At 35.6% G+C, this 115,343-nt stretch carries 95 protein-coding genes, 1 tRNA gene, 1 other RNA gene and 1 pseudogene (2 of these 98 running past the window's edge); 51 read left to right on the forward strand and 47 right to left on the reverse strand.

Annotated elements, in window-relative coordinates:
* A protein-coding gene (locus IPJ80_13760; GenBank protein MBK7914552.1) for a response regulator transcription factor crosses the window boundary here: on the forward strand, window positions 1-268 show its 3' end. The gene continues 452 nt to the left of window position 1, outside the view; 268 of the gene's 720 nt are visible here — the last part of the coding sequence; its start codon lies beyond the left edge, outside the window; the stop codon is at window positions 266-268.
* A gap of 408 nt (window positions 269-676) precedes the next feature.
* Here IPJ80_13760 and IPJ80_13765 read toward each other — a convergent pair whose 3' ends face one another.
* Window positions 677-3,148 (reverse strand): T9SS type A sorting domain-containing protein, encoded by a 2,472-nt coding sequence (locus IPJ80_13765; protein ID MBK7914553.1) that lies wholly within the window; start codon window positions 3,146-3,148, stop codon window positions 677-679.
* 347 nt (window positions 3,149-3,495) lie between these two features.
* On the opposite strand from IPJ80_13765, the gene IPJ80_13770 reads away from it, so the two are divergent.
* On the forward strand, window positions 3,496-4,926 hold the full coding sequence (locus IPJ80_13770) for a hypothetical protein (GenBank protein MBK7914554.1): 1,431 nt from the start codon (window positions 3,496-3,498) through the stop codon (window positions 4,924-4,926).
* A gap of 51 nt (window positions 4,927-4,977) precedes the next feature.
* Here the strand turns inward: IPJ80_13770 and IPJ80_13775 are convergent, their stop codons facing one another.
* Both IPJ80_13775 and IPJ80_13780 read right to left on the reverse strand, forming a co-directional pair.
* On the reverse strand, window positions 4,978-5,274 hold the full coding sequence (locus IPJ80_13775; GenBank protein MBK7914555.1) for a hypothetical protein: 297 nt from the start codon (window positions 5,272-5,274) through the stop codon (window positions 4,978-4,980).
* A gap of 155 nt (window positions 5,275-5,429) precedes the next feature.
* The gene (locus tag IPJ80_13780; protein ID MBK7914556.1) at window positions 5,430-6,737 is read right to left on the reverse strand and encodes a deoxyribodipyrimidine photo-lyase; all 1,308 of its coding nucleotides are present in this window, start codon (window positions 6,735-6,737) and stop codon (window positions 5,430-5,432) included.
* A 106-nt stretch (window positions 6,738-6,843) separates the two neighbouring features.
* On the opposite strand from IPJ80_13780, the gene IPJ80_13785 reads away from it, so the two are divergent.
* Window positions 6,844-7,743, forward strand: coding sequence for a hypothetical protein (locus IPJ80_13785; GenBank protein ID MBK7914557.1), 900 nt, complete (start codon window positions 6,844-6,846; stop codon window positions 7,741-7,743).
* Between the two features lie 25 nt (window positions 7,744-7,768).
* On the opposite strand, the gene IPJ80_13790 is transcribed toward IPJ80_13785, so the two are convergent.
* From IPJ80_13790 to IPJ80_13800, 3 genes are read right to left on the reverse strand one after another with little or no spacing between them, the layout of a single operon-like run.
* Window positions 7,769-8,272 carry a hypothetical protein gene (locus IPJ80_13790; protein ID MBK7914558.1) on the reverse strand — a complete coding sequence of 168 codons (504 nt, stop codon included), beginning with the start codon at window positions 8,270-8,272 and terminating at the stop codon, window positions 7,769-7,771.
* A gap of 1 nt (window position 8,273) precedes the next feature.
* Complete coding sequence (locus IPJ80_13795) at window positions 8,274-9,044, reverse strand: (Fe-S)-binding protein (protein MBK7914559.1); 771 nt, start codon at window positions 9,042-9,044, stop codon at window positions 8,274-8,276.
* A gap of 1 nt (window position 9,045) precedes the next feature.
* Window positions 9,046-10,362, reverse strand: a complete 1,317-nt coding sequence (locus IPJ80_13800) for a (Fe-S)-binding protein (protein MBK7914560.1) — start codon at window positions 10,360-10,362, stop codon at window positions 9,046-9,048.
* A 59-nt stretch (window positions 10,363-10,421) separates the two neighbouring features.
* Between IPJ80_13800 and IPJ80_13805 the strand changes: the two genes are divergently transcribed.
* Window positions 10,422-10,916 (forward strand): phosphoribosyltransferase, encoded by a 495-nt coding sequence (locus tag IPJ80_13805; GenBank protein ID MBK7914561.1) that lies wholly within the window; start codon window positions 10,422-10,424, stop codon window positions 10,914-10,916.
* Here the strand turns inward: IPJ80_13805 and IPJ80_13810 are convergent.
* The 5 genes from IPJ80_13810 to IPJ80_13830 all read right to left on the reverse strand — a co-directional run bounded on the left by IPJ80_13810 (window position 10,913) and on the right by IPJ80_13830 (window position 18,594).
* The gene (locus IPJ80_13810; protein MBK7914562.1) at window positions 10,913-11,674 is read right to left on the reverse strand and encodes a patatin-like phospholipase family protein; all 762 of its coding nucleotides are present in this window, start codon (window positions 11,672-11,674) and stop codon (window positions 10,913-10,915) included. The two genes, IPJ80_13805 and IPJ80_13810, sit on opposite strands and share 4 nt — an antisense overlap.
* 3 nt (window positions 11,675-11,677) lie before the next feature.
* The gene (locus IPJ80_13815; GenBank protein ID MBK7914563.1) at window positions 11,678-13,357 is read right to left on the reverse strand and encodes a lamin tail domain-containing protein; all 1,680 of its coding nucleotides are present in this window, start codon (window positions 13,355-13,357) and stop codon (window positions 11,678-11,680) included.
* Between the two features lie 118 nt (window positions 13,358-13,475).
* Window positions 13,476-16,727: a TonB-dependent receptor gene (locus tag IPJ80_13820; protein ID MBK7914564.1), complete on the reverse strand. Its 3,252-nt coding sequence runs from the start codon at window positions 16,725-16,727 to the stop codon at window positions 13,476-13,478.
* A gap of 128 nt (window positions 16,728-16,855) precedes the next feature.
* The gene (locus tag IPJ80_13825; protein ID MBK7914565.1) at window positions 16,856-17,779 is read right to left on the reverse strand and encodes an amidinotransferase; all 924 of its coding nucleotides are present in this window, start codon (window positions 17,777-17,779) and stop codon (window positions 16,856-16,858) included.
* Window positions 17,780-17,787: 8 nt separating this feature from the next.
* Entirely contained in the window at window positions 17,788-18,594 is an 807-nt protein-coding gene (locus tag IPJ80_13830) for a queuosine precursor transporter (GenBank protein MBK7914566.1), read from the reverse strand.
* 56 nt (window positions 18,595-18,650) lie between these two features.
* On the opposite strand from IPJ80_13830, the gene hscA reads away from it, so the two are divergent.
* The 3 genes from hscA to IPJ80_13845 are packed head-to-tail and all read left to right on the forward strand — an operon-like array spanning window position 18,651 to window position 23,307.
* Window positions 18,651-20,501 carry a Fe-S protein assembly chaperone HscA gene (gene hscA / locus IPJ80_13835; protein ID MBK7914567.1) on the forward strand — a complete coding sequence of 617 codons (1,851 nt, stop codon included), beginning with the start codon at window positions 18,651-18,653 and terminating at the stop codon, window positions 20,499-20,501.
* Window positions 20,502-20,504: 3 nt separating this feature from the next.
* Complete coding sequence (locus IPJ80_13840; GenBank protein MBK7914568.1) at window positions 20,505-20,858, forward strand: translation initiation factor; 354 nt, start codon at window positions 20,505-20,507, stop codon at window positions 20,856-20,858.
* Between the two features lie 7 nt (window positions 20,859-20,865).
* On the forward strand, window positions 20,866-23,307 hold the full coding sequence (locus IPJ80_13845; protein MBK7914569.1) for a hypothetical protein: 2,442 nt from the start codon (window positions 20,866-20,868) through the stop codon (window positions 23,305-23,307).
* A gap of 58 nt (window positions 23,308-23,365) precedes the next feature.
* On the opposite strand, the gene prmC is transcribed toward IPJ80_13845, so the two are convergent.
* Window positions 23,366-24,205 carry a peptide chain release factor N(5)-glutamine methyltransferase gene (prmC, locus tag IPJ80_13850; protein MBK7914570.1) on the reverse strand — a complete coding sequence of 280 codons (840 nt, stop codon included), beginning with the start codon at window positions 24,203-24,205 and terminating at the stop codon, window positions 23,366-23,368.
* A gap of 24 nt (window positions 24,206-24,229) precedes the next feature.
* On the opposite strand from prmC, the gene IPJ80_13855 reads away from it, so the two are divergent.
* The gene (locus tag IPJ80_13855; GenBank protein ID MBK7914571.1) at window positions 24,230-26,782 is read left to right on the forward strand and encodes a hypothetical protein; all 2,553 of its coding nucleotides are present in this window, start codon (window positions 24,230-24,232) and stop codon (window positions 26,780-26,782) included.
* 3 nt (window positions 26,783-26,785) lie between these two features.
* Window positions 26,786-27,280, forward strand: a complete 495-nt coding sequence (locus IPJ80_13860; GenBank protein ID MBK7914572.1) for a cytidine deaminase — start codon at window positions 26,786-26,788, stop codon at window positions 27,278-27,280.
* On the opposite strand, the gene kdsB is transcribed toward IPJ80_13860, so the two are convergent.
* Window positions 27,277-28,026: a 3-deoxy-manno-octulosonate cytidylyltransferase gene (kdsB, locus tag IPJ80_13865; protein ID MBK7914573.1), complete on the reverse strand. Its 750-nt coding sequence runs from the start codon at window positions 28,024-28,026 to the stop codon at window positions 27,277-27,279. The two genes, IPJ80_13860 and kdsB, sit on opposite strands and share 4 nt — an antisense overlap.
* A 67-nt stretch (window positions 28,027-28,093) precedes the next feature.
* Between kdsB and IPJ80_13870 the strand changes: the two genes are divergently transcribed.
* Together IPJ80_13870 and IPJ80_13875 are read left to right on the forward strand one after the other, a co-directional pair.
* The gene (locus IPJ80_13870) at window positions 28,094-28,894 is read left to right on the forward strand and encodes a LysM peptidoglycan-binding domain-containing protein (GenBank protein ID MBK7914574.1); all 801 of its coding nucleotides are present in this window, start codon (window positions 28,094-28,096) and stop codon (window positions 28,892-28,894) included.
* A 32-nt stretch (window positions 28,895-28,926) separates the two neighbouring features.
* The gene (locus tag IPJ80_13875; GenBank protein MBK7914575.1) at window positions 28,927-30,285 is read left to right on the forward strand and encodes a pyridoxal-phosphate dependent enzyme; all 1,359 of its coding nucleotides are present in this window, start codon (window positions 28,927-28,929) and stop codon (window positions 30,283-30,285) included.
* Here the strand turns inward: IPJ80_13875 and IPJ80_13880 are convergent.
* Entirely contained in the window at window positions 30,269-31,000 is a 732-nt protein-coding gene (locus tag IPJ80_13880) for a C40 family peptidase (protein MBK7914576.1), read from the reverse strand. The genes IPJ80_13875 and IPJ80_13880 overlap by 17 nt on opposite strands.
* A 61-nt stretch (window positions 31,001-31,061) precedes the next feature.
* On the opposite strand from IPJ80_13880, the gene IPJ80_13885 reads away from it, so the two are divergent.
* On the forward strand, window positions 31,062-32,114 hold the full coding sequence (locus IPJ80_13885; GenBank protein MBK7914577.1) for a PorP/SprF family type IX secretion system membrane protein: 1,053 nt from the start codon (window positions 31,062-31,064) through the stop codon (window positions 32,112-32,114).
* Between the two features lie 93 nt (window positions 32,115-32,207).
* On the opposite strand, the gene ribB is transcribed toward IPJ80_13885, so the two are convergent.
* The 3 genes from ribB to IPJ80_13900 all read right to left on the reverse strand — a co-directional run bounded on the left by ribB (window position 32,208) and on the right by IPJ80_13900 (window position 35,751).
* Window positions 32,208-33,308, reverse strand: coding sequence for a 3,4-dihydroxy-2-butanone-4-phosphate synthase (gene ribB / locus IPJ80_13890; protein MBK7914578.1), 1,101 nt, complete (start codon window positions 33,306-33,308; stop codon window positions 32,208-32,210).
* Window positions 33,305-34,396 (reverse strand): glycosyltransferase, encoded by a 1,092-nt coding sequence (locus IPJ80_13895; protein MBK7914579.1) that lies wholly within the window; start codon window positions 34,394-34,396, stop codon window positions 33,305-33,307. The genes ribB and IPJ80_13895 overlap by 4 nt, the downstream gene beginning before the upstream one ends.
* Window positions 34,397-34,530: 134 nt before the next feature.
* Window positions 34,531-35,751, reverse strand: a complete 1,221-nt coding sequence (locus IPJ80_13900; GenBank protein MBK7914580.1) for a glycosyltransferase — start codon at window positions 35,749-35,751, stop codon at window positions 34,531-34,533.
* 180 nt (window positions 35,752-35,931) lie between these two features.
* On the opposite strand from IPJ80_13900, the gene IPJ80_13905 reads away from it, so the two are divergent.
* The 3 genes from IPJ80_13905 to IPJ80_13915 all read left to right on the forward strand — a co-directional run bounded on the left by IPJ80_13905 (window position 35,932) and on the right by IPJ80_13915 (window position 37,707).
* Window positions 35,932-36,585 carry an ABC transporter ATP-binding protein gene (locus tag IPJ80_13905; protein ID MBK7914581.1) on the forward strand — a complete coding sequence of 218 codons (654 nt, stop codon included), beginning with the start codon at window positions 35,932-35,934 and terminating at the stop codon, window positions 36,583-36,585.
* Window positions 36,586-36,668: 83 nt separating this feature from the next.
* Window positions 36,669-37,304, forward strand: coding sequence for an SCO family protein (locus tag IPJ80_13910; GenBank protein ID MBK7914582.1), 636 nt, complete (start codon window positions 36,669-36,671; stop codon window positions 37,302-37,304).
* The gene (locus IPJ80_13915; protein MBK7914583.1) at window positions 37,291-37,707 is read left to right on the forward strand and encodes a cytochrome c; all 417 of its coding nucleotides are present in this window, start codon (window positions 37,291-37,293) and stop codon (window positions 37,705-37,707) included. Before IPJ80_13910 ends, IPJ80_13915 begins: the two co-directional genes overlap by 14 nt.
* A gap of 16 nt (window positions 37,708-37,723) precedes the next feature.
* Here IPJ80_13915 and IPJ80_13920 read toward each other — a convergent pair whose 3' ends face one another.
* Window positions 37,724-39,958, reverse strand: a complete 2,235-nt coding sequence (locus IPJ80_13920) for a carboxypeptidase-like regulatory domain-containing protein (GenBank protein MBK7914584.1) — start codon at window positions 39,956-39,958, stop codon at window positions 37,724-37,726.
* Between the two features lie 135 nt (window positions 39,959-40,093).
* On the opposite strand from IPJ80_13920, the gene IPJ80_13925 reads away from it, so the two are divergent.
* The 12 genes from IPJ80_13925 (at window position 40,094) to IPJ80_13980 (ending at window position 51,892) form a co-directional block, all read left to right on the forward strand.
* A complete protein-coding gene (locus tag IPJ80_13925; GenBank protein ID MBK7914585.1) occupies window positions 40,094-41,191 on the forward strand; it encodes a hypothetical protein in 1,098 nt (365 codons plus the stop codon).
* The gene (locus IPJ80_13930) at window positions 41,175-42,644 is read left to right on the forward strand and encodes a magnesium chelatase (GenBank protein MBK7914586.1); all 1,470 of its coding nucleotides are present in this window, start codon (window positions 41,175-41,177) and stop codon (window positions 42,642-42,644) included. The genes IPJ80_13925 and IPJ80_13930 overlap by 17 nt, the downstream gene beginning before the upstream one ends.
* A 137-nt stretch (window positions 42,645-42,781) precedes the next feature.
* A complete protein-coding gene (locus IPJ80_13935; GenBank protein MBK7914587.1) occupies window positions 42,782-44,341 on the forward strand; it encodes a S26 family signal peptidase in 1,560 nt (519 codons plus the stop codon).
* Complete coding sequence (locus tag IPJ80_13940; protein ID MBK7914588.1) at window positions 44,342-45,229, forward strand: hypothetical protein; 888 nt, start codon at window positions 44,342-44,344, stop codon at window positions 45,227-45,229.
* Window positions 45,226-46,011: an ABC transporter substrate-binding protein gene (locus IPJ80_13945; protein MBK7914589.1), complete on the forward strand. Its 786-nt coding sequence runs from the start codon at window positions 45,226-45,228 to the stop codon at window positions 46,009-46,011. The genes IPJ80_13940 and IPJ80_13945 overlap by 4 nt, the downstream gene beginning before the upstream one ends.
* A complete protein-coding gene (locus IPJ80_13950) occupies window positions 46,011-47,600 on the forward strand; it encodes a S8 family peptidase (GenBank protein MBK7914590.1) in 1,590 nt (529 codons plus the stop codon). Before IPJ80_13945 ends, IPJ80_13950 begins: the two co-directional genes overlap by 1 nt.
* Window positions 47,601-47,651: 51 nt before the next feature.
* Window positions 47,652-47,725, forward strand: a tRNA-Arg gene (locus IPJ80_13955).
* A 29-nt stretch (window positions 47,726-47,754) separates the two neighbouring features.
* On the forward strand, window positions 47,755-47,991 hold the full coding sequence (rpmB, locus tag IPJ80_13960; protein MBK7914591.1) for a 50S ribosomal protein L28: 237 nt from the start codon (window positions 47,755-47,757) through the stop codon (window positions 47,989-47,991).
* A 2-nt stretch (window positions 47,992-47,993) separates the two neighbouring features.
* Window positions 47,994-48,182 (forward strand): 50S ribosomal protein L33, encoded by a 189-nt coding sequence (rpmG, locus tag IPJ80_13965; GenBank protein MBK7914592.1) that lies wholly within the window; start codon window positions 47,994-47,996, stop codon window positions 48,180-48,182.
* 2 nt (window positions 48,183-48,184) lie between these two features.
* Window positions 48,185-48,361 (forward strand): DUF4295 domain-containing protein, encoded by a 177-nt coding sequence (locus tag IPJ80_13970; GenBank protein MBK7914593.1) that lies wholly within the window; start codon window positions 48,185-48,187, stop codon window positions 48,359-48,361.
* Window positions 48,362-48,430: 69 nt separating this feature from the next.
* On the forward strand, window positions 48,431-49,384 hold the full coding sequence (gene ftsY, locus IPJ80_13975; GenBank protein MBK7914594.1) for a signal recognition particle-docking protein FtsY: 954 nt from the start codon (window positions 48,431-48,433) through the stop codon (window positions 49,382-49,384).
* An 81-nt stretch (window positions 49,385-49,465) separates the two neighbouring features.
* Window positions 49,466-51,892 carry a T9SS type A sorting domain-containing protein gene (locus IPJ80_13980; GenBank protein ID MBK7914595.1) on the forward strand — a complete coding sequence of 809 codons (2,427 nt, stop codon included), beginning with the start codon at window positions 49,466-49,468 and terminating at the stop codon, window positions 51,890-51,892.
* 119 nt (window positions 51,893-52,011) lie between these two features.
* Here the strand turns inward: IPJ80_13980 and lepA are convergent, their stop codons facing one another.
* Window positions 52,012-53,805: an elongation factor 4 gene (lepA, locus tag IPJ80_13985; protein ID MBK7914596.1), complete on the reverse strand. Its 1,794-nt coding sequence runs from the start codon at window positions 53,803-53,805 to the stop codon at window positions 52,012-52,014.
* A 213-nt stretch (window positions 53,806-54,018) separates the two neighbouring features.
* On the opposite strand from lepA, the gene IPJ80_13990 reads away from it, so the two are divergent.
* Both IPJ80_13990 and IPJ80_13995 read left to right on the forward strand, forming a co-directional pair.
* Window positions 54,019-54,801, forward strand: a complete 783-nt coding sequence (locus tag IPJ80_13990) for a hypothetical protein (GenBank protein MBK7914597.1) — start codon at window positions 54,019-54,021, stop codon at window positions 54,799-54,801.
* 33 nt (window positions 54,802-54,834) lie between these two features.
* The gene (locus tag IPJ80_13995; GenBank protein ID MBK7914598.1) at window positions 54,835-55,869 is read left to right on the forward strand and encodes a threonine aldolase; all 1,035 of its coding nucleotides are present in this window, start codon (window positions 54,835-54,837) and stop codon (window positions 55,867-55,869) included.
* A 124-nt stretch (window positions 55,870-55,993) separates the two neighbouring features.
* Here IPJ80_13995 and IPJ80_14000 read toward each other — a convergent pair whose 3' ends face one another.
* The 3 genes from IPJ80_14000 to IPJ80_14010 are packed head-to-tail and all read right to left on the reverse strand — an operon-like array spanning window position 55,994 to window position 58,292.
* Window positions 55,994-56,584, reverse strand: coding sequence for a bifunctional nuclease family protein (locus IPJ80_14000; protein MBK7914599.1), 591 nt, complete (start codon window positions 56,582-56,584; stop codon window positions 55,994-55,996).
* Between the two features lie 3 nt (window positions 56,585-56,587).
* Window positions 56,588-57,538 (reverse strand): electron transfer flavoprotein subunit alpha/FixB family protein, encoded by a 951-nt coding sequence (locus IPJ80_14005; GenBank protein ID MBK7914600.1) that lies wholly within the window; start codon window positions 57,536-57,538, stop codon window positions 56,588-56,590.
* A 13-nt stretch (window positions 57,539-57,551) separates the two neighbouring features.
* Window positions 57,552-58,292, reverse strand: coding sequence for an electron transfer flavoprotein subunit beta/FixA family protein (locus IPJ80_14010; protein ID MBK7914601.1), 741 nt, complete (start codon window positions 58,290-58,292; stop codon window positions 57,552-57,554).
* 95 nt (window positions 58,293-58,387) lie between these two features.
* On the opposite strand from IPJ80_14010, the gene IPJ80_14015 reads away from it, so the two are divergent.
* Entirely contained in the window at window positions 58,388-58,684 is a 297-nt protein-coding gene (locus IPJ80_14015) for a hypothetical protein (protein ID MBK7914602.1), read from the forward strand.
* Here the strand turns inward: IPJ80_14015 and dapF are convergent.
* Window positions 58,676-59,458 carry a diaminopimelate epimerase gene (dapF, locus tag IPJ80_14020; GenBank protein MBK7914603.1) on the reverse strand — a complete coding sequence of 261 codons (783 nt, stop codon included), beginning with the start codon at window positions 59,456-59,458 and terminating at the stop codon, window positions 58,676-58,678. The genes IPJ80_14015 and dapF overlap by 9 nt on opposite strands.
* Before the next feature lie 80 nt (window positions 59,459-59,538).
* On the opposite strand from dapF, the gene IPJ80_14025 reads away from it, so the two are divergent.
* The 3 genes from IPJ80_14025 to IPJ80_14035 are packed head-to-tail and all read left to right on the forward strand — an operon-like array spanning window position 59,539 to window position 63,104.
* Window positions 59,539-60,990 (forward strand): Do family serine endopeptidase, encoded by a 1,452-nt coding sequence (locus IPJ80_14025; GenBank protein ID MBK7914604.1) that lies wholly within the window; start codon window positions 59,539-59,541, stop codon window positions 60,988-60,990.
* Between the two features lie 60 nt (window positions 60,991-61,050).
* A complete protein-coding gene (locus tag IPJ80_14030) occupies window positions 61,051-62,676 on the forward strand; it encodes an acyl-CoA carboxylase subunit beta (GenBank protein ID MBK7914605.1) in 1,626 nt (541 codons plus the stop codon).
* Entirely contained in the window at window positions 62,676-63,104 is a 429-nt protein-coding gene (locus IPJ80_14035; protein MBK7914606.1) for a hypothetical protein, read from the forward strand. Before IPJ80_14030 ends, IPJ80_14035 begins: the two co-directional genes overlap by 1 nt.
* Here IPJ80_14035 and bshB1 read toward each other — a convergent pair.
* From bshB1 to IPJ80_14050, 3 genes are all read right to left on the reverse strand, one after another.
* Window positions 63,101-63,835 carry a bacillithiol biosynthesis deacetylase BshB1 gene (gene bshB1 / locus IPJ80_14040; GenBank protein ID MBK7914607.1) on the reverse strand — a complete coding sequence of 245 codons (735 nt, stop codon included), beginning with the start codon at window positions 63,833-63,835 and terminating at the stop codon, window positions 63,101-63,103. The two genes, IPJ80_14035 and bshB1, sit on opposite strands and share 4 nt — an antisense overlap.
* A gap of 36 nt (window positions 63,836-63,871) precedes the next feature.
* Window positions 63,872-64,918, reverse strand: a complete 1,047-nt coding sequence (locus IPJ80_14045) for a ketoacyl-ACP synthase III (protein MBK7914608.1) — start codon at window positions 64,916-64,918, stop codon at window positions 63,872-63,874.
* Between the two features lie 100 nt (window positions 64,919-65,018).
* Complete coding sequence (locus tag IPJ80_14050) at window positions 65,019-66,299, reverse strand: asparagine synthetase B (GenBank protein MBK7914609.1); 1,281 nt, start codon at window positions 66,297-66,299, stop codon at window positions 65,019-65,021.
* Between the two features lie 260 nt (window positions 66,300-66,559).
* Between IPJ80_14050 and IPJ80_14055 the strand changes: the two genes are divergently transcribed.
* From IPJ80_14055 to IPJ80_14065, 3 genes are read left to right on the forward strand one after another with little or no spacing between them, the layout of a single operon-like run.
* The gene (locus IPJ80_14055; protein MBK7914610.1) at window positions 66,560-68,530 is read left to right on the forward strand and encodes a hypothetical protein; all 1,971 of its coding nucleotides are present in this window, start codon (window positions 66,560-66,562) and stop codon (window positions 68,528-68,530) included.
* Window positions 68,531-68,576: 46 nt separating this feature from the next.
* Entirely contained in the window at window positions 68,577-70,523 is a 1,947-nt protein-coding gene (locus IPJ80_14060) for a ComEC/Rec2 family competence protein (protein ID MBK7914611.1), read from the forward strand.
* A 2-nt stretch (window positions 70,524-70,525) separates the two neighbouring features.
* Window positions 70,526-71,425, forward strand: a complete 900-nt coding sequence (locus IPJ80_14065; GenBank protein ID MBK7914612.1) for a helix-hairpin-helix domain-containing protein — start codon at window positions 70,526-70,528, stop codon at window positions 71,423-71,425.
* Window positions 71,426-71,594: 169 nt separating this feature from the next.
* Here IPJ80_14065 and fbp read toward each other — a convergent pair whose 3' ends face one another.
* Window positions 71,595-72,575 (reverse strand): class 1 fructose-bisphosphatase, encoded by a 981-nt coding sequence (fbp, locus tag IPJ80_14070; GenBank protein ID MBK7914613.1) that lies wholly within the window; start codon window positions 72,573-72,575, stop codon window positions 71,595-71,597.
* An 84-nt stretch (window positions 72,576-72,659) separates the two neighbouring features.
* Between fbp and IPJ80_14075 the strand changes: the two genes are divergently transcribed.
* Together IPJ80_14075 and IPJ80_14080 are read left to right on the forward strand one after the other, a co-directional pair.
* Complete coding sequence (locus IPJ80_14075) at window positions 72,660-74,435, forward strand: ABC transporter ATP-binding protein (GenBank protein MBK7914614.1); 1,776 nt, start codon at window positions 72,660-72,662, stop codon at window positions 74,433-74,435.
* 33 nt (window positions 74,436-74,468) lie between these two features.
* Window positions 74,469-74,816, forward strand: a complete 348-nt coding sequence (locus IPJ80_14080; GenBank protein ID MBK7914615.1) for a DUF3276 family protein — start codon at window positions 74,469-74,471, stop codon at window positions 74,814-74,816.
* Here IPJ80_14080 and IPJ80_14085 read toward each other — a convergent pair whose 3' ends face one another.
* From IPJ80_14085 to IPJ80_14100, 4 genes are all read right to left on the reverse strand, one after another.
* Entirely contained in the window at window positions 74,817-75,038 is a 222-nt protein-coding gene (locus tag IPJ80_14085) for a DUF2905 family protein (GenBank protein ID MBK7914616.1), read from the reverse strand.
* Between the two features lie 6 nt (window positions 75,039-75,044).
* Complete coding sequence (locus IPJ80_14090; GenBank protein MBK7914617.1) at window positions 75,045-75,938, reverse strand: nucleotidyltransferase; 894 nt, start codon at window positions 75,936-75,938, stop codon at window positions 75,045-75,047.
* Between the two features lie 120 nt (window positions 75,939-76,058).
* Window positions 76,059-77,612 carry a DUF1501 domain-containing protein gene (locus IPJ80_14095; protein MBK7914618.1) on the reverse strand — a complete coding sequence of 518 codons (1,554 nt, stop codon included), beginning with the start codon at window positions 77,610-77,612 and terminating at the stop codon, window positions 76,059-76,061.
* Between the two features lie 15 nt (window positions 77,613-77,627).
* Complete coding sequence (locus IPJ80_14100) at window positions 77,628-79,316, reverse strand: DUF1800 domain-containing protein (GenBank protein MBK7914619.1); 1,689 nt, start codon at window positions 79,314-79,316, stop codon at window positions 77,628-77,630.
* Between the two features lie 173 nt (window positions 79,317-79,489).
* Between IPJ80_14100 and IPJ80_14105 the strand changes: the two genes are divergently transcribed.
* From IPJ80_14105 to IPJ80_14115, 3 genes are read left to right on the forward strand one after another with little or no spacing between them, the layout of a single operon-like run.
* Complete coding sequence (locus tag IPJ80_14105; protein MBK7914620.1) at window positions 79,490-80,494, forward strand: NAD(P)/FAD-dependent oxidoreductase; 1,005 nt, start codon at window positions 79,490-79,492, stop codon at window positions 80,492-80,494.
* Window positions 80,495-80,527: 33 nt separating this feature from the next.
* Window positions 80,528-80,845, forward strand: coding sequence for a 2Fe-2S iron-sulfur cluster binding domain-containing protein (locus tag IPJ80_14110; GenBank protein MBK7914621.1), 318 nt, complete (start codon window positions 80,528-80,530; stop codon window positions 80,843-80,845).
* Window positions 80,846-81,733, forward strand: coding sequence for an EamA family transporter (locus tag IPJ80_14115; protein ID MBK7914622.1), 888 nt, complete (start codon window positions 80,846-80,848; stop codon window positions 81,731-81,733). It begins immediately after the preceding gene.
* 2 nt (window positions 81,734-81,735) lie between these two features.
* Here IPJ80_14115 and IPJ80_14120 read toward each other — a convergent pair whose 3' ends face one another.
* Window positions 81,736-82,599 (reverse strand): mechanosensitive ion channel family protein, encoded by an 864-nt coding sequence (locus IPJ80_14120; protein MBK7914623.1) that lies wholly within the window; start codon window positions 82,597-82,599, stop codon window positions 81,736-81,738.
* A gap of 132 nt (window positions 82,600-82,731) precedes the next feature.
* Here IPJ80_14120 and IPJ80_14125 point away from each other — a divergent pair, with 132 nt between their 5' ends.
* Complete coding sequence (locus IPJ80_14125) at window positions 82,732-84,111, forward strand: inorganic phosphate transporter (GenBank protein MBK7914624.1); 1,380 nt, start codon at window positions 82,732-82,734, stop codon at window positions 84,109-84,111.
* Here IPJ80_14125 and IPJ80_14130 read toward each other — a convergent pair.
* The 3 genes from IPJ80_14130 to IPJ80_14140 all read right to left on the reverse strand — a co-directional run bounded on the left by IPJ80_14130 (window position 84,104) and on the right by IPJ80_14140 (window position 91,936).
* Entirely contained in the window at window positions 84,104-86,044 is a 1,941-nt protein-coding gene (locus tag IPJ80_14130; GenBank protein ID MBK7914625.1) for an OmpA family protein, read from the reverse strand. The genes IPJ80_14125 and IPJ80_14130 overlap by 8 nt on opposite strands.
* 364 nt (window positions 86,045-86,408) lie before the next feature.
* Complete coding sequence (gene secDF / locus IPJ80_14135; GenBank protein ID MBK7914626.1) at window positions 86,409-89,495, reverse strand: protein translocase subunit SecDF; 3,087 nt, start codon at window positions 89,493-89,495, stop codon at window positions 86,409-86,411.
* Window positions 89,496-89,638: 143 nt separating this feature from the next.
* The gene (locus IPJ80_14140; GenBank protein MBK7914627.1) at window positions 89,639-91,936 is read right to left on the reverse strand and encodes a TonB-dependent receptor; all 2,298 of its coding nucleotides are present in this window, start codon (window positions 91,934-91,936) and stop codon (window positions 89,639-89,641) included.
* Between the two features lie 40 nt (window positions 91,937-91,976).
* On the opposite strand from IPJ80_14140, the gene IPJ80_14145 reads away from it, so the two are divergent.
* Complete coding sequence (locus IPJ80_14145; GenBank protein ID MBK7914628.1) at window positions 91,977-92,750, forward strand: T9SS type A sorting domain-containing protein; 774 nt, start codon at window positions 91,977-91,979, stop codon at window positions 92,748-92,750.
* A 144-nt stretch (window positions 92,751-92,894) separates the two neighbouring features.
* On the opposite strand, the gene IPJ80_14150 is transcribed toward IPJ80_14145, so the two are convergent.
* The gene (locus IPJ80_14150) at window positions 92,895-93,380 is read right to left on the reverse strand and encodes a hypothetical protein (protein ID MBK7914629.1); all 486 of its coding nucleotides are present in this window, start codon (window positions 93,378-93,380) and stop codon (window positions 92,895-92,897) included.
* Window positions 93,381-93,552: 172 nt separating this feature from the next.
* Here IPJ80_14150 and mutS point away from each other — a divergent pair, with 172 nt between their 5' ends.
* Window positions 93,553-96,129: a DNA mismatch repair protein MutS gene (mutS, locus tag IPJ80_14155; protein MBK7914630.1), complete on the forward strand. Its 2,577-nt coding sequence runs from the start codon at window positions 93,553-93,555 to the stop codon at window positions 96,127-96,129.
* A gap of 33 nt (window positions 96,130-96,162) precedes the next feature.
* Here the strand turns inward: mutS and IPJ80_14160 are convergent, their stop codons facing one another.
* The 3 genes from IPJ80_14160 to IPJ80_14170 all read right to left on the reverse strand — a co-directional run bounded on the left by IPJ80_14160 (window position 96,163) and on the right by IPJ80_14170 (window position 101,920).
* Entirely contained in the window at window positions 96,163-99,063 is a 2,901-nt protein-coding gene (locus IPJ80_14160; GenBank protein MBK7914631.1) for a T9SS type A sorting domain-containing protein, read from the reverse strand.
* A gap of 106 nt (window positions 99,064-99,169) precedes the next feature.
* Window positions 99,170-100,507 carry a signal recognition particle protein gene (ffh, locus tag IPJ80_14165; protein ID MBK7914632.1) on the reverse strand — a complete coding sequence of 446 codons (1,338 nt, stop codon included), beginning with the start codon at window positions 100,505-100,507 and terminating at the stop codon, window positions 99,170-99,172.
* A gap of 660 nt (window positions 100,508-101,167) precedes the next feature.
* Entirely contained in the window at window positions 101,168-101,920 is a 753-nt protein-coding gene (locus IPJ80_14170; protein ID MBK7914633.1) for an ATP-binding cassette domain-containing protein, read from the reverse strand.
* A gap of 55 nt (window positions 101,921-101,975) precedes the next feature.
* Here IPJ80_14170 and IPJ80_14175 point away from each other — a divergent pair, with 55 nt between their 5' ends.
* From IPJ80_14175 to IPJ80_14195, 5 genes are read left to right on the forward strand one after another with little or no spacing between them, the layout of a single operon-like run.
* On the forward strand, window positions 101,976-102,374 hold the full coding sequence (locus IPJ80_14175; GenBank protein ID MBK7914634.1) for a cytochrome c maturation protein CcmE: 399 nt from the start codon (window positions 101,976-101,978) through the stop codon (window positions 102,372-102,374).
* Window positions 102,371-105,196, forward strand: a complete 2,826-nt coding sequence (ccsA, locus tag IPJ80_14180) for a cytochrome c biogenesis protein CcsA (protein ID MBK7914635.1) — start codon at window positions 102,371-102,373, stop codon at window positions 105,194-105,196. The genes IPJ80_14175 and ccsA overlap by 4 nt, the downstream gene beginning before the upstream one ends.
* The gene (locus IPJ80_14185; protein MBK7914636.1) at window positions 105,186-105,995 is read left to right on the forward strand and encodes a DUF2520 domain-containing protein; all 810 of its coding nucleotides are present in this window, start codon (window positions 105,186-105,188) and stop codon (window positions 105,993-105,995) included. The genes ccsA and IPJ80_14185 overlap by 11 nt, the downstream gene beginning before the upstream one ends.
* Window positions 105,964-106,209 (forward strand): hypothetical protein, encoded by a 246-nt coding sequence (locus IPJ80_14190; GenBank protein ID MBK7914637.1) that lies wholly within the window; start codon window positions 105,964-105,966, stop codon window positions 106,207-106,209. Before IPJ80_14185 ends, IPJ80_14190 begins: the two co-directional genes overlap by 32 nt.
* Entirely contained in the window at window positions 106,196-106,777 is a 582-nt protein-coding gene (locus IPJ80_14195) for a hypothetical protein (protein MBK7914638.1), read from the forward strand. Before IPJ80_14190 ends, IPJ80_14195 begins: the two co-directional genes overlap by 14 nt.
* A gap of 75 nt (window positions 106,778-106,852) precedes the next feature.
* Here the strand turns inward: IPJ80_14195 and IPJ80_14200 are convergent.
* Window positions 106,853-107,571: pseudogene (locus IPJ80_14200) on the reverse strand (DUF3307 domain-containing protein).
* Window positions 107,568-108,167, reverse strand: coding sequence for a transcriptional regulator (locus IPJ80_14205; GenBank protein MBK7914639.1), 600 nt, complete (start codon window positions 108,165-108,167; stop codon window positions 107,568-107,570). The pseudogene IPJ80_14200 and the gene IPJ80_14205 overlap by 4 nt, the downstream one beginning before the upstream one ends.
* A gap of 261 nt (window positions 108,168-108,428) precedes the next feature.
* On the opposite strand from IPJ80_14205, the gene IPJ80_14210 reads away from it, so the two are divergent.
* Window positions 108,429-108,809 carry a hypothetical protein gene (locus IPJ80_14210; protein MBK7914640.1) on the forward strand — a complete coding sequence of 127 codons (381 nt, stop codon included), beginning with the start codon at window positions 108,429-108,431 and terminating at the stop codon, window positions 108,807-108,809.
* 355 nt (window positions 108,810-109,164) lie between these two features.
* On the forward strand, window positions 109,165-109,386 hold the full coding sequence (locus IPJ80_14215) for a hypothetical protein (GenBank protein MBK7914641.1): 222 nt from the start codon (window positions 109,165-109,167) through the stop codon (window positions 109,384-109,386).
* 511 nt (window positions 109,387-109,897) lie between these two features.
* Here IPJ80_14215 and ssrA read toward each other — a convergent pair.
* The 6 genes from ssrA to rpsO all read right to left on the reverse strand — a co-directional run.
* Window positions 109,898-110,266: a transfer-messenger RNA gene (gene ssrA / locus IPJ80_14220) on the reverse strand.
* 94 nt (window positions 110,267-110,360) lie between these two features.
* Entirely contained in the window at window positions 110,361-111,308 is a 948-nt protein-coding gene (locus IPJ80_14225) for a phosphoribosylaminoimidazolesuccinocarboxamide synthase (protein ID MBK7914642.1), read from the reverse strand.
* Between the two features lie 30 nt (window positions 111,309-111,338).
* Window positions 111,339-111,761, reverse strand: a complete 423-nt coding sequence (locus tag IPJ80_14230) for a hypothetical protein (protein MBK7914643.1) — start codon at window positions 111,759-111,761, stop codon at window positions 111,339-111,341.
* A 71-nt stretch (window positions 111,762-111,832) separates the two neighbouring features.
* Window positions 111,833-112,699 (reverse strand): RNA polymerase sigma factor RpoD/SigA, encoded by an 867-nt coding sequence (locus IPJ80_14235; GenBank protein ID MBK7914644.1) that lies wholly within the window; start codon window positions 112,697-112,699, stop codon window positions 111,833-111,835.
* Between the two features lie 171 nt (window positions 112,700-112,870).
* A complete protein-coding gene (gene pnp / locus IPJ80_14240) occupies window positions 112,871-115,012 on the reverse strand; it encodes a polyribonucleotide nucleotidyltransferase (GenBank protein MBK7914645.1) in 2,142 nt (713 codons plus the stop codon).
* A 103-nt stretch (window positions 115,013-115,115) separates the two neighbouring features.
* Window positions 115,116-115,343 carry the 3' portion of a 30S ribosomal protein S15 gene (rpsO, locus tag IPJ80_14245; protein ID MBK7914646.1) on the reverse strand. Its footprint extends 48 nt past the window's final position, so the window shows 228 of its 276 coding nt (coding positions 49-276); the start codon falls outside the window, past its right edge — the gene reads right to left on this strand; its stop codon occupies window positions 115,116-115,118.

A 115,343-nucleotide genomic window follows, 5' to 3' on the forward strand; every position in this document is an offset into this window, starting at 1 on the left:
CTATTTTGAAGGTCTAAAGGATTATGTTATCATTTATACCGATCAAACAAGAATTATCACATTACAAACCATGAAATCACTGGAAGAAAAATTACCCGATCACAGCTTCATCCGGGTGCACCGGTCCTATATTGTCAATATCCATAAAATAGATGCTATTCATTCCAATGACGTTGACATTTTTGTAAAAGGACAAGTAAAAGAAATTCCAATTGGCAGCAATTATTCTGACAATGTAAATCGCATGATAAATCTTAAGAAAATTTAAAAGTCTTTATTTAAACACCAAATTTAATCAAAGGGAACCTCTAATAAATCTTAGACGAGGCTTGCGATTTTTTTAAACCCATATTATGCATTAGGGTTTCGTAATGAAAGTCAAAAGACCAAAAAAGACAGGCGCTCCCGCAAGATTTTTTGACAAGCCATAGTAGATCCTATGGTGAAGGAGAAAAATCGAGGAAGTGCTTGTATTTGAAGGTATTTTGGCTTGGAATAGAAAACCTAATGCATAATATGGGTTAAATGCTGATTTTACTGTTGCAAATGAAGTGTTTAAAAAATTGTTTAACGAAGTATAAGGGGTTATTAGATATTACCTAAAATAAACAAGCCCCTTACGGGGCTTATTTATTCTAACAATTTTAGATTAAAACTGGTTATATAAAAACAGGGATTATCTGATAATTTCTATCTTTTTGGTGATAGGTCCCAAGGCTGTTTCAACCTTCAGCAAATATAAGCCATTTTGCAATTCTTGTAAATCCAAAAGCTGATGTTTTTTATCAACAAGTAGAATATTTTTTAACATGCTTCCATCCAACGCAAAAACTGCAACAGATTTCAACTCATTGTTGCCATTTAAATGCATATTTAAGTAATCTGTTGCCGGATTTGGATAGACTACCAGATCATTTGGATTTAAACCTTGTTGGTTTGTATTTTTAGAGATATCCAGATAAGCAATGTGATCATCTAGTTTCACATAATTACCATCTTCATTGAGCACCAAGATATTGGAAATGTAAAATGGGATATGGTAATAATTTTCGTCTTTTCTAAATCCCCCTATATCATCTTCAACTATAAATGACAAGACTTCAACGCCGCCCCGTCCACTGACTTTTTTACCATTCGAACGCACAAATCCACTTTCCAAACGCCCGTTCCAGGGTTTTTTATACATGTGCATCAAAGCACTGTTTAAGCTGGCCCAGCCCTGCTCGTAAAAATCAACGCGCAAACTGGCCTCATCTACGACATCCACATTGTAATCCAAATCGTAGGAGTAGCCTCCCAAATTGATTACCGGATAGGATGCATCTCCCAACTGCACTTCAAAAAATGCCCGTTGTCCAATTTGAACGCCCGGATTGAGTAATTTTAATTTAAAAGGAAAATCACCCCGGTCATAGATTGGTTTTGCTACCAATGAATGTTGCTTTTTATAAAAACTTGAAATACTCACGGTATCTGAACAGTTTACCTGTCCATTGCCATCCGTATCGGCATGTTTATAATTGACTTCTGTCGAAGGCATGGACCCATTCCAGTCGGAAGATTGAAATGCCCTGAATTCCGTTGGAGCGCCGGTTGGCCTTGTATTTCCGCTCATTCCCAAATGGTAACCCACTTGAAGAAAGTCTTTCATACTGACTTCCCCATCCAAATTGACATCTCCGGGCCAAACACAATCTCCGGCACATTGGTACTCGCATTTATTTCGCTCGGATTGATAAATGTCTTTTATATCAATGGCACACTGAACCTCCACACACTGATTTGTACTTGGAATGCAATAACTGAGCTGGATGTTGTCATTGCCAGCGTAATTGCGTGGAGGAAAATAGATCAATAAATTATAACCTGAAACGGTATCTCTACACGTAGTTGTTGGGCTAATGGTATATTCCAATGCGACGGTATCATAGCCTGGATAATATTTTACAAAAGTAGAATCCTGGGGACTGATCTTAAAGTTATACGCATCAATAGGAATCGAATAACTAAAAACCAAAGGCACATTTTTAAATGTATTAAAATGGTAGTCGGTACGCGTATCCGGCTGCCAGTTGCCTATAAATAACTTGACTTCCCCGTATTCACACAAGCCTTGCGGACATACTTTGTAGACAAAGGTTTGCACACCTTCATAGCCAGGTTCAGGAGTATATTTAAAATCCCCTTTTGTATTTAATGAATCCAGGGTACCCCTTGTTGGGCGCTGAGATATTAGAAACGGATAGTCATCTGTTATGTCATTCCCTGCAACATTAAAAGTAACCGCTGTATCTTTTGGAGTAAATACAACATCATCAACGGTAATCTTACTCGGAGTTTTGAGGTTATAGACTTCCATAACCACAGTCCGCTGCAAATTAGCTTTGGTTAAAACAAAGGTATCGTTGCCAACAAAACTGGAATACGGTTTATAAGAAACTACTTGAGGATTGACTATGTCAAGTGTGCCCTTTTTTGCTTGCGTAGTAATAGTAAAACCGGGAAGTGGAAAGGAAACTAACTTTAAGGTAGCTTTTGGAGTACCCAACAACAAAGTGTCACTTGCCAAATTATTGGTATCAACAACGGTAACTACAATGCTGCTTTCACTACAGGTATTAAATGTATCACAAACCGTATAGCTTATATAACCGATTCCAACAGAATCTAAAATGGGTTTAAATCGAATGGTAAAAGGGTCTGGTCTGGAAGCAATCAACCGACTGGACGCTGTGATCGCGGTGATTCTTAAATAATCCGTAGCAGGTGAACCAATAGAACTGAAGTCATTTGTCAATGGATTTACATCCTGATTGCCATCATTTTTATAAGCCACATAAGCATCCGATACCAGGTCGATGGTTGAATTGCTTACTACAAAGACAAAACTCAAATACTTAATCCGGCCGTAGTAATCCTTGTATTTGGTTACTGCTGTATCCCGACCAATAAAACCTGTATTTGCTTCATACTTAACTTCCGGATCACTTTTAGTGCCCAGTAAAGAAATTAAACCATGTTTAGTGGAATCTACAACGACCCGATCTTTTTGATAGGTATTGGGAAGGTAACTGACTGAACTCTCTTTAAGCAACTTAAAGACTAAGTAAGGCCCTTCAACCTCTTGTGCTTTTATTGCAAAAGACAATAAAAACAAAATCAGAATTGTGTAAGTCCTGTTTTTTGTCATAATAACCAGTAACACAAAAGTAACCCATTTTGTGATATTTCAAAGCATTGTATACAAAATATTTTTATTCATATACATTTAATTTTCAATATGATCGCTAATTTATTATTTATCTTAATCTTATATATAGTTATTAAATATAATATAATAATAAAGAGTTCATAACTTTTGTTGGCTTAAATTAGCAATGGCAACTTAAATAAAAATGTAAGGATTTAATAATGTGGTCGAATTTATCAACATCAAATGTGTAATTTATAGTCAATTAAATTTCTTAATTTAGCACGTCCAAATCACCCAACACCATGAACGACTCTAAGTTTTACAGATTTCTTAAAACCTTAAATACCAAGGAATTAAGAAAATTTCGAAAATATCTGGAATCCCCCTATTTCAACACAAACCAAATCCTGCTGCAACTTTTTGGAATTTTTGAAAGCCATTTACTAGATCCAAACGAGAAGGAACTAGACAAAAAACAGGTCTGGGAATTAATTTATCCAAATGATCCCTTTGACTACGACCGGTTGCGGAAATTAATCCATTTATTAATGGTACTTGGTGAAGATTTTTTAGCACAATTAGCCTACGATGATAATTCGGCGCACCGGGTACACTACCTTTTACAAATGTTGCATCGAAAAGAAATGGAAGAGTTTATACAAAGCACCATCCAGGCCGGAATAAATGTTTTAAAAAAAGAGAATAACCGCAATGGAAATTACTATTACGACCTGTATTCCATTGAAAAATACAAATACATCCTCGAAAACTTTGAATCCGCCCGGGTAAAAAAATTAAATATCCAAAAGTTAAATATTTCAGAGATTGACGGCCACCTCAATCATTTTTATTTCTCAGAAAAGCTGAAATATTATTGTTTATTACTGAGTTGGAGTAAAATGATTAATGTGGAATTAAACGTACCATTAATTCCACAAATAACGACTATTGTTAAAACTGGGAGTTATTTACAAATTCCTTCAATTGGAATTTATTATCAAATCTACCTAACCTATATTGAACCCAATGAGCTTGAACATTTCTATGAATTAAAGAAACTAATAAATAATTATATCCATTTGTTTCCCTCTGAGGATGCAAAAGACATCATGAATTCCGCTATTAATTACACTATCCAAAAACACAATAGTGGCAATACTTCATTTTATTTAGAAAATTTTTTAATATATAAAGATGCTATAGAGAAAGAAATAATTTTAACAAACAACGAGCTTTCGCCATGGGCCTTTAAAAATATAATTACATTGGGTTTAAGGCTCAATGAATTTGAATGGGTTGAAAATTTTATAAATAATTACGGGATTAAAATCAATAAAGAATACCGTGAAAATGCAATAAATTACAATTTAGCATCCATGTATTTTTATAAAAAAGAATACAATAAAGCAATTCCATTATTGCAAAAAGTTCAATTTGATGAATTAAATTATGGATTAGGAGCTAAGTCGATTTTGTTAGCTATCTTTTATGAAATAGATGAATTCGAAACACTTGGATCCTTATATGATAGTTTTAAAATATTTGTAAAACGAAGCAAAAGCATCACTGATGATCGTAAAAAAAGTTATTTAGAACTAATAAGTTTTACAAAAAAATTAACTGAAATAAATAATGATAAAACTAGCATTGTTAAATTAAAATTACAAATCGAAAAATCTCAAGCCATGAGCAAACAATGGCTTCTAGAAAAAGTAGATGAACTTTTAAATTAATATTAATTTAAAAAAGAGGCTCCGAAAAAATCAGAGCCTCTTATCGGTTGCTTAAAATCCATGTATATCGTCCTCTACAATAAATTGTAGCGTACGATCTGGAAAGGATATGGTGAGCTCCGTGCAAAGATCACCGCAACCGTTAAAAACTGCAGTCCCAGAAATGTTGTTCATGCCTTGTTGCACCTGAACAACATTTGGAGCTTGCAAGCTCACCGCAGATAAGCTTACTCCATAGGAACTTGCTACATAAGCAATCACCTGGTTTGTACCAGACAACCATGCAGCAGCTGTCAACACCAAACTAACCAGTAAGATGCTGACGAAAGTCAAACTAAACTTTCTCATAAAACAAAAATTAAAAAAATAAAAAATAGGGTTTACCTAAATTAAGGAGCTTTTCTTGCACGAAAAAGACTCAATGCAGCTTGACTTGAAAAGAATATATAAAAATAACGACAAATAATATTTAAAAGTTTCCGAAATTAAAAAAATTTACAATTTTATTGTTTTGAAACTACACTAAATTTAGAAAGACACTTTCTTCTTGCTTCCTGATGATTAACAATTGGAGGTATGTACTTTTGAAACGTAAATTCCGGGATCCATTTTTTAATATATTTAAATTCAGGATCAAATCGCTGTTGCTGTAATTCGGGATTAAAAATGCGAAAATAGGGAGCTGCATCCGTACCACAACCTGCGGCCCATTGCCAGCCTCCATTGTTACTCGCCAAATCAAAGTCCAGTAGCTTTTCAGCAAAGTAGGCTTCTCCCCAGCGCCAATCAATCAATAAATGTTTAACCAAAAAACTAGCGGTGATCATTCTCAAACGATTGTGCATAAATCCGGTTTCATTGAGTTGCCGCATGCCGGCATCCACCATAGGATATCCGGTTTTGCCTTCACACCAGGCTTTAAAATAATTTTCGTTGTTTTCCCAGGCTATCAGATTGTATGCTGGTTTAAAACACGAAAACTCCACATAGGGAAATGCCTGTAAGATCATCGAATAAAAATCTCTCCAAAGCAATTCGCTGAAATATACCGGACTTAGTGCAAATGCTGCCTTAGCTTTTTGTCTGATGCTGATTGTACCAAATCTAAAATGAATGCCAAGCTGCGACGTGGCATTTTCAAATGGAAAATCCCGTTTCTCCGCATAGTTTTTAATTATGGATTGCTTCGTCTGCTGCTCTGGAAATTTGATTGTTGTTGGTGTAAAACCGATTTCTCCTAATGAAAGCATTGGATTTGGTGCACTGGTCCAAAAACCAGAAAGATCATTGTAATCGTATGGCGCAAATAGCTTGTTATGACCCACTAACTCAATCTGCTTAAGTATTTTATTCTTATATGCAGTAAAAACGGTATAGGGGCTCCCATCCTCTTTTAGGCATTCATCTTTTTCAAATAGCACCTGGTCTTTAAAACTAAAACATTGCACATTCTTGCTCTGTGCTAATTCATTTATGCGTGTATCACGTTGCAATGCATAGGACTCATAGTCTCTGTTATAGAATAATTGCCTGATGGGATAAGCTTTAAACAGCGAATTCCATATGTGATCAGGCGTTCCATAAAACACCAACAAATCGGAACCCAATGCCTGTAATTCCTGCTTTAAACACTTGATTTGCTCGTATATAAATGATACCCGGGCATCCGATTTATTACTCAATTTTGACAAAATAGTCTCATCAAAGATAAAAACCGGAATTACTGGCAAGCCACTCTTTAAAGCTTTAGAAAGTCCATGATTGTCTTGTAACCGCAAATCCCTGCGAAACCAAAATGCCGCATAATTCATTTATGTTCAACACGTTCCGGCTAAATTCGTTCAAAATAAATGTTAATCATTCTAACGACCTACAAGCAATGATACCAACTGATTACCTTTGTATTAAAGCGCAGATATGAAGTTTCTTTATTATATGATTCCAGTGGTCCTTTTAGGGTTTATATCCTGTAAGTCAAATCAGAAATTTGATGCAGAGAAAATTGGCAAATTAGAAGCTGATTTTAATACAAACCCATCGGATACAACCTATGATAAATTAATTACTGCCTATCTTGAAATTATGCAGGAGCATAAAGACGAACCTGCATTAATTGAAGATTTACTTTCTAAATGTTCGGCAGCCAGCATCAAAATGAACAATTGCCGTCAGACTGTAATCTTTCTAAACAACCTGATCAAAAATCATTATGCCCGCAAAGACACTCCTGACAATATTGTAAAAATGATTGAGTGTCTAAGAAACATAGGAAAGAACGAAGCAGCCGATATTCTGACACTCTGTTTTGGACAAGCTTTCCAGGGAGATAACCGAAAAGTAGAACTTGAAGCCAAACTTCAAAGACAGCAGACTCCTGAAGAATATTTAGTCGATTTGGCTAAATCTATTTTTCCTGATACACTAAATACCTACGATAAAGAAAAAGCATTTAATTATGTAGATGCTTGCGAAGCCTATGCCCTGGTTTTACCAAACAGTGACAAGTCCCCTGAGTTTTTATTTAGCGCTGCTCAAACTTCTAAATTATTGACTACATATGACAAGTGCTTAAGTTTGTTTGACTGGATTGTTGAGAAATACCCAAATCATGCAAAAGCTGAAAACGCCTGTTTTATGAAGGGATTTTTATTTGACAATGATTTAAAAGACACCGCCACTGCACGTAAATTTTACCTTGAATTCATCACAAAATATCCAAAAAGCGAATTTGTGGATGATGCTCAAATGTTGATTCAAAATCTGGGCAAATCTGAAGAACAGATTTTAGATGAACTTCAGAAAAAGAATTCGAAATAATTCAAATCGCCCGATTTGGTTTGTCTTATTCTGTAAGAATTAATTTCGGTTGAATAAATTTTGAATGCCAGGAATCTTTTAAAGGTTTCAACCAGCTTTTTTGAAAACTGATTTTATCACTTACCAAATTATCAAAAAATAAGGTTTCCTGATTTATTTCTAATGGAATTTCCTGGTTTTGCAATTCCATCCGACTGATGGTTTTGACTTCACTGTCTTTTAAATAATAAAACAGGTTTCGATTAAAAAAATCAAGTTGATATTCAGCGCCCAGGTTTTGTATAAATCGGACGGAAGAATCGATGCTGCAACCTCCGGGTTGATTTACTTGTTGATCAACAACCAATACGAGAAAATAAGCGTGCAATAAACCCCCGGTGGCGCGTAAAGCTTTTTGATGACTAATCCAATCTTGGGAAAACTGATATATTTTATTATTTAATTCCCATACCAATGATTCCGGGATTTTTTTATCTGACGCATAGATCCAAACACGCGAATAATCCGGAAATGAAATTAAATCCATCATTTTATTTTTGATTTTGAAGAATGAGTTCAGCAAGATCATAAACCATCATTTGATCTTGTGCATTTTTTTCTTTTAAGCCATCCTGAAGCATGGTGATGCAAAAGGGACAGTTTGCTACCACAGCATTTGCATTCGTTTTTATAACTTCTTCTGCACGCTCCGTATTGATGCGTTTGGAGCCTGGTTCCTCTTCTTTAAACATTTGTGCCCCTCCTGCCCCGCAGCAAAGACCGTTTTGTTTTGCCCGCTTCATTTCTATCAAATCATGTTTTAATGAATTGATAATAGATCTTGGAGCTTGATAAACCCCATTAATTCTTCCTAAATAACAAGAATCGTGATAGGTAATTTTTTGGCGTGGCTGCTCCTGTATCACAATTCTATTTTCTTTAATTAACAAATCTAAAAACTCAGAATAATGGATCACATCAAATATGCCTCCTAAGGCTGGGTATTCATTTTTTAAAGTATTAAAACAATGTGGACAAGTACAAACAATCTTTTGAATGCCATAATTTGTAAGTGTCTCAATATTTTGTTGCGCAAGCATTTGAAACAGCAATTCGTTGCCAGCTCTTCGGGCAGGATCCCCTGTACATTTTTCTTCTTCTCCTAAAATAGCATAAGACAGCCCGATATTATTCAGGATTTCACAAAATGCCCGAGTAATTTTTTGAGCCCTGGCGTCATAATTTCCTGCACAACCTACCCAAAATAAAATTTCCGGCTTTTTACCTTCTGCATGCAATTCGCTAAGTATTGGTATTTTCATCTCACTCAATTTTTATCCAGTTTGTACGGTTTTCTGACATAGCCCAAACTGCTTGATTGTTTTCTAAACTATTAAACATGGGCAGCCACTCAGAAGGTCCCCCACTATTCATCAATATATCATATCGGCGCAGTTCCAATATGGGTTTCAACGGATTTATAAGAACAGGGCAAGCCTCCACACAGGCGTTACAAGTCGTGCACGCGTACAATTCTTCCTTTGATATTTTATCAAAAAGAGATAAGCCATCTGTAATCTCAATCGTTGTCCCATCCTCTGATTTTTTAAATGCTTTGGTTTGAACAACTTCTTCAGCCCGATCCCGAATATCCATCACAATTTTACGAGGACTCAGCTTTTTACCGGTAATATTTGCCGGGCATACAGCTGTACAACGCCCACATTCTGTACATGAAAAAGCTTGCAATAAAATTTGTTGGGATAATTCATTTACATCTTGGGCCCCAAAATTATTTGGCGCTTCCATTGATGGATCATTTTCCAAACCAAGCATCCCTTTAACTTCATTTTGAATATATGGGATGTTTTGAATTTCACCTCGGGGATTTAAATCAGCATAATAGCTTGATGGGAATGCAAGAAAAATGTGTAAATGCTTTGAATAGGGCAAATAGGCAATAAACCCAAGAACAACCAAATAATGTGTCCACCAAAAGAAGCGCTCCGTAAAGATGATCCAGTCCGCTGATAAACCACTAATAAGAGGCATGGTAGTGGAAGCAGAAAGGAAAAAAGAACCAGTGGGATGATAGGATTCAGGTTTTAGTTGTTGTAAATATTGATCAGCGCCATTCATCATAAAAATACTTATAACAAGTATAATTTCACCCAGTAAAATAATGTTTGCATCCGCAAAAGGCCAGCCTTTCAGCTCAGGTTTATGAAAACGGCTAATTTTCAGGATATTTCTTCGTATTAAAAATACCGCTGTTGCAATTAAAGCCAAGAGCGATAAGATTTCGATGGTATTTATGGCTAAGGGGTATAAAAATCCAATTTTATTGGCAAACAGGCGATGTTTACCAAACAAACCATCCGTAAAAATTTCAAGAAATTCAACCTGAGTTAATAGAAACGCTGTATAAATAAAAAAATGGAAGATACCTGAAACAGGTTTTGTAAACATTTTACGCTGTCCCAAAGCAAATAAGAGCATATTTTTAAATCTAACCAGCGCAGATCCTTCGGGCCAATTGGGTTTCCCTAGCTTAATGGCCTGATATACCTGGGCATATCGTTTCCACGAAAACCGCAGAATTGCAGTTGTAATTAGAATAAAGACAATGCTGTGAATCATTTCAAAATAATAGATCTTTGAACAAAAATTAGGGATTTTTACCTTTTAATCAAATCAGTATGATAATTCTAAATCAGGAACAAATTAAACAAAAAATCAAACGAATGGCCATAGAAATTTATGAACGGCATTCTGATGAAAAGAAATTATTCCTCGCTGGTATCAATACCAAAGGGTATGAAATAGCCAAACTCTTAAGCCTACAAATCAGTGAGTTATCCCCAATTCAATGCGAATTACTTCATATACATATTAACCCGGCCCAGCCTACAGAACACCCGATCAGCCTAAACGTTGATTCCTCGATGCTCCGAAATAAATCTGTAATTATTACAGATGATGTTGCAAACACAGGCAGGACCCTGTTTTATTCTTTTAAAACGATCATGGATATCGTACCAAAGAAATTGGAAGTAGCGGTTTTAATCGAACGCACGCATAAAGGGTTTCCAATACACGTTGATTTTGTAGGAATGAAATTGGCTACTACTTTAAAGGACAATATTGAAGTAGCACTGGATTCTGCCAATGATTGGAAGGTTAGCCTAAATTAAAGGGAATTAAATTTTGCCTCCAGTGCTTCCCGGGTTGCCTGATATCCTAAATTATACAAATCTTCAGCTGTATTTAAATCAAATTTAGAATATTGACTTATTTTGGGAGATTCAATCAAAATATCGCAATACCCCATTTGTAATTTTGAATTATTTTGAACTGATAATTCAAGTACTCTGGTCAATAGTTTAAAGCTGTTATTAATTTCATCTGATTTGACCATTTGGACAGGCATTAAACTCACTCCAATTAAAATATCACAATGCTCCCGGATTATTGATGCTGGAAAATTCATCAATATTCCACCATCCAGATACAGTTCATTTTCTATTTCAACAGGTTTAAATAAAAGAGGCACGCTGCAAGATGCCAAAACTGGTTTAATCACAGATCCTTCATCGAAAATTTTAAGCTTCCCGGCAATTAAATTTGTCGCAATAACTTTTACAGGAATTTTCAGACTTTCAAATGTATCCTTGCTTAAGTTTTGAGTTAAAATTTGCTCTAAATAATTTAAATCCATCAAGCCTTTATTTGGCAATGCCGGACGTAAGAAATTAAACCATTTGGTTTTAATTGATAAATCAAGTAAGGTTTCCGGGGAGACGCCTCCTGAAAACAGGACACCAACCAATGCTCCTGCGCTGCATCCCGATATAATATCTAATTCAATGCCTGCTTCTTTTATAAACTGCAGGGCACCAATATGGTAAATTCCTCTAGCTCCACCGCCGGAGAGGCAAAGGCCAATCCGCATGTATTATAATTTTATAAAACGAAAGCGAGATGTTTTTTCGCCAGCTACACTTAAAAAATAAACTCCTGGAGCAAGATCTAATCTTGAAGGATTCTGAATTATTAAATTTTGAATTAATTTACCTTGTGCATTGTATATAGAAGCTGCACTTCCAACAAGGGCATTTGTGTTAAAGTAAATTAGATTATCGACCGGGTTAGGATAAATCTTTATTGATTCCTGGTTTAGATTAGTAGCATCAACAATTAATTTAATATCAGCCAAATATCTGGGTTGAATTTGATATCCTTCAAGAAAAGGATTGATTGCGTCAAATTGGGAACCCAATCCTGTTAAGTCAAATTTGCCGACCGGAGCTGAAGTGCCGTGTATATTCACATCATTGTCAATGCGCATATCAAAGGTATTTGTCCCATCGGTAACTTTTACCGTAAAGCCTAGCGGATTATTTGACCAGGTACCTGGATCAACTAATTCCATTTTTTTCATTTGGATTAACTGGGACTCAGTCGACTCATTTAAATATTTTACAACCGTGGGTTGAAAAAGCGAATTTCCTACAGATAGTTTTGTGATGCTATCTGGTATTATTTGAATAAGACCATTAAATTGAGTTATTAGGCCCTTAACTCGAATCAAATCTCCTTCTGTAACTGTGTACGCTAAATTTCCTGAACTTAAAAACACTGCAATCCCATCATTAAATTGGTCTATCAAAGTAAATTGCAAACCAATTGGACGCAAGTTGACTCCATAAACAACCCCTTCCAAACTGTATCTCCTGTTTAGACTGTCTGCCAAGCCATTAAAATCAGTAGAACTTATTATTCCAATTGGCAATGAGGGATAAAGGTCATCCTTAATTTTAACTATAACGGTACCTTTCATACCATTTGATGCATGTACATCACATTGATAATTATAAATGCCCGGTTGATTAAACTTATAAATGTAAGACCATAAAGCGGTAGAAGGCAATCCATTTCCAAAAGATTCAGGGTTTGCTGTAAATATCGATTTACTTCCATTTACATTATGGTGTCCCCCTTTATTGAGCCATTCCACTTTTTCACCAACAAAAATTTCAATAGTATCCGGATCAAATTTAAAATCAGACACATTAATCGTATAATCTGCACAAGAAATACTATTTACAGCATTAGGACTTGCAAACAGAAATTTCCCATTAATCTCTACTCCAACAGCATTTTTTGAAGCACCCCAATAGTTTTCAAGATTATTATCTATGTTGTCACGGCACAATTCCAAGCTTGCTCCATTGCCATTTGCATTTGAATCCCATGTGCCAAAATAATGAACACTATCGACAGGGTTTTGATTTGAATCCAGCAAAGTAATTACTTCATCTGTATTCCTTAAGCCCCCGCTAGTCCATTCAAGAGCTGGGAATCCAAAAACAGAATCAAATTTTAAGGAATTTACACAAATAATAAAATATGCATTTGGAGCCATTGTGGTGTCAGGAAATGTAATGACAACGGCATCTTTAATGGAATAATCCTTTAAATTTACTGCCTGATTTCCTGCATTATAAAATTCAATATATTCTAAAACATCAGTCCCACTTTCAGGGGGGTTAAACATGATTTCGTTAATTACGATCTGACTATTTGCCAGCGTCAACATACTTGTTAAGGAAAGTACCAGCATGATCCGTTTCATACTTCTATTTTTTACAAATATAAACAGATTTAAACTTAAATAAAAGACAAAAGGCAGGTTTTAATCAAAACCTGCCTTTTGTCTTTTACAATGAACTCTGTAAAGAGTCCTGATTGTGTTAATTGAATATATACCGAACTCCTAGTTGGATCTGATATACATCGGCTAAACTTGCTCTTTTAACAATTAATTTTTCAGGATACTTTCCATTTACTTTAGTGAATGTGTAATATGGAATATTGGCAGCATCCCTGCTTTCAAACTTCAAAGGGGAAGACGAAATCAATTGATCTCCAACTCCTAATGAAGGATCAATCAAATTCAAGAAATTTTGGATGTCAGCCCGAATCTGAATTCTGTTCTTATTTTGTCCAACAGTCAATCCAAATTCTTGAATGAATGATAAATCCACAGTGGTTAGAAAAGGTAAAATACCGCCATTGCGCTCATAATATTTTCCTTTGTACTTAGATAATTCTTCATTATTGTTAACAAATTTCATAAATGCATCCCGTTGCTCTTGCTCTGTTGCAGCGTCTTTAAAGTGAATTTCACTTCCATCATTTGGGACATACATCAAGTCATTAGCTGATTGTCCATCGTTATTTAAATCACCAGCAGTTACTAAATTAAAGCGGGATTGGTTGCTCGATTGCATAAATATTGAAATCTGAGATGAAATATTCTTTAAGTATGATTTTTTATAAGACAAAGCTGCAATAAAACGGTGTCTTTGATCAAAATCGGAATAGGCTAAATTAGGCAAATTATTGCCATTTACAGTTACCTGATCACGCCAGGAACTAAATGCTATAGAGCCAGCAGCCATAATGTCCTTTGCCTCTGAAAAATTATAGGCTGCCATTGCATAAAGGCCATTTTTAAATTGTCTTTCCAACTTTGGACTGATACTGTAAGCAAAACCCTCTGATGTATTTTTAAGCAATATGGCATCAGATACATTTGCATACAATCTGTTTGCTGTACCGCCATTAAATAAAGGTCTATTATCTACCCCACTTAAATTTTTTGTTGGGGTGATTTGATTTGCATTTACATAAGCTACATTGTTTATCGTTTTACTGTAAATTCCTTCTATGCTGGCTACAAAATCCCATGGCAATGAATAATCAACAGCCAGGTTGACCCGAGCCAATTGTGGCAATTTGAAGTTCTTATCTGTAACCGCTAAATTAAAATTAGGTGCAGCTGATGGGTTATCTGGAACGTATTTATCAACTTCTTCTGAAAATGGATATTTAGTTGTGTTGTTAGAATTAATAGAGTTTTTGGTTACCCCATTATTGCCAACTTGATTAGAAATCCAAACAAAAGGAACACGTCCTGTAAACACACCTATACCTCCCCTAAATTGCAATTTCCTGTTGCCCATAACATCGTAATTAAATCCCATTCTTGGAGAAAACAAGGTTCTTGATTTTGGCAAAACGTTTGTTTCAAATTGAATAATTTCTCCATCGGAGTCTTTAAAATTATAAGTAGCTGCCAATTGATTTCGGTATGCTGATCCAGAATAATAATGAGGTCTGTCTAAACGAAATCCAAAGGTTACATTCAAACGATCATTTAAAGATGAAACATTATCCTGGAAATAAATACCTGGCTGCTTTATGGTAATTTTATCTATTGGCAACTGACCTCCCGGCAATATTGAAAAGCCCAATTCATAATTAGGCAAAGTGACTGTTTCGCCATTTGCAGATTTGTAAAAATCATTCAAACTTGCAAACGTATATTTTCCATACCAGGTTGGAGTAAATGTATTTTCAAAATCAAATGACTCAAAGTTAAATCCGGCAGTAACCGTGTGACCATTCAAATACCAGGTTATGTTGTCTTGAATTTGTATGGTATTTGCATCTAAGCGGTTATTGGGTGTAAATGGTTCATAACCAAACGATGTATAAGTGATATTTCCTTCACGAATGTCCACCAATGGAAACACTGAACCTGGACTTTCTCTGTAATCCCGATTTGCGGTAAAACCAATTTGAACCTGATTAGAAGCTTTAGAGCCAAATAAAGTATTTAATTCTAAAATGCCTGAATGGATATCATTGTTAATTATATAATTTGTATTTTTAAAATTCAAATTGTTTAAATTTCCATTCCTGAATCCCGCTGCACCAGAACCACTTGCCAATACATCACGATACGATCTTAAATAATTGTATCTAAAACTTAATTTATTGGATTTATTAATATTATAATCTATTTTACCCAACAACTTGTTGCTGTATGTTTGCAAAGCATATCCATCATATACGCCTGGATCATAATCATATTTATCGATCAGGAATTGACGCAGACTATCCATCGTTGTTGATTTCACTCTGGTAATATTTCCTCCTACAGATTCACCAGGTCTCTGTGCACGATATTGCAGAGGATCATCGCGTCGCTCTCCTTCAGCATTTACAAAAAAGAATAATTTGTTTTTTACTATCGCGCCGCCCAGACTTGCTCCAAATTGTTTTACATCAAAATCCAATACGGTAACATTAAATGTATCGGCTTTTTTGCCTACAAAATTTTGATTTCTTAAATTGTAATAAGCTGTTCCGGAAAATTTATTGGAACCAGATTTAGTGACGGCATTTACACCAGCTCCTGTAAATCCAGACAAACGCACATCATAAGCACCGAGATTTACTTGAACTTCTTCAATGGCATCAAGACCTACCGGCGTTGCATTAGACTGCCCTCCAGGAGTAGAAGCCAGGCCAAAACTGTTATTGAAAATTGAACCATCAAGGCTCAGATTATTGTATCTGCTATCATTCCCAAGAAAAGAAGTCCCGGGTGCAGTAGTAGTTGAAACGGAAGACAATCTGCTTTGAGGTGTAAGTCTAACAAAATCATTCAAATTTCTACCAAGTGACGGGAGTGCTTCCAATGCTTCTCTCTTTATGTTTGTTGCTGCACCTGTGCGTTCAGAATTCAAAATTTCATTTGTTTTAGCTGTAACTAAAACCTCATTTAACACCACAGCTTCCTCTGTCAACTGGCCATTATATCTCAAATTTTGGCCAAGAGAAAGGTAAATCCCTTCTTCTTCAAGGTTTTTATAGCCTACATAAGTGATCGTTATTTTATAAGGACCTCCAACTCTTAAACTTGGAATGTTATAACGACCATCTTCTCGCGTATAAACGCCATAAATTGAACCTGAAGGAAGATGTGTGACTTGCACACTAGCAGCAATTAACGGCTCTCCTTTAGCATCTGTGACCGTTCCTAGAATCTGAGCATTTGTTGTGCCCTGTGCAAACATTGAATTTGTACAGAGAAGTTTCATTGCTAAAATGCACAAAACAATGAATACAGACTTTGTTGTACTTCGTTTCATAATTAGTTTTTTAGAAAAAAGGATTAAAATCAAGCAAAGTTAAAATTCTAATCCTACACCTATATTATTTTATTATAAAATAATAATTTATATATTACAATGCTGTTAATCAGGCGATTATAAGTTTATTAACGCGCTGGCAGGAAATTTTCAGCGATCATGCAACGGGCGCTCCCTCCTCCAACCGTTTCAATAATATCCAATGGAATTATGGCAAATTCCGTTGATTTTTCCAAACGAACTCGCTGGCTTTGGGTTAATGAATTAAAAGCACTTTCAGAACAAACTAATAGTGGAGAACCCTTTAGATTTTTTAACAGCAACATATTCCCGGCAAATTGATTCATCTGACTAAAACTAATTTCAATCAATTCCTTTTCAGATTGAGAAAATGAGTCCATTAACTTTTGTTGCTGTGATTCGGGTATGGATTCCATGCAACAGATCACAAAGTCTGAACCCATAGCCATCATTACATTGGTATGGTAAATTTCATTCTGTTGGGCATCTGCTGCATTAAATAATACAGTTTGATAGCCACTTAATAAAGCAAATTTATGAAGGACCCTCGGATCGGTTCTGGGACTCAGACACGCATATGCTATTTCATGAATTCTATCCAATATCAAACTTCCGGTCCCTTCTAAATACTGTTCATGTTCTTCAAATAATTCAAGACTGTAGCGCTTTGTTACCAAATACTTTTCAGTTAAATTATCAATAATATCTTCCCTACGCTCCTTTCTACGGATTAAAGCTTGCATCGGATACGTATAAATAGTCCCATTTTCATCAGTTGATATCCAATTATTAGGAAAAACCGAATCAGGCAAAATGGTATCCGGAAGATCTTCATATACATCGACATGCACCCCTTTTGTTGTTAAGGTGTTTACCATATTATCAAATTCTATTAGGGCTTTATCGCGAATTTCTTCTGCGCTTAATATCGATATATTTTTTTGAAATTTATTACTGGCTTCAGTTTCAAGATTAAATCCAAAATGTCCTGGACGCACCATGAAAATGCGATTTGTTAGTTGTTGTTTCATAGATAAATTTATAATTTCATAGCATCTTCCTTCAATTCATTGCTTAAGTCATCTCCAAGATAAAGATGTATTATAGAATGAATCAAATAAATTACAGGGGTTAAGCCAATGGCCATGCAAACTTTATAGATATAATTGACGGTTCCTATTGCCAGAACCAATGATAATGGCCAATTGGCACCAAAGTAAAATGCAATAAACAGAACAATATAACTGTCAAAAAATTGGGAAATCAAAGTAGATCCAGTTGCTCGCAACCAAATGCTTTTATTGCCGGTAAGTAACTTTATTTTATGGAATATTAATGCATCCAGTATCTGACCGATGATAAATGCTACAATTGATGCAAGAATAATTTTTAATCCTTGCCCAAAAACCAGTGAAAAAGCAGTATTGTAATTGGATACCTCACTTGAAAGCTGTTGTTTCTTTTGAGGATCAGTAATAAAATCTAAGTGCGAACTTGGCCAAAAATCAGCCGGAACCAAATGAATCGCTAAATACACAAACAAAAACGCATACCCAATCATAAAAATAGCTAACCAACTCAGCCTAATTACCCCACGCCTCCCAAAATACTCATTAATTATGTCAGTCATTATAAATACAACCGGCCAAATTAAGACACCTGCAGTCAACTGAAATGATAAATCTTTGTGTCCAAAGAAGTTAAAAGAACTTAAAGGAAGATTTAGAGACTTTTCCAGCGAAAATATCTTAACACCAATAAATTCGGCAATTAGAGCATTTGTAATAAATATAGCCGAAAGAATAATAAAAAGTCTGGTAGCCTTATTTTTATGCTGGTTTTTCATGCAAGCCTAAACAATCCTGTAATTAATTAGGTTTAATTGCCAGAATCGCCTTATAAATGTCTAAAATTTCTATTGATTTTAAAACCGGAAAATTAAAAAGCAATTCAGATCATGTCGTTGGCATCGATTTAGGCACAACGAACAGCTTGATTGCTTGCACTTTAGAGGGCAGGCCGACTATTATTCCAATTGGTGATAAAGCTAAAAAAAGCATGCCTTCTGCAGTTTGGTTTAATAAGGAGGGCATCGCCTATGTAGGTGATGAAGCTTTAACCAGGATGCATGAAGCACCTATGAATATGATTTACTCATTTAAACGATTTATGGGCAAATCTTATCAGGATTTAATAAATACGCATTCCAAACTTTCTTATGCTGTTCAACAAGAACCCGATACCAATGAAATTGTAATACCCGTTGCTTCTCAGGCAATCACTGCTATTGCTTTGTCCTCATTCATTTTAAAAGAGTTAAAAACAAATGCAGAAAACTATTTAAAATGTAGCATTTCCAAGGTAGTTATTACCGTACCAGCTTATTTTAATGACCATCAAAGGCAGGCTACCCGGGAAGCAGGAAAATTAGCTGGACTGGATGTTTTGAGAATTATAAACGAACCAACTGCCGCTGCTATGGCCTATGGCTTGGGAATAGACCCGAATCAAACGAAACATATCATGGTGTACGATTTAGGAGGTGGCACCTTTGATGTTTCCATTTTAAGAATAGAGAACGGTGTGTTTGATATCTTATCAACTCATGGTGATAATATGTTAGGAGGAGATGACATTGATCAGGAAATTGTACGCTTTTGGGAAAATCAATATAAAATAGATTCCAGTCCTGAAAATAAAGCAGCCCTCCGAACTATTGCAGAACAAGCTAAAATATTTTTACTGGATCATAATTTATTTAAACAATCCTGGCTCGGCATTGAACTAAGTTTAAACACTGAAAACCTAGAACAATTGGCTTCAAATTGGATAAATAAAACCATAAAATCTTGCCAGTTGGCTCTAAAAGACAGTGGTCTAAGTCCACAGGAAATTGATGAAATCATTTTAGTTGGCGGGTCATCAAGATTGTCTTTGGTAAAACGAAAACTAACTGAACATTTTAACAGACCCATTAATGATTTTTTAAATCCGGAAGAAGTAGTAGCATTAGGAGCTGCCATTCAAGCTGAAATTTTACAAGGCAACCGAAACGACTGGTTACTATTAGATGTAAATCCATTGTCTCTTGGGATTGAAACTTTGGGAGGCCTTATGGACACAATCATTCCCAGAAATTCGAAAATTCCAATTCAACTGGCTCGCAACTACACAACTTCTGTGGATGGCCAAAAGAATCTCAAAATCACAATTTATCAGGGCGAGCGAGATTTAGTACAAGACAACATTAAATTGGGAACGTTTATTTTAAAAAATATACCACCAATGCCGGCAGGTCTTGCGAAAATTGAAATTAAATTTAATCTTAATGCAGATGGAATATTAAGTGTAAGCGCAAAGGAAATCAGAAGCGGCATTGAACAACAAATTGAAATACGCTCCTCTTTGAAACTTTCCGACGACGAAATTCAACAACGACTTAAAGATTCTATTACGAATGCTGAATCAGATGCAAAAAATAAAGCCAAATTAGACAGTATCAATGAATTGAACTATCTTATATTAAATACGAAACGGTTTATCAATCAAAATAAAACGATTTTAAATTCTGATGAATTGGAAATAATGAATTATCAACTCAATAACTTAATTCAAGCATTATCAACTGATTCTAAAAAAGAAATTGATCAATGTATAAACACATTCAACACGATTACTGCTCCTATTGCACATAAAATTATGGACATTCAAATAAAAAATTCTTTAAGCGGAAGTTCTGTAAATAAGATCTAGTATATGCAAAAAAAAACATTGAACTCATTACAGGATTTAAGCTTGGCATATTCAACCAATAAAGAAGCTCCTCCTATACAAGAAGAGGAGAATCCGAATATTGTAAATAAAAACTTACAAAAAGTTCGCGTCGAACGCTATTCAAAACTAAAAGCTGGAAAATCAGTTTGTAGAATATTTGGCTTGGAAGAAACCGATGAAACACTCGAAAAATTATGCAAACAAATTAAACAGAAATGCGGTGTTGGAGGAAGTGTCAAAGACCAGGAAATCATCATTCAAGGAGATCAGGTTGAGAAAGTTATAAATATACTAATAGCTCTTGGCTATAAAAACACCAAACGAAGTGGAGGATAATATATTTATGGCTAAACTACACCCGGCAATTATATTCATTGGAATAATTTTATCGTTTTCATGTACTCATCATTCTTCGAACGATCAGAACCATGAAAATAAAGTTACTGAAGAAGCTTTTGAATATTTTCAATTTAGAAGTTTGGTAGAAGATTTTCCTTACAATCCCATAAATGATGGGACATTTTACAGAACCTATCAATTATTTAAAAAATCAAATTCATTCAATACATTTCGAAATTTATCGAAATGGAACTCTATTGGGCCATCAAATATTGCAGGCAGAAGTTTGTGTATTGCAATAAATCCATTGGATACAAATGAATTGTGGATGGGAAGTGCCGGCTCGGGATTATGGCGATCCACCACAGGAGGTATTGGCAATACCGCATGGACCTATGTTCCAACTAATTTTCCCGTGAGTTCTGTATCTTCTATCGCTATCCAAGCGAACGAACCCAATACAATATACATTGGCACTGGTGAAGTTTACAATTACAATGGAGCTGATGGTGGTCTGCAAACACGCACCCTAAGAGGCTCTAAGGGTATTGGCATTTTAAAGAGCCAAGACCATGGAATAAGCTGGAAACTGGTTCTTGATTGGAGTTCAAATAACAATACCGCAGTATGGAAAATATTAATTAATCCAACAAATCCAAATGTAGTTTTTGCTGCAACTACCCAAGGCGTTTACAGATCAGTTGATGGTGGTCTGAACTGGAAAATAAACCTGGATCTTCCTATGGCTTTAGATTTATTAATGGATGGAGAAGATCCTAAAATTATATATGCAGCTATTGGAGGAATAAACAGTTCTGAATATGGAATTTATAAAACAATCAATAGCGGCTTAAACTGGAAAAAAATCCAATCACCCAATGACAGCTTATATGAAGGTCGAATAATGCTTGCTTCATATAAAAAGAATCCTAAAAAAGTATATGCAGCTTATTCTGATGCCTTTAAAAGTGTTGGGATGCTCCGCACTACCGATCGATTTGATTCAATAAAATATTACACACCTATTAAAGATGTCACTTCGTATCAAGGTTGGTATGCTAAATGCTTGCACATCAAAGATGACGATTCATCTCAACTCATCATGGGGGGTGTTGATTTATATATTGACACTACCGGAACAGGGAATCAATTGTTTAATCTCATTTTAAGGAGAATAAAAATTCATGCTGACATGCATGATATAATCAGCAATCCATTTGACGCAAATAAAATTTACATAGCAACGGATGGCGGCTTATACCGTTCAAATAATTTTGCAAATAGTTTCTTTCCATGCAACGGAGGGTATCTAAGTTCCCAGTTTTATACCGGAAGTTTGGCAAAAAATGGAATTCATCTGTTAGGTGGTTTACAGGACAACAGGTCTGCTATCTATTCTGTAGATAATCAATGGAGGGTAACAAATTTAGGCGACGGAACATACAATGCATTTGATCCGGTTCAGGATTCTCTGTTGTACTGTTCATCCCAGTATCAAAATTTATACAGAAGCACGAATTTTGGAAACCAATGGGAAGAATTGATTCCTCCAAATCAAGAAGCAGGTTTTGTTTCACCTTTTATTCTTTGCAAATCCAATCCGAATCGAATTTATTCAGGCGGCAATATGTTGCTTAGGTCTGATAATCGAGGGACGTCATGGGATACTACTTTTCTTTCAAATAAAAATGAAAAAATCACAGCTATTGTCGACAATCCAAATCGCTCCAATGAGGTATTTCTTGCAACAATCATAGAACCATCTAAAACAACTAAACTATATTATAGTCAAGATGCAGGCAAACACCTGCTTTTAATTGATCATTCGATCCCTGAACGAATGATCCGTGATATTATTATAGACCCTAATGAAGAAAACAGACTCTACCTCTGTTTAGCTTCCTACAATCAGCCAGGCATCATGGTAAGTACCAATTATGGATTGGACTGGAATTTCCTTGACAACAATTCTTTGCCAGATGTACCTATCCATTGTTTAATCATAGATCCCAATGATTCAAATATCCTATATGCGGGAACGGATTTAGGTTTGTTTTATAGTACAGACCAAGGAAGCAATTGGAAATCCTACAATACGCATCCATTTGATCTTGTAGCCGTTTATGATTTACTTTTCAACAATTCAAAAAGAGAACTCGTTATTTTCACCCATAGTCATGGAGCATTCACCGTTGAAGCGATTGATAAAAATGCAGTCAAGGTCTCCAATCATAAAAAGAAAACCCTTCAATGCCAAGTCGTAAATAAAAAATTATACATTATTGGAGCTGAATCCATTCCCTTAAATTTAATGATCCTATCCAGTACTGGTCAGAATTTTTTCCTAAAAAATTCAAACAATGCATTTGATGTTGATATGCTACCTCCCGGTGTTTATTATTTGATTTCAAATGATTTAGGGGTTTTGAAATTTATACTATTATAAAATGACTAAAATCATTTTAACTTTATCAAATAATTTTAAATGAAATTATTCTTAAAAATCACATCTTTCTGATTCGCATCATTCTGTTTAATGATTCCAAATCTTTCCTGATTTCAATATCTTTAAATGATGCGTTTAAAAATATTTGCTCTATAGCTTCCCATTGCAATGCATTCAATTCCAGATAGGTCCAGCTTGGTACCATTGTGCTCTTTTGCACAAATTGAGCGATCCTTTTATAAAATATTAGCGGATCCTCTCCATTAGGAAAAAGGGCTATATGGGGTTCATGCAATAAAACATGCGAATCCATCTGGTCAACTTCATGTTTTGAAATGTAAGGTGGATTTGAAACAATTAAATTACAAAATCCAGGCACCTTGTCTTCATCATCAAAAAAATCAGCATGAATAAATGAAAGCTTTAAATTTAATTTTTCAGCATTAGCACTTGCGATTTCAATTGCCTTCTCTGATATATCTAAGGCAAATAAATTCCATTCAGGTCTAAACTTTTTTAAAGCTAATGCAATGCATCCTGATCCCGTTCCAATATCAAGTACATTAAAAAGTGCTGCATGAGGATGATCATCAAGTATCCATTGAACAAGACCTTCTGTTTCGGGTCTTGGGATAAGCACATCCGGGGTAACCAGTAAATCCAAACCCATAAAGTCTGCACTAGATAAAACATACTGTATCGGAACCTTTTCAAGCAGCCTGGCAATCAAATTTTTGAATGCAGGAGCTTCCAGGAAATGTTCTAAACTCGTGTAATTACCCCTTGATTTATTTTGTATATCATACCATACATAATTGGCTATATTATTGATTTCATTCGCATTATATATATTATTTAATGCGACATATAGCACTTGGCATAATTTTTGTTTATCCAATTATATATTATTAAAATCTTTAATATGAAATCAAAAGCTCCTCTTCAACTTCGCACATGGAATCCCTTCACGCAACCTGGTGCACTTTTAAATTTCTTGATTATTCGTGTAATATTAATAAGTTTTAGCGTAGCTCCCCTATCAATCCATTCACAAAATACTAAGGATCCTTTTAATATTGAACAATTAGCGGAAATTCAAAAACCCCAGCAAGTAACGCTAATTTCTGAACAGGAATTGCCAATTGGACAATTGCAAAAAGGCCAACATGTATTCAATTTAAAAACCAATTCGATTAGCAAGTTAAGAAACAACTACCACGAGTTAATTTCATCAGAAATTCCTGATGGAAACGGCAAAACACACAAATTTTTATATACTGAATATGACTTTTTTTCTCCAGACTTTGAAATAAATCTTCTAAAAGAGAATCAAATTATAAAGTTAAACAATGTAGACCGGGGATTGCATCTTAAAGGCATCCAAAAAAGTAATTCAAATTCAATTTCCAGCTTAAGTATATTCGAAAACGAACTTTATGGAAGTGCTTATAATTCAGATGGATTGAAAATTAACATAACACCCACCTCTTCATCTGAATACCCAGCTGCGCAATGTTTAATCACAGATGAAAACTTAGTTGATTTTAGCAATTTAAAATTTGAATGCAATACAGACGACTTCAGACATTATATAGGAAGTGAGTTTTCTGTTAGTACCCGTATGAATGACAATTGCAAATCCGTACTCATTTCTATCGATGTAGATTATGCACTCTATTTAAAATTTAAAGGGAATGTACAAAGCATTTCAAATTATGTAACAGGTCTGTTTAATAATGTGCATACACTTTATAAAAAAGAAGCCATTTCTATTGTCCTTAGCCAAATAAATATTCATGCAACCGACGATCGATTTACTCACAGAACAGCCAGCGAAGATTTAGAATTTTTTAGAACAAGATATCCTAATACAAAAAAGACCATTAAACTATTGCTTTCTGGATATGAAAAAAATAAAATTGCAAGTTTAGGGGGTATTTCTTACATTAATACGCTATGCACACCTTCCTATTCATATGCATTTGTAAATGTAAATGGAACATATGAAAATTACAGCATATACAGCTGGGATGTATTTGCTACGACACATGAACTCGGACATATTATGGGTTCAAGACATACACATGCTTGTGTTTGGGGGCCAAAAAACAACGTAGCATTAGACAATTGTGCGAAAGTAGAAGGAAGCTGTGGCAATCCTGGGATTCCAAAAAAAGGAACCATTATGAGTTATTGCTTCCAAACCGGGATGCCAGGAATTGATTTTTTATTAGGGTTTGGAACAGAACCTGGAAATTTAATCAGATCTAAAATAGCCAGTTCCAAATGCTTAATTTCATACACCCCTGTTGCAAAAACAATCTCTAATCCCAACAGTAAAATAGAAGCCAATGTTGAATGTTTCGATGGTGTTTATACGCATTATTATTTTGACAACAATACAATTGATCCAACAGATGATGTATTAATACTATCCATAAATAAAAAATCAAATGACATTGGCAATCTTACAGATGGCAGTCTTAAAATTGCTTTAAACACTACCAAAGATTATTCTGAGTACAAATTAACACCAATAACTGCCTTATATGTCAATCCCTTGACAAGTTGGAATGTTTTAAATAAATTTTGGACAATTGAATCAAATAAAACTCCTAAAACTTCTATTTCCCTTGTTTATTATTTTGGAGCAAATGACATCAATGCATTTACTACCAGTAAACTTGCAAATGGAATAAATGATTTAAACATGTATATGCTGTCAAACAGCACCAATCCATCTCCTTCCAGTAATCATGCAGGAGCGACAAAGGATGCCGCTGTATTGATTGGATCCGCTTCTAAGATGTCCGGAGGGTTCACTTATTCAAAAATGGATTCGACGTTGTATTCGGTTGAAGTCAATAGCAGTTTCCTCGGAAGCAGTGGAATTGGTGTAAGCGTTAACCTAACAGATGCTGTAAAATTTACCCAATTAAGTGCTGCCTATAGTGGCGGTTATCATACGACTTCTTTTACAGCATCTGGCGAAAATAATATTGTCCGATATGTAATCGAAAGAAGTGCAGATCAAATTCATTTTGATTCAATTGGCATGCTTACATATAAAAAGCCATCAAGCACAAATAATGTCTATAAGCATTCCAGACTTGGATCCGAAGAAAAAGAGTTTATCTACCGAATTCGTGCAGTAACAAAAACAAATCAATGGACGTATTCAGCACAATTTTCACAAAATAATCCATACGATGGAACCAGCGGTTTATCTGCCTACCCAAATCCGGTAAAAACCGGAACACTATATATTGATTATACAAACAAGGCTGTAGCCCAGACTGCGACCATAACAATCAATGACATCTATGGTCGCGTTCTTAAAAATTACAAAACAGATATATTAAGTGGAAAAAACACCCTCAATATTTCAACTTTAGAACTACCTGAAGGCTTAAATTATCTTAATTTAAGTACCAAGACAGAAAATTTAAAAATCAGTTTTAGTGTTCGAAAATAACTAATGGAAATTCGCAGCATTGAATTTAACTATGCTTTTGTATCTAAGGGATCACTGCTTGATACACCCCAGAAGGAACTATTAAATGCAGCATTACAAGCTACGTCTAATGCCTACGCACCATACAGTCAATTTTATGTTGGATCAGCTATCCTTCTAGAAAATAATCAAATCATTTCAGGTGTAAATCAAGAAAACGCATCCTATCCTTGTGGGATATGCGCCGAAAGAGCTGTATTATATCATTATGGGAATTTGCAACTAAAATTAAAAATTACTAAAATGGCTGTTACTGTTGCAAATAAAAACTTGAAAAATCTATACCCAATTGCTCCTTGCGGACTTTGCAGACAAGTAATGTGCGAGTTTGAGCAAAACAACGGATCCCCAATCGAATTAATACTTGGACATCCAGAACATGAAAGCATCATCATTCCTGAAATTAACAAGCTCCTTCCATTTGTTTTCAATTCAGACTATTTATTCAAGACTGTCTAAAGTCTATTTTCCTTGGCATAATTTACAGCATCCAAATAATCTTGTTCGGTATCAATACCAATAATATGTTTATCTACCATGCCCACTTGAATCTGAAATCCATGCTGCAACCATCTTAATTGTTCTAATTTCTCAAACCCTTCCAGAGCCGTTGGCTTAGATTTTGCCAACTTTAACAATACTTCATGCTTGAACGCATATATCCCAATGTGTTTCAGCCATTCAAAATTTGTTGATTCAGTATTCTTTTCTCTTAAATAAGGAATGCTGGCTCTACTAAAGTAAAGTGCTTGATCTGTCAAACTGGTTACTATTTTAACAACATTGGGATTATCAATCCCTTCAGAATTCTGCATTCGAACTGCTAAGGTGGCGATATCAGTCTGATTTGTTCGGATGGAATCGCACAAAATCTCAATATGCTTTGGATTGATAAAGGGTTCATCCCCTTGTAAGTTAATAATAAATTTTACATCCGAAAGGGATTCTGCAAGTTCAGCAATACGATCTGTTCCACTTTCATGTTTGAGTTTGCTCAAAAAACATTCCGCTCCAAATTCAATGGCATGATCAAATATCAATTTGCTATCTGTAGCAATTAATACCTTATCCAAAACCGGGCATTGCAAAGCACGTTCATAAACCCTTTGCAAAATCGATTTCCCTTCCAATTTCAATAATAATTTCCCAGGCAACCGGGTTGAATCAAATCGAGCCGGAATTATAGCTACCATTTCAAGAGCCATAAAATAAAATTAAAATAAACATATTAAATAATTTAATAATATATTTGTAGTTAGCACTTAAAACATTATGTTAAATAAAACCCTTATATTCAATCTGTTATGTCTTCTGACTATAAATCTTAATGGCCAATTTGACCCTGACCTAGAAAGTTTTAGTCAAATCCTAATAGAAGAAAACCCAGAACAAACTCTGTATTTTAATCACAAGGTTACTAAAAAGGAATCTCTTTATAGAATTTCACGAATCTATAATATTTCGACCAATACACTATATAGCTTTAACCAGTTTAAACCTGATGATCTATTGAAGGAAAACAGTCTGTTAAAAATTCCATTTGATCCAACTCAACTTACAGTGGATAAAAAAGCCAATTCGTTGGCATTATTTTACAAAGTCCAGACTAAAGAAAACTTATATGGTTTAAGTAAACGGAAATTAAAAATTGATAAAAAGATTCTTAAGAAGTTAAATCCACAAATAGAAACTTCATTTCAGGAAGGCATGCAAATTTTAGTAGGTTATTTGCCATTGGAAACCATGCACGAAAACGAATCTGAACCCGCTGACATAAATGCGATTATAGCTAAACCAAGTGAGCAAGTTTTTACAAAAGAATCACGAGGCGTTGCAATAAGCGAATCGGTTGTCCTTGGAGATGGGCGATTATTTGCTTTACACAATGAAGCCAGGATTGAATCTATGATAGAAATTATTAATCCAATCCAAAACAGAAAAGTGCTTGCGAAAGTAATTGGTAGAATTCCACCTATTTACGAAAAAGATGTTAAAGTTTTGGTATCAGCTGAAGTAAGCAGACAATTAGCTGTGATAGGAAAAAGATTTTTTGTCAACATTCGATACCGCTGAGAGAATCCTTTAGCTTTGCAGAAATTTTAGTTATGCACTATTTTAATAATATTCTTGAAACCATCGGAAACACCCCATTAATAAAACTTAACAAAGTCGTTGATGATATCCAGGCCCTTGTTTTGGCTAAAGTAGAAACCTTTAATCCAGGGCATTCTATCAAAGACCGCATGGCAGTTAAAATGGTTGAAGATGCAGAAAATTCCGGGAAAATAAAACCAGGCGGCACGATCATTGAATGCACTAGTGGTAACACTGGCATGGGACTGGCTCTAACGGCTTGTGTAAAAGGCTACAAATGCATTTTTACCACCTCAGACAAGCAATCCAAAGAAAAAATTGATTTATTGAAGGCATTGGGTGCGGAAGTTATCGTTTGCCCTACCAATGTGGAACCTTCAGATCCAAGGTCGTATTATTCCGTTGCCGAAAAGCTAAGCAAAGAAATTCCTAATTCGTTTTGGTGTAATCAATACGATAATCTATCAAACACTCAGGCTCATTATGAAAGTACTGGTCCAGAAATATGGGAACAAACCGATGGTAAAATCACTCATTTGGTTGTTGGAGTTGGAACGGGTGGAACTATTTCAGGTACTGCCAAATATTTGAAAGAAAAGAATCCGGCTATAAAAATTTGGGGTATTGATACGTATGGATCCGTATTTAAAAAATATAAAGAAACTGGAGTTTTTGATGAAAAAGAAATTTATCCATATATAACAGAAGGAATCGGTGAGGACATTCTGCCCAAAAATGTAAATTTTGAATTAATTGATTTATTTGAAAAAGTAAGCGATAAAGATGGTGCCATTTTAGCCAGACGGTTGGCCAGGGAAGAAGGCATATTGCTTGGATATTCGGCAGGATCTGCAATGGCAGGGCTTTTGCAACTTAAAAATAAACTCAAGAAAGATGATGTAGTTGTTATTATCTTTCATGATCATGGAAGTCGTTACATCGGAAAAATTTACAATGATGAGTGGATGCGCCAAAGAGGATTTCTCCAAACAGAATTGTTAGTTTCAGATTTGATAAAGCAAAAAACTGATAAAAGTTTTTACAGTGTATCCGCAAATGAAAGTATTCGCAATGTCCTTTTAATGATGAAAACACACGACATTTCACAGCTTCCGTTAATGGAAAACGACCAAATCATTGGCACAATCTCAGAAAGTACTGTATTGAATTTTATTATAGAAAACCCTTTAAATAATCCAGAAAAACAAGCCCGGACAATCATGTCTGACCCCATGCCCAAGGTTTCCTTACAGACTCCTTTGAGTACTTTAAACAAATATTTTTCTGAAAAAATTCCCGGAGTAATTACTCAAGACCAGCTCGGTAATTTTCATGTAGTGACAAAATATGATATCATCCGGGCTCTATAATTTTTTTAGCAAAGGCGAATTTATGTGTATATTTTTTTAGTGTTTCGTTGTATATACCTTTTTCGTCATATCGATCTACTCTAACAAAACCAGAAGCATGAATTGCTCTCTCTTTATTCATTACAATCGCAACATGTATAATTCGACCTTGGCTGTTTTCGTAAAATAAAAGATCGCCCTCCTCTTGCTGGCCAAAAAACAAATCCAAACCTTGTTGACATTGCAAATCCGCATCTCGGGGTAAATTAATCCCCATGAATCTATAAACTAATTGACTTAATCCAGAACAATCTATACCAAAACCGGTTCTCCCTCCCCACAAATAAGGGGAACCATCCAATTGTTCAGCAATACAATCAATGGCATCTGCAATTTGTAAAACTTCAGCATATTGACCAGAGGAAATTTTATACCTACTGTCATCGACAAGCGAACCAATTGGAATTTTAATCTGATGATTCAGTGACCCTTGTACGGTAGCTAAAAAACTAGTAATAATTTTAGATTTAATCAATACCTCGGATTCTACAAAAATATCCATGCGATTTTCTATCCAACCTTTATACCCATCTGAATTCGACAAAATAAAAATCCATTCTTCCTGTTGCTGGATTACAGAAAAACATTCCCCAAATAACAACTGACTAATTAATTCAGACTTATGAGAAGGCTCCTTTCGTATATTGACCAACGGAATGGTTATTTTTCTTAACATTTTGGATCTGTAATGGTACTATAATTAATATTATCTTGCAACTTGATTTAATTTTAAGCAAATGCTAAAATATTCATTTTTTCTGTTTTTCTGTCTATGTGCAGAGTTAATAACCTGTCAGGAAGTAAATTTTTCTCAATTCAACACAATTGCACCCTATTACAATCCGGCTTTTACCTCTGCGTTTACTGGAAATTACCGGGTAAGTGCACTTCACAGAAATCAATGGATCGGCTTTAGTGACCAGCCTATTTCCAGCTTTTGTATCTTGGGAGATATTAAATTTGATTTTGGCATTCAAAATTTTAAATCAGATTATTTTGGAGCTACAGTTTATTTTATAACAGACCGCGCGCAACAATTTGATTGGAACAACAATGAAGTTTCAATTTTACTTGCTTATCATAAACTGCTTGACAAATCGAATTCACAATATATTTCACTAGGCATCGGAGTAGGAATTACACAACGTTCTATTAACTATGACAATTTATATTTTGAAGATCAATTTGATGGTCTAAATAAATACAATGGCAGTACTTCCGAACTTTTACCACCAAATATTTTTTCCAAACCCAGTATAAAAATTGGATTACAACATCAAGTTCGTTTAAAATCAAAATTAAAACTACAATCTGGACTTGCCATTCATCACATTTTTAGACCAGATGTTTCCTTCTATAAAGATTTTGATAATATCGATTATACAGGTAGCAATTCCTTAAAGTCAGATATTAAAATTACAGGAATTGTAAATGCAAATTATAAAGTAAATACTTTCACAGATTTAATTCCCAAACTATTTATCAGCACACAAGGTCCTCATTTTTTAACAAACTTAGGCATGAGTATACGCAGGTCGTTTTACAATTTAAATCAAACGGCCATTCATGCCGGCATGAATACAAGACTTATTAAAAATCTTGGGGGCTTTAGTCCATCTGACTTAGGATTTTTAGTAGGCTTTGAAATTAAAAGCTTTATCATTGGCATGCATTATGATTTTGGAATCCGTGATGTGGCAAAATATGCCTCACCTACACACAGCATTGAAGTGAGCCTAAGCCTAATTGGCAATTATGACAACGAGGGATTTATCTGTCCAACATTTTAAAGCACATACCTTGTAGGATAACATTGCTTCAAGAATTAAACCTGAAGCAATTGAAATTACGATCCTTATTCTTGGGCTTTCATTTGAAAAATCCTAAAAAGATTTATAACCAGTAATTTCCAGACCGTAAGCTTGTAGGGCGACTGTTTTTCGGGGTGTATTTGAGATAATTTGCATCTTCCGAACACCTAAATCATTAAGAATTTGGGCTCCAATTCCAATTTCACGTTGTTGTTGTTCATTTCTGTGTAGATCCTGTGTGTTGGCAGGATCCAATTTAATAAATGGTTGCCAGAATTGGTCTTTGCTGGTTAAAAGCAGGATTACACCAAACTCTGCCTGTGAAATTGCTTTGAAACTTCTTGATAAACTGGAGTTTTCAGTATCCACAAACAAATCCATGAGTTCTGAAAAAACATCGGCATGTTGAACCCTGACTAAAGCTGTTTTTCCAGGATCACTCTGCCCTTTAACCAAAGCCACATGAACGTCTCCGGAATTAGTTTGTCTGTATTGGATAAGCTTCATCGTTTGACCATGAATGATTCGTTCCATAACTTTTTCAACACTTACTAATCGTTCGCTACGCAATCGATATTCTACCAAATCATTGATGGAAATAATTTTAAGCTGTAATTTCTCAGCCTTCACAATTAAATCCGGTAAACGAGCCATTGAACCATCTTCATTTAAGATCTCCACCAAAGCACCTGCAGGGGTCATCCCGGCTAATTTTGCCAAATCAACCACTGCTTCCGTATGTCCTGTACGCTGCAATACCCCACCCGATTTTGCCCGTAAAGGAAAAATATGACCTGGCCTTGCAAAATCTGTATCAATAAACTTCACATCAGCCAACGCTTTTATCGTCAGTGCCCTATCAAATGCAGAAATTCCAGTAGAACATCCGTAGCCTATCAAATCAACAGAAACAGTAAATGCGGTTTCATGAAGTGAGGTATTATTTCGCACCATCAAGGGTAAGTTCAAAGAATCAGCTCGCTTTTCATCCAACGGGGCACAAATCAATCCACGCCCTTCAGTTGCCATAAAATTTACAATTTCTGGAGTTATGGTTTCTGCAGCACAAATAAAGTCACCTTCATTCTCCCTGTCCTCATTATCAACTACGATGATTATTTTTCCATTTTTAAAGTCCTGGATAGCCTCTTCAATTGTATTAAACTTAATCATGTTATGTTACTTCTTTTTGGTGGTTGCCAGGTAACCAATTGTTTACCTGAAACATAGATAATAAACCCATTTAAAAGTGCAAGGTTCATATAAAAAAAATACCTGATTGCCCTTAGCGGTCTTAAATTAATCCCAAAATACTGCAATACAAAGTCTAAAACTGGAATCCCAAAAATGAGTGCTACTAATGACAGGTTGATGAGGCCGAACTGCTTGGAGCCAAGCAGCCATAATCCCAAGGATGAGAATAACATATTCAGAAAAAGAAAAGGCCCAATCCAGCGAAGAAACTTATGGGAAAAAAATGCATAAGCAAGGCGAAAAGGTTTCTTATAAAGTCTGTCCTTAAAAATGGCCAGATTTTGAAAATTGCCAATTGAAATCCGCGATTTCCTTTTAAATTCCTCATGCATTTGGTTTGGAATGCCTTCAATGCAACTCGCATTTGGGTTTAACAAACAAATTCCATTTTGAATCATTGCTTTCATTGTAATGTAAAAATCATCCACAATTAAATGATTCGGAATTTTTTGCAGGTAACTTGATCTTATAGCAAAACACCCTCCAAATGCACCCATCATGCAACCAAGAACTTTCCCTTCCAGGAATTTTAATTTAGTTTCCAATGACATGTATTGACCTTCCGCCTTAGAAATACCATCACTCCTTAAATTTTTTTGGATAATACGTGAATCAACTACCGCAACGGCAGGGTTAATAAATTCTGATACCAAAATAGCAATGGTTTCTGCATTTAGAATGACGTTGGCATCTGTAAACAAAATTATATGATTATCTGATTGCGGAGTAATCTTATAAGCTTCTTCTATTAAGTCATTTATCACATTTGTTTTGCCGCGACGTGAATTAAAAGAGAAAAAATAAATACTATTATATTTAATTTTAAGCGCCTCAATGATTTCATTTGACCCATCATCTGATGCATCAGAACCTATGAATAGTTTAATTTTATGCATTGGATATTCGGAATTTAACACCGAATGAATTTTCTTTTCAATAATATCCGCTTCATTATAAACAGAAGTTATACAAGAAACAACCGGAAGATCTTTTGTTGCTGTTGCCAAATCAGATTTTTTAGGGCGTATAAATAGATTCGCTGCAACTAAACTAATTGGGTAAAAAATATAACTATGCAGTATTAAAATACAGGATATTGCAAATAAAAGTTCAAGAAAAAAAGACATTTTATAGATAATTCCTATAGTAGGCTGTGCGAATGTAATGCCTTTTTGTAAGCATGGATCAATTTTCCTGCTAATTTAGAATTTTCAAAATTTTCAATCACAAAATTCCGAGCATTTTCACCAATTTGCCTCAGGGTATCGTATCGACTCCTACATTGACTGATGCTTTCAACAAAATCCTCCACACTATTCGCAATAAAAACCTGGTCTTTATGTTTTGCACTAATGCCTTCCAGGCCTATCGAACTTGATATCACGATTCTGCCTAAAGACATAGCTTCCAGAATTTTTACCCGAATACCAGAACCTGCAAAAACGGGTACAATCAAAATTGGGTATCGGTTTAGAAATTCAGTTGAATCACGAACTTCCCCATGAAAAAAAATGTTTTTTTGATTTATATCTGAAATATCTTTTGGAGCATTCCGTCCCGCAATATGCAATTGTAAATCAGGGAATTTATTCATTAAGACTGGCCAAACTTCTTGAACAAACCATCGAACAGCTTCAATATTTGGCATCCAATCTAATGATCCAATAAAGGAGAGCATCATGGGTCTATTAAAAGCACTGTAATCAATTTGATTGTCTAATACTTCAAATCCAACCGGTGAAGCTAAGCATCCATTTTTATAACCCAATGATTTAAACTGTACTAAATCTCTGTCTGTAATGGCAACCAAAAAATCATAATCATTTAAAGATTTGATTTCAAAATTTCTTAATTTCTTACTTAAATAATTTAAATAAAGCTTTTTTGGAAGTGAAGGTACTTGCATGGCAATACGCTGCCAGATCTCATGTTCAATATTATGGGCACGCAAGACTACCATTGCTTTTGAATACTTCTTAATAATGCTAAGAAATGGCGCTAAATATAAGGTCTCCAGTTGAATGATATCATACGTCTTCTCTTGTAATAATTGCTCTAATTTTAAAGAAAATTCAGCAGAAACAAATCGGGTAATATGATAGGATTCTTCAGAAAAAATATTTTTAAATGCTTCTGACCACCTAATTTTATTATCTACGTTAACGGTTTCTATCCGATGGTAATAAGCCAATTCTTTAGGCAATCCATTTGTGAGATCTACCCGATGCTTTGAAGTATTCATTGCTAACAGACTCATTTCACAACCGCTATTGTGCAAGGCTTTACTCATTTGCAAAATAGCAATGGACTCACCATCTTTGGGTGGAAAAGGAAATTTCTTGCTTAATTGTAGAATTCTCATCCCCGATTTGAAATGATTATTTAACCTATGAAATTAGTATCTGCAAAATTAAATTCTTTATTCAACATTAATTCAAATTCCAATATTAAACTGATTAGTAATACTTTTTATTTCGTAAAACCATGAATTACATTTGCATATACAAAATTATTTTTAAATACAATTCAACTATATTCATAAATGATTGAATGCAAGGGCATTAAGAAATTTTACCAACAACTTGAAGTATTAAAAGGGATTGACCTATCGGTAAAAACGGGTGAGTTTATCAGTATAATTGGCGCTTCAGGAGCTGGAAAAAGTACATTACTTCATATAATTGGCAGTTTAGATCAAGCAGATGAAGGCACGATACAAATTGATGGCACATCGCTGAATTCTTTAAAACTTAAGGCACTTGCACAATTTAGAAACAAACACATTGGCTTTATTTTTCAGTTTCATCATCTCCTACCTGAATTTTCAGCTCTTGAAAATGTATGTTTACCAGGCTTAATAGCCGGTAGAAACGACCATGAGCTAAAAATTCAAGCAACTGAGCTACTTTATAAATTAGCTATGGAAAACCGCCTGGACCATAAACCAGGTCAATTATCTGGCGGTGAACAGCAACGAGTTGCTTTGGCACGTGCATTAATCAATAATCCAAAAATTCTGTTGGCAGATGAACCTACGGGTAATTTGGATGAACAAAATGCAAAACAAGTTCTTAATATGATTATGAATTTAAAATCAGAAAATAACATGACTGTAATCCTTGTAACCCATGACACACAAATTGCTTTAAATGCTGATCGCACCTTAACGATGCGGGATGGAAGGGTTGTGAATTAGGAATTAAGAATTAAGAATTAAGAATTACGAATTAGGAATTAGGAATTAGGAATTAATACTACTTAATATAAAATACGATCTGTATGAACACTCAATTTTATAAGTTTTTAAATCAATTCTTGTGGATTTTTGCTATGACACTTTCCTTCTTGTTCAGCTCATGCAAAAACGATAAACTTCCTATACTAGGCCTACGAACTTTCGAGAACAATGATACAATCTATGCAAAGACTCCTGATTTTGCTTTTGAGAATCAATTTGGAAAACTTATAACAAAAGATTCATTAAAAGGAAAATTACATATTGCTAATTTCTTCTTCACTTCATGTCCAACAATTTGCCCTAAAACGATTCGAAGCATGATGCGCATTGCCGATCATTTTAAAGGAAACAAGCAACTTGTTTTTATTAATTTTAGTATAGATTTCAGAAAAGACACTGTACAAAGACTTAAAAGCTACTACGATAAGTTAAATCATCCTTTAGATCAATTTCATTTATTACACATCCCCAACAAAGAAAAAATTAAAGAAATTTCGGAAAAATACATGAGTATTGCAACAGAAGATCCTGACGCACCGGGTGGCTTTGATCATAGTGGCTGGATCCTCCTCTCTGATTCAGAATTTCACTTAAGATCATATTGTTTAGGTACTGATGACAAAGACGTTGATCGTTTTATAAATGACATACAAACTCTTTTGGATGAATCTAAATAAACTTTTTTTTAGTGCAATACTTCTCTTAATTTTTGGATGCAATTATTCTACTGAAACTTATAAAGAAGGAAAATTACTATATAAAACACAATGCGCCGGTTGTCATGGGGATCAATTTGAAGGACTTGGCAATTTATATCCTTCGCTTAAAGACACAGCCTATATTCAAACTCAACGGACTCATTTAGCCTGCTGGATTCATCAGGGCATTGGAACTCCTGGAGGACAGTTTAACTTGAGGCATTCAGATTTGGCTATGCCCCCAATTCCAAAGTTAAGTGCAGTTGAACTAGTAAATATCTTAAATTACTTGAATTCTCAAATCTGGAAAATGGACGCTTTTACAATTCAAGAAATTGAAACTCAACTAAAAACTTGTCCCGAAATAAGAAAAATTCAATAGTTTTTTAAACTATTATTTAAAAATGAAATGCCGCCACCAACGATGGCAACACTGGCAATTGATTGACACGCCTGTTTTCAATAACGTTAAAATAAAAAATATTTTTTCTATCATAAGCATTGGTAACCGCGGCTGTGATTTCCCAATAAATATTTTTGCTTATAATTATTTTCCGCTTTAAAGAAAAGTCCAACCTATGATAATACGGAAGTCTGCCTGAATTGATTTTATCTGAGTAAATCACACCAATTGGGGCATTCTCAATTCCAAATACAGTTTCAAGCCCTTTTGGAATTTTATTATCCTCAATAAATCCCTGGATTTTGGTAAATGCAAAGCCTGAACCTAAATTCCATCTTAATCCTGCTTGCCAAACATTTTTACGACCAAATTGGTAATCCAAAACCAAATTTGCATTGTGCCTTCTGTCAAATAATGCTGGAAATTCTTGCTTGCCATCATTTCTATTGACGTAGCCCAATGAGTATCCCAACCAAACACTCCAATTTACCCAATTTGATTTCACAAGTATGTCTAAACCATATGCATCCCCGGTTTCAATAGCATAACTGGATTCTTCAACTGTCCTTTTATTCCGATTTAACTGGTAAAGTTTATCAAAATTTTTATAGTATGTTTCTACATTGATATCTGTATTCTCATTCAAATCCAATTCAAATCCGAAAACTGCATGGCTTGCTTTGATAAGATCAGGACTTGTGATAAATCCAACAAATAAATTCACAATATCACGTTCACTAACAGAACTCATTAAGTTTTGAGTATAAATTCCTCCTGCAGCCTTTATTCTAAAATCGTTTCCAACATTATATTTTAAACCAAGCCGTGGTTCGACAGAAGTCTTTTTTAACGAAGCGTAATATTGGAATCGTAAACTAGGATCAATCACCCATTTTCTAAATGCCTTCCGATATTTAAAATAACCTGCCAATTCCGTATTGTAGTCTTTTTGACTTACCGGGATTTTCAGAAAATTAGTAAAATTAAAATCTGTACTAAATGCATCAAATTCAATTCCATATTTAAATTCTGAATTCTTTGCAAAATATGTGAAATCAATATTAGATTGAACCCCTTTGATTTCACTTGATCTTGGCTCAGAGTTGATTTCATTTAATTTAATAAAATACTTTGAATATGCTACGTTTCCTCCCACAATCACACTGGAGTTCGCTGGAATCAATTTAAAATTGGTTCCGCCTCCTGATGCATTCCAATCCAAATCAGCCAATCCAGCATATTCAACCTGATCGTTAAAATTAAATCCAAAAAAGTTTAGAAAATTTCCATTGCTTCCGATAGTAGATATCTTTCCATAAAAATCTGTAAACTTAAAAGGCAAACTGTTGGTCGAAGTATCAAAGGCATATTTGTAGAGTGTTTTAGAGGTTTGGTCAATAAAGGACGATTTAGCAGTTAACAAAAAAGAAGTGCTGCCACTTTTTCCCTCCTGAAATTTTGAAATAGGCCCTTCAATTAAAGCTTTTGCTAAAAATGGACTTGCAGAAGCTATGCCTGACAATCGGGTCTTGTTACCTTCTCTGGTTTTCATATCTACAATAGCCGATACCCTTCCTCCATATTCTGCTGGAAATCCACCGGTCAAAACATCTACAGAGCGGATCACTTCGGTTTCAAAAACAGAAAAAATGCCTATGGAATGAAATGGGTTATAGACCGTCATTCCATCTATTAATATTCTGTTTTGAACCGGAGAACCTCCTCGTATATAAATTTGCCCTCCCTGATCTCCTGTACTGATTACACCCGGAATAATTTGTAAATATTGAGCTATGTCTGCTTCTCCACCCGTTGAAGGCAATGCTTTAATTTCTTTTGGAGTAACCGTTAAGGTAGAAATTTTTACTTCAGTTCGCGCTTGTTGCTTTTTGCCAGATACACTGACCTCCCCTAATAAAGTACTTGATTCACTCATCACCAATTGCTTATTGATAATTTGGTTACCTCTAACTGATATGGTAACTTTAACCGTATCAAATCCAATATAACTAGCAACCAAGGTGTAATCTCCCTTTGGAACTGAAGAAATATTAAAAAACCCGACATTATCCGTAATTGCTCCGAAGGAGGTCCCTTCCAAATAAACAGAGGTGAAAGCTAAAGGCTCTCCGGTTAATTTGTTGTACACATTTCCCCGAATATCCGACTTCTGAGAAAAGGATATTGAACTACAAAATAGAATACATAGTGATAGCAAACAAAACCTCATTAAATCTCAATTTAGTCTGCAAAAGTACAATTTCAATTTCTTTAATTAATGAATTTAACGAAAGCGGGTAAACGATCTTCTGTTTCTGCTTGTTAGAGTTCCATGACATTTAATAAAATACCCAAATTTCAAGGTATTCAGTTTTTTTATGACCCAAGCTATTTGTCAAATAAAAGCTTGTATGATAGGCTTTTAGAGATTTTTAGAGCACTTTTTATTGCTAGTTCCGGACAGGTGGACGAGCTTTTTGAGTGGATGAATGAACTTGATAAACGTTTCAATATTTTTGAACCAACCTACGGTTTGCCTGATTTTATTGAAGAATTAAAGCGAAATGGGTATTTGAAAGAAGGAATGGATCCAGAAATTCAATACAGCCCAACCAAGAAACTGGAACTAGATTTAAGAAAAAATGCTTTCGAATCTATATTTGGCAAACTCCGGAAAGGGCTTCCAGGAAAACACAAATTAAAAAAATCGGGTACAGGAGAAGAAGCATCCGATTCTTTAAAACCATTTGAGTATGGAGATCTGTTTCAAAACTTACAAGCATTTGAATCAGTTAAAAATGCTTTTATAAATCATGGTTCAAAATCATTTAGAATTGAAGAATCGGATTTGATTTCCAAAGAATCCATCCATGAGTCACAATGCAGCACAGTCTTAATGATCGATATTTCGCATTCCATGATTTTATATGGAGAAGATCGAATCAGTCCGGCTAAAAAAGTAGCCCTTGCTTTGGCAGAAATGATTCACCGATATTATCCAAAAGATAAATTAGATTTTGTTGTCTTTGGCGATGAAGCCTGGCAAATCGAATTGAAAGATATTCCTTATCTTGAAGTTGGCCCGTATCATACAAACACAGTAGCCGGATTAAATCTGGCATTGGAACTGCTTAACAAAAGAAAATCATCAAACAAACATATTATGATGATTACTGATGGAAAACCGAGTTGCATTAAACGTGGAAAAGAACTGTACAAAAATTCTTTTGGATTGGATCGATTTATAGTTTCCAGAACCTTAGCAGTTGCACGAAAATGTAGAAAACAAAAAATTGATTTAACAACCTTTATGGTTGCATCAGATCCCTATCTGATTGAGTTTGTCGAGCAATTTTCTAAAGAAGCCAATGGCAAAGCAATGTATACCAACCTGGATGGATTGGGAGACCATATTTTAATAAATTATGAAAACAATAAACGAAAAAATGGCAGTAAAAGATAAAGCGAGCACCCTTAAAGAATTAAAAGCAAGTAAATATATCTATCGAAGCATTCGGGAAGAACTTCGTCAAAATTTAATATCAAAAATTCGTACTAAAACAAGTTTGTTTAACGGCATTTACGGATATGACCAGACTGTTATTCCGGATGTTGAACGCGCTGTTTTAAGTGGGCACAATATTTTGTTTCTTGGATTACGGGGCCAAGCTAAAACCAAGATGGCCCGTCAACTAATTCAATTGCTAGATGAATATATCCCCATTATTAAAGGAAGTGAAATCAATGACAATCCGATTAACCCTATTAGTAAATACGGAAAGGAAATGATTGCAATTCATGGAGAAAATTGTCCAATAGATTGGATTCACAGAACCCAACGATATGTTGAAAAATTGGCAACCCCCGATGTTAGCATTTCTGACCTGATTGGTGACATAGACCCAATAAAAGCTGCTCAGAAAAACATTGCTTATGATGATGAATATGCAATTCACTTTGGCTTAATTCCCCGATCGCACCAATCCATCTTTGTGATTAACGAATTGCCGGATTTACAAGCAAGAATTCAGGTCGCCCTGTTCAATATATTAGAAGAAAGTGACTTGCAAATTCGAGGCTTTAAATTTAAACTTCCACTGGATGTGTTTTTTATATTTACTGCTAATCCTGAAGATTACACCCAGCGAGGAACTATAATTACCCCATTGAAAGACCGGATAGAAAGCCAAATCCTTACGCACTATCCAGAAGATATTGAAACTGCATTGCAGATAAGCCAGCAAGAAGCTCACATTCCTGAAAATATAAAAAAGAGTATTTATATCCCTTCGTTAATGTTGCGAATTTTGGAACAAATTGCATTCACAGCCAGGGATAGTGAAATGGTAGATGAAAAAAGCGGTGTTTCCGCCCGCCTTAGTATTTCTGCATTGGAATTACTTTATAGCACGATTGAAAGAAGGATGCTGATGAATAATGAACTCAAGGGCACTGCTCGCATTGCAGATTTACTTGCAATAGTTCCAGCCATAACAGGCAAAATGGAATTAGTCTATGAGGGCGAACAAATTGGAGCATATGAAGTGGCCCTTGCCATGATCAATGATTCAATTCTTGAACAATGTCAGCCACTATTTCCTAAAATCATTAACACAGGAAAACAGAAGACCGTTAATCCCTACCAATCAATTTGTGATTGGTTTACAAAGGGAAATACAGTGAGTTTAGGCACAAATGATTCTGAATTAAAATTTAAAGAAAGCCTGTCCCAGGTACCTGATTTGCAGGATTTCTTTAAAGGCAAGGATAAAAATGACATTTTATTGCTTAAAGAATGCATGCTTCACATTATTGCTGCTTCCAATATTATCCAAAAAGAGTGGCAAGATCAACGGATTGTTTACAAGGATCAATTGGCCAGTATGCTGAATGATCTGGATTTAAGTACCAACTAAGCTGGACGATTAAATCTGCCCTTATTTCTATAGCTTGGGATGTCTGGTCGTATAATGCTTTCAATCCCTGTTATTTCAGTTATCTTTGTGAACGAATTTAAACTATTTAGAAATCCATTTAATATTTTCAAGTGAGTATACTTATTTTCTTATTGATAAGCTATGTTTTATTGTGCTTTACCCTGAGTATTCTATTTAAAAAAGTTTCCGTTGATGCAACAAAAGCCTGGATACCGGGCGTCAATTTTGCAGAATGGTGTAAACTCATTGGCCGATCTCCAAACCATGCCTGGTGGTTACTTTTTCCAATTGTCAATTTTTTCATTTTTGCAGCTATGTGTGTTGACATGGTAAAATCCTTTGGAAAAATGAGCTTCTGGGATTCGGCTTTAGCTGTTATTTATGCACCATTGGCTTTTTGGTTAATTGGCTCAAATAAGTCAATAAATTTTATCGAACCAGCTTTTGCAAAAGAAAAAGAATTTTTAGATGAAATGCACGAAGCCCAAAAAAGGAAAGATTGGGCAAGGGTACAAAGAATAAGAAATACCAATAAATATGCTCGAGGAGCAATTCGGGAATGGGCTGAATCTATAATTTTTGCAGTGTTTGCAGCTGCATTTATTCGCATGTTTTTTATTGAAGCCTACGTAATACCAACTCCTTCTATGGAAGGGACACTTAAAGTTGGTGACTTTCTATTTGTAAGCAAGGTACATTATGGCATACGGACACCTATGACCGTAGCGATGATTCCCTTGTTGCACAATCGAATTCCCAAATTAGATGTGGAATCTTATTTTACCAAACCTTCCCTTCCCTATTTTAGATTGCCTGCAATAACAGCTGTAAAAAGAAATGACCCTTTTGTATTTAACTGGCCAGTTGGAGACAGCGTTTATGTTACACCAAACAGAAGCTGGACGGATTTTCAAGTTAAAACTCAAGTAGATGCCGCTAGAGAATGCAAAGGATTGCCTTTAATTGTAAGGCCTCTCGATAAAAAAGATCACTATATCAAACGATGTGTAGCAATTCCAGGCGATAGCTTACAAATTATCGACCGGCAATTATACATAAATGGTAAAATGGCAGATAATCCTGAACATATGCAATATATGTATCAAGTCAGTTCGACATCCAGTAATCTAAGCATTAAAAAGCTAGAAAGCTGGGGTGTAAATACCAAGGATCCTTATTTTAAATATGGCTTCTTGTTTTTAGATGAAGATCAATTAACTAAAATCAAAGCAATTGGTCCTGACGTAACGGTTACCCCATACGAGAATCCTGATAAACGTTGTTTCCCTTATGACGAAATTCACTTTCCAAATTGGAGTTTTAATAATTATGGTCCCATTTGGATACCTAAAAAAGATGTTACCATTCCAATTAGTCTTGAAAATATTGCAATGTATCATCGCATTATAAATGTTTATGAACACAACAATTTAGAGGTTCGGGATCAAAAAATTTATATCAATGGACAACCATCCGATACCTATACATTCAAACAAGATTATTATTGGGCAATGGGAGATAACCGACATAATTCAGAAGATTCCAGGGCCTGGGGATTTGTCCCGTTTGACCACATTGTGGGAAAACCCTTATTTATTTGGTTTAGTTTAAAAAATGGAAATTTTTCTGATGGAATCAACTGGAATAGAATTTTTACATCCACAAATAAAATGTAAATGTATTTTAAGTACAACTTGATTCTTGGTATTTTGACCTTTGGAAATTCTCTGTTTTCCCAATTGCCTGTTTCATCGATGTATTTATTGGAAATTAAAAATCCAATGGATTCCAATTGGGTTATAACCAAAATAAATTATTTAAGTGCTTTAAATCCGGCTGGATATAATAATCAACCCTATTTTATTGATAACAATCATTTACTTGCCACTATTCGAAAGCCAAATAATTCCAATACCGAAATTTATAAATTTGATTTATTAAATAAAACAGCCAGGAATATTACCAACTCAGCTTCCAGTGAGTACTCTCCAAGAGTCTATCCTGAAAATTCAGAAGAAATTAGCTGCGTTAAGGTTCCTGAAAATGATTCCACAATTCAAAACCTTGTGATATTAAACGCAAGCAACGGAAAGCAAGTTAAATTTATAACTAACGATCATTCAAAAATTGGTTACTACAGGTATTTAAAAAACAAAACCTGGGTTTGTTATTTAGTACAAGAACCCCATGTCCTTAGTATTTATTCCGAACCAGATCGAACCCGAAAAGTATTTGCATCATCCATAGGTCGGTGTTTTGAAGTCGTCAATTTAAATGAAATATACTTTGTTCACAAAATAACTGAAGAACATTGGGTTTTAAAATCCTATAACATAGACACTGAAAAATCTAAAACAATTGCAAAAATGCCTCCAGGGGTCGAAGATTTTGTTATCAATAGCAACCAACAATTAATTTGTGCCAGCAAAAGCAGTATCCTTCGCTTAAGTGAATCCGGAACCTGGAGCATTCTAACTGATTTAAAAGCTCTTAATATCAATAACATTGGGAGGCTTGCACTATATGGAAATAGACTTGTCTTGGTTAACTTGAATGCTTCATGATATTTTATCAGGGAACTACTAACTTAAATTTATTTCCAAAACCTAAAAGCAACATTGTAAGTTTAGTCCCCTCTATTAGTTGGTACCTCTATGAACTCATTGATTCAAATTCAATTGTTGGAATTAGTAAATTTTGCGAAATCCCTGAAACTGTAAATTCAATTCCAATTCGAATTGGAGGAACAAAAAATCCACAACTTCAACGCATCAGACAAATCAAACCAGATCTTATCGTTGCAAACCGAGAAGAAAACACCAAAGACGCCATTGAGGATTTAGCCAAAGAGTTTGATGTATACCTAACCGATGTAAATGACCTACCTTCAATGTATCAAATGATGCGGGAACTAGGGATGCTTTGCGGACAATTTTCCGTTGCAGATAATTGGGTCTTTAAAATAACCGAAGCACATAAAAAATATATCATTGAAGTACAAAATGAAAAGCCCTTACGAATCGTTTATTTGATTTGGAAGGATCCCTACATGGCTGCTGGCAATAATACGTTTATCAATTCATTACTTCGTGATACTGGATTTATAAATTGTTTCGGCCACTTAGATCGATATCCAATCGTTAGTATTGAAATGATTCAGCAAGTAAATCCAGATTTCATTTTCCTTTCATCAGAGCCTTACCCTTTTAGTAACAAGCATTTTGATGAATTTAAAAAGGCATCCTGTGTTTTGGTTGATGGAAAAATGTTTTCCTGGTATGGCTCATTTCTATATAAAAGTTTTGACTATCTTAAAGCCTTGAAAGGAACATTAAATAGCATCTAATGAAAACATTGGTAATTACCCTTCTGTCTTTTTATTGGCTAAATGGTCAAAACTTAATAGTTCCTCACCAGTATACTGTTAGCTTTAAATCTAATCGCTCCCATCAAGGTTTTGGACAAAATTTAACCAGTAAATCACCATTAAAATCTGTTAATTATCTTAACGAATTTAATACAGTTGCAAGCCTTGAATTTAATGAATCAATGTCTCAGACTGAAGAATTAAATTGGCTAAATAAACAAGAAAATATTCAACAATTTCAGGCGGTTTATAAAATGTATTCCAGAGGATGTAATCCAAATGATTCAGCATATCTCGCTCAATACAATATGGAGAAAATGAAATTTGATGAAATTTGGTGCTATAAATCAAATGGAATTTCTGCTACCGGAGATACTTTGGTTGTAGCGGCAATTGATAATGGTTTTAGCTATTGGCTGAATGATATACTGCCCAATATATTTATCAATCATCTTGAAATACCCGACAATGGCCTGGATGATGATTTTAATGGTTATCGGGACGACTATTATGGCCTCAATGCCCAAATTTCATCTGAAGGAGACAATCACAGTCCGGATAATCATGGAACAGAAGTTATATCAGTAATTGGAGCCAAAGGCAATAATACATTAGGAATCACGGGGACCAATCAAAATATTAAGATCTTGCTTTGTTCTGCTGACAATTCAAATGAATTGGTTAAATGCTATCATTATTTTGTTAAAATGAAACGTGACTATTTAAATTCTGGTGGCAAAAAAGGGGCATTTATCGTCAGCAGCAATTTGTCAGCCGGTTTTAATGGGACATTTCCAATGGATCTCCCAATAGTATGTCAGGCATACGACAGCCTTGGAAATGTCGGTATTTTAAATTCCGTTGCAACAGTTAATAGTAACGACGATATTGGAATTATCGGTGACATCCCCGGTTTATGTCCAAGTGACTATATGATTTGTGTTACCAATACCGACCGGTATGACAGAAAAGTACCGGAATCAGGTTACAATCAAACCCATGTGGACCTTGGAGCCTGCGGTGAAAGCATCCCAATGGTTGGAATTTCAGGTTTAATTACTGAAGAATCCGGAACCTCCTTTGCAAGCCCACATGTAGCTGGGCTCATTTCCTTACTTTATCAGTTTTGCTCAAAAATAAATATCCTAAACAAAACAGATCCTGCATTGGCAGCAAAGGCCATGAAAGAAATTGTGTTGTCCTGTGGGGACGAACTCAGCACTTTAAAAAACATTACAGTAACTGGTAAACGAATTAATGCCTTAACCGCATTGCAATACCTCAACAATTACTGCAGTGATTCGACCATAAAATTAGATAACTTATTGATTTTAAACAACTTAACAACAGGCAACATTCTAATCAAGTTTAATCCGAGTCAATTTGGTACCTATCACTTTCAACTTTACGATAATCTAGGTCGCATGCTGGATGGTTGGGATCTTAATTTTGTTCCTGATAATTATAACACATTTCAAACAGATATAAGCGCTTATGCTCCTGGCGTTTATCATCTTAGAGTCGATGGAAAGGGCCAAAAATGGGTAAAAAGCCTAATAAAAATTTAATATCTTTTATTTTCGTAAAAAATGCCTAATTTTGCCCTCTGTTTTTTGAAAGGCTCCGTAGCTCAATTGAATAGAGCACCTGACTACGGATCAGGAGGTTTAAGGTTTGAATCCTTACGGAGTCACAATTAGCAATTAAAAGAATAAAGGAAATATGTCTAAGGTATGTGATTTAACAGGTACAAAACCCATGTATGGGAATAATGTATCCCACTCCAACCGGAAGTCCCGCAGACGGTTTAACCCAAATCTTCAGAGCAAATCATTTTTTGTGCCTGAAACCAATGAATGGGTTCAATTAAAAGTTACTGCGAAAGCATTAAGGACCATCGATAAATTAGGTTTGTATGCTTACATGAAAAAACTGGCTAAAAAAGTTCAAAATAATTAATCATGGCAAAGAGAGCAAAAGGCAACAGACAGCAGATAATATTGGAATGCACCGAGCATAAAGCAAGTGGTATGCCAGGTACTTCCAGATATATCACTCAAAAAAACCGCAAAAACACACCGGATAGACTTGAATTAAAAAAGTTTAATCCTGTTTTAAAAAAATATACTGTTCACAAAGAAATTAAATAAGGATGGCTAAAGTATCTAAAAACGCGCGGGTTGCTCAGCGGGCAGCAAATGCAGGTTCCGGAAGAGATCATGTGAAAGTGATTAAATCCATTAAAGATCCAGTTACAGGTAAGTACACTTATAAAGAATTAATCGTTCACAAGGATAAAGTGAAGGATTTTTTCGAACAATCAAAATAATTAGTGCCTAATCTAAAATTATATAAAGAAGCTCTACACCAGGGCTTCTTTTTTATTTAATATTACTCCATGGGTTTTTTTGATAAGTTTTTTAGCAAAGAAGTTGAACAGGATCTTACAAAAGGCATCCATAAAACCCGTGAAGGTTTTTTTGGGAAAATAACCAAAGCCATAGCTGGCAAGAGTTATATTGATGATGACTTTCTCGATGAACTCGAACAAATTCTGATAAGTTCAGATGTAGGATTAGACACTACAATTAAAATAATTGACAGAATTCAAAAAAGAGTTAAATCCGATAAATATGTTGGCGTTGATCAATTAAATGAATTATTAAAAGATGAAATCGGAATTCTTTTAACAGAGAATAAAACGTATGATCTCGATGATTTTCAAAGTGGGCCAGCAAAACCTTATATCATACTAGTAGTAGGTGTAAATGGTGTAGGAAAAACGACAACCATTGGCAAATTAGCTTTCCAATTTAAAAAGCAAGGTAAATCTGTAATGATAGCAGCCGGTGATACTTTTCGGGCTGCTGCAGAAAACCAACTGAACATATGGGCTGACCGGGTTGGTTGTTCCTTCTTTTCAAAAGGCATGGGAGCTGATCCCTCTGCTGTTGCTTATGAAGCTACTCAAAAAGCGCTCATTGATAAAACGGATGTAGTAATTATTGATACCGCAGGAAGATTGCATACAAAAATTAATTTAATGCATGAATTGTCCAAAATAACTCGTTCAATCAGCAAATCAATGCCTGGCGCTCCTCATGAAGTGTTGCTGGTTTTGGATGCAACTACAGGACAAAATGCAATTGAGCAATGTCGTCATTTCACAAATACTGCTCAGGTAAGTGGATTGGTTTTGACCAAACTAGATGGTACGGCTAAAGGTGGCGTTGCTCTTGGAATCACGGATCAATTTAAAATTCCTATCAAATACATTGGTGTTGGAGAGCAAATCGATCAATTGCAGGTTTTTAATATTAAAGCTTTTGTCGACCTCCTGTTTTTGCATTAATTTGCTCAAACGTTAAATATTTTCACATTAATTTGGTAATTTGTATCATTGTCTTACCAAGTATCATTTTTATCTATGCAATTGTCTAATAAGTTCTTAGTAATACCTACAGTGATTTGTAGCTTCTTTATATTTCTAGCCCATTCAGGAAATCCTGAAGATAGAAATACGGGAGCTCCTTTTGATGGGCTCTGTTCCAATTGTCATGGAGGCGGAAATTTTGATGGAGATATCTCTGTTACAGGCTTTCCAACAACCATTCTGCCAAATACCGTATATAATTTAACATTTACGGTCACTGCAACTATGGGAAATCCAACTGTTGGTGGATTCCAATTAGTAGCTGTCAATGCCAGCAATGTCAATTCAGGTGATTTAGCTCCGGCTAATTCAGAAACAGGGACAACATTTTCAGGAGCAAGAGAATACATTGATCACAGGGGAGCTAAGCCTTATACAGGAAATAGCGTTTCATGGAATTTTAGCTGGACTTCACCCAATGGACCTAATGGATCAGTAATTACAATCTACTATTCCAGTAATCTAGCAAATGGGAATGGCTCCTCTTCGGGTGACAATATCATCTTCGCATCAAAATCTGGAACGATGATGGGGGGCGGAAATCCACTCAGTGTAAGTATTACAGGCAAAAAAAATATTTCATGTTTTGGTGGAATGGATGGAAGTGCAACAGCAACTGCTGCTGGCGGATCCACTCCATATAGTTATGCATGGTCAAATGGCGAAACCTCAAACCAATTATCAAATGTTGGTTTTGGTAGCTATAGAATCACGGTGACTGACAATGTTGGAGCAACAGCTTCTACTTCAGTTGCTTTAACACAACCAAGTCAACTTAATCACGTCGTTCAAATAACCCGAAACGTTAGTTGTCCCGGTGGGCGTGATGGAGCCGTAACAACCAGTGTAAGTGGTGGCGTACAACCTTATACCGTTATATATTCATCCGGCAGTCCAAATGGATTAAGAGCCGGTCAGTATACGGTTACTGTAATGGACAATAACACATGCAGTTCAAGCAGTACATTTACCATTACTGAACCAGATACATTTACAGTAGCTACACCAGTATTCCTAAATCCAACTTGCCCATTAGACTCCAATGGAGCAATAAAAATACTAGTAAGCGGAGGAAATCCGCCCTATAAATATAAATGGAATACAAATGATACCGGAACCAATTTAACCAAATTAAAAACAGGCAATTATAAACTTACTATTACAGATTCTAAAAATTGCAATACTTTAAAGAGTTATGAATTAAAATCAATTGATAGCATTGCACCTCAACTGTTAACTAAAGATGGTACGATTTATCTTAACCAAGAGCAAGGAATTGCCATCCCAAGTAGTAGTAATTTTATTGAAATCCTTACAGATAATTGTGATCCCAATCCAAATGCCATTCTTTCTATTGATACTTTGCGTTGCAATCAGTTAGGTAAAAGCGCATACATTATGCAGGCCATGGATCAAAGTGGCAATATATCAAAAGACACCTTTTTTATAACCGTAACCGATACATTTAAACCAATCATCCATAAATGGCAGGATACTTTGTTTTACAGTTGCAATATAACCGTGCCAACAATAAGCGCATCAGATAATTGTTCGATAGTTGAATTTAAAAAATTGAGCGGACCTGAACCAGGTACCCTATTTCCAATTGGAGAAACTATTTTGAAATATCAGGCTATTGACAATTCAGGCAATATTACAATTGACAGTTTTATTGTCCGTGTTAAAAATTCAATTGAAATCCGTTTAGACACCAGTTACTTTAGCCTATGCAGTGGAGATACCTTGTATCAATACATTCATATCAGCAATAAAAATGGAGGACCTTATTCTTTAATTTACAAATCGGATACCCTAAACCTATTTCGAGATACCAGCTTATTATATACCATAACCAATGAGCCTGAATTCAGAATCAATGCTTATGAGAGCAGCTCCTGTACTCAAACTTTTAAAGACACTATAATTTATCCGGGACAACTCGTTCAGTTGGATTCAATACAAATTTTTGATGAATCAGTATTAAATGCGCATGACGGAAAATTGAATCCATTTTTTAATGCTATAGATTCATTTATTGTTTATGACGCCATTTCCCTTGAGCGAATTAATAATACAGGTACAGACTTAGCGGCAGGATTATATTTAATTAAAGCTTTCCGAAATAATTGCATTTTTGAATATGGACCTTATACCATTAAGTTAATTACAAAAACAAACTATGCTACTCCATTAAATGTAGTAGTCTACCCTATTCCATTTTCAAACTTATTGCATATTTCAAGCAATGTAAGTGAGAAATCAAATTATCAGATATTAAATTTTAGTGGAAAGGTTATCACTCAAGGACTGCTTAATCAAGAACTTTCAATAGAAACCGGCGATTTACAGTCTGGAATTTATTTATTGAAGATTGGAAATACAAACGACCAAAAAGTAATTAAAGTAATTAAACTAATTAAGCTTTAAGGGATTTTAAAACTATTCAAATAGCTTTTGAATTTTTATACTCCAAGCTTAAAGCCTTACTAGAGATCCATTAACCATTTAGACAAAGGATCATAAAAGATCTTTGAAGGATTCTGATTTTATTCATCAAGCTTTAGTACATCTAAGAATGCTTTTTGAGGCACATCAATGCTTCCGATTTGTCGCATCTTTTTCTTTCCTTCTTTTTGTTTTTCAAGCAATTTTCGTTTACGGCTGATGTCCCCACCATAGCACTTGGCTGTTACATCTTTGCGCATTGCTGATATTGTTTCACGAGCAATAATTTTTCCGCCAATAGCTGCTTGAATGGCAATTACAAATTGGTGTTTAGGTAAAATTTCCTTTAATTTAGTGCACATTCTTCGGCCTACTGACTCTGCTTTAGACCGGTGTACCAGTGCTGTCAATGCATCTACATTGTCTCCATTCAATTTGATATCCAATTTAACCAAATCTGATTTGCGATAATCAATCGGATGGTAATCAAAAGAAGCATAGCCTTTCGTCATTGATTTTAGTCGATCATAAAAATCAAATACAATTTCAGCTAATGGCATTTCAAACATAAGCTCTACCCGATAGGTTGTCAGGTAATGTTGTTTTGTAAGGATGCCTCGCTTGTCCATACACAATTTGATAATAGGCCCGATGTAATCAGGCATGGTAATTATTTGTGCCTGAATATAGGGTTCCTCCACATATTCCAGGTAATTGGGTTCAGGAAGATCATTTGGCGTATTGATGATCAACAATTCATGTTTGGTAGTAAGGGCTTTATAAGATACGTTTGGAACCGTTGTGATTACTTCTTGATTAAACTCACGAGACAGTCTCTCTTGAATAATTTCAAGATGCAACATACCTAAAAAACCGCATCTAAATCCAAAACCCAAGGCAATTGAAGTTTCTGGTTCATAAACCAATGAAGAGTCATTGAGTCTTAATTTTTCCAAACTATCTCTTAAATCTTCAAAATATTCGTTTTCAACTGGATAAATACCCGCAAAAACCATTGGCTTTACTTCTTCAAAACCTTTTATGCTTTCAGAACATGGGTTTGAGGCTTTTGTTAAAGTATCTCCTACTTTTACCTCTTTAACATCTTTAATCCCGGTAATAATATATCCGACATCACCACATCCAATTTCCTTTTTTGCAAATAGGGTCATGCGGAGAATCCCAACTTCTTCTGCTTCATACTCGCCACCGGTATTGAAAAATTTCACCCGGTCCCCTTTTTTCAAGGTTCCATTTATAATGCGGTAATAGATTATAATCCCTCTAAAAGAATTAAAAACAGAATCAAATATTAAAGCCTGAAGAGGAGCTTCCGGATTTCCTTTCGGGGCTGGAATTCGATCTACGATCGCTTTCATAATATCTGGAACCCCTTGCCCCGTTTTACCACTTGCTAAAACAATATCTTCTTTTGAACAGCCAATTAAATCAATTACCTGATCACTAACCTGATCTACCATGGCACTTTCCATATCGATTTTATTCAAAATGGGTATAATTTCCAGGTTGTGCTCGATGGCCAGATATAAATTTGAGATGGTTTGTGCCTGAATTCCCTGGGTCGCATCGATCAATAACAGAGCACCTTCACAAGCTGCAATCGATCTGGAAACTTCATATGAAAAATCAACGTGCCCGGGGGTATCGATCAAATTAAATACATAGCGTTTGCCATCGGTATGCTCATAGTCTAGCTGAATCGCGTGTGCCTTGATGGTTATCCCGCGCTCTCGCTCTAAATCCATGTCATCCAAGGCTTGATTTTGCATGTCCCGCGCAGAGATCGTCTTGGTAAATTCCAATAATCGATCCGATAAAGTACTCTTGCCATGGTCAATATGGGCAATGACACAAAAATTTCTTATTAGCTCCATAATTCAAAAATCAGCGCGAAATTAGCGCTATCAGGCCTCCTTTTCAGATTTTAGTTTAAGATTATCAAAGGATTAATATTTAGGAGTATTTTAAGGCAGAATCCTTAAAAAATGCTGATAATTTAATAAATAATCCTGATTTTTAGGCCTTTAAGCAGCATTTATGCAAACAAGACGTTATTAAAGTATGACCTGCATTTCTTTAAACTAATTATGAGGGTACTCGTTTCGTTACTGATTTTTAGCTTTTTGATCTCCTGTTCAAAACCGGAAGAGAATTTTATTAAAATTCCCTCTGAGTTTAGCGTTTCGATTGTTGAACAAATTGAAGCTAACAAAAACCGGCATTTATATTTAGAAATCGCCTCTCTTACAAGTACTTATTGCCAAGATGATACCCTCGTTTATAATGAGACCCTGGATAGCTTTAGCTTGAATATTGAAATTCTGGATACCTACAAAGCAAACAGCTGTTATGAGAGAAAGTACTTACTCAGTTCATTCATTCCACTTCCCGTCTTTTCAGACAGTCTGGATGTTACGGTTTCTTTAGGTTCTGCATCTGTAATAAAGTGCAGAGTTTATATTTGGGACAAAAGCTATCAAATAGTAATTTTAGGAGGGACCGGTTTAAACAACACTTATCAACAAACATTTAAAATTCCAACTAATTTAATTTGGGGATATGCATACCCTAAATCCAAAGAACCCACTTCTGAAAGCTTAATGAATAGTTTTAAAAAAGAAGTTGAATTCGATTGCTTAACGCATAGACTTGACCCAGGGTTTTATTCTTATTTTACTATTACTGATAATAATTTAATACTCCTTAAAACGGATCCAGGAATTGCTGGTAATTATATAAAATTTTATTATTTTCATTCTAAAACCAATGACGAATTGGATTTACTTTTCAGCGATCTTGCTGAAAAATATAATAATTTGGTAGGTTACAAAATTAATCTAGGAAGCGGAAAAGAATACCACGCATACTAAAACACATTTGCTTAGGATTGTTACTTTTACCGGATGGAATCAATCCGAAGAATAAATTTAATAAGTGATACAGTTACCTTACCCTCTAAAGGTATGCTGGAATCAATGATGAATGCAAAATTGGGGGATGATGTATTTCAAGAAGATCCAACGGTCATTCAATTAGAAAAAAAACTTGCATCCATGTTTGCACAAGAAGCAGGTTTGTTTTGTCCATCAGGTACTATGGCCAATCAAATAGCCATTAAATCTCATACCCAACCACTCGATGAGATGATTTGTGAAATCAATAGCCATGTATTTCAATACGAAGTTTCCGGATATGCCTTTCACAGTGGGATTGCTGTAAATCCATTGGTAACTGAATCCGGCAATCTATCTCCTGAATTAATTTCACAGGCAATAAAACCCTCAAAGGATTGGCTGCCTAATACTACCTTAGTTGTTTTAGAAAATACGGGCAATCGGACAGGAGGAACCTTGTACTCGCTCTCAGAAATGGTTAAAATATCCGATTGTTGTAAATCATACAATCTTAAACTACATTTAGATGGGGCACGTATCTTTAATGCCATCATTGAAGGGGGTTATTCAAGTGAAGAAATCGGTCCTTTATTTGATTCTATTTCTGTTTGCCTCTCAAAAGGACTTGGAGCTCCTGTAGGCACTGTGCTTTTAGGCAATCAATCGTGGATTCAAAAATGCAGAAAAGTACGTAAAGTTATGGGCGGAGGCATGCGACAATCTGGAATTTTAGCTGCAGCAGGTTTATACGCATTGGAGCACAATGTAAGCCGATTAAAAACAGATCATATTCACGCCAAACAAATCGAATCTTGTTTATTAAACCTGACTTACGTTACTAAGGTTAAACCTGTTTACACCAACATTGTCATATTTGATTTGATACCAACACTTACTCCTGATGATTTTATAAATCAACTGAATCAATACGGAATCAATTCCAGTGCATTTGGAAAACACTCCATTCGATTTGTTACTCATTTGGATATTAATGAATCCATGGTAAGTGAAGTTATTGATGTATTGAATACTAAAATTAAATAATGGAATGATTTGATATTGCTTACTGTATCGATAGCACTATTATATAGACAAATGCAATTCACAGCGTACCAAAATGAACGATAGTTTTTTTAGGACAAAAAAGGTTCAAATAATTGTTATAAACTTACTTGCGTTTATTTAATTCATCCCGGATGTGGGCCGCTTTTTCATAATTCTCTTCTTCCAAAACCTTGCTAAGCATTTTATTTAATTCTTCGGTACTGTAACTGCTAAACAATTTTTGAGGTTTATCTTTTTTTGACACTGGCTTTTGAGCTTCTTCTTCTGATTCTTCTAAAACCACACCAGCAGAATCCATGATAAATTCATAGGTATAAATTGGACAACTAAAGCGAACAGCAAGAGCTAATGCATCAGATGTTCTTGAATCAATTTTAATGATTTCACCTTCTTTTTCACAAATCAATTGGGAGAAAAAGATTCCATCTAATAAATTATTAATTAAAATTTCTTTGACTTCAATTCCAAATGAAGAAAGTGCATTTTTAAATAGATCGTGCGTCAAAGGTCTGTTAGGAGTCATTCGCTCTAATACTACTGCAATTGCTTGAGCTTCATAACCTCCAATCACAATTGGCAACCGCCTGTTTCCCTCTGTTTCACCTAAAACTACCGCATAATTTTGCGATTGCGTAACACTGTGGGAAAGGGCTATGATTTCTAATTCAATCAGTTTATGATCTTGGCTAGACATTTTTTAGTTCATTTTGCTTTTGCGCAAAGCTTCATTTAATTTCGGTAATATTTCAAACAAATCACCACAAACTCCATAATCAGCCGCTTTAAAAAATGGTGCTTCCGGATCTTTGTTGATTACAAATATTTTCTTTGAATTATTTACACCTGCCAAATGTTGTATCGCTCCTGATATCCCAAGAGCAATATAAACATTAGGCCGAATAGCAACACCAGTTTGCCCAACATGTTCATGATGTGGTCTCCAACCAGCATCAGCAACGGGTCGAGAGCAAGCTGTAGTAGCATGTAATAAATCAGCCAGCTCCTCTACCATCGTCCAATTTGCAGGATCTTTCATACCCCGTCCTGCAGACACAACAATTTCTGCCTCTGTAAGGGGTGTTTTCCCTTGAATTAATTTACGATCCAGCAATTTTATTTTTGGCTCAGGGATTTGCAGATTTATTGCAACAATTTCTATCTGTTTGTCTTCTGATTTATGGATTCCAAATCCATTTGGCATCAATGCAATGATTCCGTGATCTTTGTTGAATTTATACCAAGCGGATGCCTTTCCTGAAAAAACACTTTTTTGAAACTGCAAATTCCCATCTTGAAATTTAAGATTAACCGCATTGCTAATTAATCCCGTTTTTAGCTTTACAGATAAGCCGCCTGATATCGATTTGCCAAGACTGTTATTGCTAATAACAAGGTATTTTCCTCCTATCTGGCTATAGACTTGATCGATTACTGAAATCCATTGACTTCCATCCATATAATCTGCTTGCTCAAACTGGGCAAGTTTGTCTAAACCTAAACAGGCTAATTCGTTTACATTAATCGTCCTGCCCATTAATCCACAAACTTTTAATCCAGTGACCTGGGCAATTTTTGAAGCAAATCCTGCTGCTTCAATTGCAGATTTTTTCAACCTGCCATTTTGTTCTTCCAATAGTACTAAAATCATATCAATTTTATTGTCAAATGATTTTCAATTCATTTTTAAATACAGCGACCATTTCATCAATGTTTGTAGGATCGATCATTCTAACCCCTGACTTTGTTATCGGTAATTCAAAACTAACTAATTCGGTTAGTTGTTCACATTGAACAGGTGAAATTACTTCTAAAGGTTTTTTCTTTGCATCAATAATCCCTTTCATATTTGGAATGCGTTGCTCTGCCAAGCCTTTTGCAGCAGACAATACAAATGGGGTTTTTAAATTCAATATGGCGATGCCACCTTCAACTTCACAGGATGCATTCACAGAATCCTGCTCAAATTCCAGATGATTGCAATAAGATAAATAAGGGAGCTCTAAATATTGGGCAATGCGACTCCCAACCTCTGAACTATTATGATCAATGGTTTCTTTGCCGCAAAAAATAATATCATAGCTATTCTTTTTTGCAAATTCTGAAATTTGAACTGCAATTTCATCTGAATTAGATGGTTCCATGTCAACGCGAAATGCAGCATCTGCACCAATAGCCAATGCTTTGCGAATCAGAATATCTGAAGCTGCATTGCCTACATGAATCACATCAACCTGTCCAGAATACTTTTCTTTCAACTCAATTGCACGAACCAATGCATACCACTCATCATAGGGATTTAATATATATTGAATACCCTCATCCAAATATCGTTTGCCATCCTGGCTAAAACTTATTTTTGATGTTGTATCTGGAGTTTTACTGATACAAACCAATAGTTTCATATTTGTCTTAATTTTAATGCAAAGATATATATTTTGGCTTCAACCTGTAAAGCTTGATTATGAGTATGTTAAATCGAAAAGAACGCATTTTAACCATGTTGGAATCAGATCCAGAGAATGATTTTTTACTTTTTGCATTGGCTAAAGAACTGGAAAACGAAAATTTGATTGAAGAAGCTATTGATACCTATCGACAACTTATTGGAATTCACCCAAAATATATAGGAGCATATTATCATTTGGCTAAAATCCTTCAAACTAAATTAAATATGAAAGAAGCGATTTTAGTTTTAAAGGAGGGTATTGGACTTGCAAAAACCCTAAAAGATCTTCATTCTTTAGCAGAAATGCAAAATCTGTTAAATGATATAGAAATGGAGAGCTTAATATAATCGATAGAATCCACTAAATACCTGATTGGCAGGCCCAGTCAGCCAAATATTTATTGCATGGAGCCCTTCAATGTCCATTTGTACTTCCAATGGACCTCCTTTCGATTCAATCGCTTGCTTAAAAAAACCGTTTGAATCCGCCTTTACAGCAGCATAATAAGCCGAGGCAGTAATTCCCGTACCACAAGCCAAAGTTTCCGCCTCAACACCCCTTTCGTAGGTCGCAATGCGTAAAACTTCTCTCATAATCTCAATAAAATTAACATTAACGCCTTCCGGATCAAATTTTTTACGGAGGGCCCTTCCTTTCTCATTTACTTCAAATTCCCAGGGATTAATTACTTCACGAATTAAATGGGGCGAACCACTTTGGATTAAACTTCCTTCTGGTGTGGCTTCAAATCCATTGATATCCTTCATTTTAACTGAAACCAACTGATCTTTAACATAACTTTCATGCATCCCATCAAATGCTGCAAAACTAAAATTATTCTTTCCTTGTTTAGATTGCATATAGCGAACAGAAGCTCTACTTCCGTTTCCACAAAAGCTGGAGGGTTTCCCATCGCTGTTAAAATAGTTCATTTTAAAATCAATGCCAGGCTCCGGACACAATGCGATTAATCCATCAGCACCGATACCAAAATGTCGGTCGCACATTTTTTTAATCAGATTGGTGTCGTTTAAATCGATCCATTCAAATTCAAAAAAATCAAGGATAATGAAATCATTGCCAGTTGCTTCGTATTTTTCAAAAGGAATCGTACGTTTCATGAGACAAGATTAATGATAATTTATATTAAGGCATACTTTTTGTAACTAATTATATATTAGATATTTAAATAATATAATAAATGAATTCCATCCGAACACAAAGCTCATTAATTTTTATATGCTTGATAGTCAGCATTTTAAGTAGTTATCTAACCTTTAAATTTCTTATTCCACGAATAGAAAACTCCAATGAAGTTAAATTGACACATGAGGTCAATGACAATCCAAACGATCATTCGGCACTGATAAAATCAAGTCCAATCCGGTTTTTAAATACCCCTGGAACCAATTTTGTATATGCTGCCTCAAAAAGCACCCCTTCAGTTGTATTTATTGAATCCATCATTGATAACAAAGAGGGAATATTTTCTATGCCAAATAAGGAATTGTCAACCGGTTCCGGGGTTATCATATCTCCTGATGGATACATCATTACAAATAACCATGTGGTTGAGAATGCAGAAAAGATTCAAGTACTTTTAAATGACAACAGGGAATATGAAGCTAAATTAATTGGAACGGATCCAACGACCGACATCGCCTTAATAAAAATTGAAGATTCCAGTTTACCTTATATTGAATTTGGCAATTCTGATTCAAGTGAAATAGGTGAATGGGTTTTAGCAGTTGGCAATCCATTTAGACTTCAATCTACCGTAACCGCAGGCATAATTTCAGCTAAAGCACGAAATATCAATATATTAAACAATCAACAATACCGAATTGAGTCTTTTATTCAAACCGATGCTGCTGTGAATCCAGGAAATAGTGGCGGTGCGTTGGTTAATACAAATGGAGATTTAATTGGAATCAACACGGCCATTATGAGTCAAACAGGCCGATATGAAGGATATTCATTTTCAATCCCATCCAATCTTGTTAAAAAGGTGTTTTCAGATCTTAAGGAATTTGGGACTGTGCAAAGAGGTTTATTAGGAGTAGTTATTGAAGAAGTTAATAATGAACGTGCAAAACTTTACGGATTAACCCATGTTGGGGGTGTGTTTATCAGTAATACCACTCGTGACGGTGCAGCAGATATAGCAGGATTAAAACCTGAGGATATCATACTTGAATTAAATAACCGTGCTATTAAGTCTGTACCAGAACTGCAAGAAATTATCGGTCGATTGAGACCTGGTTCGAAAATTCAAATAAAGTATTGGCGCAATAATCAAACAAATACTGTAGAAGCAATTCTTAAAAATCAAGTTAATACGACTGAAATGTTAAGCACCAGAAGAGATCCTCTTTTGCTGGATTTAGGCTTTGAAGTTCGGGATCTGAGTGCCGAAGAGAAAACAAATTTAAAACAATCAGGCGTTAAGGTGTTGAGTATTTATCAAGGCAGCATTATTGAAAATACCAACATGGCCCCAGGTTATATCATTACAACTGTAAATGGCAAAAAAGTTCGATCAGTAGATGAATTGATACAAAACATTCAATCAGCAGATGCAAATATTCTACTGGAAGGATTTTACGAAAAATACAGAGGTAAATTTCCATACCGCTTTAATAAAAAACAATAGCGCTTATCTTGCGGAATATTCTATAATTCAATTTTCAATTTAGGGATGAATCAAAACCAGATAGATCTGAACTTTAATCAGAATGAAGATCAAGCTAAGCTCGAACTCTCAAAAATCCAAAAGCTTTTAGAGAAAATTGAAGATGGCGGTGGTAAGAAAAAACTAGAAGCTCAAAGAGCTGATGGAAAATTAACTGCCAGAGAACGGATAGCCTATTTACTGGATCCTAAAAGTCCTTGTTTTGAAATTGGCGCATTTGCAGGTTTTGAAATGTATGATGAATATGGTGGTTGCCCGGCTGGAGGTGTTATTGTAATGCTTGGTTATATAAAGGGAAAGCTTTGCATCATTGTTGCAAATGATGCAACTGTTAAAGCTGGTGCGTGGTTTCCTATTACTGGTAAAAAAAATTTAAGAGCTCAGGAAATTGCATTAGAAAACCATATACCTATTATTTATTTAGTTGATAGCGCAGGGGTATTTTTACCGATGCAGGATGAAATATTTCCAGACAAAGAGCATTTTGGAAGGATATTTAGAAACAATGCAATCTTATCTGCAAAAGGAATTCCCCAAATTGCAGCGGTTATGGGGAGCTGTGTTGCAGGAGGTGCTTATTTGCCTATCATGTCGGATGAAGCTTTGATCGTTGAAAAAAGCGGCAGTATCTTTTTAGCAGGACCTTATTTGGTAAAGGCAGCCATTGGCGAGGAAGTCGATCAGGAAACATTGGGTGGCGCATCGACCCATTGTGAAGTTTCAGGAGTTACTGATTACAAAGTAAAAGATGACAAAACCTGCTTAGACACCATACGAAATCTCATTGATAAGATTAATCTAAAACAAAATGAAACGTATGATTATATCGAACCCGTTGCTCCTAAGTATAGCCCGAATGATTTATTAGGCATTTACCCTTCAGCCAATCAAAAGCCCTATTCAATGGCCCGCATCCTGGAATGCATTGTGGATGAATCATCTTTGTTATATTACAAAGAGGAGTATGGCAAAACGATTCTTTGCGCTTACGCTCGAATTGGAGGATATGCTGTTGGGATTGTTGCAAATGATCGTAGAATTGTTAAATCAGCAAAAGGTGAAATGCAAATGGGTGGAGTGATCTATTCTGATTCAGCAGATAAGGCCAGCCGATTTATATTAAATTGCAATCAAAAAAGAATTCCATTAATATTTTTTCATGATGTAACCGGATTTATGGTGGGCACTCGTTCAGAACATGGAGGAATTATCAAAGACGGTGCTAAAATGGTAAATGCAGTGGCTAATTCTACTGTACCTAAACTAAGCATCGTAATAGGCAATTCATATGGCGCAGGAAATTATGCTATGTGTGGAAAAGCCTATGATCCCAGATTTATTTTGGCTTGGCCTTCAGCCAAAATCGCAGTAATGGGAGGTGCTCAGGCAGCTAAAGTGTTGACCCAAATTCAGCTGAGCGCATTGAAAGCGAAGGGACAAATCCCTGACGCTGAAGAAGAAAAGAGATTATTTGATCTAACAAACGAGAAATACCAAAAACAAACTACAGCTACCTATGCGGCTGCACGACTTTGGGTTGACGCCATTATTGATCCTGTAAAAACCAGAGATTGGATCATTATGGGAATTGAAGCATCCAAATTCAGTAGTATTGAACCATTTAAAACCGGAGTAATTCAAACCTAATGAACGAGAAATATAAAAATCTTTTTAAAAAACTTGGGCTAGCCGGCTTTCTGTTTTTCTTAATAAAAGGAATTCTATGGTTGGTTTTTGGTACCGCTTTGTTTAAATGGTTAAAGGGCTGTGTTATTACTGGAGCATTATTAAGTTTCCCTTTATGTATTTACAGTCAACAAGCTAAACTTGACAGTTTATTTAGTGTATTCAGGAATCCATCAATTCAAAAGGAGAAGACCTTATTTAATTATACAAATCAAAACTGCGAACGTGCTTTTTTTTGCAAATTAGAAGATCGCTATTTACTGAATAACAAATTACCAATGTCCTTTCGATTAGGCTCCGCACAATATACGAATGCAATGGAGTATCCAAATCAGTGGCGATTCGTTGAACCTGCTATTAAATCTGCGAAGAATGCACAAAGTGATTAATGTAGAAAATCTTTTACTTGATACGGTCCGGTGGTATTAAAGCCTTCTGCATATTCCACATGGATGCTTCTTCCATAAATTTTTGCTTTTGCCTTTAATAGTTCGAAAAAATCTTGACCAGAAATTGGCGAATCTAATTCTTTGGAATTAGGATCATAAAATTGAGACCCAAAGCATTTGATCAATGCTATCTTTTGATCCATAAATTCAGTGATATCAAATGCGATGTCGGCATTTAGTTGATGATCCTGAATGTAATGATATAAATTATTTGGACGCCATCGATTTTGTGGGGTTCCATTCATATCAAATGTTTCTATTTTTTGTAAGCCAGAATAAAATAATGCATCCGCAATTAATTTAGCTGCCCGGCCATGATCTGGATGTCGATCTGAAAGTGCATTGGCAAATACAATTTTAGGTTTTGCAGCTCGCACCACCCGTATGATTTTTTCAATTTCCTGATAATTCCACATAAAAAATCCATCCGGTAAATCCAATTGGATTCTAAATTTAGCGCCCAACAATGCAGCGGCTTTCATGGCTTCTTCCGTTCGCAATGTTGGGTTTCCCCTTGTGCCCAATTCGCCTAATGTCAAATCAAGCAAGCCTACAGTATACCCTTTTGAAATATGCCCTAACAAAGTGCCACTACAACTGAGTTCTACATCATCCGGATGTACTCCTATTGCAAGAATATCAACAACTTGAATCGTATTTAATGATAACATGAAAATGAATAATAGTTAATGTTTAATTACGGAAAATTACCATCTTAAAAGCGCACTCCCCCAGGTAAAACCACTTCCAAATGCAGCCATGCAAATCAAATCTCCTTCTTTGATTTTACCCGCCTCCCAGGCTTCTCCTAATGCTATTGGAATGGTTGCTGCAGTGGTATTTCCATATTTCTGAATGTTATTCCACACTTGATCATTTCTTAGATTCAATTTCTGCTGAATAAATTGACTAATTCGCAAATTAGCCTGGTGGGGAATTAATAAATCAATATCCGCTGCCTGAAGCCCTGCTTTATTAAGTGCTTCAAGAATTACTTCCTGAAATTTTACTACTGCAGTTTTAAATACTAAGGGGCCATTCATTGTCGGAAAGATCATTTGTTCATTCCACATTTTTTCAGTCAAAAAAATACCTCCGTAATTTTGATCTGGGTATCCAAATGCTTCTTTTCCAAGATGATATCCTCCATGGCACCCGGGATTAATAAAAGCCAATTCTTCAGCATAGGTCCCATCAGAATGCAAGACTGTATTTAATATTCCATCAGATTCAGTAGGTTGAACTACTACCGCGCCAGCGCCATCACCAAAAATAACTGTAACATTTCGACCGCGTGAACTAAAATCCAATCCCATAGAATGCATTTCAGCTCCTACCAGCAAAATATTTTTGTATTGACCTGATTTAATAAATTGATCTGCAATTGAAAGTCCATAAATAAATCCACTGCATTGATTTCTGATATCCAATGCCGGTGCTTCCACAGAAGTTATTTTTAATTCACGCTGCAACAACACACCGCATCCTGGAAAAAAATAGTCCGGACTTAATGTGGCAAATATTATAAAGTCAATTTCTTCTTTGCTTATACCTGCCCGTTGAATGGCTATTTCCGCAGCTCTAGCTCCCATGGTGGTTGTAGTCTCTGCATGCGCTTTTCCGTACCTACGCTCCTGAATTCCTGTTCGCTCCTGAATCCAGGCATCAGAAGTATCCATTAATAGTTCTAAATCAGAATTCTTTACAACTGTTTCAGGTACATAATACCCTACCCCTGCAATTTTTGATCTCATTTGTTCCAATTAAACGTATTAAAATAAAAAATCAAGCTAAAGGTATTAAGAAACAAGTTGGACTTGAACTTTTTCAGGCTTTTAATATTACAAGCGGAATTTATGTTTTACGCTCTTTCTTTTTGGCTGCAGGAAACAAGACATTATTCAGAATTAAGCGATATCCCGGTGAGTTTGGGTGTAGATTTAAATCCGTAGGCGGATCTCCAACCTGATGTTGATAATCTTCCGGATCATGGCCTGCATAAAATGTCCAGGTACCGTATCCATAGGTCCCATGTATATATCGCACTTCATCTACAGATTTAGTTTCTCCAAGCACCAATACATCTGATTTTATTAAACTCCGTTTAAAACTAGTCGTTTGACCCATAAAGCCTTTGACCGTTCTGGTATGATTTTGAGTTAACATGGTAGGTACCGGATCCCATTTTGCAGAAAAATCAAACAATTCAAAATAATCGTTTTCCGGATTTAACTTTCGGTCATATGTGTTATCAATCGTAGAAAATTCATATTCCAATGGGTTCTCTTTCAAACTATAGTTTTTAAATGCCAGGGTTTTTGTGTAATCAAGCAAGGCATTTGCATTTCCGTTTATAGGATCACCGTCATAATAAACAGCACAGATATCTATGCCCTCCGCTGAAAGTGCGATGTCATACGAATCTGTTGCTGAGCACATTGCAAAGGTGAAACCGCCACCTCCTATGTATTCCTTTATTTTTTTGGCAACTTCCAATTTACATTGGGAGACTTTTGAAAATCCAAGTGATTTACTGAGTTCCTCAGCTTTTTTCTGATTTTCAATATACCATGGTTGGGTATGATACCCTGAATAAAAACGGCCATATTGGCCTGTAAAATCCTCGTGATGTAAATGCAACCAATCGTATTTAGGCAACATACCAGATAAAATTTCACGGTCGTAAATTTTATCAAAAGGGATTTCAGCATAGGTTAATGCCAGAGTGACCGCATCATCCCAAGGCTGAATTCGTTCCCCTTTATTATTGAATTCAGGGGTATAAACAGCAATTTTAGGAGCCTTCTCAAGTTTCATAAGCTCTTGATTTACTTCAGGATTTCCAATTTCTGCTTTAATTCGGTCAAATTCATTGTCAGAAATAATTTCAAAACTAACTCCACGGGTTTTACATTCTTTCTCCAAGGTTTTCAAATTAAGGAAAGCAAAACTTCCACCTCGATAATTAAGCAACCAATACGCTTCTACATTTTGATCAATTACCCAATAGGTAATCCCGTATGCCTTTAAATGATTAGCTTGCTTTAGGTCCATTGGAACCAAAATATAAGAAGAAATCGCAGCAAAATTCAATATCAGGATACCAGATACAGTATATAATAATTTGCTCATCATGCTTTAAGTAAACAACAAATATATTTAATTGAATGATTTTTAAACGCTTAACCAATCAACATATTGGTTAATAAATGGTTATTTTATCCGATTAGAAATCAATTTATTGATATTTGCAATAATATTCATCCGCAATGGGTCAATTTAGTTTTCAATATCCTGTGTGGTCAATCGGTTTGTGCCTTTTACTTGCGTTCTTGGCAGGGATGCTAATGTATTATAAAAGTCCGCAATTAGCTGACAGAAGCTATAGCCAAAAAATGGCCTTAAGTATCTTGCGAATGTCTGCAGTTTTCTTAATCCTGTTGTTATTACTGAATCCACTATATAAATACTATAAAAAAAGCATCCAAAAGCCTGTTATACTCATTGCTCAAGATGTGAGTGAATCCATTATTTCAAAGGGGAGTGATTTTGTTCAAAATTTTCAAATTGATAGAGATCAATTTGAAACCAATCTTAAAGATAAATTCGAAGTGTTTCATTTGGAATTTGACATGAATTGTCGTGAACAAAAATCTGATCAATATACCGGTAAACTTACCAATTTAAATTCTGTATTAGACTATGTAACAAATTCCTATGACCTTCAAAAAGTAAGAGGAATTATTCTTGCCTCTGACGGAATTCAAAATACAGGAAAAAGTCCAATTTACAACAGCATATTGAATCAGCTCCCAGTTTATCCGATTTTGTTAGGAGACACTACACCTGAAAAAGACTTATGGATTGGAAATTTGTTTTTTAATGAGATTGTTTATGCTGGTGATAAATTTGCAATAGAAACAGATTTACAAGCCTGGAATTTGACTAATGAAAAAAGCTCAATTAAATTAAGCAAATTCCAGGATGGAAAATGGAACTTATTAAATAGTGAATTGATCACAATCACACAATCAGGATATTTCAATACAAAGCAATTTATTGTACAAACAGATAATCCAGGATTAAACAAATATAAAATTTCTATTGATCCAATTAAAGGAGAAGCATCAACCCGAAACAATACCCGTGAATTTTATGTCGATGTCTTGGATTCAAAAAAGAAAATATTAATATTAACCTACGCGCCCCATCCTGATCTATCAGCAATTAAGGAAGCCGTTACAGAGAATAAGAACTATGATTTAGTAATCAAAAACATAGCTGACAATTTGCCTGTTTTTAATGATTACAGCTTAATCGTATTTCATCAATTACCAGGACCCGGTGGTATTGGAAAAAATCAAATTGAATCTGCCAGAAAATTACAAATTCCATCTTTATTTATCCTAGGCCCGTTAACCGACATCAATCAATTCAATAATTCACAGGATATTGTTTCAATTAGCGGAACAAATAAAACAACTTCGGAAGCGACACCTATTATCAAACCTGGTTTCAATCAATTTATATTAAGTGATCAAAGCCTTGATTATATAAATAAATTACCCCCATTAAATGCACCTTTTGGGAATTATAGTTTGGATCCAAACGCATCCACATTATTTTATCAGAAGATTGGAACGATTGAAACTAATTACCCTTTGGTGGTATTGTCAGATAAAAGCGCTTACAGATCGACTTATATATTGGGTGAAGGTATTTGGAAATGGAAATTAAATGAATATTTAAATACCAATCATTTCAATTTTTTTACTGAACTCATATCGAAAACGGTTCAATTTACATCTACAAAGCAAGATCATAGGAAATTCCGCATTAACCAATCGAAAAGGATTTTTAATGAAGGTGAAAATATTACATTCTTTGGAGAGTTGTATAACGATAACAACGAAAGAATCAACCAACCAGATGTTGATTTAACGATAGTAAATAGCAATGGCCTTAAATTTAATTACAATTTTTCCCGAGTTGAAAATTACTATTCATTAGACATCGGATCCTTGGCTGCCGGTGAATACAATTATCAAGCACATACGGAATGGAATCGCAAACAATTAACAGATAACGGTAAATTTTCCATTCAGGAGCAAAATATAGAAACTGCTAACCGGGTAGCCGATTTTAATTTATTACGATCTCTGGCATCCAAATCCGGAGGAAAGCCCTATTTGCCATCAGAATTGAATTCTTTACAAAATGAATTGCTTGGAGATGAAAAATCCAAATCAATATTGGTACAAAATCTTGAGATCAATCCCTTAATTGACCAAAAATGGCTTTTCTTTATCATAGGATTTTGTCTGTTACTTGAATGGTTCTTAAGAAGATTTTGGGGATCCTACTAAAATATTTTAGATTTTTTTATAGATTTGCCTTGCACCTTAAAACACTATGCTGGCGTATACCCTTGCCCGGCCTTTTATTTATTTGTTTTTGGGACTATGTCTTAGCATAGCAGCCACTGACATTTATTACTCCTTGTATTCTTCAAATACACAGGCAAATATCCTTGTTTCTAGCCTTTTCGCAGCATTGCTTCTAATTGCCATTCGCAAAAAGAAGAAATCGATAGCCCTATTCATAATTGCAATCTTTCTATTTTGTATAAATGAATATGTTCACCTCTATCAGGTACATGATCCAGGACATTCATCCAATTTCCTCAACTATTTAAAGATCGACTTCAAAATTATCAGTGATAATTTTAAAAACAATAGACACAGCTGTATTGCTATTGCAACTATTAACAACCATGACGTTCAGTGTAAAATTACCATCCAGGATAGTACGATTAATTATCCCTTACAATATGGCGATATATTATCAGGAACTATATGCCTCAATAAAATCCATGGCTCCGGCTCAAGAACTTTTAATACTTACCCTGATTATTTACTAAATAAACACATATTTTATGAGGGTTTTATGACAAAGATAGATCATGTGCAAAGCGCATCGAATTATTCGCTTTATCAAATGACTCAATACCTGGCTACCCAAATTAAAAACATTCTACTTTCAACAAGCAGCAATTCTGAAAATGCCAACTTATTAGTTTCGTTAATACTAGGTGACAAAACCGAATTAAATAAAGATATTAAACAGGCATTTCTTTCAACCGGTACTGCTCACATATTAGCAGTATCTGGTTTACATCTAGGGCTTGTCTACTATTTACTAAGCCTGGCATGCAAACCAATACGCAAACTAAAAATCAAGAATTCAAAACTACTGGAATCGATCTTGATTCTTATCGGAATATGGGTCTTTGCTTTGATTACCGGATTGGGATCTTCCATTTTAAGAGCAGCAATAATGTTTAGCTTTATTCAATTTGCCAATTGCCTCAAACGAAAAAATGATTCGGTAAATACCCTATTTGCTTGTGGTTTTTTTATGGCAGCATACAACCCTTGCATTCTTTCCGATATAGGTTTTCAACTTTCTTTTTCAGCAGTATTAAGTATCATTTGGTTTAATCCTTACTTTAGCAGGATTTGGCTACCCCAGAAAAAATTACTGATTCCAATTCGTGATTTATTTTCTGTTTCATGCTCTGTACAAATACTGGTTTCTCCGATAAGCATTTACTACTTTCAACAATTTCCTATATACTTTCTGCTTTCTAATTTAATCTGGATTCCACTCTCCTTTCTACTAATGATACTTGGATCAATCCAAGTATTTCTATATGCATTTTCACAAAAGATAGCAAGTTTTCTAGGTGTCATTTCAGAAGAATTCATTCAATTTGGTGTTGCCTGTTTGAAATGCATTCAAAAAGCACCTTATTCTATACTCGACAATATTTGGATAAACGAAGCCCAGGTAATTTTTATGCTGAGTTCATTAGTATTTTTAAAATTCTATTTTCATACTCAAAATTCCGTGATACTAATAAAAAGTCTGGTAATTGCTATTTTGGTCTGTCTGTCAGCTTACTACACTGAATACACCATTTCAAAAAGTCGTGAATTAGTAATTTATAAATACAACAATGCATTCCAAATGGAATTGCGTGAAGGGCATCATTCAATTGGTAGTTCACCAAACTCCAGTATACTCACAAAGTATAGATCTTTAAATAAAGTCAATCACAGGGATTCGATATCTCTAAGCGAACTAATAAGCCTTACAAATAAAATTCAGAATGATGTAAGTATCCAACCATTAAAATGCTCAAAAAATCTGTACTATTTAAATCAAAAAGAAAATAATATGCTTCTTCATTTAAAAATTCTTACAGAATTTGATTCTAAATGCATACTAGAAGAAAATTACAAAATATCAGAGTACTTCAATATGAGCAAAAATAATCCAATAATTATTAAACTTTAAAAATGACAAAATCAAGCTTTGATAAGCTTACTTTAAGCAAAAATGAGCGACTTGGCTTATATTTCTTATTAATACTATTTGTGGGATTTATTATTTTACCCTATAAATTTTCACAACCTGAATCTATAAATTCAAATTTAATTAGACCTATAAACAATGCAACAATTATATCAGATTCCAATTTTGAAAAAACATATGAAATAGATGCCAACTTAGAGACACCTAAAAACAATAAATCCAATGACAAATCCACAGTAAAGCTTTATGCATTTGATCCAAACGAGCTCGATGAAAAAACCGCAAATGATTTAGGGCTATCGCCATTGGTTTATAAAAGAATCCAAAACTATTTAAATACAGGCGCTCGCTTCAAAAATCCTGAGCAATTCGGCAAAATATATGGACTTTCAATGGATAAATACAAAATGCTACTTCCATATATACAAATAAAGAACGAACCAACAATCCAGACAAAGAAGAACAAATCCAACTTACCGGCATCACTGAATAGAATTGAAATAAATGCATGCAACGCTTCTGACCTTCTACCCCTTCCGGGAATCGGTGAAGGACTATCAGCTCGAATTATTAAATACCGGGATTTACTCGGGGGATTCCATAAAACGGAACAGTTAAAAGAAGTCTATGGGATAACTGATTCATTATACTTGGTTATAAAAGATTATATAATTTTAAACAAAAATATTATAAAACTAAATTTATCAGAAATGCGTTATTCAGAAATGCAAAAACATCCATACATAGGACACAAAATGGCAAAATTAATTTCTGCTTATGTGAAATTACATCCACAAGCATCCAATCAGGAAATTCTTGGTAATTTGCCTTCAACAAGCAATGAAATAAATAAAAATCTTATTGCCTATTTAGAACCAAACTGAAGAAAATACTGATTCAATGTAAAGGCAGGTAAGAAAGAATTAAAATAAATGAATTTCAAATCCAAAATCATCCATTGAACCAATACCAATATTGTTTAAAGGATTTTTATTGCATGCCAATATGCAAGTACACTTTAAGGGATTACTTCATAATATTCAACGAAAGGTTTTATAAATATTTTCTTACAGAATCAACATTTTGATGAGAACCTATGATGATTGAAGACCTTTGATGCAAATCAACAATATCTATTTCCATTATGCGGGATCCATTTTCATTAATACTTGTTCCCCCTGCTTGTTCGATTACAAAACTCAATGGGTTGCATTCATACAGCATTCGAAGTTTACCGTCAGGATTTTTGATTGTATTAGGATATAGAAAAACACCACCTAAGCAAATCGTTCTATGGACATCTGCCACCATAGAACCAATGTAACGCTGGATCATACTCTTGTCAGCACAATCATCCAAATAGCGTTGAATCCCTGTACTAAATTGTTTATAATACCCTTGATTTATGGAATAGTTATTTCCTTCGGCAGGAATTTTCATAATCGGATGACTTAAACAAAATTCACCGATACCGCGATCATAAGTAAATCCATTAACACCATGCCCGGTGGTATAAACCAGCATGGTTGACGTTCCATACAAAACATAACCAGCAGCAACTTGATTTACACCTTTTTGCAAAAAATCACTTAACTGCAATTCTTCATTTTCATGACTAATTCTTTGGTATATTCCAAAAATTGTTCCTACGCTGATATTAACATCTATATTAGATGAGCCATCGAGGGGGTCTATTACAACCACATACTTATTGTTTTTGTTTGCTATACCGCTAAAAGAGACAAAAGAATCCAATTCTTCAGAAGCGACACCGGCACAAAGCCCTGAATTTTTCAGGTATTCTATCATTAAATCATTTGCGTATATATCCAGTTTCTGAACCGTATCTCCGGAACTGTTCACATTGCCCTCAACACCAAGAATATCCATTAATCCGGCTTTATTTACAATTCGATTTACAATTTTAGCTGCAATTCCAATATGCCTAAGTAAACCTGAAAACTCGCCAGATGCCTGATCTTGTTGAAATTGATTTTCAACAATAAACTCGTCTAATGTTATTCTGCGTCCCATCTCTAATTTTGGGCACAAGATAGTTAAAATTTAAGGATGGAATTCCTACAAAGAGGCTTAGCTTTGCCATGAAAACCTTAATTATTGAAACATCTATTTACATTAAATCGCTATTTTAATAAATACAAGAAAAAGCTTTTATTAGGGATACTTTTTGTAATACTTTCAAACATTTTCAGAGTCTTACAACCCCAAGCCATACGGGAAGCGCTTAACCGGATATTAGATTTTATTCAAAGCGATAAGGGTCAAATGCAAAAAGAGCAGCTTTATTCTGAATTGATGAAATTTGGATTTTACATATTTGGTTTTGCTTTATTAATGGGACTATTTATGTATATGATGCGGCAAACAATTATTGTAATGTCTCGATTAATTGAATACGATTTAAGAAAAGACATATTTCAACATTATTTAAAATTGGATACTGCATTTTATCAACAGAACAAAACCGGTGATCTGATGTCCAGGATAACAGAGGATGTGAATAAAGTACGAATGTACCTGGGCCCAGCGTTGCTTTATGGAATTAACCTGATCAGTTTGGTATTGATTGTCATCATTACCATGTTCAAGGTTAATTTCATGCTTTCATTATATACTTTATTGCCTCTGCCATTTCTTTCGTTTATTATTTATTGGGTAAGCAACAAAATCAATAAAAAAAGCGAAAAAATACAACAGCAATTAGCTCGATTGACAACAGTAAGCCAGGAATCTTTTAGCGGCATCCGGATAATTAAATCCTATGGGATGGAAGCCAATTGGAAGCGAGATTTAGGAGAAAATGCAAAACAATACAAAGATTTATATCTTGGACTATCTCGAATCGATGCCCTCTTTTTTCCTTCGATGCTTTTATTGATTGGATTAAGTACATTAATTACCATATTTGTAGGTGGTCTAAACGTTTATAACGGCACAGTTACTCCGGGAAACATCGCAGAGTTTGTTATCTATGTCAATATGCTGACATGGCCTGTTTCAGCCCTTGGTTGGTGTGTTTCTATCATACAGCAAGCTGAAGCTTCTCAAAAGCGAATCAATGATTTCTTACAAGCAAAATCGGAAATCGAATCAAATGGACCTCAAAAATTGCCGGGCTCTTCATATGATATTGAATTTGAAAACATTAACTTTCAATATCCAGGATCGAAAATCAAAGCTTTGACAAATTTCTCAGTAAGCATTCCGAAAGGATCTCGAGTTGCTATCGTTGGAAAGACGGCGTCAGGAAAAACGACCCTAGCAGAATTACTCCTGCGTTTGTACGATCCCAGTTCAGGTACGATCAAATTAGGCGGCCAAAATTTAAAAAACATTCAAGTCGAATTGCTGCGAAAGCAAATTGCCTATGTACCTCAGGATGTGTTTTTATTTTCTGAAAGCATAGAAGACAATATTGCTTTTGGAATTGAATCTCCAGAGCCCCAACTTGTCAAGAAAGCTGCCACTTATGCTTCGGTGGCAACAGAAATTGAAGAATTTCCAGAAGGCTATACCAGTATTTTAGGAGAACGAGGAGTCAATGTTTCAGGAGGACAAAAACAGCGAATTAGTCTGGCAAGGGCGTTTATCAAAGATTCACCTATCATTGTATTAGACGACTGCTTGTCAGCCGTAGACTCCCAAACAGAACAGCGGATTATGGAAAGTTTTGACACCTATCTTTCCGGGAAGACATTGATATTGATTACACAAAGATTAAAACAAACCGCCCATATGGATAAAATCCTGGTTTTAGAGGATGGAAAATTGGTTCAAAGTGGAAATTTTGAAACATTAGTTAAAGAAAAAGGCCTTTTTTCACAACTTTATGAGATTGAAATAAAAGCCGAAAACAATATTCAGGAAAAATAACATATATTTACATAGCATTAAAATTCTTGTCCCGTGGAAAATGAAAAGCATATCGAGAATATTTTTTCAAAAAAACTAAGGGCCGGTAAGCGCAGGACCTATTTTTTTGATATTAGAAAAACAAAATCCGATGATTTTTTTATATCCATAACGGAAAGCACCCGGAAATTTACTGGCGAAGGCTATGAACGCCATAAAATTTTTGTCTATAAGGAAGACTTTAATCGTTTTGTAGAAAATCTTCAGGAGGTGATTAATGAAATCAAAACCAATTATTTGCCAGATTTTGATTACGATGCATTTGCTAAAAGAGATGAAGAATGGGAGCAACAAAATCCTGAAGGTTCGAAAAATCAAAACGACGATAATATTGCCTGGTAGTTATTGTTTTAAATAACGTATCAAATAATAGATTGCATTTAAGAGCAAGCTTATAAGCAGTAAGCTAATTATCGGAAAATAAATTCTATAGTTAGATCCCACCCATTTAATATCCCCGGGTAAATTTCCAAACCAAGAAATGAATTGTCTAAAATAAGTAAAGGAAATTCCAATAATCACTAGTATCAATCCCAATATGATTATTTGCTTTCCGACTTCCATGTTAAATTACAATTTTTCAGGATAGATTCCTGCCTGAATCATATCATTAAATGCTTTCTCCACCATTGGTTTATCTTCTTTATATGTAACACCAATCCAACTTGAACTGGAATGCAATACATCCACCTCTGTTTTGTGAGTATCTATTAAATCCTGGATTAATTCCGGTATGTAAAATTCTGCTCCGGAATTAGTCAGATTCTTTTTAAGAAAATTATTAAAAAATGTATTTGCCCATACAAAATAATTAGATTGAAAACCCCACATATTCATCGAAACCGGAGTGTCTGGATTTAAAAAATGTTTGTGATCATTATGCTCAAAATAAATTTCAGGTTGCTTATTAATATTCTTACACTCCAGAATACTAATCAATTTATTCCCCGGACTTATTTTACAAATTCCCCGGTTTACAGCTCCATAATCTGACAGGGTATTTATTAATGGATACGCAACAACTGCATAGTTTTTCGAACCACTTGAAAGAAAATCAAACAGTACTTGCATGGCATTTCTGCCATAAAAATCATCTGCATTAATTACCCCGAATGGTCCATGAATTGCATCTTTGGAAACCCAAACTGCATGGCCGGTTCCCCAAGGTTTTACGCGATCAGGAGGACAAACAAATGATTCAGGCAATCGATCCAATTCCTGATTTACAAATTCAAGTTCGACTTTACCAGCCCAATGGGCATTGACCCGATCCTTAAACTCCGCTGCAAAACTATTGCGAATCACAAAAACTATTTTTTCAAATCCGACTTTCAGTGCATCATAAATTGAATAATCAATAATTGTTTCCCCAGACGGACCAAATCCATCCATTTGCTTTAAGCCACCATAACGACTTCCCATTCCAGCTGCTAAAATTAATAATACTGGCTTTTGACTTTCCATATTTATTATTTAAATGCAATATTACTACTGGAAATGCTTAAATGCAAATTCACTATTTGAAGCAATAAAAAAGCCCACATGTTTATTCATCATGTGGGCTAAAAAAATAATTTCAATTACTTATAGCTTAATTAATGCTTTTGTTTTTTGAGCACTTTCAGAAGCTATACGCACATAATAATTTCCGCTTGCCAAATCTTTTAGATTTAGATCAAGTTCATGTTTTCCACTACTCATTCTGCCAGAATGTAAGACTTGGATTTCAGAACCTATAGAGTTAAATACAGTGATTCTGATAAACTCATCTTTACATTCAAAACTAATTTTAGATGATTCTTGTGCAGGATTTGGATACGCTTCAAAATTTAATGAAAAATCGCGATCATAATCCTGAACAGAAGTTGGGGAGCAGCCTTCAATTACAGGCAATTTTTGGAATTCCTGGAATAGTAACTGACTCACAACTGATGGAGCAACCTGAAACCAATCAATCAATACGGAAGCATAGATCGATCTGAAATCATACTGCATTGCAACTCCTTCATCATTGGTAACGTTTGCATTGATCGTTGGATTATTTCCAAGTATCCCAGGATTTACACAACTGCCGAATAAAAACATAGGCGCTGCTGAACCATGATCTGTTCCGGTTGAATCATTGGCTTTAATTCTTCTTCCAAATTCTGAAAAAGTCATCCCTAATACGCGTTTACTATTCCCTGATTGGTCAATTGCTGCTTGAAATCCTGCAATTGCATCAGATAATTGCTTTAATAAATCTGCATGGGTTCCTATTTCATGATCATCCGGATCACATTGATTTGCGTGGGTATCAAAAGTGCCAATACTTACCACATACACTTTTGTTTTCATGCCCCCTTTAATTAATTGAGCCACAATATTCAATTGATCCAGCAATCTGTTGCCTGTTGTAGCAATAGTTCCACCTGCCGCGTCATATGCATCTTTAATTACATCGGTATAATCGTTGGTTTGCTTTAATGTGTCAATTAAATATTTCAGTTCATTCCCATAATTCGTTGTTGGGATAGTTGTAGGAAAAGCTGGCTCGTTTAGAGGAGCTAGTGTCGCAGGATCATTAATCGCTAAGCTAAAATTTGCGACCGAACCCTGACATGTCTGGCTCACAAGCGATCCAACAGTTATTGCCAAAGGGTCAGGATTGTCCGTATTTGGATACCCCGATGGGTAGCTGAGGTGATTTTCCATATAATACCTGCCTAACCAACCAGTTGTTTCAACCCGTTCAGCACTAGAACCCGAAGTCCAAATATCAGTTGATCTAAAATGCGAACGGTTTTGATTAGGATATCCTACAGACTGAATCAATTTTAGTTTACTGGCATCAAATAAAGATTTTAAACCAGTCATCGAAGGATGCAGACCAAGATCCGTACGAAGTTTAATCGCCAAACTTTCTTTAATCATTATTTTACTACGAACCTTATCAAGATTCGAATATTGGTCTAATGGAAGCACCATGTTTAAACCATCATTACCACCTGTCAATTGAATCAACACCAATACTTTATCATTTTCAGGACTAACAAAATCCAAAAATGAATTTCTAGCCACCGCACTTACAGGGATCCCATTGATTAACATCGGCACAGATGCCAGGGAACTAACTTGCAAAAATTTTCTTCTTTTCATTTTTTTGAATTTTAATTAGCTTAAATAATATTCAGGCATCGTTAATAAATTGGAGATTAGCAATTTAAGTCTATTCTCTACCGCAGCTTTCTTTTGAGTATCTTTTGGTTCGGCAACAAAAGCATCCCAATTTGTTTTCCATTGAGCTTCTGTCAAATTACCCAGTAGTTTAGACTTTAAATAATCCAGCTGATTTTGGTAAATTGGCTTGGGTAATAAATGGGCGACAATGTCATTTATTAATCGTGTTGCATCTCCAGGAGCTGAAAAATCACTTACATAATCTGTCAATTCCAATCCAAATAATTTTTGAGCAATGTTCCGAACTTTAATGGTTTTAGCTGCAAGTCCTGTTGTTAATGCAGTACGCAAAGGCAGGGTTACAGAATTTACCCAAATTTCATGGAAACTTGGCTCCTGATAGTAAGGAGTCCATCCGGCAACACTTGGAACATCGAAATAAACTTGTTGAAGTCCATTGGTGCTTCGGTATAAATGCAGATATAAATTGTAAGTATCTTCAATTGAGCTAACCTGGGACGAATTAAACTTCATTGCTTTTAGAGTATTGAAGATAAATTCATACGGAGGTCGTATCAAAGCACCTAAAGATTCATCTGTATAAAAGTGCGAACTGGAAAGCAATTCTCTGACTACCGGTGCAATATTAAAATTATTTGCAACCAAAGTATCTGCCAAACCATCCACGATATCTGATTCTATGGCACTGCTTACTTTGTAATAAATAAAATAGCGATACAACTTACGACAGATAAAAGTTGCTGCTTCACGTTTTTCAAAAATTAAATCAACCACGTTTTTATATTCATCAGCTCCAGCATTTACGATAGACTTATTGCCAAAACGATGTGATAGTAATTTAGTTGAGGTATCATGTAAGCCAGGAACAAATGCAGCCAATGGAATGTAGGTTGTATTTCTTCGGTCAACAGGAACCGTCCAACCGGTTAAAGCTTTAGCAACTGCCAATACATCCTGCTCAGTAAAGGTAGTATAGTCACCAGGTCCAGCCAAATCGCCTTTTCCAAGTGTAAACAATTCCATTAATTCCCGTGCAAAGTTTTCATTTGGCGCCACATTGGTATTTTGATTTCCATTTAAGTAAATCAACATAGCTTTATCAATTGTAATTTGCTTAGTCAGTTCTTTAAAGTTTTTCAGACAATTTTCCCTTAATAATTGTATGTAGTCAAAACTCATTCGTGGATCATAAATCTCAGACACTACAAAATGATTGTGCCAGAATAAGGTCATTTTTTCAGTGATAGAAACTCCTTCTTTGTAAATCTGCTCCATCATCCAGGCAAATAGTGAATTTTCCTTAAAAGCCACATTGCCCTGAATACTTGGATTTAGCGGAGTTTTTACCCAAGACTGTCCTTTTGTTACATTAGGATCTACAGGGTTATCCGAATATATGACCGGGTCCAATGGTAGTTGGACTGGAGTAAATAATTTATCCAGTGTCTTATCCATGCCATCCCGCACCGCATCTAAAATTTGTTGGTGTGTAGGTCCAAACATGGCTCTCCTGAGTAAATGAGCTGCATTTGCATAATTCCAAGTCCCGGAATAGGGAGTCAACCCGCCACCCAGAGGCAAAGCATCTTCCTGACGGCGATTGCCCACTGTAGCAGCAGCTTCTACCCCCAGAAATTTTTTAAAAGTGGTCCTTCGATCCATAAGAAATTAATTTTATGTGTTTTTAATTGGAGTGATATGAATTAAGACTTTTATTATATGAATTCGTTTAACAAAGATTAGAAAAAATTTAACTAAATTAAACGAACGCATCCGAATAGTCTCTACGATGTAATTGGGTAAAGGGTTGTTTTTCTTTAGCTTTGCGGTTCAAAATGGATATTAATACTGATATAATAATAATTGGAGCTGGTCCTTGTGGGTTGTTTGCTGTTTTTGAAGCCGGTTTATTAAAAATGAGATGCCATCTGATTGACTATTTGCCAATTGCAGGTGGACAACTCTCAGAAATCTACCCCAAAAAGCCTATTTATGATATACCTGGCTATCCGGAAATCCTGGCAAGTGATTTAGTCACTAATTTATTAAAACAAATTGAACCCTTTAAACCTGGATTTACCTTTGGTGAACGAGCCGAAACTTTAATTAATCATGGACAGGAAGGTTTTGAAATTGTAAGCCATCTTGGAACGCGAATCAAAGCCAAGGTGATTGCAATTGCCGGTGGCCTGGGTTGTTTTGAACCCAGGAAGCCTGAAATAGAGCATTTAGATAAATTTGAAGATCACGGGGTTGATTATATAATAAAAGATCCGGAAAAATATCGAGGCAAACACCTGGTGATTGCTGGTGGAGGGGATTCCGCTTTAGATTGGTGTATTTATTTAGCTGACATTGCTGCATCGATCCATTTAATCCATAGAAGATCTGAATTCCGCGCAGCACCAGAATCAGTTGAAAAATTAAAAAGACTTAGTGACACAAATAAAATTAAACTAATAGTAAATGCCGAACTTAAAAGCCTGAAAGGAAATCAAAATTTAGAAGGAATCGTGGTTACAACTGAACAAGGGCAATTGGAAATTGAAACAGATTACTTAATTCCACTTTTCGGCTTGAGTCCGAAACTCGGACCTATTGCAGATTGGGGACTTCAAATTTCAAAAAGTGCAATCGATGTAAACACATTTGATTATAGTACTAACATTCCAGGAATTTATGCAATTGGAGATATCAATAATTATCCAGGAAAATTAAAACTAATCCTTTGTGGCTTTCATGAGGCAACATTAATGATGCAGTCTGCTTATAAAATTATTAACGAAGGAAAGAAACCAAGTTTTAAATACACTACAGTAACTGGGATAAACAATTTATGATACATTCCATTATTGATATATAAATTGAACACCATGGAATGGCTCACCGTATATATTCGCGATAAAAATCAAATAGATCATGCTATTCAGATCCCAAATGAAGCTTCCTATAGCCTAATGGAATTGTTAAAAGCATCTGAACTCCCCATTCTTGGCACCTGTGGAGGCATGGCTTTATGTGCATCTTGTCATATCTATGTGCATTCAGAAAATAATTTGCCTGCAATGAAAGATGCAGAAGTATTATTGCTCGATAGTTTAGTAAACAGCCAACATAACAGTCGTTTAGCCTGTCAAATTCCTGTTGGAGATTATTTGGATCAACTGATTCTTGAAATAGCAGATCAATAAATGTTCAAACAATATGAAAATAGACGAGCAATTGCAGCATTAATCGCAGTTTGTATCATTTGGGGAACCACCTACCTCATCAACAAACTTGGCGTGAGCAGTATGCCGCCACTTTTTTTTACTTCCATAAGGCAATTGACAGCTGCCATTTTGTTATTAATGTATTTGTTTTTCATTAAAAAATTAGCTTGGCCTGATCGATCATTTATTAAGCTTCAATTGGTTTTAGGATTATTATTAATCAGCGGTGGAAATGGACTGGGTATTTATGGCTTGCAATATATTGACAGTGGCATTTCTGCAATTCTTGCTACTTTTTCACCCATTCTCATCGCCTTTTTATTATCCATACTTCAAAAAGAACATCATATTTCAAAATGGACATGGCTGGGATTGGGTTTAGGCTGCTTTGGAATCCTGATAATATGTTTGCAAAAAATCGGAATGCATCCCGGGAAAGCTTCTATAATTGGAATAGGATTTACCATGCTTTCAATTATAACATGGGCATTTGGATCTGTTTACAGTAAAATAAAAAAGCACCATTACAATCCATTTTTGTCAGCTGGATTTCAAATGTTATTTGGTGGAATCCCAGTATTAATCATTTCATTATTGACCGAAAAGCCTTGGACTTTCCAAATTGAAACCTATCATATTTTGATTTGGGCTTATGCTATTGTATTAGGTTCATTGGTTGCTTATTCCTGTTTCATTTACAGCCTGAATCATTTACCTGTAACACTGGTTAGCATCCATACGTATATTAATCCTATAATCGCTATTTTATTAGGCTCTTTGTTACTTGGGGAAATAATTAACTTTTGGATTCTGATTGGTGCAATTGTAACGCTTACTGGTGTTTATCTTGTTACGAAACACAGTTAAATTTATTCTGAAGAGTTAATAAATTCTCCATTTTGAATCAACTTGTGAACTTCATTCAGAATCGTAGCCTTAATCTCCTGTTCAATAATTGGATCCACTTTGATTAATGCAAACTGCAATTTATATTTTATATCATCTTTTCCAATGCCAGCAATTTTAAAATTTGCAGAATATTTTTCATAATTTGGTATAAACCTTTCCAATACAGAAACAATCTGCTTTTCTAATTCCAATTTACTGATTTTGATTTTGTGGGACAAAATAAATTCCAGATTGTACTTTCTGATTTCCTTCTGTGTAAAATTCACAAGATCACTAAAATAAGCCTTCGTATTTGAAATGTAAATAATGTCGTCATCATCATTTTGTAATACAATTTTGTGAATATTAATATCGATGACTTTACCTTTTTGATCTCCAATTCTCACATAATCGCCAATTGCGAGATCTCGCGAAAAACTTATATTGAACCCACAAATAATATCCGTTACCAATTCTTTGGATATAATTGCAATAGCAGCAGCAACTATACTTAATGAGGTGAGCAACTCTTCTGGTTTCAAACCAAAGAAACCAAGTATCATAACCACTACCCCTATGCCAGATAAGATATAATAGATATTTTGAAGCCCAATAATGACATTATCCGAATATTTATGCCCAAATTTCTTGCGTTTGCGATAAATAAATTGGCTTAACCTGATTCCCAGGTTGATGGATGTCCAAAATATCAAAAAGCTAAAAAGCGGATATAATAAATTAGAATTATCGACAAAAGATTGTAAAATATCAGATCCTAAGCCATAACGCAAAGCGATCAGAATGATTAAAATCACTAGTTTTATAATAAATTTAAAAATATTCATATCCGGTGATGCTAAATAAGTAATAAAAAATCAAACTGTGCATTTCAATTCCGCCAAACCGTGTAAATTTACGAATCCCAAAGCTTAAAATTAGTTGGAGTGTTTGAAATAAATATTGATTTACAAGGCACTATGGCAATTATTTGTGTGCTTTGCATTATTACTGTGTGTTTGTTTGAATTTGTCAATGGCTTTCACGACACCGCCAATGCCGTTGCAACTGTCATTTACACTAAAAGCCTTAAACCAATTCCAGCAGTAATCTGGTCAGGAATCTGGAATTTCTTGGGAGTTATTTGCAGTTCGTACCTTTTTGGAATGGCTGTAGCTGGCAAAATAGCTGCACTGATCCCTCTTGAATCTGTGCTATCTCGTGATTTTTCCGAAGCTATTGCTATGATTGTATCTGCATTAATTGGCGCTATTATCTGGAATGTGGGTACCTGGTATTTTGGAATACCTTGTTCCAGTTCACATACAATGATCGGTTCTCTATTAGGAGTAGGAATTGTTTTCTCAATATTACCTGGAAGCGGAGACAAAGTGGGTGTTAATTGGGGTGAAGCATATAAAATCATGAATTCGCTGTTGATTTCACCACTTTTTGGGTTTTCAATGGCAATTGTATTGATGTTTATGCTAAAATCCTTTGTGAAGGATAAAACCATTTTTAAAGAACCAGAAAACGGCCAAACTCCCCCATTTTGGTTAAGGGCTATCCTAATAGGAACCTGTACTTTGGTTAGTTTTTTTCATGGTAGCAATGATGGTCAAAAAGGGGTTGGACTCATGCTCATAGTACTTATGGCTTTCATGCCTGTTCAATACGCACTGGCACCAGATTTTAATAAAAATGAGTTTGCTCATACTTTAAAATTGATGAAAGAATCCTTAAATCGAGAATCCACTTTAAACTATGAAATGGAACGAACCCTTTGTGCCAGTGCAGATAAATTAGAACATTTTGAAAAATACATTGAAAGCTTAAATGTCACACAAGGCCGCCAGTTAATGATTGCACGCAAACAAATGGGCGTACTTTCTAAAGAACTCAAAGTAATTGTATCCGAACCCAATTTAATTACAGAGAAGTCTAACCAACGAATTTTAAAGGATGGAATTCATAAATTGAATAAATACACCACCTATGTCCCAACATGGACCATTATTTTGATTTCAATTTCTTTAGGAATTGGTACCATGATAGGCTGGAAACGAATTGTAGTAACCATTGGTGAAAAAATTGGTAAACGCCATATGACATTTGCCGAAGGCGCTTCTGCTGAACTCGTAGCCTCAAGCACCATAGGATTGGCATCCGGACTGGGACTCCCCGTGTCAACTACTCATGTACTCTCTTCCGGAGTTGCAGGAGCAATGGTTGCGTCAAAAGGAATTAAGAATCTTCAAAAAGGAACTGTTAAAAACATTGTGTTGGCTTGGGTGCTTACATTACCTGTTACCATTTTAATAAGCGGAGGTTTGTATCTTTTGATTCGACATTTTATCTGATAAGCGTAAAAGTTGTACGCCTGTTTTTTTGATGATCATCTTCTGAACAGGAATCACAAGAACAATTTATTGCCGGGTCGTTTTCTCCATACCCGGTATGAAACAATCGACTGGAATCAATTCCTTTGGCTATTAACCATTGCATTGCAGCATGAGCTCTTTTTTCGGATAATTCAAGATTGTATTTTTCATCTCCCCTACAATCTGTATGGGAACCCAACCGTATCCGTATTAACGGATTTGTAATTAACAATCCTCTTAATTTTTCCAATGATCCCACAGCATCCTGCCTAATATTCCATTTATCAAAGTCATAATACAATTCAGGAATTACAAATTCTTCCTCATAACGAATCGGGATCAATTCTACAACAATCGACATCATAAATAAACTATCGGCAGTTAACTCTGGTTGCGTTGGCGTAGTGAATGAAAATTCATTATTCAAATAATTTTTCTTACTTGCCAAAAATGTATAAGATTCTCCAGGAAGCAGTTTAAGTGTGATCTTTGAATTTGATTTTGAATTGACAGAATTCCTGGATACTTTTTCAATTAAATCAACTGAATCAACAGGGATTTGTTTCGACGATTTATATGATTCTGCGGTCACAAATTGAATATTAGCCTGCACTTCCCACTTAAACTTTTTAGGACCTTGCACAACTGCAATCTGGCTGCGCTTTCTTAATTCCACAGAATAAATTTCGTCTTGTCGATTGAAATTTCTGTTAGAACTTAAAAGTGCTTTTTGAAAAACTGTATCATTCGCCACGAAATTTTTATCAATATAAAATCCAAAATCATCCGCTTCCGAATTAATATCAGGTTTCAAATTAATGGGAGGAGCCCATTTCGACTCCGAAATTTTATATGTTTTAAATACATCCAAACCGCCTAAGCCAGGATGCCCATTGCTGCTAAAAAAAAGAGTGTCATTATACCAAACAGGAAATTTTTCATCATAGGCTGAATTGATTGGTTCTCCCAGATTTTCTGGAACAGTCCAACCCTCATTTCCCAAATAACTTATATACAAATCATATTGCCCAACGCCACCAGGTGCATTTGAACTAAAAACTAAGATTGAATCCGATTTGTATAAAGCAGGATGATAAACATTTGAATTGTCAAATCCTAAATCTAAGCGTTCAGGTTCAGCCCAACTGCCATTTATATATTCAGATTCATAAATTTTACAGAAGTCTTCCGGCTGATCATTTGCATCACATCTGGTAAAATAAATTTTACTTCCTATAGAATTAAAACAAAATGAACCTTCATTTGACTTACTGTTGATCGGTTCTGGTAACGACTCGACCGAACCGTTTTTAAATAAATAAATATCCGAAAAACTTCTTCCAGTCCAACCAAACTTAGAATTTTCATGCCTCGATTCAGAAAGTCTGTCAGATACAAAATAAACTTTTGTACTGTCAAAAGTTAGTGCTGAATAATCAGAAGCCTTATCATTTAAGGCTGTATAATTGGTCAATTTATAATAAAAATCAGTTCTTTGTTTAATCCACTCCAGATTTAGCCTACAGATTTGAATATCCTTTTTATACTCCATGCCACCTTTTAGCTCTTGCATTAATTCCTGGTAAGCTAAAATAGCGGCTTCATAATCTCCGGTATTCTTTAAAGCGATTGCATATTCTTCCAAAGCTTTTAAACCATAATTCAAATCATAAGCCTTTTTAAACCATCCAAGAGATTGATCGTAATCACTTAAATATTTATAACTCTGACCTAATTTGAATGCTTTATACGCTTTTTCCTTTGGATTTGAAACTTGATCGATTTCATTCTTATAAAAACCAATAGCGTTAGCATATTGCTTGCTTTGAAAGGCCTGATCCCCTGTTTTGATTTTAATTTGGTAGCTACAAGCTGCCAATAGCAAGGTCAACAGAATTCCAAACTTATTCATCTAAATAATAACGCTTTAATCGTTTCAAAGTTATACAGATATTCTAAAAATTTCTAATTCAGAAAACTCATTTAAAGCGCTTCTTACTAATTAAATACAGATTAATTCTTGTTCATTTGAAGCGGAAATGACCACTTACTGCACGCTTATTTTATTCATCCAGTATAAATTGATTAAATGCAATTGATGAAATTCAGCATTCAATAGCTATTTTAAGTTCATTTGTATTTTTTACCCAGCCTTCAACTGATTCATACAAATCAAATGCTTAAAAAGCAGCAATAAGATAAAGGGGGTTTCATTTATAAAAACAAAAGCGCCATTTAGCAATTAACTAAATGGCGCTTTATGACTGATTATTAATTTAAACCTTAGCTACTTGTTTCGTCAGCTTACTGGTTTCTTTTTTAATGGTGTATTTTAAATTTTTTGTAAAGTCAATAACAATAGGCATAGCAACACAAATTGAAGAATATGTACCAATAATAATACCTATTATCATAGCGAAACAAAATCCTTTTGTACTTGAGCCCCCAAAGAAAAACAACAATATAATTGTCAACATGGTAGCCAAAGATGTATTGATGGTACGCGACAAGGTGGTATTAATAGCAGCGTTCACCAATTCTTTATCTGACTTATCACTGTCCATTCTCAAAAATTCCCGGATCCTGTCGAATACGATAACGGTGTCATTCATTGAATACCCTATGATGGTCAATACCGCTGCAATCAATGTTTGGTCGACTTCCATTGCAAATGGCAAACGGCCATGAAATAAAGAGAATGCCCCCAATACCACAATAGTATCATGAAATAAAGCGACAATAGAGCCCAAACTGTATTGCCATTTATAAAATCTGAATAGAATGTAAATAAATATTACTAAAAGTGATAATAAAATTGCCTTGTAAGCACTTGATTTAATATCATCTGCGATTATGGGTCCAACCTTACTAAACGAAGCGATATGAGTGCTTGAGTTTTCGTTTTTAACAAAATCCTCATATTTTACATCTTCACCAGTTGCTTCATTGATCCCTTCGAGTAATTTATGATTTACACGATCAACAACATCATCACCTGTTTCATTAATTAAATAGGAAGTTGTAATGTTGTATGTATTTTTAGTATCTACACTTTTTACAACAGGATTTCCTTCGAGGCTTTTGGTTAAGGAATTTCTGAGTTTTTCTACATCAACGTTTTTATCAAAAGATACATTATAAGAATAACCCCCTTTAAATTCGACACCTAATTCAAATCCTCTGGTAAAGAATGAAATAAAACTAATTATTATCAAAGTAAGCGAGAAAATGTAGTTGTACTTTCTATGTCCAACCCAATCTATATTAATGTGTTTAAACGCTGTCTCTGTTATTTTACTTGAAAAACTCAATGCTTTTCCTTTGTTGATTGTCCACCAATCTATAATAAGTCTGGAGACCAACACTGAGGTGAATAATGAAAAGATAATCCCAATGATCAATACAATGGCAAATCCTTTAATTGGACCTAGACCGTAAATAAATAACACGATACAAGTCAATAAAGAGGTGACGTGTGAATCTATAATCGCAGAATACGAATGATAAAAACCTTTTTTAATTGCCTCTAAGTAGGTTCGGCCAGCAGCCATTTCTTCTTTGATACGCTCGTAGATAATAACGTTTGCATCAACCGCAATACCCATAGTCAAAACCAAACCGGCAATTCCAGGCAAGGTTAAAACAGTACCGAAGGAAGCAAGGGTTGCAAGAATAAACAACACGTTTAAAAACATGGCTACAATGGAAACAAATCCACCTCCGGTATAATAAACAACCATAAAAGTCAAGACGAGGAAAAACCCACCCAATATCGACCACAATGATTTTACAATATTTTCTTTTCCCAAGGATGGACCCACCAAAGACTCCTGAACGATTTTAGTTTTTGCAGGCAATTTTCCTACTTGCAAAATGTTTGCTAAATCTTTTGCTTCGTCGATGGTAAAGCTTCCTGAAATCTGAGAATTACCTCCCAATATTGGCTCCCGTACACTTGGGCAGGATACAACTTCATCATCCAATAAAATGGCGATTTCTCTTTTATTATCATTGGCTGCCCGGGTGGTCATATCTCCCCAAATCTTTGACCCCTTATTGTCCATCGCCAAACTTACCACTACTTCACCAGTTACGTTATCCGGATTTGCTGAAGCTCTGGCAATATGCTCTCCATCCAAAGGAGCTGAAGATGCTCCCGGACGTTTTTTGATAGCATAAACTGCATAGGTAGTTGAAGTGGCATTATCCGTGGTGTTTTTAATTGGTTTATGATCCAACCTAAATTCCATATCTGTTGGCAAAAATGCTTGTACTTCTTGCTTATTTACCAATTCTAAAAATCGACTTCTATTTGATTTTTCAACAGTTCCAATAATAGAATAAGCACCTGCTGCGCCTCCGGAAGGAGTGAAAATAGAGAGTAAAGGACCCTTATCAGACAATGGATCTGCTGTGCGGATTGTATCAGTACCTACTAAGGTTGAATCGATGCGATTTCCTAATGAATCCCGTTTATACTCGTATTTATCCTTTAAAGTATATTCATCTTTAATAACTGTAGAAGTATCTCCTTTTGCAAGGGCTTTCAATTTTTTATCTGCATTAATGATGGCTTCGTATACCCCCGGGTCAATGTTTCTATAAACTTCCCAGAACTCCAACTTGGCACTTGCCTGTAGGTATTTTCTGGCACGTTCCGGATTATCAATACCAGGTAATTCAACAACTATCATATCTCTGGCTTTATCCAAAGAGACGTTGGGTTGTGTAACTCCTAATTTATCTATACGGTCTTTAAGACGTTTAAAAGTTAAATCAACGGTTTCGTCCGCAATCTGACGAAGAATACGGGCAACATCAATATCCGAAGATTCAAAGTTGATCCTATCTTTCATGGTAGAACTGCGTGAAAACAAAACGGCTAGTTTCTTTCCACCAGATTCCTTTTGATATTCCTGAACAAAAAGAGTAATAAAATCCGTTTGGCTTGTTTTCATACGCTCAGAAGCGTTATGAATCGCTGTTTTAAAAGCGGGGTCCGGATTGTTATTGGATAAAGAAACCAACAATTCACTTAAATCAATTTGAAGAATGGAGCTCATGCCTCCTTTCAAATCCAGACCTAAAGCCAACTGCTGTTTCTTTAAATCGGAATACGTATACTCCTTAATAAGCGGAATCCTGAAAATTTTCTCACTTGAAAGTGAATCCAGGTATTTAATCCGATTTGCTTTTATCGCAGTTTGTTTTGCGAGATCATCCGTAATTGAAGCACTTTGTTCTTCAGCATACTGCTCTGCATCCCGCTCTACCTTGTTTGTTGGCAGGTAATAAATAAATTGCAAAACACAAACAAATATGATGGCGAATAAAAGCCACTTCACAATTCCTTTCTCAGACATATGTAAAAATTCTTAATTTTTTGGAAAACGTCGCAAATATAGTGCTTCCAAGTGAATTGAGATTGATTTTCAGGATTTTCCTATGGTTTATTTTAAAGCTTATTATTATTATGTACTTAATTTATAAGATATTATATAAATTTTTAAAACGTATATGTTCCGCGGAGGGTTAAATTTCTAGGGGCATTCAGAATTCCGGGTCTTACACTATAGTCTTCATTGAACAAATTATCCACATTTACCTGAAGGTCCAAATGGGTAAAATGATAGCCCATTCTAAAGTCATAAACCCTATATCCATGATTGTGGGTCGTTCGATAATCCTTTATCCCTTTAATAAATGCATTCAATTCAAACAACCAATCAACGGCATGCATATGGGATGCATAATTAAATGCCAGACCCATATACAAGGACTTATAGTCCACTTGAATATCCGATCGGAAGAGATGTTTAGAACGGTACTTCAAAATATTTTCATCAGAAGACGAGTTAGCAGCATTTTGTTTGGCCCTGGAAGCAGTATCCCGCCCATTGATAGGTAATTGTTTGCCTGCTAGATCAAATTCCAGATACTTTGGATTGATGTAGGTATATCCTCCTCCAAAAGTTAGTTTCACCTCACCAATTTGCTTTCTGGCCAATAATTCCAGCTCAAACCCTCTGATATCTGTATCCCCAATATTTCTGGATTGAAATTGCAATTGGTTATTCAAAACAAATTCCATCATGTCATAATAGCGCGATTGGAATACTGAAAAATCAATCAAGCCCTCCAGATTTCCAAATTTTAGCAATTGCTTAATTCCAAGCTCAAAGCTTGAACCTCGTTCTGAATGCAGATTTGGATTTGGGACAATGCTTAATCCTCCTGCTTTTGTGCTTATAAATTTTTCAGCTATGGTTGGAAACCGGTATCCCTGACCATAGGATCCCCTCAAATAAGTTGCTTTAAATACCCTGTAATTGAAACCAAATCGAAATAAAGTAGTGTCCTCTGTGACTTTTGGATCAATGGTTACTCCTGAAAGCGTTTCAGGTCCATTGATTTGATATGACTCGTATCGCAGGCCTCCAATTAAAATGAGCCGACTAAATAAACTTTTTTCAATCTGACCAAAGAAAGCCAGATTCCTGTGCGTAAAGCGGGCATCGCTGTATAGCTCAGCAATTGTCCAGGATTGGGTATACAAGGTTCCGGCTAAACATTGCAATCCCAATTTTTTAAACGATTTTCCAATTTGGTATTCTGTGTAAATATTGTTGCTTTTATTTTCCTGGTTATTGTCTGCTCCATTAAAAACATGATAAAATCTGGTTTTAAGTTTATGCTGGAACCCATTTTTGCTATCATAATTCAAAGAAGGATCTATTGTAAATCTTATTTTGTTACTCGAACTGGAAGATCCCGGCGCGCCTTCAAAATAGCCATTGTCTTTCCAATAGAAAAAACTTGAACTTTCTCCTTGATTATAATTTAGTCCTAAATTAAGGGTAAACCGGTCATGAATGCGTTTACGAACTAATAAATGGATCCGTCCATTTTTAGAATCATGTTCTTTGTTATACCCTGTTTTACTTGTAAAACTCATGCTTGCAGACAGATCAGCCCAGCTGTATCTTTTACGATGTACAAAATTTACAATTCCTTCATAAGGAATTGCCGCCACACTGTCTTTTCCCCACCATTGTTTTCCACTTGATGGATTTAAATAGACTTTTGGAACAAAAGAAATACTTGTATAGGGGTCCGAGCCAGGAAAATTGGTCCTGAAATGGATGATCCCATTCATTGCAGAGCTTCCATAAAGGGATGAAGATGCTCCTTTTAAAATTTCAATTTGCCCTAAATTTTCCAAAGGCAGATCATCCCAGTTAGGATACCCAGCATCAGGATTTAAAACAGGTAAGTCATCCAACAATAACAAAACCCTGCTTCCAGCTCCATAAGAATATCCAGATCCGCCTCTAATATTTGCCTGACCGTCAATGATCTGGACACCAGGTACCCGGTCTAACAATTGCGCACAACTGTTTGTGCTTAAGCGATCTGTCAAGGATGTTTTGATGACGCTAATAGAAACCGGTGATTCTTCTAAAGGTTTCTCGAATCGGGAAGATGTAATCACGGTTGTGTTAAGGAGATACGATTCAGGTTCCAATTCAATCATCAGATCGCTTTGATCATTAAGTGAGAGAATAAATTCTTTATAACCAACCATTTTAAAAAATAATGTCCGTATACTATCTGGCAATTCAATTTCAAATTTTCCAAAATCATCTGTAAATACCGCCAGCTTGCTGGCAGCCACGGTTACTCCCTGCAATTCTGCTCCATTTCTAATATCTACAACTTTACCTGAATACGTGCGTGTTTGGGCAGACAAAAAGTTTAACAACAGGAAACCAATGAATCCGGAATAAAGTATTTTCTTTGTCATTTAAAATTCTTAACTTGCATTAAAATATACCTCGTCAAATATGAAGCATTTTTACCTGATCATCTTGAATTTCTTTATCGTTTGTTCCCTACAATCGCAAAATTGTTTGCCTGACTCGATTTATAGAGATTCTTCTGCAGGAGTTTATCCTAAACCTGTCAGCCCTACGAATCCCAATGGAGGCATTAATAAAAAGGCATGTATCAACAAACCTTATGAATTTGTATTTACTGTCGTGGTACCAGATACTGTCGTGGTTCCGGCATTTCCATCTCCAATTGCGTTGGAAAAAGTAGCCATCGATACGGTAAACGCAATAACTGGATTGCCTAAAGGAATTAGTTACGCATGCAATCCTCCCGATTGTGTTTTTAATAAAAATACTTCAGGTTGTTTGGTTTTACGAGGAACTGCTACAACTGATAACACACCGGGAGATTTTAAACCCATCATTAAAATGACTTTAACGATTAATTTAGGCATCCCTTTTCCATACGTAACCGAATATCCCGGCCCGGCTTTTCCAGGTGAGTATATATTAACTCTTGTATCCGAACAAGACTGCGCATCAGCAAGCCATCAGGAAGATTTAGTTATTAATTATTGGTTCCCAAATCCAAGCAGTGGGCAATTGACGAATAAATCCAATTCCATCGAACAAATTAAAGTAATGGATACTCAGGGACGTATTATTCAATTTAATAAAAATTCAAAGAATACCATTGATTTGAACATGTTAAACAATGGCGGATTATTTTACATTCAGTGGATAGACGGTTCAAAATTACTAACCCAACAAATTGTAATTAAATAATTTGGCAATACCTAAGATGCTTTTGATTCTATTAAACTAAATATTTAGTTTAATAGCCTATTATTATTTTCAAAAAAGGCTTAGGCGAAGAATTGGTAATTAGATTGATTTTTAGCTTATTTATTAAACAGGCAATTCAATTTATTATTCTTCTTCATCAAGTTCATCATAGAATATTGGATCAATCATTGGTAAACCAATAAACATACTTTCTTCCTTACTTACAGACATCATCCTTAAAATACCTCCAGAAGCTCTTGCAATTTGTTCAGCATATGCTATAAAAGATGAATACAATTGACTGGCAGTACGCATATTTAATTTGATGAAAATATCATTTATTGCCACTAATTTTTTAGAAATTTCACGACTTCTGGAATCTGCATCTTTAGGAAGCGTACTTAAGAATTTATCAAACAATGCACTGTATTGTGAGTCCACATCTTTATAGTAAGGTTTCAAATCAAAATGATTACTATAACTCCTGATTCTTACAATTTTTTCGGCCCATGCTTTTTCATTAAGGTCAATATCATTATCAGCCCCGGCAATTAAAATCGCAATCAGTGGAATGGCTTCAATAAGAGTTTGGTACTCTTCGTCTTTTAGAGCTCTAAATGCTGAAATCATAACATCAGTTTTTGATAAATCGGTACAAAACGTATTACAAATCTAAAACGAAATTTGAAGCCATGTAAATTTTTTTAATTAGATTTTGACTTCTTGCCGTATAAAGATACACGTTATATTTGTGGCAAATCACAAATTGAAAGGAGAAGCACTCTTATTTGAAATCAATACAATGACTCCATTGATGGAGCAGTATTACACGATGAAGGCAAAGCATCCAGATGCGATCCTTTTATATCGAGTGGGCGACTTTTATGAAACATTTGGAGAAGATGCAATTACAACATCCAAAGTCCTGGGGATCGTTTTAACCAAAAGAAACAATGGTGGCTCTGATATCGAGTTGGCAGGTTTTCCCTACCATTCCTTGGATGCATACCTTCCTAAATTGGTTCGGGCTGGCTATCGGGTTGCGATCTGCGAACAATTAGAAAAGCCTAGTAAAGGCAAAAAAATAGTCAAAAGAGGAATAACTGATGTCATCACCCCGGGAATTACCTATGATGATAAATTACTTGACCACAGAAAAAATAATTTTCTTGCAGCTTTATATATTGACGTCAATGGAATTGGCATTTCACTTGCGGATGTTTCAACCGGAGAGTTCTATTTATCCCAGGGACCTTTAGAATATATACAAAAGCTTCTGGAAAGCTTTCAGCCTTCCGAAATTATTCTAGCAAGATCAAAAACCGGATTTTTCGATGCAAATTTTAATGAACATTACTATACCTATCCATTAGAAGACTGGATCTTTCAATTAGATTTTTCAAGAGAAAAATTATTGAGACATTTTAATGTAAGCAGTCTAAAAGGCTTTGGTGTTGATGAATATCTATCAGGTCAAATAGCCGCAGGGGCAATCATTTATTATCTTGAATTGACCGAAACTAAAAACCCAAATCATTTATCGCACATCAGTCGCTTGGCGAGTGATGAATTTGTATGGATGGATCGGTTTACTATAAAAAACCTGGAACTGATTGATTCACTTCATCCGGAGGGAAAGAGCTTATTAAATATATTGGACCATAGCCTGACGCCTATGGGCTCCAGATTGATGCGAAAATGGATCGTAATGCCTTTGTTGCAAATTGAGCGAATTGAAAGAAGGCATCAAATGGTTGATTCCTTTTTAAAAGCAGTCGACTTGGAAGATGATTTGTTTCAAACTTTAAATCATTTTGGTGATCTGGAAAGGTTGGTTTCAAAAATTCCACTTAGGCGAATCAATCCCAGAGAAATTAATCACATACTAAAAAGCCTGTTAAAACTTTTACCACTTCGTGCTATTTTGCAACAACATGAAAGTACAGGTTTAAAATTACTTGCTGAAAAGATTCAGGAATGCGCCAGCCTGGCACAACTAATTTCCGGACAACTGCATCCAGATGCACCCAATCAAATAAATAAAGGAGGTATTTTTATTGAGGGCTTTTCGAAAGAGCTGGATGAATTAAAATACATTTTACATCACAGCAAAGATTTACTTTTAGAAATTCAGAAAAAAGAAATCCTCAACACCGGGATTACTAATTTAAAAATAGGTTATAACTCTGTATTTGGCTATTTCCTGGAAGTAACTAATAAATTTAAAAACCAAGGGCTCGTCCCAGATCATTGGGTTCGCAAGCAAACCATGTCCACAGGGGAACGCTATGTCACAGATGAATTAAAAAAACTTGAAGTAAAGATTCTTGGTGCTGAAGAACGTATCATTCAATTAGAGGAAGAATTATTTGAAAAATTAGTGGACCAGTTGCAGGAGTATTTAATTCCATTACAGCAAAACGCATATGTTATTGCTGAAGTGGATGTCTTGTTTTCATTTGCCAGAACTGCTAAAACCAATGCATATTGCAAGCCTCAGGTTGATGACAGTCAAATAATAGATATTAAAGACGGTCGGCATCCGGTTATTGAAAGGCAAATGATAAGTGGTGAAACTTACATTCCAAATGATATTTACCTGGATTCAGATCAACAACAAATTCTGATGATAACCGGTCCAAACATGTCAGGAAAGTCTGCCATCTTGCGACAAACAGCGCTGATTGCTCTTATGGCTCAAATTGGTTCCTTTGTTCCTGCTCGTGAAGTTACTTTGGGATATATCGATCGTGTTTTTACACGAGTAGGCGCAAGTGACAATATTTCTTCCGGAGAATCCACCTTTATGGTAGAAATGAATGAAACTTCTTCCATTTTAAATAATCTATCAAACCGATCGCTCATCTTACTGGATGAAATTGGACGAGGTACCAGTACTTATGATGGCATTTCATTAGCCTGGGCAATCGCAGAATATTTGCATGAAATTCCAGAGCGAAGAGCTAAAACTTTGTTTGCCACACACTATCATGAATTAAATGAATTGAGTGCTTACTTACCAAGAATTAAAAATTTTCATGTTGCCACTCAAGAGTTAAATAAAAAAGTGCTTTTTCTTCGTAAATTAATGCCAGGTGGCAGTGAACACTCCTTTGGAATTCATGTAGCTCAAATGGCCGGAATGCCGCAAGCCGTTTTACAACGTGCTGAAGAAATTCTCAGCGACCTGGAAGAAAAACGGGGCAACCAGGAACACATAGTAATTTCAGAAAACACCCGGAAATCAAGCATTCAAATGCAAGAAACTCCTACAAATTCGCACAAAGAATTAGTTGATTTATTGAAATCACTTGACATACAAACCATGACTCCCATCGACTGTATGATGAAATTGATTGAACTAAAAAAGAAGCTCTAACCAATACGAAGAGCTCAATACAAAAGCAATTTGCTACTTGATTACAAGTTTTATCGTTTGTGCAATGTCTTCTGAAGATAAATTAATAAAATAGATGCCACTTGCAAATTGGTTTGCATCTAATTCAAAAATTGCCTTCGCATTATTTTGACGCTTTGCCCAAACTTGTGTACCATAGCTATTTACCATCCGAAGTTGATAAGGCTTTGATTGTGCAAGTGAAACATGGATTCTAAATGCTTCTGACACCGGGTTGGGTTCAACTTTAAACTGCTTGATTAATTGATTCTCAAAATTTGCTGTAACCTCTTTAATTTCAAATGGCCCAAATGTTTTAACACACTGGTTTGCATCTGTAACATTGCAAGAATATACACCAACGCCTAAGTTTTGCACAGGATTTGTATCTTGACCATTTGACCACTTGTAGGTATACTGCGGAACACCCCCTTCTAGTTTTAACTCAATCGCACCTGTATTAAGTCCGGCTGCACTTGGAATAATGGTAAGATCTTTAAGTGTAATTGCCTGAGGTTCCTTTATTAAAAACCCTTTTGTGACTTTTGTACCTTGCGCATCAGTCACTTCTACCGAATAATTTCCAGCTTGCAGCTGAACTAAATCCTTAGACTGCATGGCGTTGTTCCATAAATAACGATAAGGAGGAACCCCACCCTGAATATTTATTTTAATACTGCCATCAGTTCCTTCAAAGCAACTAACATGTTGAAGTTCATAGGATGCGATACTAAGCGTAGCAGATATTCCTATTAATAATTTATTGCATTTAATATTCTGGCCGCAATCATTAGACACTGTCAAACAAACTTCAAATTCACCTTCGTTGGCAAATAAATGCTCTGGATTTTGAATTAAGCTGGTAGTCCCATCTCCAAAATTCCAATTCCAGGAAGTAGGCAAGCCATTCGACTGATCGTTGAATTGTAATTTTAATCCATCGATACTTTGATCAAAAAGTGCTGTTGGTTCTGTTTGCTGGTAAACTTTAACCGATGCATCGCTTTCGCATAAATTTTTAATATTCTTTACGTTTAAGTGATAATCACCGCCTTTATCTACGACAGGATACAACGTTTGTGCTCCAGATTTTATATTTCCGTTCGCTGACTGCCATTGATAAATGAAATTTCCACCCTGTGAGGATTGTGATGCATCGATAATGACTTCTGTATTTATACAACTAACATCTTTTTCAGCTTGGGCTGCTGCAATCGGTTTTTCCTGATCCACTTTGATTTCAATAGTGTCTTTAGAAATGCACAAATTAATTGTATCTTTTACTATAAAAATATAACTTCCGGTATCACTTACCAGGATCTTCGAACCTTCCTTGTAGAACAAGGTATCGTAAACTTTTTTCCAACTGAATTTTGTTTGTAAATCTTTGCTACTACCTTTCGCTTCATAGACCTTCATCACACAATTCAGGCTTGTATCGCGATCCAATACTACATTCGGATAAACCCGTTTGTCTAAAACCAGGGTTGAATCTACATCCAAACAACTGTTTGAAGCATCTGTGATTTTTAAAAGATACGTTCCTGGTTTACTTATATCTGGAGTAACACTTTCTTGTCCTCTAACAATTTTACCATCGCGGGTAGTCCATAAAGTAATTAAATTGGCACCTTGACTGGATTGAGAGCCATCAAGACTAATGACATCATTTAAACAATCGTAATTTTTATCGGGCCCTGCATTTACGGTTGGTTTATGAGTGACTCCAACGAAAGTTCTGGAAGTTTCAAAGCAACCATTATTATCAGTAACTGTAACGGTATAGTATTGATCTCCTTCCAAATCTGCAAAGTAATTACTTCCTTGATTTCCTAAGCCTAAATCAAACAAATAAGGTGGAATTCCCCCCGCAGCTTTACACGAAATAGATCCATTGCTTCGATCGCAAGTTTCTAATCCCGGAACTGAACTCAAGGTAACATCTGTTGGTTGGGTCAAAGTATACGTTTTTACTCTGGTGCAAGATGCATTATCCGTAACCGTTACCGTATAAGCTCCGGCTTTAAGATTCAGTGGATTGTCGGTGCGATCTCCATTCGACCAATTAAAGGTATACGGTGGTGTACCATATTCGACCTGGAGTGCAATACTTCCTGTGGGTTCGTTAAAGCATTTAATGTTTGTTAAAGTAGCATTGGTGATATCGACTCTTTTAGATGGCCCACTTACCACGTAAGGTCCTTTCTCAATATAATATCCATTTAAATCTGTAATTGTAACGGAGTATGTCCCTCCAGGAATATTCGTTAAATCTTTAGTAGTTGCTCCATTGCTCCATTTATACGAAATGGTGCCAAAACCATTCGTAACTGTAGTAACCACTTTTCCATTATCCCCGCAAGTTGAGTTTGTTACTACTGCACTTGCCGTCATTTTAAAACTTTTAGTAATCCAATTTACGTATTCATTGTAAGTCCGGGTTTTTATTAACCAGGCCCGTTTATCTGGTGAAATCACATAAAGGGTTGGATAGTAAGCAATAGCATAATCACTATTTACTCCAGGACCATTATTTAATGAAAGATCCGCAATTGGATAAGGTGTACCACTTACCCAATTTCCCTGTGTACCGCCAACACAGCCACTGGGACCGTATAAACAGTTGGTATTGGTTCCCCAATCCGATTCCAGGAAAACCACAGTTGTTTCATTACTTAGATTATTGTAAACCGATTCCAGTACTCCGCTTTGATGAAAACTCCAGCATGGTCCGCACCAGGTCGCTGAAAAATCGAGGCATGCGGCTTTATTGGCACCCATCATCGCATACAAACTATATGAATTTCCATTAATATCCTGAACGGTGAAATCAGGAGCCGTGCTTCCTTCCTGCAATTGAGATTTTACAGTAAACGAAACACAAAACAAGAGACCAAAAACCAGGAACTTTTGCATAAACGAAATTTTAGTAAAGTTAATGAAAAACTTTCTATTAAAGTGCTAAATGAAATTTATAAAAAGAGAACCCGGCCTTGAGCGTTTAGATAGTATCCAAAAAACCTTATCGCCTCATATTCCGCATCTGGTTCATCATATTCCCCATTCCCTGACCTTTTGAAAACATAAACATCATTTTTCGCATTTCCTCAAATTGCTTGATGAAGGCATTTACTTCGTGAATGGTTTTACCGCTACCTGCCGCAATCCGATTTTTTCGCGACATGTTTAACAATTCCGGATTGGCTCGCTCTTGTGGGGTCATTGACTGAATAATTGCCTCTACTTTTCCAAACGCTTTGTCATCAATATTGACATCCTTTAACATTTTACCGGCACCGGGAATCATGCCAAGGAGACTTTTTAAATCTCCCATTTTTTTAATCTGTTGCAGTTGAATTACGAAGTCGTTAAAATCAAATTTATTTTGTTTGATTTTCTTTTCAATTTTCTTTGCTTCGGTTTCATCAAACTGTTCCTGGGCTTTTTCAACCAAACTAACAATGTCCCCCATTCCCAAAATCCGTTGAGCCATCCTTTCGGGATAAAACACATCGAGGGTTTCCATTTTTTCCCCCATAGAGACAAACTTGATGGGTTTGCCTATGGTATATTTAATTGATAATGCCGCTCCCCCACGCGTATCGCCATCCATTTTGGTCAGAACAACTCCATCGTACTGGATGCGATTATGAAATGCCTGAGCAGTATTTACAGCATCCTGACCCGTCATGGAGTCCACTACAAATAAAGTCTCTGATGGCTGAATATTCTGCTTAATGCGTTCGATTTCATCCATCATTTCTTCATCGACGGAGGTTCGACCTGCAGTATCCACTATTACAATATCAATCTTTTGATTGCGTGCATATTCAATCGCATTTTTAGCAATTCGAACAGGATCTTTCTGTTCAAGATCCTTAAAGATTTCTACCCCAACCTGTTCTGCCAATACAGTCAATTGATCGATAGCCGCCGGGCGATACACATCGCAGGCTGTCAAAAGGATTTTCTTGTTTTTCTTTGATTTTAAAAACAAGGCTAATTTTCCAGAAAATGTAGTTTTACCAGATCCTTGAAGACCCGCTATCAAAACAACTGCCGGATTCCCATTTAAATTTAAACCCGCAGCCTGCCCCCCCATTAGTTCTACCAGTTCATCCATCACAATTTTAACCATCAATTCACCTGGCTTGACCGCATTTAGTACATTTTTTGTACCTAATGCCTGATCCTTAATTTTATCAGTAAAATCTTTAGCAATCCGGTAATTCACATCGGCTTCCACCAATGCCCTTCGAATTTCTTTAATGGATTCCGCGATATTTAACTCCGTTAACCTGGCCTCCCCTTTGATGGTTTTAAGGGCCGATTCCAATCGTTCATTTAAACTTTCAAACATGCCGCAAAGATAATGTTCATTAGGAAAAGAGACCATTTTTGGTGAAAGCCTGGAAGGCAAAGGGCTGAAGGGCTGTTAGACTGTTGGACTGTTAGAGAGGAAGGTTATTAGGTTTGTTGAGCATTTTAGACTGACTGACCCCTGACCCCTAATTGCTGACTACTGATTTTGGGGCTGAAGGGCTGTTGGGCTGTTGGGCTATTAGAGAGGAGGGTTATTAGGTTAGTTGAGCATTTTAGACTGACTGACCCCTGACCCTTAATTGCTGACTACTGATTTTGGGGCTGTTGGACTGAAGGACTGAAGGGCTGAAGGGCTGAAGGGCTGAAGGGCTGTTGGACTGTTAGAGAGGAGGGTTATTAGGTTTGTTGAGCATTTTAGACTGACTGACCCCTGACCCCTAATTGCTGACTACTGATTTTGGGGCTGTTGGGCTGTAAAGCTGTTAAGCTATTAAGCTGTTAAGCTGAATTCTTGACCAAGCGAGGAATTATTAAAATAGCTTGTTAGCTTGATAGCTTTTTAGCTTGATAGCTTGATAGCTTGATAGCTTGTTAGCTTGATAGCTTTTTAGCTTGATAGCTTGTTAGCTTGATAGCTTGATAGCTTGATAGCTTGATAGCTTTTTAGCTTGTTAGCTTAATAGCTTGTTAGGCTTGCTTAATTCAACAAAATCAGATTTCCGCTTTCAATTTTAATAGACTTACAATTTGTAATTTCATCAGACCAGGTTTTTAGGGCACTGGATAGAATGGTCAACCGGTCTGATTCGCGAGCGTTTTGGATGAGCTGTATGACTGTTTTTCTGCTTGTATCATCCAGATAATCAAGACTTTGATCCAATAATAACAATTTAGGTTTATGAATTAAAGCCCTTGCGATGGCAACCACATGTTGCTCTCCTTGGGAAAGCATTACCAAAGGAGTTTTAATTTTTTCTGACATTCCAAGTGCTTCAAGGATCCATTGCACCTGACCATCAAAATCAAAATCCTGGACCCGGTCGGCTGCATGCAAAGCCATTACCAAATTGGCTCGAACCGTTTTCTCCGGGATCAATTGAAGGTTTTGACGTGCATAACCAATTTTTCGCCTTAAAGACGCAAGATCTTCTTTGCTTAAAGGATTCAAGGAAAAATCGAGCACGTTGAGCTGCCCGCTTAATTTCATTGGCATTCCATAAAATGCATTCAATAGCGAAGTTTTACCAGCTCCATTTGGGCCCGAAAACTCTATCCATTCTTGTTCGTCGACTGTCCAGTTTAATCCAGTAATTAAATCCTTTTGCGGGTAGGAAATAGTAAGATTAATGGCTTGGATGATGTGTTTTGGCATGGCGTTATAAACCGCAAAAGTACAAGCCGATTGCGAACTAAGATGCAATAATCTGGTTGTTATGTAGAAGAATATCATTAAAGCAACGTTAAGAAGCCTTGATAATATCGTATTCCGCTTAAATTTGCATTCAATGAAAAAATCATTTCTATTCACATTGAGCCTGATTGCAGTAGCTATCGTGTTATTGATCTCCGTTTCCAAAGATTTTTCCACTTACGCAAGCTTTAATAAAGCAGCAAAAAGTGGAGATCAGGTCAAACTGGTAGGCACCCTGGCAAAAGACCAGGAGATTTATTACCAGCCTGAGAAGGATGCAAATTATTTTAGCTTTTACCTTACAGATAAAGATGGCGTGACTAAAAAAGTAATCCTCAATGCACCCAAACCACAGGATTTTGAATTATCTGAACAAGTTGTGTTAACCGGTAGCATGAAAGACGATGTTTTTATCGCAAAATCCATGCTGCTTAAATGTCCTTCAAAATATAAAGACGAAGAAATTTATATTAAGTCCACTACAGCCCTATGAAGTCCATCCAATATGTTGGTGAACATTTATGGATTCATTATACAGGCCATTTTTTAGTTTGCCTTGCCTTTTTCTCTGCCCTCTTTGCAGTCACTGCATTTATTCTTAATCGAAATCAATTTTCTGAAAGTTGGAAGAAGGTATTGCGTTGGCTTTTTTTAATACACATCATTTGTATTTTTTCGATTATCGGGCTCATCTTTTTTATGATGGGACAACATTATTACGCATACAATTATGTGTGGGCCCACGTTTCCGATGAACTTCCGAATCGTTATATTTTATCAGCTTTTTGGGAAGGACAGGAAGGGAGTTTTTTATTGTGGATGTTTTGGAATTGCATTTTGGGTTTGTTCTTTTTTAATTTTAAATCCCGTTTTGATCACAGCATCTTATCAATCATCCTGGCTGTCAATGTGATTTTAACCAGCATGCTGTTAGGCATTTACATTGGCGAAAGCCGAATCGGCAGCAGTCCCTTTGCACTGCTCAGGCATATCATGGATATCCCACTTTTCAACAATGCCGAATATACCCAACTCATAAAAGGCAATGGCTTAAATCCGTTGCTTCAAAATTATTGGATGATCATTCATCCTCCTACTTTGTTTCTTGGGTTTGCTTCAACTATTATCCCATTTGCATATGCACTCAGTGGGATTATGCAAAAAGATTTTAGCAATTGGTTAAAACCTGTATTGCCCTGGGCACTTTTTTCTGGCTTTATTTTGGGGACAGGAATTTTAATGGGTGGTGCCTGGGCCTATGAAGCTTTGAGCTTCGGTGGTTACTGGGCCTGGGATCCTGTTGAAAATATGTCATTGGTGCCATGGATTGTTTTAGTTGCAGGTATTCACACCAATTTAGTCGCAAAATCTACCGGGTTTTCTGTAGGCGCTACGATGAGCTTGTATTTCTTGTCTTTTATACTTGTTGTGTATTCTTCATTTTTAACACGAAGCGGAATATTAGGAGACAGCTCTGCACATGCTTTCACCCAAATGGGCTTGGAATGGCAATTAGTAATTTTTTGTGTTATCGTCAGTATAATTCCATTGGCTTACTTTATTTCCCGTTATAAACTTATTCCTCAAAAAGAAAACGAAGAACAATTTCATTCACGTGAATTTTGGATGTTTATTGGTAGTCTGGTTTTACTCTTTAGCGCATTGCTTATAAGTTTTACTACATCTATTCCAGTTTATAATAAAATTTTAGATCAATTTGGAAAATTATTAAATATTTCAATGGAATCCTGGCACAGAAGCCCTCCCCTTGAACCCATTAAACATCACAACCAATACCAACTTTGGATTGGAGTTTTAGTTGCTGTGCTTTCTTCAGTATCCATCTATTTGCGTTATTTAGGGGATCGAAGTTTAAAATTAGGTAAATCATTTTTGATTCGTATTTCCTTGTGTCTTGTAATTGCTTGCATACTGAGTTGGATCAGTTTGTATTCGTTTGATAAATTACACTGGAGTCACTTAATTTTATTAGGTGCTGCCTGGTTTGCTATCTGCAGTTCAGCTTTGTATTTAATTCATAGCATCCGATTTAATCCAATGCAATCCGCATTGGTTTGTTCACATGGTGGATTTGGAATTTTATTACTTGGTATTTTATTTACAGGTATTAATAAGCGTATTATTTCAACAAATGAATTTGCCCAGCGAGACCTTTTAGAAAATTGGTCTGAAGATGATATTTCAAAACATCTTACTTTAATTAAAAACGAAAAAATGTTTATGAATGGGTATTGGGTAAATTATTCGTCCGATACCTTTATTAATAAGAGCAGAATCTATGAACTTGATTTCTGGAAAGAAGATTCGTTAAACAATAAAATTGAACAGTTCAAATTACATCCAGAGGTTCAATATGACAATAAATTGACAAAAGTAGCTGCTGCCAATCCATCCACTAAACATTATTTAAATCGCGATGTATTTTCATTGATCGCACAAATTCCACAGACACAAACGGATGTAGAAGCGGCAAAACAGGCAGAAGACAGTTTAAAATACGAATTGTATTTTTGTAAATTAAAGGATACCATCTATACAAAGAATCATTTTATTATATTAGATAGCATCTTAAATGATTTTTCCGCCAAGGATTTTGAATTTAAATCCGGAGACCAGAAGCTTCAATTTCAATTAAAAATTAAAAACCTGGAGGACAAGGAATCAAAAATTGCCAGTCCCGGAATTCTGTTCAGACAAAATCTGGTCTATAAATTTCCTTTTCAATTGGATGCGTATCGGGTTCGGATTCAAATTCCGGATACAGTTTACGATTTAGTAAATCCAAGATGGGAGGACATTAAATTTGAGAAGCTCAGTTTAAAAAAGGGTCAACAAGCAACTATCGGGGATGGAAAATATCTTAAGCTCAATACCATCAGCAGAGACATAGATCCTGAAATATATGTACCCAAAGAGGACGAGATCGCAGTTGCTGCTGAAATTGAATTTCATGATGGAATGAAACAGGTATTATTGAAACCAATCTACCTGATAAAAGGAAATCAAATTGTATCGATGCCGGTAAGTGCCATTCATCCCGGAATTACACTTCGCTTTTCAAAAATAAATCCACAGACAGAAGAAATGGGATTTGAATATTCAATTCATCCAAATCTGAATACAATGAAATTGCCTTTAATGATTGCTGAAAATGCTGCACGCAATGATTTTATTGTAATTCAGGTTATTGAATTCCCATGGATTAATCTGGTATGGTTTGGAAGCATCCTGATGCTTTCGGGTATGCTTTTAGCATCCTATACGAAACGCAAAAACAAGCGCGATGCCCTTTGAAATTGTATTGATAGGTTCAGGCAATTTAGCAACCGCTCTGGGTAAAAAACTCAAACTTAGCGGTCACAAAATCGCCCAAGTTTATTCCAGAGATCTTGAACGCGCTAAACTATTAGCAGATCTTTTACAAACTCAAGCCATTAATCAGATTGATCGGATAAACAGCAATGCGCAGATTTATTTAATATGCATAAAAGATGATGCGATTGAAGCACTTAGTAAAACATTGGCAACAAAACTGGAAAAACAAGCCATCGTTGCTCATAGTTCAGGTGTCAACAGTCCGGATCTGATTGATGCCTATTTTATTAACAGGAGTTTATTTTATCCTCTTCAAACATTCAGTAAGTTTAAAGAATTGGATTGGACGCACATCCCAATTTTTATTGAAGGAAGTCCGGAAGCAATAAGCCTCCTCCGTCCGCTTGCTCAGACCCTAAGCAATGATTTATTAGAAATGAATGATCAAATGCGGACTCATTTGCATTTGGCATCCGTATTTGCCAATAATTTTACAAACTACAATCTACTGGCAGCTAAAAAAATCCTCGATAAAGCTCAAATTCCTTTTGAAGTACTGCATAGCTTAATGCTTGAAACGGTAGACAAAGCATTCCGCCTGGATCCAATCAATGCTCAAACCGGTCCTGCAAAACGAGGGGATGTAAATACCATAGAAAAACACATCCGTTTATTGGTTTCAGAATTTCCTGAATACCGGTCATTGTATAAAAAATATTCGCAAATTATAGAACAAACCTTTAAGCATGAGAATTCTGGGACAGATTCCACATCCTGAATTATTGATTACCGTATTTAAATCGGGGAATAAAATAATCATCAAATTTGAAATTGGCCCTTTTGAACAAACCTATAAGTTTTTAGAAACCGATAAATTATCCAATCTTGAAGATGCTATCAAACTGGTTACTGAAGCCTGGATACAAGATGTTTATCAAGTATTTAATTCAATGAATGCTACTTATAAAATTCGTTCCCATGAGATCAGTTAATCCTTTCATTTTTAGATTTATTATTTTTTGCATGATCTCTTTAAGTCTGAGTACATGCACCATTGATCCTGCCAATCCAGATCAATTTACCGGACCCAGTGAAATTCGCATCAGTATATTATCAGGAAATTTTTCAGGAAGAAATTTCGACTTGATTAGTGAAAACCATACCGATGATCATCAATTTATTGCTTCGAAGCTAATTAACAAGGTGCTAATCCAACCCATTCAAGAAGGTATGGGCATGAATTTAGAATCCAACAGTTTTATCAATTGGGCCTGGAAAGGCGACACCGTAACCGGCACGTTCTTGAGTGTTTTTGCAAATGATCCCAATGTTGCAAAATCAGGTGACCTGCAGTTAATTTATACGAATGGAGATGAATTTATAACAGCTATCCCTAAAGACATTCAAATTGCAATTACCAACTACAGTCAACCAAGTGGCTCAATAGAAGGAAATTTCTTTTTTACTAATTATTTAGATTACCGGTATAATGGAAATTCCGGAAGAGAAAGTGTACGTTTTGAAATCAGTTTTAAACTGGTTCGCGGCCCGAATATTTAAAATGGACTAAATCAAATTATATTAGCCATTAAGCAGCTTTACTCATTTTAAGATTTAGTGGAATTATTATAAAGTTTAATTAACTAATTTTATAAAATAAGTGTAAAGCAAACTAATAATAATAGCCAAACTATAACTTTGGAGCGTTCCTATCAATATATATTCCGTCAACTTTCTGTCTTTTGATCTTGATAAATCATTAAACCGCAGCACTGATTTTGCTGCAATCAACAATCCGATGGATGCCCATTGATTTAAAATGATAAAACCAAAAATCAGGAGTCTTTCTAAAATTCCAATATATTTTCCTGCATTTTTTAAACTGTCTGATTCGTTTTCCTCATCCATTTTCCAGGCACTGATCAATACTTTCATTATAATCGAAGACACATAGCTTACACAAACAACAGCAACCAGAAACAAGGTGGTTTGCGAATTAAATATCCATGCTGATGAAAATTCCATAGGTACATACATGGAGGCAACACAAACAAGTAAGGATACATGCGCTATTTGGTCCAGAAAAAGTTGAGGCGATTATCGATTTTGGATTGCAAATGCAATTTTAATAAATCGATGAGACCATGAGAAAGAACAATAATTGCAATGCCAAGCCAATAATCCGCATCAAATTGCAGGATTGTCAAAAGCAACAAAAGATGCACCAACAGATGCCAGTATAAATAAACGGAACGATGCTTTTTAGCCATTTTATCCAATACCCATTTTTCAGGCTGGAACACAAAATCACCCAGTAAATGCGCTAAAAGAATTTTCAGAAACAACTCGATCATAGCTTTTGGATTTGTTGTTGGAAATATTGTTCCATTCGCAAGACCTCTTCATAGCCACCGCGAGTCAATGCTTCACTGATTGAACTTTGAGACTTCTTGAGTAATTGAGCTAGTTCCATTTGATTTTTATCAGGATTTTCCAGCGCAGCTTGAATGGCCTGTGCAACAATCACACTCCAGGAATTCATAGTCAGGAGTCCCAGGGCCAACATCAGATTAAAACGCTCGTTAAACGATTCATCTCCAGTCGCAATGCTCAAGGATTGTTTTTTCAAAGCATCAAAACAACTGCCGGATCTAGTAAACGCATCGCCGGAGGATTCTGTAATTTTAGCTGCACGGTAGTTTACAGTTCCTATTCCGATGGCAATTCGGACGTCCAATTTGGGAATTTGTTTTAACCCTGCCTTGATAATAAGAGCGGCATGAAGTGCTTCCCTGGCCGGAAGCAGCATTTGGAAACTATCGCCACGGTATATTTCCCAATCTGACGGCTCTGTGCCAAATACATTGAGTGTACGCTTTAACAGCGGCATCCAGGTAGCAGCGTCTCCTTGTCGCGAATTAACTACATCCCCGGTAAGCACGGCAAACATTTTGGAATTCCCCATACCCAAATATCGGATAATTATCCGATATAACAAAATATCGACTTAAAAGCCGATAAAATAATATATAGCTTCTTAAGCCAATACATTGATACTAAAACATCTGGCATGTATCCATTTGCCATAGCTATTACACCTTTAGAACCACTGAAAATATGGCCCTTTCAGCGGATTGACCGGAATTGTATCAGCTCGCAACTTTGCATGGTATTTAAAATATTATTTCCTTATTCCTAAACAAAAAAAATTATGAAGATTCTAATTACAATTTTTTCTTCCCTCCTACTCCTCTTATGTTCATGTAAAAAAGAAGAGCCTCAGAACTGGGGTCCCCGTCTAGATGCAATTGAAAAAGCACTTAGTATAAAAGATGCACAAATTGCTGGATTGAGTGAATTGGCCTATATCCAGGCATTGGATACGGTGGCCTTGCAGAATGATTCATTTAATTTAGCATCTATAACATTTGCAACATTTCAAATTCCACAACCTGCATCGTGTCGATCCAATTGTGGAAAACAATTAAGCCGAGATCTAACGGTTTGCCAACACGTAGCTCCACAAAACTACACCTGGTGCATTGAAAAAGCCATTCGCAATTATACCACATGCATTGGCCGATGTCATTAATTGTATAAATATAAAAATTAAAAAGCCCTTGTCATTCTAATGATGAGGGCTTTTGTTTATTGCATCAACAAAGCATCAAATGAAAATGCATTTACAATGAGAAAAATTCTAATAATAGAACGAACACTTATTAAAATATAAAAAATTATAATTCGTCCCGCGAGTACGCGGGATGTACACTACGTTCCCATAATTCTTAATTATTAATTTTTAATTGAACCTGGTGGAGCTGGCGGGATTTCACGCTTTCAGCGTGATAAACTTCTCATCCCGCATTCAATATTTATCTTATTCCAAGCAAGCCAATACGTATTGATTTTGCTTAATTTTGTAAATTAGCATAAAATTATAATATATGTCTACTATCAAAGAAAAAATTATCAAAGGGATACAAGGTATTGATAATGAAGAAATACTTCCGGAAGTGTATACTCTTTTGCAAGACATACTAGAAACAAAGCAAGTAATTTCTTTAAATGCAGAACAAAAAATGTTGATTCACGAGGCTAGAAATGAATATAAAACCGGTCGTCACTATACAACAGAACAAGCATTTAATGATTTATTAGATGACTAAACCAATAGTATGGTCTGAAATCGCAAAAAATGACTTAAAGGACATAAAAAAGTTTTTTGATCAGCAAAATAAGTAGTCAACTTACAGTAAGAAGTTATTGAAAACATTTCGTGACTCCACTAAATTAATTCAAAGATTTCCATTATTATCAATTGCAACAGAATTCGAGAATGTAAGAGGCTTTGTGATTCTACAGTATATTATATTTTATGAAATAATGAGTGAGCATATCCTTATATTATTTATTTGGGATTGTCGTCGAGATCCTGAACAGTTAAACTAAATATTAAAAAAGTTGAAATCCAAATAGCCATCTAAAAATAAAACATGCATTAATTTGTAATTTCTTTTGTCGATACTTAATAAGGCTAATACGATTTCAAAATTCTACAATTCGTCCCAAAGCAGGCTAAATGAAGGCTACGCTCCCATAATTCGTCTCGCGAGTTCACGGGATGCACGCTAAGCTCCCATAATTCGTAATTCTTAATTATTAATTTTTAATTGAACCTGGTGGAGCTGGCGGGATTCGAACCCGCGTCCAGAGAAAGAATCATTTAACTTTCTACATGTTTAGTTTTCTATTTACTTGTCAGATTTGGTGGAGCTTAGAAAACGAGCTTACCAAACCTTATTCCCTCTTTCTCGATGATTAAGCGGGACTATTAAGCATCCAGCCTGATGTTTTATGATGTGTCATGCGGAATTTATCAGACATCCATCCCGGGACACAGATGCATACTAACTACTAGAATTAGGCTGCAACAGCAAAAGAAGTATTGCCATTTAAAAGTCGATACCCGTTTTTTACGTAGCGTGCTATCATCCTACGACATGCTTACTAAACCATTACATTTCCTGTCGATTCCAATACAACCCCATTATGATGTGTGCTTGTATAGCTGTGCAAGAAAATCAATTTACATTTAAATTGTAATGAGAAAACGATATCAGGTGTTTGAAAGTTCCGGAAACTATAAATATTTTGAAAGATTGGATGTAATCCGCTGTCTTACAGGGATCCCGGAGTCTGATTTTACAAAGGGTTTTCCTGTGATCCGTTCGTATAAATCGATGTAGCGATCTGAAATGGTCCAAACAAATAAATCGGGCATTTCCGGCATCAATTGACCTTCCTTCCCCTGGAATCCATGTGCCATCAACCATTCCCGGACAAATTCTTTGGAGAGTTGTGTAGGCGAGGTATTGTTGTTGAAATGTTCCAGATAGTTTGCTCGTTCAAAATACCTCGAACTATCTGGTGTATGAATTTCATCCATCAAGATTAATTTTCCTTCAAAAAGTCCGAATTCATATTTTGTATCGACCAGTATAAGCCCTTGCTCTGCAGCAATTGAAGTACCACGTTCAAATAAACGAAAAGCAAGCCTTGCCATGTCCTCCCACAGTTCTTTGTTTACAATGCCTCTTTTGATGAGTGAATCTGAAGAAATATCTTCATCGTGTCCTTCACTGGCTTTGGTTGTGGGTGTCAGGATGGGGCTTGTGAACTGTTGATTTTCACGCATTCCTTCCTCCATTTGAACTCCACATAAAACCCGTTCACCAGATTTGTAGGTACGCCAGGCATGGCCGGTTAAGTATCCACGGACAACCATTTCGATGGGAATTCCCTGGCATTTTTTCCCAACGGAAACATTGGGATCCGGACATTCTTCGAGCCAAACCGGACAAATATCTTTAACAGCTTCAAGAAAATGAGCTGCAATTTGATTTAAAACTTGTCCTTTCCACGGAATTGGCCTTGGCAAAATATGGTCGAATGCTGAAATCCGGTCGGATGTTATTATGATTAATTTATCACCAATATCATAGACATCCCGCACTTTTCCATGGTAAACCTGTTGTTGATTTTTAAAATGAAAATCTGTACCTGAAAGGGCGATGTGTTCGGGCAACATAAACTATTATAAATTTGGAAGCGGCATCGTTCAGATATTCCGAATCGTGTTGCGATCCAACAAAATGTCTTTTAATTCCTTTAAGAAACTGTATTCGTGAGGCAGTAATTTTTTAAAGGCTTCTTTTACCGCTACATAAGAACCTTGCATTTCAGGTAATTTGGTATAAAGCACGTCTTTGACCATGTGCAAATCCTGTACAAGTAAATGTCTGACTTTTGGAAGGTCGTGCCAATCGGCTTCAATTGCCAATGCCTTTATGCCGTTTTCCTCAGTTCCTTCCAATTCAATAGCCTGATATTTTTGAATCTGGTGTTCAAACTGATCTAAAAACACTTTCCCGTCAAATAAGATGTTGTTGGTGACTTCGTCTTTTGAATTCATCATCAGGACTTCAAGTCCCTTTTCATGGAACCGATAAACAATCAAGCGAAATTGATTTCTAACTGTCATGGCACTAAGATAAAACCGTTTATTGAAACCTGAAAAGAAAACGCAATTGCATGCTATTTGTTTTAAAACGCTTAGTTATTTAGCGGTTTCATGTTGTAGCGCTTAAACAAACGTTTCAGTCTTTTAAATGCGTGATCGCGTACCTGGCGCATGCGCTCTACTGAAATACCAAAGGATTCGGCAACTTCATCCAATCCTTTGGGCATGGTGCCTTCTAAGCCATACAACAAGGTGATCACTTCACGTTCTCTGGGTGACAACTGAATCAATGCAAATTTTAGTTCTTCCTTCATGGAATCCTTCATCAAGCCCATATCAGGTGCTGCAATGGAATCATCGCCAATGGTGTCAATGAATTCAAAGCTGCCCTCCTGGCCATCAACCGGAGAATCCAAAGAAATGGTTTTATTGTTGGATTGTAGAATGTTATATACGTCTTCCGGTTTCATACCAAACAACTCTGATATTTCTTCAGGGCTTGGTTCTCTTTCAAATTGTTGTAAAAAAGATTGATACGCGGTATTGATTTGTTTTTGACTGTGAAATTTATTGTAAGGCAAACGAATCATTCTTGAATTCTCAATGATGGCTGTTAAAATGGATTGACGAATCCACCAAACTGCAAACGTTATAAATTTAAAACCACGTGTTTCATCAAAACGCTTAGCCGCTTTCAATAAACCGACATTGCCTTCATTGATCAGATCGTTTAAGGTGAGTCCGTTGTTTTGATATTGTTTGGCAACACTTACAACAAATCTCAAGTTGGCTTGTACCAATTTATCTAAAGCATCCTGATCGCCTGATTTAATTCGTTTGGCTAACTCCACTTCTTCCTCCGGGGCAATGGTTTCTATTCTAGCAATATCTGCCAGATAGCGTTCGAGCGCAATGCTCTCCCTGTTGGTGATTTTTTGTGAAATTTTTAATTGCCGCATCTGTTTGAAAAAAAATCAAACAAACTTACGGAATAATTTGGGTTCAAGGGGCTGAAGCCTGACAAATCAAATAGGTTCAAGAAGTTGAACGCTGACTAATATAATGGGTTCAAAGTATTGAACTCATACAATGCAATGGGTTCAAAGTATTGAACCCGAAAAATGCGAAGCTTAGAAAGAGGAGCTTCCGTCTTTTGGCATGATTGCTTTTCTGGATAAACGTAGTTTACCTGTCTTTGGATCGACTCCAATCAGTTTTACTTTGACGTGATCTCCTACTTTAAATACATCTTCTACATTGTCGATGCGGCTGTGAGACATTTCACTGACGTGCAACAAACCGGATTTGTTTCTAAAGTCAACAAATACTCCGAATGGAAAGATCGATGCAACAGTTGCATCGTATACATCTCCGATCTGAGGTGAAAAGGTAATTTTTTCAATCATGGCAATGGCTTGATCCATTCCTTCCTTATTGGTACCAGCTACGTTTATAATTCCTTTATCGCCTACTTCCTCGATATTAATTTTAGTACCGGTTTTGGCTTGCATTTCCTGGATAATTTTACCACCGGGTCCAATCACTGCACCTATAAAGCTTTTCTCAATGATGATTTCAATAATCCTTGGAGCATGGGGTTTCAAATCCGGATTTGGAACTGAAATCGTCTCAGCCATTTTATCTAAAATATGAAGACGGCCTTGTTTTGCCTGGTTCAATGCTTCTTCCAGTAATTCATAAGAAAGTCCGTCGATTTTCATATCCATTTGCGTTCCGCAAATTCCCTGAGCCGTTCCGGTTACTTTAAAGTCCATATCGCCCAACGCATCTTCGTCACCCAGGATGTCGGTCAGAATAGAAGTTTTACCTCCTTCTGAAATCAAACCCATTGCAATTCCTGAAATTGGTTTTTTTACAGGAACCCCGGCATCCATTAAAGCCAGAGATGCAGCACACACAGTGGCCATGGAAGACGAACCATTTGATTCGAGGATATCCGAAACAATCCGGGTAGTATATGCGAATGTATCCGGCATAATTTTACGCAAAGAGCGCGCCGCTAAATTTGCATGGCCAACTTCTCTACGGCCGGGACCGCGGGAGGGTCTTGCTTCTCCAACTGAAAAAGCAGGAAAATTATAATGCAGGATAAATTTTTCGTTGTAAAGATTGAATGCATTGTCAATCAGCATTTCATCGTCTTTGGTTCCCAGTGTTACAGATGTCAAAGACTGGGTTTCTCCCCGATTGAAAATTGCAGAACCGTGAGCAGCCGGCAAATATTCAATTTCTGTCCAAATTGGACGGACTTCGTCTTTGGCTCTTCCATCCAAACGTTTGCCTGAATCGAGTACCATATGACGAATGGTATGTTTCTTTAATTTATCGAAATACGCAGCGATTTTTCGCTTGTTTTCGGTGGTATATTCTTCACCTTTGGTGGCAGTCAACATTTCTACACAAGACTTCAGGATGGCATCAAAACCATCTTTGCGCGCATGTTTTTCCAAAGCCGATTCCGCAATTGTTTTGATTTGAGTTGCCGCATTGGTTTGCAAGAAATCCGTTAATTCCTGATCTTCTTCCACTACTGGAATTTCCCGTTTTTTAGCAACGGATTCGCCTAACATATCAGCAAGGGTCAACTGAGCACGACACTGAACTTTAATGGCTTCATGCGCAACTTTAATGGCTTCGATCAATTCATGTTCCTGACACTCATTGGCTTCCCCTTCAACCATCATGAGGTTTTTTAATGTAGCTGCTACGATGATGTCTAAGGTAGCGCGAGCCAGGTCTGTACGATTTGGGTTTACAACATAATTGCCATCAATTTTAGCAACCCGAACTTCTGAAATTGGACCTTCCCAAGGAATATCTGAGCAAGATAATGCGGTTGAAGCTGCCAAGCCGGCCAATGCATCGGGCATGGTTTCAGCATCTCCTGAAATCAGGTTTATAATAATCTGGGTTTCTGTAAGATAGGTATCAGCAAACAATGGGCGGATTGCGCGATCTACCAATCGGGAAATCAACACTTCATAATCTGATAGTTTGGATTCTCTTCTAAAGAAATTACCAGGAATTTTACCAGCGGCTGCAAATTTTTCCTGATAGTCAACAGACAGCGGGAAGAAATCCTGCCCTTCTTTAGCTTCCTTGTTTGAAACTACTGAAGCAAACAACATCGTTTTGCCCAATTTGACGACGGCCGAGCCATGCGCCTGGGTGCCTAATTTTCCGGTTTCTAGGATGACCTCACGCCCATCGGGAAGTTGAAATGAGGTAGAGAAAGGCGTTTTTAAACCCATAAAATAAAATCTTAATATGTTAATCAATGTGGGGCTACTCTTTAGTCCCCTGGTACTCTAAATAAACTGGCTGATCCGTTGAAGCAGAAAATCCTGATTCGTTTTACTTTCTCAGACCTAATTGGTCAAGAATGGCTTTGTAACGAGCTAAATCCTTACTGTGTAAGTAGTTAAGTAACTGTTTCCGTTTTCCTACCAAATGAAGTAAGGCTCTTCTGCAAGAGTGATCTTTTTTATTGGTTTGAAGATGGTCGGAAAGTCCTTTGATTCTAGCAGTGAAAAGCGCTATTTGAGACTCTGTTTTTCCGGTGTTTTTATCAGAACCACCAAA

The organism is Saprospiraceae bacterium (genome assembly GCA_016714025.1).
Classification (GTDB): Bacteria; Bacteroidota; Bacteroidia; order Chitinophagales; family Saprospiraceae; genus Vicinibacter.

Excerpts from the sequence above, each read along its gene's own strand:
- IPJ80_13770 (MBK7914554.1), top strand. The coding sequence starts at position 3,496 with ATGAACGACTCTAAGTTTTACAGATTTCTTAAAACCTTAAATACCAAG.
- IPJ80_13775 (MBK7914555.1), bottom strand. The coding sequence starts at position 5,274 with ATGAGAAAGTTTAGTTTGACTTTCGTCAGCATCTTACTGGTTAGTTTG.
- IPJ80_13780 (MBK7914556.1), bottom strand. The coding sequence starts at position 6,737 with ATGAATTATGCGGCATTTTGGTTTCGCAGGGATTTGCGGTTACAAGAC.
- IPJ80_13785 (MBK7914557.1), top strand. The coding sequence starts at position 6,844 with ATGAAGTTTCTTTATTATATGATTCCAGTGGTCCTTTTAGGGTTTATA.
- IPJ80_13790 (MBK7914558.1), bottom strand. The coding sequence starts at position 8,272 with ATGATGGATTTAATTTCATTTCCGGATTATTCGCGTGTTTGGATCTAT.
- IPJ80_13795 (MBK7914559.1), bottom strand. The coding sequence starts at position 9,044 with ATGAAAATACCAATACTTAGCGAATTGCATGCAGAAGGTAAAAAGCCG.
- IPJ80_13800 (MBK7914560.1), bottom strand. The coding sequence starts at position 10,362 with ATGATTCACAGCATTGTCTTTATTCTAATTACAACTGCAATTCTGCGG.
- IPJ80_13805 (MBK7914561.1), top strand. The coding sequence starts at position 10,422 with ATGATAATTCTAAATCAGGAACAAATTAAACAAAAAATCAAACGAATG.
- IPJ80_13810 (MBK7914562.1), bottom strand. The coding sequence starts at position 11,674 with ATGCGGATTGGCCTTTGCCTCTCCGGCGGTGGAGCTAGAGGAATTTAC.
- IPJ80_13815 (MBK7914563.1), bottom strand. The coding sequence starts at position 13,357 with ATGAAACGGATCATGCTGGTACTTTCCTTAACAAGTATGTTGACGCTG.
- IPJ80_13820 (MBK7914564.1), bottom strand. The coding sequence starts at position 16,727 with ATGAAACGAAGTACAACAAAGTCTGTATTCATTGTTTTGTGCATTTTA.
- IPJ80_13825 (MBK7914565.1), bottom strand. The coding sequence starts at position 17,779 with ATGAAACAACAACTAACAAATCGCATTTTCATGGTGCGTCCAGGACAT.
- IPJ80_13830 (MBK7914566.1), bottom strand. The coding sequence starts at position 18,594 with ATGAAAAACCAGCATAAAAATAAGGCTACCAGACTTTTTATTATTCTT.
- hscA (MBK7914567.1), top strand. The coding sequence starts at position 18,651 with ATGTCTAAAATTTCTATTGATTTTAAAACCGGAAAATTAAAAAGCAAT.
- IPJ80_13840 (MBK7914568.1), top strand. The coding sequence starts at position 20,505 with ATGCAAAAAAAAACATTGAACTCATTACAGGATTTAAGCTTGGCATAT.
- IPJ80_13845 (MBK7914569.1), top strand. The coding sequence starts at position 20,866 with ATGGCTAAACTACACCCGGCAATTATATTCATTGGAATAATTTTATCG.
- IPJ80_13855 (MBK7914571.1), top strand. The coding sequence starts at position 24,230 with ATGAAATCAAAAGCTCCTCTTCAACTTCGCACATGGAATCCCTTCACG.
- IPJ80_13860 (MBK7914572.1), top strand. The coding sequence starts at position 26,786 with ATGGAAATTCGCAGCATTGAATTTAACTATGCTTTTGTATCTAAGGGA.
- kdsB (MBK7914573.1), bottom strand. The coding sequence starts at position 28,026 with ATGGCTCTTGAAATGGTAGCTATAATTCCGGCTCGATTTGATTCAACC.
- IPJ80_13870 (MBK7914574.1), top strand. The coding sequence starts at position 28,094 with ATGTTAAATAAAACCCTTATATTCAATCTGTTATGTCTTCTGACTATA.
- IPJ80_13875 (MBK7914575.1), top strand. The coding sequence starts at position 28,927 with ATGCACTATTTTAATAATATTCTTGAAACCATCGGAAACACCCCATTA.
- IPJ80_13880 (MBK7914576.1), bottom strand. The coding sequence starts at position 31,000 with ATGTTAAGAAAAATAACCATTCCGTTGGTCAATATACGAAAGGAGCCT.
- IPJ80_13885 (MBK7914577.1), top strand. The coding sequence starts at position 31,062 with ATGCTAAAATATTCATTTTTTCTGTTTTTCTGTCTATGTGCAGAGTTA.
- ribB (MBK7914578.1), bottom strand. The coding sequence starts at position 33,308 with ATGATTAAGTTTAATACAATTGAAGAGGCTATCCAGGACTTTAAAAAT.
- IPJ80_13900 (MBK7914580.1), bottom strand. The coding sequence starts at position 35,751 with ATGAGAATTCTACAATTAAGCAAGAAATTTCCTTTTCCACCCAAAGAT.
- IPJ80_13905 (MBK7914581.1), top strand. The coding sequence starts at position 35,932 with ATGATTGAATGCAAGGGCATTAAGAAATTTTACCAACAACTTGAAGTA.
- IPJ80_13910 (MBK7914582.1), top strand. The coding sequence starts at position 36,669 with ATGAACACTCAATTTTATAAGTTTTTAAATCAATTCTTGTGGATTTTT.
- IPJ80_13915 (MBK7914583.1), top strand. The coding sequence starts at position 37,291 with ATGAATCTAAATAAACTTTTTTTTAGTGCAATACTTCTCTTAATTTTT.
- IPJ80_13920 (MBK7914584.1), bottom strand. The coding sequence starts at position 39,958 with ATGAGGTTTTGTTTGCTATCACTATGTATTCTATTTTGTAGTTCAATA.
- IPJ80_13930 (MBK7914586.1), top strand. The coding sequence starts at position 41,175 with ATGGCAGTAAAAGATAAAGCGAGCACCCTTAAAGAATTAAAAGCAAGT.
- IPJ80_13940 (MBK7914588.1), top strand. The coding sequence starts at position 44,342 with ATGTATTTTAAGTACAACTTGATTCTTGGTATTTTGACCTTTGGAAAT.
- IPJ80_13945 (MBK7914589.1), top strand. The coding sequence starts at position 45,226 with ATGATATTTTATCAGGGAACTACTAACTTAAATTTATTTCCAAAACCT.
- IPJ80_13950 (MBK7914590.1), top strand. The coding sequence starts at position 46,011 with ATGAAAACATTGGTAATTACCCTTCTGTCTTTTTATTGGCTAAATGGT.
- rpmB (MBK7914591.1), top strand. The coding sequence starts at position 47,755 with ATGTCTAAGGTATGTGATTTAACAGGTACAAAACCCATGTATGGGAAT.
- rpmG (MBK7914592.1), top strand. The coding sequence starts at position 47,994 with ATGGCAAAGAGAGCAAAAGGCAACAGACAGCAGATAATATTGGAATGC.
- IPJ80_13970 (MBK7914593.1), top strand. The coding sequence starts at position 48,185 with ATGGCTAAAGTATCTAAAAACGCGCGGGTTGCTCAGCGGGCAGCAAAT.
- ftsY (MBK7914594.1), top strand. The coding sequence starts at position 48,431 with ATGGGTTTTTTTGATAAGTTTTTTAGCAAAGAAGTTGAACAGGATCTT.
- lepA (MBK7914596.1), bottom strand. The coding sequence starts at position 53,805 with ATGGAGCTAATAAGAAATTTTTGTGTCATTGCCCATATTGACCATGGC.
- IPJ80_13990 (MBK7914597.1), top strand. The coding sequence starts at position 54,019 with ATGAGGGTACTCGTTTCGTTACTGATTTTTAGCTTTTTGATCTCCTGT.
- IPJ80_13995 (MBK7914598.1), top strand. The coding sequence starts at position 54,835 with ATGGAATCAATCCGAAGAATAAATTTAATAAGTGATACAGTTACCTTA.
- IPJ80_14000 (MBK7914599.1), bottom strand. The coding sequence starts at position 56,584 with ATGTCTAGCCAAGATCATAAACTGATTGAATTAGAAATCATAGCCCTT.
- IPJ80_14005 (MBK7914600.1), bottom strand. The coding sequence starts at position 57,538 with ATGATTTTAGTACTATTGGAAGAACAAAATGGCAGGTTGAAAAAATCT.
- IPJ80_14010 (MBK7914601.1), bottom strand. The coding sequence starts at position 58,292 with ATGAAACTATTGGTTTGTATCAGTAAAACTCCAGATACAACATCAAAA.
- IPJ80_14015 (MBK7914602.1), top strand. The coding sequence starts at position 58,388 with ATGTTGGAATCAGATCCAGAGAATGATTTTTTACTTTTTGCATTGGCT.
- dapF (MBK7914603.1), bottom strand. The coding sequence starts at position 59,458 with ATGAAACGTACGATTCCTTTTGAAAAATACGAAGCAACTGGCAATGAT.
- IPJ80_14025 (MBK7914604.1), top strand. The coding sequence starts at position 59,539 with ATGAATTCCATCCGAACACAAAGCTCATTAATTTTTATATGCTTGATA.
- IPJ80_14035 (MBK7914606.1), top strand. The coding sequence starts at position 62,676 with ATGAACGAGAAATATAAAAATCTTTTTAAAAAACTTGGGCTAGCCGGC.
- bshB1 (MBK7914607.1), bottom strand. The coding sequence starts at position 63,835 with ATGTTATCATTAAATACGATTCAAGTTGTTGATATTCTTGCAATAGGA.
- IPJ80_14045 (MBK7914608.1), bottom strand. The coding sequence starts at position 64,918 with ATGAGATCAAAAATTGCAGGGGTAGGGTATTATGTACCTGAAACAGTT.
- IPJ80_14050 (MBK7914609.1), bottom strand. The coding sequence starts at position 66,299 with ATGATGAGCAAATTATTATATACTGTATCTGGTATCCTGATATTGAAT.
- IPJ80_14055 (MBK7914610.1), top strand. The coding sequence starts at position 66,560 with ATGGCCTTAAGTATCTTGCGAATGTCTGCAGTTTTCTTAATCCTGTTG.
- IPJ80_14060 (MBK7914611.1), top strand. The coding sequence starts at position 68,577 with ATGCTGGCGTATACCCTTGCCCGGCCTTTTATTTATTTGTTTTTGGGA.
- IPJ80_14065 (MBK7914612.1), top strand. The coding sequence starts at position 70,526 with ATGACAAAATCAAGCTTTGATAAGCTTACTTTAAGCAAAAATGAGCGA.
- fbp (MBK7914613.1), bottom strand. The coding sequence starts at position 72,575 with ATGGGACGCAGAATAACATTAGACGAGTTTATTGTTGAAAATCAATTT.
- IPJ80_14085 (MBK7914616.1), bottom strand. The coding sequence starts at position 75,038 with ATGGAAGTCGGAAAGCAAATAATCATATTGGGATTGATACTAGTGATT.
- IPJ80_14090 (MBK7914617.1), bottom strand. The coding sequence starts at position 75,938 with ATGGAAAGTCAAAAGCCAGTATTATTAATTTTAGCAGCTGGAATGGGA.
- IPJ80_14095 (MBK7914618.1), bottom strand. The coding sequence starts at position 77,612 with ATGAAAAGAAGAAAATTTTTGCAAGTTAGTTCCCTGGCATCTGTGCCG.
- IPJ80_14100 (MBK7914619.1), bottom strand. The coding sequence starts at position 79,316 with ATGGATCGAAGGACCACTTTTAAAAAATTTCTGGGGGTAGAAGCTGCT.
- IPJ80_14105 (MBK7914620.1), top strand. The coding sequence starts at position 79,490 with ATGGATATTAATACTGATATAATAATAATTGGAGCTGGTCCTTGTGGG.
- IPJ80_14110 (MBK7914621.1), top strand. The coding sequence starts at position 80,528 with ATGGAATGGCTCACCGTATATATTCGCGATAAAAATCAAATAGATCAT.
- IPJ80_14115 (MBK7914622.1), top strand. The coding sequence starts at position 80,846 with ATGTTCAAACAATATGAAAATAGACGAGCAATTGCAGCATTAATCGCA.
- IPJ80_14120 (MBK7914623.1), bottom strand. The coding sequence starts at position 82,599 with ATGAATATTTTTAAATTTATTATAAAACTAGTGATTTTAATCATTCTG.
- IPJ80_14125 (MBK7914624.1), top strand. The coding sequence starts at position 82,732 with ATGGCAATTATTTGTGTGCTTTGCATTATTACTGTGTGTTTGTTTGAA.
- IPJ80_14130 (MBK7914625.1), bottom strand. The coding sequence starts at position 86,044 with ATGAATAAGTTTGGAATTCTGTTGACCTTGCTATTGGCAGCTTGTAGC.
- secDF (MBK7914626.1), bottom strand. The coding sequence starts at position 89,495 with ATGTCTGAGAAAGGAATTGTGAAGTGGCTTTTATTCGCCATCATATTT.
- IPJ80_14140 (MBK7914627.1), bottom strand. The coding sequence starts at position 91,936 with ATGACAAAGAAAATACTTTATTCCGGATTCATTGGTTTCCTGTTGTTA.
- IPJ80_14145 (MBK7914628.1), top strand. The coding sequence starts at position 91,977 with ATGAAGCATTTTTACCTGATCATCTTGAATTTCTTTATCGTTTGTTCC.
- IPJ80_14150 (MBK7914629.1), bottom strand. The coding sequence starts at position 93,380 with ATGATTTCAGCATTTAGAGCTCTAAAAGACGAAGAGTACCAAACTCTT.
- mutS (MBK7914630.1), top strand. The coding sequence starts at position 93,553 with ATGACTCCATTGATGGAGCAGTATTACACGATGAAGGCAAAGCATCCA.
- IPJ80_14160 (MBK7914631.1), bottom strand. The coding sequence starts at position 99,063 with ATGCAAAAGTTCCTGGTTTTTGGTCTCTTGTTTTGTGTTTCGTTTACT.
- ffh (MBK7914632.1), bottom strand. The coding sequence starts at position 100,507 with ATGTTTGAAAGTTTAAATGAACGATTGGAATCGGCCCTTAAAACCATC.
- IPJ80_14170 (MBK7914633.1), bottom strand. The coding sequence starts at position 101,920 with ATGATATTCTTCTACATAACAACCAGATTATTGCATCTTAGTTCGCAA.
- IPJ80_14175 (MBK7914634.1), top strand. The coding sequence starts at position 101,976 with ATGAAAAAATCATTTCTATTCACATTGAGCCTGATTGCAGTAGCTATC.
- ccsA (MBK7914635.1), top strand. The coding sequence starts at position 102,371 with ATGAAGTCCATCCAATATGTTGGTGAACATTTATGGATTCATTATACA.
- IPJ80_14185 (MBK7914636.1), top strand. The coding sequence starts at position 105,186 with ATGCCCTTTGAAATTGTATTGATAGGTTCAGGCAATTTAGCAACCGCT.
- IPJ80_14190 (MBK7914637.1), top strand. The coding sequence starts at position 105,964 with ATGAGAATTCTGGGACAGATTCCACATCCTGAATTATTGATTACCGTA.
- IPJ80_14195 (MBK7914638.1), top strand. The coding sequence starts at position 106,196 with ATGAGATCAGTTAATCCTTTCATTTTTAGATTTATTATTTTTTGCATG.
- IPJ80_14205 (MBK7914639.1), bottom strand. The coding sequence starts at position 108,167 with ATGTTTGCCGTGCTTACCGGGGATGTAGTTAATTCGCGACAAGGAGAC.
- IPJ80_14210 (MBK7914640.1), top strand. The coding sequence starts at position 108,429 with ATGAAGATTCTAATTACAATTTTTTCTTCCCTCCTACTCCTCTTATGT.
- IPJ80_14215 (MBK7914641.1), top strand. The coding sequence starts at position 109,165 with ATGTCTACTATCAAAGAAAAAATTATCAAAGGGATACAAGGTATTGAT.
- IPJ80_14225 (MBK7914642.1), bottom strand. The coding sequence starts at position 111,308 with ATGTTGCCCGAACACATCGCCCTTTCAGGTACAGATTTTCATTTTAAA.
- IPJ80_14230 (MBK7914643.1), bottom strand. The coding sequence starts at position 111,761 with ATGACAGTTAGAAATCAATTTCGCTTGATTGTTTATCGGTTCCATGAA.
- IPJ80_14235 (MBK7914644.1), bottom strand. The coding sequence starts at position 112,699 with ATGCGGCAATTAAAAATTTCACAAAAAATCACCAACAGGGAGAGCATT.
- pnp (MBK7914645.1), bottom strand. The coding sequence starts at position 115,012 with ATGGGTTTAAAAACGCCTTTCTCTACCTCATTTCAACTTCCCGATGGG.